Origin of the sequence: Streptomyces sp. AgN23, assembly GCF_001598115.1 — a bacterium.
GTDB lineage: Bacteria > Actinomycetota > Actinomycetes > Streptomycetales > Streptomycetaceae > Streptomyces > Streptomyces antimycoticus.
Genome location: NZ_CP007153.1, coordinates 1,493,219 through 1,607,526 on the forward strand (window position 1 = coordinate 1,493,219; position 114,308 = coordinate 1,607,526).

General features: G+C 71.8%; 99 protein-coding genes, 5 pseudogenes and 1 riboswitch (2 of these 105 running past the window's edge). Of the genes and pseudogenes, 46 read left to right on the forward strand and 58 right to left on the reverse strand.

Annotated elements, in window-relative coordinates; all coding sequences use genetic code 11:
* The 4 genes from AS97_RS06495 to AS97_RS06510 all read left to right on the forward strand — a co-directional run.
* Window positions 1-450 carry the 3' portion of a M56 family metallopeptidase gene (locus AS97_RS06495; protein ID WP_210564491.1) on the forward strand. Its footprint begins 486 nt before the window's first position, so only the last 450 of its 936 coding nucleotides appear in the window; the start codon falls outside the window, past its left edge; the stop codon is at window positions 448-450.
* A gap of 106 nt (window positions 451-556) precedes the next feature.
* Window positions 557-1,246 (forward strand): phosphatase PAP2 family protein, encoded by a 690-nt coding sequence (locus AS97_RS06500; RefSeq protein WP_086709491.1) that lies wholly within the window; start codon window positions 557-559, stop codon window positions 1,244-1,246.
* Window positions 1,243-2,211 carry a pirin family protein gene (locus AS97_RS06505; protein WP_210564492.1) on the forward strand — a complete coding sequence of 323 codons (969 nt, stop codon included), beginning with the start codon at window positions 1,243-1,245 and terminating at the stop codon, window positions 2,209-2,211. Before AS97_RS06500 ends, AS97_RS06505 begins: the two co-directional genes overlap by 4 nt.
* A 25-nt stretch (window positions 2,212-2,236) precedes the next feature.
* Window positions 2,237-2,950 carry a GNAT family N-acetyltransferase gene (locus AS97_RS06510; protein ID WP_125762233.1) on the forward strand — a complete coding sequence of 238 codons (714 nt, stop codon included), beginning with the start codon at window positions 2,237-2,239 and terminating at the stop codon, window positions 2,948-2,950.
* Here AS97_RS06510 and AS97_RS06515 read toward each other — a convergent pair.
* Window positions 2,940-3,515 (reverse strand): FAD-dependent oxidoreductase, encoded by a 576-nt coding sequence (locus AS97_RS06515; protein ID WP_349017635.1) that lies wholly within the window; start codon window positions 3,513-3,515, stop codon window positions 2,940-2,942. The genes AS97_RS06510 and AS97_RS06515 overlap by 11 nt on opposite strands.
* A gap of 38 nt (window positions 3,516-3,553) precedes the next feature.
* On the opposite strand from AS97_RS06515, the gene AS97_RS06520 reads away from it, so the two are divergent.
* A complete protein-coding gene (locus tag AS97_RS06520; RefSeq protein ID WP_156107857.1) occupies window positions 3,554-3,724 on the forward strand; it encodes a hypothetical protein in 171 nt (56 codons plus the stop codon).
* Here AS97_RS06520 and AS97_RS06525 read toward each other — a convergent pair whose 3' ends face one another.
* The 10 genes from AS97_RS06525 to AS97_RS06570 form a co-directional block, all read right to left on the reverse strand.
* The gene (locus AS97_RS06525) at window positions 3,725-4,237 is read right to left on the reverse strand and encodes a copper chaperone PCu(A)C (protein WP_210564494.1); all 513 of its coding nucleotides are present in this window, start codon (window positions 4,235-4,237) and stop codon (window positions 3,725-3,727) included.
* Window positions 4,238-4,307: 70 nt separating this feature from the next.
* Window positions 4,308-6,596, reverse strand: a complete 2,289-nt coding sequence (locus AS97_RS06530; RefSeq protein ID WP_210564495.1) for a heavy metal translocating P-type ATPase — start codon at window positions 6,594-6,596, stop codon at window positions 4,308-4,310.
* A complete protein-coding gene (locus AS97_RS06535; protein ID WP_059149389.1) occupies window positions 6,596-6,847 on the reverse strand; it encodes a hypothetical protein in 252 nt (83 codons plus the stop codon). The genes AS97_RS06530 and AS97_RS06535 overlap by 1 nt, the downstream gene beginning before the upstream one ends.
* A gap of 145 nt (window positions 6,848-6,992) precedes the next feature.
* Window positions 6,993-7,928 (reverse strand): isocyanide synthase family protein, encoded by a 936-nt coding sequence (locus AS97_RS06540; RefSeq protein ID WP_210564496.1) that lies wholly within the window; start codon window positions 7,926-7,928, stop codon window positions 6,993-6,995.
* Window positions 7,929-8,114: 186 nt separating this feature from the next.
* On the reverse strand, window positions 8,115-9,371 hold the full coding sequence (locus AS97_RS06545) for a cytochrome P450 (protein ID WP_059149387.1): 1,257 nt from the start codon (window positions 9,369-9,371) through the stop codon (window positions 8,115-8,117).
* A 12-nt stretch (window positions 9,372-9,383) separates the two neighbouring features.
* Window positions 9,384-11,210 carry an asparagine synthase (glutamine-hydrolyzing) gene (gene asnB / locus AS97_RS06550; RefSeq protein WP_059149386.1) on the reverse strand — a complete coding sequence of 609 codons (1,827 nt, stop codon included), beginning with the start codon at window positions 11,208-11,210 and terminating at the stop codon, window positions 9,384-9,386.
* Window positions 11,211-11,244: 34 nt separating this feature from the next.
* Entirely contained in the window at window positions 11,245-12,675 is a 1,431-nt protein-coding gene (locus AS97_RS06555) for an MFS transporter (RefSeq protein ID WP_210564497.1), read from the reverse strand.
* A 114-nt stretch (window positions 12,676-12,789) separates the two neighbouring features.
* Window positions 12,790-13,632 (reverse strand): ABC transporter ATP-binding protein, encoded by an 843-nt coding sequence (locus AS97_RS06560; protein WP_210564498.1) that lies wholly within the window; start codon window positions 13,630-13,632, stop codon window positions 12,790-12,792.
* Window positions 13,629-14,714, reverse strand: a complete 1,086-nt coding sequence (locus AS97_RS06565) for an iron ABC transporter permease (protein WP_210564499.1) — start codon at window positions 14,712-14,714, stop codon at window positions 13,629-13,631. Before AS97_RS06565 ends, AS97_RS06560 begins: the two co-directional genes overlap by 4 nt.
* On the reverse strand, window positions 14,714-15,787 hold the full coding sequence (locus tag AS97_RS06570; protein WP_210564500.1) for an ABC transporter substrate-binding protein: 1,074 nt from the start codon (window positions 15,785-15,787) through the stop codon (window positions 14,714-14,716). Before AS97_RS06570 ends, AS97_RS06565 begins: the two co-directional genes overlap by 1 nt.
* A 434-nt stretch (window positions 15,788-16,221) precedes the next feature.
* Between AS97_RS06570 and AS97_RS06575 the strand changes: the two genes are divergently transcribed.
* Entirely contained in the window at window positions 16,222-16,584 is a 363-nt protein-coding gene (locus AS97_RS06575; RefSeq protein WP_086706166.1) for a DUF952 domain-containing protein, read from the forward strand.
* A gap of 12 nt (window positions 16,585-16,596) precedes the next feature.
* Here the strand turns inward: AS97_RS06575 and AS97_RS06580 are convergent, their stop codons facing one another.
* The 3 genes from AS97_RS06580 to AS97_RS06590 all read right to left on the reverse strand — a co-directional run bounded on the left by AS97_RS06580 (window position 16,597) and on the right by AS97_RS06590 (window position 19,176).
* Window positions 16,597-16,977 carry a VOC family protein gene (locus AS97_RS06580; protein ID WP_210564501.1) on the reverse strand — a complete coding sequence of 127 codons (381 nt, stop codon included), beginning with the start codon at window positions 16,975-16,977 and terminating at the stop codon, window positions 16,597-16,599.
* A gap of 120 nt (window positions 16,978-17,097) precedes the next feature.
* Window positions 17,098-17,928: a CPBP family intramembrane glutamic endopeptidase gene (locus tag AS97_RS06585; RefSeq protein WP_210564502.1), complete on the reverse strand. Its 831-nt coding sequence runs from the start codon at window positions 17,926-17,928 to the stop codon at window positions 17,098-17,100.
* Between the two features lie 555 nt (window positions 17,929-18,483).
* Window positions 18,484-19,176, reverse strand: coding sequence for a M24 family metallopeptidase (locus tag AS97_RS06590; protein WP_059149382.1), 693 nt, complete (start codon window positions 19,174-19,176; stop codon window positions 18,484-18,486).
* A 69-nt stretch (window positions 19,177-19,245) separates the two neighbouring features.
* Between AS97_RS06590 and AS97_RS06595 the strand changes: the two genes are divergently transcribed.
* Window positions 19,246-19,503 carry a hypothetical protein gene (locus AS97_RS06595; RefSeq protein ID WP_059149381.1) on the forward strand — a complete coding sequence of 86 codons (258 nt, stop codon included), beginning with the start codon at window positions 19,246-19,248 and terminating at the stop codon, window positions 19,501-19,503.
* Between the two features lie 43 nt (window positions 19,504-19,546).
* Here AS97_RS06595 and AS97_RS06600 read toward each other — a convergent pair whose 3' ends face one another.
* The 3 genes from AS97_RS06600 to AS97_RS06610 form a co-directional block, all read right to left on the reverse strand.
* Window positions 19,547-20,191 (reverse strand): LysE family translocator, encoded by a 645-nt coding sequence (locus tag AS97_RS06600; RefSeq protein WP_059149380.1) that lies wholly within the window; start codon window positions 20,189-20,191, stop codon window positions 19,547-19,549.
* 125 nt (window positions 20,192-20,316) lie between these two features.
* The gene (locus AS97_RS06605) at window positions 20,317-21,204 is read right to left on the reverse strand and encodes a serine hydrolase (protein WP_059149419.1); all 888 of its coding nucleotides are present in this window, start codon (window positions 21,202-21,204) and stop codon (window positions 20,317-20,319) included.
* Between the two features lie 256 nt (window positions 21,205-21,460).
* Window positions 21,461-22,261, reverse strand: a complete 801-nt coding sequence (locus AS97_RS06610) for an alpha/beta hydrolase (RefSeq protein WP_210564503.1) — start codon at window positions 22,259-22,261, stop codon at window positions 21,461-21,463.
* A 144-nt stretch (window positions 22,262-22,405) separates the two neighbouring features.
* Here AS97_RS06610 and AS97_RS06615 point away from each other — a divergent pair.
* A pseudogene (locus AS97_RS06615) lies at window positions 22,406-23,282 on the forward strand (helix-turn-helix transcriptional regulator).
* Between the two features lie 30 nt (window positions 23,283-23,312).
* On the opposite strand, the gene AS97_RS06620 reads toward AS97_RS06615, so the two are convergent.
* Window positions 23,313-23,954: a TetR/AcrR family transcriptional regulator gene (locus tag AS97_RS06620; RefSeq protein ID WP_197049313.1), complete on the reverse strand. Its 642-nt coding sequence runs from the start codon at window positions 23,952-23,954 to the stop codon at window positions 23,313-23,315.
* 103 nt (window positions 23,955-24,057) lie between these two features.
* On the opposite strand from AS97_RS06620, the gene AS97_RS06625 reads away from it, so the two are divergent.
* The 3 genes from AS97_RS06625 (at window position 24,058) to AS97_RS06635 (ending at window position 27,369) form a co-directional block, all read left to right on the forward strand.
* A complete protein-coding gene (locus AS97_RS06625; RefSeq protein WP_086706158.1) occupies window positions 24,058-25,554 on the forward strand; it encodes an FAD-dependent monooxygenase in 1,497 nt (498 codons plus the stop codon).
* Between the two features lie 291 nt (window positions 25,555-25,845).
* Window positions 25,846-26,559, forward strand: a complete 714-nt coding sequence (locus tag AS97_RS06630) for an HAD family hydrolase (protein WP_210564504.1) — start codon at window positions 25,846-25,848, stop codon at window positions 26,557-26,559.
* A 171-nt stretch (window positions 26,560-26,730) separates the two neighbouring features.
* Entirely contained in the window at window positions 26,731-27,369 is a 639-nt protein-coding gene (locus AS97_RS06635) for a TetR/AcrR family transcriptional regulator (RefSeq protein ID WP_210564505.1), read from the forward strand.
* 7 nt (window positions 27,370-27,376) lie between these two features.
* Here the strand turns inward: AS97_RS06635 and AS97_RS06640 are convergent, their stop codons facing one another.
* A complete protein-coding gene (locus tag AS97_RS06640) occupies window positions 27,377-28,858 on the reverse strand; it encodes a hypothetical protein (RefSeq protein ID WP_086706155.1) in 1,482 nt (493 codons plus the stop codon).
* 192 nt (window positions 28,859-29,050) lie between these two features.
* Here AS97_RS06640 and AS97_RS06645 point away from each other — a divergent pair, with 192 nt between their 5' ends.
* The 3 genes from AS97_RS06645 (at window position 29,051) to AS97_RS06655 (ending at window position 32,900) form a co-directional block, all read left to right on the forward strand.
* The gene (locus AS97_RS06645) at window positions 29,051-29,728 is read left to right on the forward strand and encodes a DUF305 domain-containing protein (protein ID WP_125757825.1); all 678 of its coding nucleotides are present in this window, start codon (window positions 29,051-29,053) and stop codon (window positions 29,726-29,728) included.
* A 232-nt stretch (window positions 29,729-29,960) separates the two neighbouring features.
* Window positions 29,961-31,304: an FAD-dependent oxidoreductase gene (locus AS97_RS06650; protein WP_059149418.1), complete on the forward strand. Its 1,344-nt coding sequence runs from the start codon at window positions 29,961-29,963 to the stop codon at window positions 31,302-31,304.
* Window positions 31,305-31,493: 189 nt separating this feature from the next.
* Complete coding sequence (locus AS97_RS06655) at window positions 31,494-32,900, forward strand: nucleobase:cation symporter-2 family protein (protein ID WP_210564506.1); 1,407 nt, start codon at window positions 31,494-31,496, stop codon at window positions 32,898-32,900.
* Here the strand turns inward: AS97_RS06655 and AS97_RS06660 are convergent.
* Complete coding sequence (locus AS97_RS06660) at window positions 32,814-33,143, reverse strand: helix-turn-helix domain-containing protein (RefSeq protein ID WP_185929830.1); 330 nt, start codon at window positions 33,141-33,143, stop codon at window positions 32,814-32,816. The genes AS97_RS06655 and AS97_RS06660 overlap by 87 nt on opposite strands.
* A 147-nt stretch (window positions 33,144-33,290) precedes the next feature.
* The gene (locus tag AS97_RS06665) at window positions 33,291-34,370 is read right to left on the reverse strand and encodes an NADH:flavin oxidoreductase/NADH oxidase (protein WP_059149369.1); all 1,080 of its coding nucleotides are present in this window, start codon (window positions 34,368-34,370) and stop codon (window positions 33,291-33,293) included.
* 278 nt (window positions 34,371-34,648) lie between these two features.
* Here AS97_RS06665 and AS97_RS06670 point away from each other — a divergent pair, with 278 nt between their 5' ends.
* The 5 genes from AS97_RS06670 to AS97_RS06690 all read left to right on the forward strand — a co-directional run bounded on the left by AS97_RS06670 (window position 34,649) and on the right by AS97_RS06690 (window position 39,833).
* Window positions 34,649-35,737 (forward strand): exo-alpha-sialidase, encoded by a 1,089-nt coding sequence (locus AS97_RS06670; protein ID WP_125757821.1) that lies wholly within the window; start codon window positions 34,649-34,651, stop codon window positions 35,735-35,737.
* 93 nt (window positions 35,738-35,830) lie between these two features.
* Complete coding sequence (locus tag AS97_RS06675; RefSeq protein ID WP_059149368.1) at window positions 35,831-36,508, forward strand: uracil-DNA glycosylase; 678 nt, start codon at window positions 35,831-35,833, stop codon at window positions 36,506-36,508.
* Window positions 36,509-36,547: 39 nt separating this feature from the next.
* Window positions 36,548-37,369 carry a phospholipid scramblase-related protein gene (locus AS97_RS06680; RefSeq protein ID WP_086711207.1) on the forward strand — a complete coding sequence of 274 codons (822 nt, stop codon included), beginning with the start codon at window positions 36,548-36,550 and terminating at the stop codon, window positions 37,367-37,369.
* 4 nt (window positions 37,370-37,373) lie between these two features.
* Window positions 37,374-38,528, forward strand: coding sequence for a BadF/BadG/BcrA/BcrD ATPase family protein (locus AS97_RS06685; RefSeq protein ID WP_247204252.1), 1,155 nt, complete (start codon window positions 37,374-37,376; stop codon window positions 38,526-38,528).
* Window positions 38,529-38,834: 306 nt separating this feature from the next.
* Window positions 38,835-39,833, forward strand: a complete 999-nt coding sequence (locus tag AS97_RS06690) for a hypothetical protein (RefSeq protein ID WP_079059947.1) — start codon at window positions 38,835-38,837, stop codon at window positions 39,831-39,833.
* A 116-nt stretch (window positions 39,834-39,949) separates the two neighbouring features.
* Here the strand turns inward: AS97_RS06690 and AS97_RS06695 are convergent, their stop codons facing one another.
* Window positions 39,950-40,984: a lactonase family protein gene (locus AS97_RS06695; protein ID WP_059149365.1), complete on the reverse strand. Its 1,035-nt coding sequence runs from the start codon at window positions 40,982-40,984 to the stop codon at window positions 39,950-39,952.
* Window positions 40,985-41,135: 151 nt separating this feature from the next.
* Here AS97_RS06695 and AS97_RS06700 point away from each other — a divergent pair, with 151 nt between their 5' ends.
* Window positions 41,136-41,816 (forward strand): HAD family phosphatase, encoded by a 681-nt coding sequence (locus AS97_RS06700; RefSeq protein ID WP_210564507.1) that lies wholly within the window; start codon window positions 41,136-41,138, stop codon window positions 41,814-41,816.
* A gap of 66 nt (window positions 41,817-41,882) precedes the next feature.
* Window positions 41,883-42,824, forward strand: coding sequence for a serine hydrolase (locus tag AS97_RS06705; RefSeq protein ID WP_059149363.1), 942 nt, complete (start codon window positions 41,883-41,885; stop codon window positions 42,822-42,824).
* An 87-nt stretch (window positions 42,825-42,911) separates the two neighbouring features.
* On the opposite strand, the gene AS97_RS06710 is transcribed toward AS97_RS06705, so the two are convergent.
* A complete protein-coding gene (locus AS97_RS06710) occupies window positions 42,912-44,372 on the reverse strand; it encodes a DUF1996 domain-containing protein (RefSeq protein ID WP_210564508.1) in 1,461 nt (486 codons plus the stop codon).
* A 307-nt stretch (window positions 44,373-44,679) separates the two neighbouring features.
* On the opposite strand from AS97_RS06710, the gene dacB reads away from it, so the two are divergent.
* Window positions 44,680-46,023 (forward strand): D-alanyl-D-alanine carboxypeptidase/D-alanyl-D-alanine-endopeptidase, encoded by a 1,344-nt coding sequence (gene dacB / locus AS97_RS06715; protein ID WP_086706600.1) that lies wholly within the window; start codon window positions 44,680-44,682, stop codon window positions 46,021-46,023.
* An 86-nt stretch (window positions 46,024-46,109) separates the two neighbouring features.
* Here the strand turns inward: dacB and AS97_RS06720 are convergent, their stop codons facing one another.
* On the reverse strand, window positions 46,110-46,328 hold the full coding sequence (locus tag AS97_RS06720; protein WP_059149360.1) for an EF-hand domain-containing protein: 219 nt from the start codon (window positions 46,326-46,328) through the stop codon (window positions 46,110-46,112).
* Window positions 46,329-46,426: 98 nt separating this feature from the next.
* Window positions 46,427-46,846: a YjbQ family protein gene (locus AS97_RS06725; RefSeq protein WP_059149359.1), complete on the reverse strand. Its 420-nt coding sequence runs from the start codon at window positions 46,844-46,846 to the stop codon at window positions 46,427-46,429.
* A gap of 295 nt (window positions 46,847-47,141) precedes the next feature.
* Between AS97_RS06725 and AS97_RS06730 the strand changes: the two genes are divergently transcribed.
* From AS97_RS06730 to AS97_RS06745, 4 genes are all read left to right on the forward strand, one after another.
* Entirely contained in the window at window positions 47,142-47,951 is an 810-nt protein-coding gene (locus tag AS97_RS06730; RefSeq protein WP_059149358.1) for an ABC transporter permease, read from the forward strand.
* Complete coding sequence (locus AS97_RS06735) at window positions 47,924-48,721, forward strand: ABC transporter ATP-binding protein (protein WP_059149357.1); 798 nt, start codon at window positions 47,924-47,926, stop codon at window positions 48,719-48,721. The genes AS97_RS06730 and AS97_RS06735 overlap by 28 nt, the downstream gene beginning before the upstream one ends.
* Before the next feature lie 127 nt (window positions 48,722-48,848).
* A complete protein-coding gene (locus tag AS97_RS06740; RefSeq protein ID WP_059149356.1) occupies window positions 48,849-49,883 on the forward strand; it encodes an ABC transporter substrate-binding protein in 1,035 nt (344 codons plus the stop codon).
* Window positions 49,884-49,971: 88 nt separating this feature from the next.
* The gene (locus tag AS97_RS06745; protein ID WP_059149355.1) at window positions 49,972-50,433 is read left to right on the forward strand and encodes an ATP-binding protein; all 462 of its coding nucleotides are present in this window, start codon (window positions 49,972-49,974) and stop codon (window positions 50,431-50,433) included.
* A 76-nt stretch (window positions 50,434-50,509) separates the two neighbouring features.
* Here the strand turns inward: AS97_RS06745 and AS97_RS06750 are convergent, their stop codons facing one another.
* On the reverse strand, window positions 50,510-51,322 hold the full coding sequence (locus AS97_RS06750; protein WP_059149354.1) for a TetR/AcrR family transcriptional regulator: 813 nt from the start codon (window positions 51,320-51,322) through the stop codon (window positions 50,510-50,512).
* Between the two features lie 162 nt (window positions 51,323-51,484).
* On the opposite strand from AS97_RS06750, the gene AS97_RS06755 reads away from it, so the two are divergent.
* Window positions 51,485-52,711, forward strand: a complete 1,227-nt coding sequence (locus tag AS97_RS06755; protein ID WP_079059946.1) for a DUF418 domain-containing protein — start codon at window positions 51,485-51,487, stop codon at window positions 52,709-52,711.
* A 33-nt stretch (window positions 52,712-52,744) separates the two neighbouring features.
* On the opposite strand, the gene AS97_RS06760 is transcribed toward AS97_RS06755, so the two are convergent.
* Complete coding sequence (locus AS97_RS06760) at window positions 52,745-53,101, reverse strand: hypothetical protein (protein WP_247204253.1); 357 nt, start codon at window positions 53,099-53,101, stop codon at window positions 52,745-52,747.
* 14 nt (window positions 53,102-53,115) lie between these two features.
* On the opposite strand from AS97_RS06760, the gene AS97_RS06765 reads away from it, so the two are divergent.
* Complete coding sequence (locus AS97_RS06765; protein WP_247204254.1) at window positions 53,116-53,643, forward strand: alpha/beta fold hydrolase; 528 nt, start codon at window positions 53,116-53,118, stop codon at window positions 53,641-53,643.
* A 119-nt stretch (window positions 53,644-53,762) separates the two neighbouring features.
* On the opposite strand, the gene AS97_RS06770 is transcribed toward AS97_RS06765, so the two are convergent.
* Both AS97_RS06770 and AS97_RS06775 read right to left on the reverse strand, forming a co-directional pair.
* Window positions 53,763-54,281, reverse strand: a complete 519-nt coding sequence (locus AS97_RS06770; RefSeq protein ID WP_059149349.1) for a lytic polysaccharide monooxygenase auxiliary activity family 9 protein — start codon at window positions 54,279-54,281, stop codon at window positions 53,763-53,765.
* Window positions 54,282-54,606: 325 nt separating this feature from the next.
* Complete coding sequence (locus AS97_RS06775; RefSeq protein WP_210564509.1) at window positions 54,607-57,366, reverse strand: FAD/NAD(P)-binding protein; 2,760 nt, start codon at window positions 57,364-57,366, stop codon at window positions 54,607-54,609.
* A 210-nt stretch (window positions 57,367-57,576) separates the two neighbouring features.
* Here AS97_RS06775 and AS97_RS06780 point away from each other — a divergent pair, with 210 nt between their 5' ends.
* A complete protein-coding gene (locus tag AS97_RS06780; protein ID WP_059149347.1) occupies window positions 57,577-58,041 on the forward strand; it encodes an Rrf2 family transcriptional regulator in 465 nt (154 codons plus the stop codon).
* A gap of 100 nt (window positions 58,042-58,141) precedes the next feature.
* On the opposite strand, the gene AS97_RS06785 is transcribed toward AS97_RS06780, so the two are convergent.
* Window positions 58,142-59,389: an MFS transporter gene (locus tag AS97_RS06785; RefSeq protein ID WP_210567153.1), complete on the reverse strand. Its 1,248-nt coding sequence runs from the start codon at window positions 59,387-59,389 to the stop codon at window positions 58,142-58,144.
* Window positions 59,390-59,412: 23 nt separating this feature from the next.
* The gene (locus AS97_RS48470; protein WP_210564510.1) at window positions 59,413-60,168 is read right to left on the reverse strand and encodes a TIM barrel protein; all 756 of its coding nucleotides are present in this window, start codon (window positions 60,166-60,168) and stop codon (window positions 59,413-59,415) included.
* Between AS97_RS48470 and AS97_RS06795 the strand changes: the two genes are divergently transcribed.
* Window positions 60,153-60,809 carry a maleylpyruvate isomerase N-terminal domain-containing protein gene (locus AS97_RS06795; protein ID WP_059149346.1) on the forward strand — a complete coding sequence of 219 codons (657 nt, stop codon included), beginning with the start codon at window positions 60,153-60,155 and terminating at the stop codon, window positions 60,807-60,809. The genes AS97_RS48470 and AS97_RS06795 overlap by 16 nt on opposite strands.
* A gap of 79 nt (window positions 60,810-60,888) precedes the next feature.
* Window positions 60,889-61,108: pseudogene (locus AS97_RS46940) on the forward strand (LuxR C-terminal-related transcriptional regulator); the annotation flags it as partial.
* 26 nt (window positions 61,109-61,134) lie between these two features.
* Here AS97_RS46940 and AS97_RS06800 read toward each other — a convergent pair.
* Window positions 61,135-64,965: a CHAT domain-containing protein gene (locus AS97_RS06800; RefSeq protein ID WP_247204255.1), complete on the reverse strand. Its 3,831-nt coding sequence runs from the start codon at window positions 64,963-64,965 to the stop codon at window positions 61,135-61,137.
* Window positions 64,966-65,066: 101 nt separating this feature from the next.
* Complete coding sequence (locus tag AS97_RS06805) at window positions 65,067-65,507, reverse strand: PPOX class F420-dependent oxidoreductase (RefSeq protein ID WP_059149344.1); 441 nt, start codon at window positions 65,505-65,507, stop codon at window positions 65,067-65,069.
* 291 nt (window positions 65,508-65,798) lie between these two features.
* Here AS97_RS06805 and AS97_RS06810 point away from each other — a divergent pair, with 291 nt between their 5' ends.
* The gene (locus AS97_RS06810) at window positions 65,799-66,797 is read left to right on the forward strand and encodes an MsnO8 family LLM class oxidoreductase (protein ID WP_059149343.1); all 999 of its coding nucleotides are present in this window, start codon (window positions 65,799-65,801) and stop codon (window positions 66,795-66,797) included.
* Between the two features lie 123 nt (window positions 66,798-66,920).
* Entirely contained in the window at window positions 66,921-68,441 is a 1,521-nt protein-coding gene (locus AS97_RS06815) for a sulfatase (protein WP_086709893.1), read from the forward strand.
* Between the two features lie 27 nt (window positions 68,442-68,468).
* Here the strand turns inward: AS97_RS06815 and AS97_RS06820 are convergent, their stop codons facing one another.
* Complete coding sequence (locus AS97_RS06820) at window positions 68,469-69,041, reverse strand: YceI family protein (protein ID WP_210564512.1); 573 nt, start codon at window positions 69,039-69,041, stop codon at window positions 68,469-68,471.
* A 398-nt stretch (window positions 69,042-69,439) separates the two neighbouring features.
* The gene (locus tag AS97_RS06825; protein WP_210564513.1) at window positions 69,440-71,458 is read right to left on the reverse strand and encodes an aconitate hydratase; all 2,019 of its coding nucleotides are present in this window, start codon (window positions 71,456-71,458) and stop codon (window positions 69,440-69,442) included.
* A gap of 216 nt (window positions 71,459-71,674) precedes the next feature.
* On the opposite strand from AS97_RS06825, the gene AS97_RS06830 reads away from it, so the two are divergent.
* Both AS97_RS06830 and AS97_RS06835 read left to right on the forward strand, forming a co-directional pair.
* Window positions 71,675-73,021, forward strand: a complete 1,347-nt coding sequence (locus AS97_RS06830) for a family 43 glycosylhydrolase (RefSeq protein WP_247204256.1) — start codon at window positions 71,675-71,677, stop codon at window positions 73,019-73,021.
* A gap of 267 nt (window positions 73,022-73,288) precedes the next feature.
* Window positions 73,289-74,299, forward strand: a complete 1,011-nt coding sequence (locus tag AS97_RS06835; RefSeq protein WP_210564515.1) for an alpha/beta hydrolase — start codon at window positions 73,289-73,291, stop codon at window positions 74,297-74,299.
* Between the two features lie 5 nt (window positions 74,300-74,304).
* Here the strand turns inward: AS97_RS06835 and AS97_RS06840 are convergent, their stop codons facing one another.
* The 5 genes from AS97_RS06840 to AS97_RS06860 all read right to left on the reverse strand — a co-directional run bounded on the left by AS97_RS06840 (window position 74,305) and on the right by AS97_RS06860 (window position 79,420).
* Entirely contained in the window at window positions 74,305-74,910 is a 606-nt protein-coding gene (locus tag AS97_RS06840; RefSeq protein ID WP_210564516.1) for a response regulator transcription factor, read from the reverse strand.
* A complete protein-coding gene (locus AS97_RS06845) occupies window positions 74,907-76,244 on the reverse strand; it encodes a sensor histidine kinase (RefSeq protein WP_247204257.1) in 1,338 nt (445 codons plus the stop codon). The genes AS97_RS06840 and AS97_RS06845 overlap by 4 nt, the downstream gene beginning before the upstream one ends.
* A gap of 18 nt (window positions 76,245-76,262) precedes the next feature.
* Complete coding sequence (locus AS97_RS06850) at window positions 76,263-77,078, reverse strand: ABC transporter permease (RefSeq protein WP_059149337.1); 816 nt, start codon at window positions 77,076-77,078, stop codon at window positions 76,263-76,265.
* Window positions 77,075-78,001 carry an ABC transporter ATP-binding protein gene (locus tag AS97_RS06855; protein ID WP_059149336.1) on the reverse strand — a complete coding sequence of 309 codons (927 nt, stop codon included), beginning with the start codon at window positions 77,999-78,001 and terminating at the stop codon, window positions 77,075-77,077. The genes AS97_RS06850 and AS97_RS06855 overlap by 4 nt, the downstream gene beginning before the upstream one ends.
* 105 nt (window positions 78,002-78,106) lie before the next feature.
* Complete coding sequence (locus AS97_RS06860; protein ID WP_086709890.1) at window positions 78,107-79,420, reverse strand: aspartate aminotransferase family protein; 1,314 nt, start codon at window positions 79,418-79,420, stop codon at window positions 78,107-78,109.
* 110 nt (window positions 79,421-79,530) lie between these two features.
* On the opposite strand from AS97_RS06860, the gene AS97_RS06865 reads away from it, so the two are divergent.
* Window positions 79,531-80,478: a LysR substrate-binding domain-containing protein gene (locus tag AS97_RS06865; protein ID WP_125758424.1), complete on the forward strand. Its 948-nt coding sequence runs from the start codon at window positions 79,531-79,533 to the stop codon at window positions 80,476-80,478.
* A gap of 133 nt (window positions 80,479-80,611) precedes the next feature.
* The gene (locus AS97_RS06870; RefSeq protein WP_210564517.1) at window positions 80,612-81,343 is read left to right on the forward strand and encodes an alpha/beta hydrolase; all 732 of its coding nucleotides are present in this window, start codon (window positions 80,612-80,614) and stop codon (window positions 81,341-81,343) included.
* A 172-nt stretch (window positions 81,344-81,515) separates the two neighbouring features.
* Here the strand turns inward: AS97_RS06870 and AS97_RS06875 are convergent, their stop codons facing one another.
* The 9 genes and pseudogenes from AS97_RS06875 to AS97_RS06910 form a co-directional block, all read right to left on the reverse strand.
* Entirely contained in the window at window positions 81,516-83,933 is a 2,418-nt protein-coding gene (locus tag AS97_RS06875; protein ID WP_210564518.1) for a glycoside hydrolase family 95 protein, read from the reverse strand.
* Between the two features lie 68 nt (window positions 83,934-84,001).
* Window positions 84,002-84,769: pseudogene (locus AS97_RS06880) on the reverse strand (ThuA domain-containing protein); the annotation flags it as partial.
* 209 nt (window positions 84,770-84,978) lie between these two features.
* A complete protein-coding gene (locus AS97_RS06885) occupies window positions 84,979-87,222 on the reverse strand; it encodes an ROK family protein (RefSeq protein WP_210564519.1) in 2,244 nt (747 codons plus the stop codon).
* Entirely contained in the window at window positions 87,219-90,329 is a 3,111-nt protein-coding gene (locus AS97_RS06890; RefSeq protein ID WP_210564520.1) for a glycoside hydrolase family 38 C-terminal domain-containing protein, read from the reverse strand. Before AS97_RS06890 ends, AS97_RS06885 begins: the two co-directional genes overlap by 4 nt.
* A 325-nt stretch (window positions 90,330-90,654) precedes the next feature.
* Window positions 90,655-93,114, reverse strand: a complete 2,460-nt coding sequence (locus AS97_RS06895) for a PQQ-dependent sugar dehydrogenase (RefSeq protein ID WP_210564521.1) — start codon at window positions 93,112-93,114, stop codon at window positions 90,655-90,657.
* Window positions 93,115-93,236: 122 nt separating this feature from the next.
* Entirely contained in the window at window positions 93,237-94,409 is a 1,173-nt protein-coding gene (locus AS97_RS06900) for a Gfo/Idh/MocA family oxidoreductase (protein WP_210564522.1), read from the reverse strand.
* A gap of 110 nt (window positions 94,410-94,519) precedes the next feature.
* Entirely contained in the window at window positions 94,520-94,780 is a 261-nt protein-coding gene (locus AS97_RS46945) for an enolase C-terminal domain-like protein (RefSeq protein ID WP_247204777.1), read from the reverse strand.
* Window positions 94,781-94,812: 32 nt separating this feature from the next.
* Window positions 94,813-95,577, reverse strand: a pseudogene (locus tag AS97_RS06905) (enolase C-terminal domain-like protein); the annotation flags it as partial.
* Window positions 95,578-95,698: 121 nt separating this feature from the next.
* Window positions 95,699-96,493 carry an IclR family transcriptional regulator gene (locus tag AS97_RS06910; protein WP_086705938.1) on the reverse strand — a complete coding sequence of 265 codons (795 nt, stop codon included), beginning with the start codon at window positions 96,491-96,493 and terminating at the stop codon, window positions 95,699-95,701.
* 152 nt (window positions 96,494-96,645) lie between these two features.
* Between AS97_RS06910 and AS97_RS06915 the strand changes: the two genes are divergently transcribed.
* The 4 genes and pseudogenes from AS97_RS06915 (at window position 96,646) to AS97_RS06930 (ending at window position 99,269) form a co-directional block, all read left to right on the forward strand.
* Entirely contained in the window at window positions 96,646-96,942 is a 297-nt protein-coding gene (locus AS97_RS06915) for a hypothetical protein (protein WP_210564523.1), read from the forward strand.
* A 1-nt stretch (window position 96,943) separates the two neighbouring features.
* On the forward strand, window positions 96,944-98,065 hold the full coding sequence (locus tag AS97_RS06920; protein ID WP_210564524.1) for a glycoside hydrolase family 99 protein: 1,122 nt from the start codon (window positions 96,944-96,946) through the stop codon (window positions 98,063-98,065).
* 50 nt (window positions 98,066-98,115) lie between these two features.
* A pseudogene (locus AS97_RS06925) lies at window positions 98,116-98,344 on the forward strand (transcriptional regulator); the annotation flags it as partial.
* Between the two features lie 73 nt (window positions 98,345-98,417).
* Window positions 98,418-99,269: a putative RNA methyltransferase gene (locus tag AS97_RS06930; protein ID WP_210564525.1), complete on the forward strand. Its 852-nt coding sequence runs from the start codon at window positions 98,418-98,420 to the stop codon at window positions 99,267-99,269.
* Between the two features lie 46 nt (window positions 99,270-99,315).
* On the opposite strand, the gene AS97_RS46950 is transcribed toward AS97_RS06930, so the two are convergent.
* A complete protein-coding gene (locus AS97_RS46950; RefSeq protein WP_125758188.1) occupies window positions 99,316-99,678 on the reverse strand; it encodes a hypothetical protein in 363 nt (120 codons plus the stop codon).
* Between the two features lie 263 nt (window positions 99,679-99,941).
* On the opposite strand from AS97_RS46950, the gene AS97_RS06935 reads away from it, so the two are divergent.
* On the forward strand, window positions 99,942-100,151 hold the full coding sequence (locus tag AS97_RS06935) for a hypothetical protein (RefSeq protein ID WP_059149324.1): 210 nt from the start codon (window positions 99,942-99,944) through the stop codon (window positions 100,149-100,151).
* A 137-nt stretch (window positions 100,152-100,288) separates the two neighbouring features.
* A riboswitch (cobalamin riboswitch) is annotated at window positions 100,289-100,510 on the forward strand.
* A gap of 163 nt (window positions 100,511-100,673) precedes the next feature.
* A complete protein-coding gene (metE, locus tag AS97_RS06940) occupies window positions 100,674-102,992 on the forward strand; it encodes a 5-methyltetrahydropteroyltriglutamate--homocysteine S-methyltransferase (protein WP_086705941.1) in 2,319 nt (772 codons plus the stop codon).
* 57 nt (window positions 102,993-103,049) lie between these two features.
* On the opposite strand, the gene AS97_RS06945 is transcribed toward metE, so the two are convergent.
* Both AS97_RS06945 and AS97_RS06950 read right to left on the reverse strand, forming a co-directional pair.
* Window positions 103,050-104,540, reverse strand: a complete 1,491-nt coding sequence (locus tag AS97_RS06945; RefSeq protein WP_086705985.1) for a SulP family inorganic anion transporter — start codon at window positions 104,538-104,540, stop codon at window positions 103,050-103,052.
* A 212-nt stretch (window positions 104,541-104,752) separates the two neighbouring features.
* On the reverse strand, window positions 104,753-105,706 hold the full coding sequence (locus AS97_RS06950) for an AraC family transcriptional regulator (RefSeq protein WP_161500324.1): 954 nt from the start codon (window positions 105,704-105,706) through the stop codon (window positions 104,753-104,755).
* Window positions 105,707-105,810: 104 nt separating this feature from the next.
* Between AS97_RS06950 and AS97_RS06955 the strand changes: the two genes are divergently transcribed.
* The gene (locus AS97_RS06955) at window positions 105,811-106,794 is read left to right on the forward strand and encodes an NAD(P)-dependent alcohol dehydrogenase (RefSeq protein WP_059149321.1); all 984 of its coding nucleotides are present in this window, start codon (window positions 105,811-105,813) and stop codon (window positions 106,792-106,794) included.
* 330 nt (window positions 106,795-107,124) lie between these two features.
* On the opposite strand, the gene AS97_RS06960 is transcribed toward AS97_RS06955, so the two are convergent.
* The 3 genes from AS97_RS06960 to AS97_RS06970 form a co-directional block, all read right to left on the reverse strand.
* Window positions 107,125-108,369, reverse strand: coding sequence for an epoxide hydrolase (locus tag AS97_RS06960; protein ID WP_086705943.1), 1,245 nt, complete (start codon window positions 108,367-108,369; stop codon window positions 107,125-107,127).
* Window positions 108,366-109,253 carry an AraC family transcriptional regulator gene (locus AS97_RS06965; protein ID WP_247204258.1) on the reverse strand — a complete coding sequence of 296 codons (888 nt, stop codon included), beginning with the start codon at window positions 109,251-109,253 and terminating at the stop codon, window positions 108,366-108,368. The genes AS97_RS06960 and AS97_RS06965 overlap by 4 nt, the downstream gene beginning before the upstream one ends.
* Window positions 109,254-109,330: 77 nt before the next feature.
* Complete coding sequence (locus tag AS97_RS06970) at window positions 109,331-110,395, reverse strand: alkene reductase (protein ID WP_125758180.1); 1,065 nt, start codon at window positions 110,393-110,395, stop codon at window positions 109,331-109,333.
* Window positions 110,396-110,528: 133 nt separating this feature from the next.
* Between AS97_RS06970 and AS97_RS06975 the strand changes: the two genes are divergently transcribed.
* Entirely contained in the window at window positions 110,529-111,020 is a 492-nt protein-coding gene (locus AS97_RS06975; protein ID WP_059149318.1) for a MarR family transcriptional regulator, read from the forward strand.
* 7 nt (window positions 111,021-111,027) lie between these two features.
* On the opposite strand, the gene AS97_RS06980 is transcribed toward AS97_RS06975, so the two are convergent.
* Window positions 111,028-111,468, reverse strand: coding sequence for an Lrp/AsnC family transcriptional regulator (locus AS97_RS06980; RefSeq protein WP_210564527.1), 441 nt, complete (start codon window positions 111,466-111,468; stop codon window positions 111,028-111,030).
* A 200-nt stretch (window positions 111,469-111,668) separates the two neighbouring features.
* Between AS97_RS06980 and AS97_RS06985 the strand changes: the two genes are divergently transcribed.
* Window positions 111,669-112,808, forward strand: coding sequence for an acyl-CoA dehydrogenase family protein (locus AS97_RS06985; protein WP_086705946.1), 1,140 nt, complete (start codon window positions 111,669-111,671; stop codon window positions 112,806-112,808).
* A 16-nt stretch (window positions 112,809-112,824) separates the two neighbouring features.
* On the opposite strand, the gene AS97_RS06990 is transcribed toward AS97_RS06985, so the two are convergent.
* Together AS97_RS06990 and AS97_RS06995 are read right to left on the reverse strand one after the other, a co-directional pair.
* Window positions 112,825-113,514, reverse strand: a complete 690-nt coding sequence (locus tag AS97_RS06990) for an SDR family NAD(P)-dependent oxidoreductase (protein ID WP_210564528.1) — start codon at window positions 113,512-113,514, stop codon at window positions 112,825-112,827.
* On the reverse strand, window positions 113,511-114,308 hold the 3' portion of the coding sequence (locus AS97_RS06995) for an NAD(P)H-binding protein (RefSeq protein ID WP_210564529.1). Its footprint extends 99 nt past the window's final position; 798 of the gene's 897 nt are visible here — the last part of the coding sequence; its start codon lies beyond the right edge, outside the window; it ends in the stop codon at window positions 113,511-113,513. The genes AS97_RS06990 and AS97_RS06995 overlap by 4 nt, the downstream gene beginning before the upstream one ends.

The window sequence follows — 114,308 nt, forward strand, 5'->3', positions numbered from 1 at the left end:
CTCGTCATCACCACGGCGGCGCTGCGCCGCCTCAAGGGCCGTCGGCTGGACGCCGTCATCGCCCATGAGCAGGGCCACGCCCGCGCCCGCCATCACTGGCTGCTGCACTGCTCGGGCGCGCTGGCCACCGGCTTTCCGCAGGTGACCATGTTCGCGGCGTTCCGCGACGAGGTGCACCGGCTGGTCGAGCTGGCCGCCGACGACTCCGCGTCCCGGCGCTTCGGGCGGACGACCACCGCCCTCGCGCTGGTCGAACTCAACGAGGAGCGCGGGGTGTTCGGTTCCAGCCCCAGCGCGCTCGCCCAGGTCCCGAAGCGGGTGGACCGGCTGCTGGCCCCGGCCTCCCGCCTCTCGGTGGGCCGCCGTTGGCGCCTTACGGCCACCGCGGCGCTCGTCCCGGCCGTCCCGCTCATGGTGACCCTCGTCCCGGCGCTGCGAGTGCTGGGGTAGCCGTTCGCGGCACGAGGCTCCTGGCCCCCGGCCGTCAGAAGAGCCCCCGGCTCCCGGCCGAGGGGCCTCCTGGCTCCGAGACCCGTCCGTCGGCGATCATCGACCCATGCAGCCGGCAACCCATCACCGTCGAGCCGCCCGCACCGCGGCCGTGTTCACCGCGCTCTTCCTGGTGCTGCTCGCCCTGGTGGCCGCCCATTGGGGGCCCCTGGGGAACGTCGACCGGGAGATCGTCGTCGCCCTGCACCGCTCCGCCGTGGAGCACCACGGCTGGACCCGGACCAACAGAGTGCTCTCGGACTGGATCTGGGATCCCTGGGCGATGCGTGCGCTGCTGGCCGTGGCCGTGGGGTGGCTGCTGTGGCGCCGGGAGCGGCGGCTCGCCCTCTGGGTCGCCGTCACGGCGGCGGTGGGCACGGCGCTGCAACAGGCGGTGAAGGCCGCCGTGGACCGGGGGCGCCCCCGGTGGCCGGATCCCGTGGACTCGGCGCACTACGCGGCCTTCCCCTCCGGCCACGCCCTGACCGCGACCGTCGCCTTCGGGCTGCTGCTGTGGCTGATGACACTGCACGGTGCGCCGGCGAGGTGGCTGCGGCTCATGATCGCCGTGGCCGCGGTGTCCGTGCTGGGCGTCGGCTTCACCCGCCTGTATCTGGGCGTGCACTGGCCCAGCGATGTGCTGGGCGGCTGGCTGCTGGGCGCGGCGCTGGTGTACGGGGCGATCGCCTCGTACGGCCGCGCCCAGAGCCATACGGGTGAGCGCGAGTCGTCGCCCGATGGGAGAGTGCGGTCATGAGCAATCTCGATATGAGGCCCGCGGCGACCGTATGCGGCGGCCGCGATGACGTCACCGCCCAGCCGGTTCGCGAACTGCTGGCCGCCAAACAGGTCCCGCTGGGCGAATCCACGATGGTGCGCCGGCTGCTGCCCAACCTGGGTCGGCGCATGGTCGGCGCCTGGTGCTTCATCGATCACTACGGCCCGGACGACATCGCCCAGGAGCCGGGCATGCAGGTCCCTCCGCATCCGCACATGGGGCTGCAGACGGTCAGCTGGCTGCACGACGGCGAGGTGCTGCACCGTGACAGCGTCGGCAGTCTGCAGACGGTGCGCCCCGGCGAGCTGGGGCTGATGACCTCGGGGCGGGCCATCGCGCACTCCGAGGAGTCCCCGCGCGAGCACGCCCGCCTGCTGCACGGGGCCCAGCTGTGGGTCGCACTGCCCGACGGCGACCGCCATATCGCCCCCGGGTGGGAGCACCACGCCGAGCTGCCCCGGGTGACCGGCGGCGGAGGGCTGCGGGCGACGGTCATCCTCGGCGAACTGGACGGCGCGGCCTCGCCCGGCACCACGTTCACCCCGCTGATGGGCGCGGACATCGCCCTCGCGGCCGGCACCGACGCCCGGCTGCCGGTGCGTCCCGACTTCGAGTACGCGGCGCTCACCATGTCCGGCGAGGCCGAGGTCGACGGGGTCCGCCTGGCCCCCGGCTCCCTCCTCTACCTCGGCTGCGGGCGCACCGAACTGCCGCTGCGCGCGGATGTGGACAGCGCGTTCATGCTGCTGGGCGGGGAGCCCTTCGAGGAGAAGATCGTGATGTGGTGGAACTTCATCGGCCGCTCCCACGATGAGATCGCCCAGGCGCGGGAGGACTGGGCGGCAGGCACCCGCTTCGGCACGGTGCACGGCTACGACGGCAACCCACTCCCCGCCCCGGAGCTCCCCCCGGTGCCCCTCAAGGCCCGCGGTCGCACCCGCTGACCCTCAACACGAAAGGCACTGCACCATGGCGGGCGGCAACACTGTCGTACTCGACGATCCGGTGGGCGCGTCGCTCCGGGGGCACCACGCGCATCTCGCCCGCGGACGCGGCGGGGCCGTCAGCTACCTGCCGGGAGTCGCGACGTTCTCCGCGGTGCCCGTCGAGGCGGGAGCGGCGGAGTGGGCCGACCTCGCCCGGCTGCTGGGGCCAGGCGGGTTCGCGGACATGTTCGACTGCCCGTCGATCCCGCCGTCGCACTGGGAACCCGTCTTCGTCCTCGGAGGGCGTCAGATGGTCTGGGCGGGCGCCGGCTCGCGTGTCCCTTCCCAGGCCGAGGCCCGTACTGGCGTGGTCGAACTGGGCCCGGGCGATGTGCCCGAGATGCTCGGCCTGGCCGGGCGGACGGAGCCAGGACCGTTCTGGGCGCGCACCCTCGAACTCGGCACCTACCTCGGCATCCGTGACAACGGCACGCTGGTGGCGATGGCGGGGGAACGGCTACGGCCTCCGGGATGGACCGAGATCAGCGCGGTCTGCACCGCCCCCGAGGCTCGTGGGCGAGGCCACGCCGCCCGCCTGGTCAGCGCGCTCGCCGCGCGCATCGTGTCCCGGGACGAGCGTCCCTTCCTGCATGTGGCCGACACCAACACGGCCGCCATCGCGCTGTACGAACGGCTGGGCTTCGAGACCCGCAAGCCGGTGACCTTCCGCGGGTTCCGCACCCCGGTCAGCTCGTAGCGCTCACGCCGCGGCGGCCGGTGGTACCCGGCATCGTGGCCAGGACGTCGTGGGCCGCGCGTTCCGCGGAGGCGGGGGCGCCTTCGATGTGTCCGGCGTGCGCGGTCGCCGTCCCGGTCGACGCCCAGTGCAGTCGGCCGTCGAGGGCGGGCTGCTGGTAGCGGGGGTGGCCGAAGGGCGAGTAGTCGGCAAGGCGTCGCACCGTGGACGGGACGGTCCACCGCTCGGTGCTCCGGTTCCGCGCACGCAGGATGTCGGGAGTGGCCGCGGCCAGGCCGAAGCACTGGGCGAGCTGGGCGGTGACGGCCTCTTCGAAGTCGGGGCCGACGGCGCCGGCGTGGGCGAATCCGAAGGGCGCGGCGGGCCGGCCGCCGGGCCCCGACATGCCGTGGGGCCCCGACATGCCGTGGATCTCCTGGAGCGGGCCCAGCCTGCTGACCGCGGCACCGGCCAGTCCCGCGTCCCGCCAGGACGCGGAAGGGTACTGGGCGACGACCTCGGCGACCGCGCCCATCCAGACCGGGGTGGCCCGGACCAGACGGACCAGCTCGCGCCACGCCGGCAGCCCTTCGGCCCGGTGTGCAGGGCACCGCGGACACCGCCATGAACGTCGTCGCGGCCCTGGGCGCCGGACTGGCCGGGCCCCTGATGAACGCGATCGGCTTCGGCGGACCCAATGCCTTCCCCGCGACGCCCGTGCTCCCGGTCGTCATCTTCAGCGGCGTCCTGGCCAGGGCTCACAGGCGTGCCGGACCGGGTGCCGCCCGGGCGTGATCACCTGTCGCCGGGGCGCACGACGACGGCGTTGGTCTCGACACGTCCGCTGTGTTCGAAGCGGAGGGTGAAGGGCACCAGGTCTCCGGCCCGCCAGCGGGCCGTGGCCGGGACGGTCACATCGCTGGTGAACGGTGACATGTCGAGCGTGCCGCCCGCCGGAACGGGCAGGGAGTCCGCGAGTTGCCGGGAGGCGGCACCCCTCCCGGTCATCCGGTGACGGCTGAGCGAGATCCCCTCGGCGACCGCGGAGGAGGTCACCTCGACCAACCGGTTCTGCGCCCCGCCCGTGTTGGTGACGCGGAAGAACGCGGCGGTCCGGGGCACTCCCGGGGCGGGGAGGAAGAGCTGTGCGTCGGTGACGCCGATACGCGGGGGCCTGCCCGCGTTGCCCGAGGCGGTCCAGGTGGCGAGGCCGCCCAGTGCGAGGACACAGGCGCAGAACGGAGCGGCCGCGGCCCGCAGGGAGTCCGTGAGGCGACGGCGGGTGGGCGTCCAGGAGGGGGTCGTCATCGGGCGGGCCTCCACCTCGGTGTCGGGTCGCAGCTGCGGGCGGGCAGTCCACCGGCGGCGTACATGGGCGTCACAGTGGCCTCCGGACGGCAGGCGCGGCGGGCCGGGAGGGGCGTGGGCCGGTCGGCGACGGCTGCCAGGCACGCAGGCGCAGGCTGTTGCCGACCACGAGCAGCGAACTGACCGACATCGCGGCCGCCGCGAGCATGGGGTTGAGCAGACCGACCATGGCCAGCGGTACGGTCACAACGTTGTAGCCGAACGCCCAGAGCAGATTGGCGCGGATCGTGCCCAGCGCGCTGCGGGCGAGACGGACCGCGTCCGCCAGGGTCTCGATGTCACCGCGTACCAGCGTCACGTCGGCCGCCCCGATCGCCACATCCGTGCCCGTGCCCATGGCGATGCCGAGGTCGGCCCCGGCCAGGGCGGCCGCGTCGTTGACCCCGTCACCGACCACGGCGACCCGGTAGCCCTGCTCCCGCAGCTCGTGGACGAGGGCGGCCTTGTCCTCCGGGGTGCGACGGGCGTGCACCTCCTCGATGCGGAGGTCGGCGGCGACGGCGCGGGCGGGCGCCTCGCGATCGCCGGTGGCGAGCACCGGTCGCACGCCCAGGCGGCGGAGCCGCTCCACGGCCCGGTAGCTTCCCGGACGCAGCACGTCTCCGACCTCGATCAGTGCCTCGGGCTCGCCGTCCACGCGGACCACGACCGGTGTACGGGCGGCGGTCTCGGAGGCCGACAGTGCTTGAGCCAGTGTCGGGGGCAACGCGTCGTCCGGGGCCAGGACCTCGATCAGCCGTCCTTCCACCCGCCCGCGCACGCCCTTCCCCGGCAGCGCGACGAAGTCGGTCAGGGCCGGGAGCGGCTCTCCGGAGACAGTGCGCCGGGCATGGGCGGTGATGGCACGCCCCAGCGGGTGTTCCGATCCCTGTTCCACGGCGCCCGCCAGCCGGACCGGTTCCTCCTCGCCGAGCCCGCCCGGCACGGCGGTGACCCGGGCGACGCTCATGTGCCCGGAGGTGAGGGTGCCGGTCTTGTCCAGGACGACGGCGTCGAGGTGCTGTAGGCCCTCCAGCGCCTGCGGTCCGCTGACCAGGACGCCCAGTTGGGCGCCCCGGCCCGTCGCCGCCATCAGCGCGGTGGGGGTCGCCAGGCCCAGCGCGCAGGGGCACGCCACGACCAGGACGGCCACGCTCGCGGTGATCGCGGCCTGCGGCTCGGCGCCGGCCCCGAGCCAGAATCCGAGGACCGTGACGGCCAGGGTCAGCACGACCGGGACGAAGACGCCAGCGGCCTTGTCGGCGAGCCGCTGCGCCCGCGCCTTGCCCGCCTGGGCCTCGGTCACCAGCCGGGTGATCCGGGACAGTTGGGTATCGGCGCCCACCGCGGTGGCCCGTACCAGGAGCAGACCCCCCGCGTTGACGGCACCGCCGATCACGGACGCGCCGGGGCCGGCTTCCACCGGCTCGCTCTCCCCGGTGACCAGCGAGAGATCGACGGCCGAGCTGCCCTCCACCACCGTGCCGTCGGTGGCCAGGCGCTCCCCCGGCCGGGCGACGAAGACCTGACCGACCCGCAGTTCCTCGATCGGGACCAGGCGCTCGCCGTCGCCATCGCGTACCGACACCTCCTTGGCGGCCAGCCGGGCCAGGGCGCGCAGTGCCGCGCCGGTCCCCCGCCGGGCCCGTGTCTCCAGGAAGCGGCCGGCGAGGACGAACAGCGGTACGCCGACGGCGGCTTCCAGATAGATCTGGGCGACGCCGTCCGAGGCGGTGGGCACCAGGCTGAAGGGCATCCGCATCCCGGTACCGCCGGCCCCGCCGAAGAACAGCGCGTAGGAGGACCAGGCGAAGGACGCCGCGACACCCAGCGAGACCAGGGTGTCCATGGTGGCCGCCGAGTGTCGCAGTCCGCGCGCCGCTCGCAGGTGGAAGGGCCAGGCTCCCCAGACGGCGACGGGGGCGGCGAGCACGAAGCACAGCCACTGCCAGTTGCGGAACTGCAGACCGGGAACCATCGACAGGACCAGCACCGGGACCGCGAGCAACGCCGTGGTCACCAGCCGGTGGCGCTCCTGCCGGGCGTCCTCCGCTTCATCCCCGTCCTCGCGCCGTTCCTTCCTGGGCGGTTCGGGCAGCGCGGCGGTGTAGCCGGCCTGCTCGACGGTGGCGATCAGCTGGTCCGAGCCGATCTCGGGCGGGTGGTTCACCCGTGCCCGGCCGGTGGCGAGGTTCACGCCGGCCGTGACCCCGTCCAGCCCGGCCAGTTTCTTCTCGACACGCCGCACACAGGCGGCGCAGGTCATGCCGCCGATGGCGAGGTCGGTCACGACGGCGACCGCTGCCGGTTCGCCGGCCATCAGCGTCCACTCCCCTGGTCCATGTCACCCATGTCCATGCCGCCACCGCCCTGCCCGTCTCCTGAGCCGCCGTCTGTCGTACTGGTGCCGTGCATGCCGGGGGCGACGGGCCCGGCGCCCGCACCGACGGCGTAGGAAACGGCGAACACCAGCACCAGCAGCAGAAGGAATCCACACAGCGCAGGCGGGGGCGGTGACGTGGGCAGGAACGCACCTGGCGTCCGGCGGGCAGGTGGGCGGGGCTGCGTCATATGAGGAAACTCCCGATCGCTCCGTACGGCTTCAGCGGATCCGGCCGTACCGGTAGAGGAGTCGGGACGCCCGGCAACCGAGTTCCGGCGCCTTGCCGTGACGCGCGTCACGGCACCAGGCTCGCCTGGCGAGCGGGTGACCTGCTCAGTCCTGTTCATAGTGGCTCGGTCTGCCGTCACGGTGGACCAGACGGCCGAGCTGTTCCGCGCGGGTGCGGGGCATGAGCGTCCAGGTGCCGTCGGTGCGGTGCAGGGCGGCCGAGTGCCAAGGGGTGGTCCAGACGTCGGCGGCGTCGAGGAGGCGGATGCCGAATTTGAGGGCGCCGATGGGCTGGGGGTGGATGGACAGCCGTACGGAGCCCGGGTGGTGCTCGGCGATCAGGTCGCCCCAGGCTCTGCTGCGCTGGATGACGCCGTAGGCACGTGTGCGGCATGCGCGTTGGAGGGCGGAGCGGGTGCCGGTGAAGTCGGCGGTGTCGTCGACGAGGAACCGGGTGATGCCCCGGTACAGGGCGAGGGTGTGGTCCTCGGAGCGGACCTCGGCTCGCAGCGCCTCCAGGGTGGGGGCGTACCGCTGGTACACCTGGGCGCGCTTGGCGTCGTGGGGCAGGTCGCCCAGGACGTCGCGCAGGTCGAAGACGGAGAGGCGGTGCAGGTCCGACTCCAGGATGAGGCGTCTGAGTCCGTCCGCATAGGCGTCTATGTGGTCGTCCGGGACGCGGATCAGGTCGCCGAAGACATGGCCGTCGGAGCAGATGATCACGCGGGCGCCCGGTGGGTGGACCCGCTCGATCTCCTCGCACAGGGTGTTCAGAAAGCCGAGGGAGAGGCGTTCACCCTGGTCGGGGAGGTGGCCGAGGACCTTTGCGGGGTTCGGGGACTTGCAGGGGAAGCCGGGCAGGGTGAAGACCACGGGTTCCCCGGCGCGTACGAACCCGGCGATCTGGCGCAGCTGGCGCGTGAACGCCCCCGCCGCCGTGGGCAAGGGGTGGGTCGTGCGGTGGTACGGCAGCAGCAGGTCCAGGATGGCGGCGCTCACGCTGCTCGTGGGGCGGGTGTCCGGTGCGGTCGTCAGCGGCATGGGGGGGTCCTCCGTGAAGGGATGCGCAACGCGGGGCATGCGGGCAGGGCCGTAGGGCGCCTCGGCGTGGCACGCCGGGCGCCGGCGGATGGGGTGCGGGTGGCCGGCCGGGGGCGGTCCGCACACGGTGGCGTGCGGAACCCGCCCCGTGCGCCAGGTGGGGGCCTGCGATCGAAAGGCGCCGGGTCAGACGCGTCGGTCGTAGCCGACGGGCAGGTGGTTGGTCCCCCGGCCGAGGACGGCCGGGATCCACTCGATGTCCCCGTCTTCGATGGCCAGGTGCACCCCGGGGAGGCGGGCCAAGAGGGTGCCCAGCGCGATCTGGAGTTCGGCGCGGGCCAGGGACGCGCCGGGGCAGAAGTGGACGCCGTGGCCGAAGGCCAGGTGGGGATTGGGCGAGCGGTCCAGGTCGAGGGTGTCGGGGTCGGGGAAGCGGCGCGGGTCGCGGTTGGCCGCGCACAGGGAGACGATCACCGAGTCCCCGGCCGGGACCTTGGTGCCGTGCAGGTCGCTGTACCGGTCGAAGAAGCGCCAGGTGGTCAGCTCGAAGGCGCTGTCGTAGCGCAGGAGTTCGTCGACGGCGCGGGGCATCAGCTCCGGGTTGTCGCGCAGCCGGGCGAGTTCGGCGGGGTGGCGGAAGAGGGCGATCAGGGCGGTGGTGATCTGGTTGGTGACCGGTTCCTGGCCCGCCACGAGGAGCTGGAAGATCATCGAGTCCAGCTCCTCCTGGGAGAGCTCGCGGCGGTCACGGGCCGCGACCAGGCGGCTGAGCAGGTCGTCTTCCCCCTGTTCGCGCTTGTGGGCGACGACCTCGGCTATGTAGCTCTGCAGCCCGTGCAGGCGGGCCTCGTACAGCGGGCGCCCGGGGTCGGTCGGTCCGACCGGCTGGACGACCTTGCCCCAGTCGCGGTCGAAGCGGGCCGCCAACTCGGGTGGCAGGCCGATGACTTCGGCGAGGATCAGGAAGGGGAAGCGGGCGGCGAAGCCGGTGACAAGGTCCGCGGGGCCGGTTTCCGGGAGGGCGTCGACGAGGGCGTCGGCCAGCTCCTGGAAACGGGGCCTCAGGTGCTCGGTACGGCGCGGAGTGAAGGCGTCGGTGACAAAGCGCCGCATGCGGGTGTGGGTCGGCGGGTCCTGGTGGAGGAGGTGGACCTGGAGCTGGGAGTGCTGGGGCTCGGGCATGATCGAGGCGCGGGCTCGCCAGCGGTCGTTGCCCCGGTCGTGGTTCTTGCCGAGGCGGTCGTCGCCCAGCGCGGAGTGCGCGGCGTCATAGCCGGTGACGAGCCAGGCGTGTACGCCGCTGGGAAAAAGGACGCGGTGCACCGGTCCGGTCTCGCGCATCCGCTCGTAGAGGGGGTACGGGTTGCTCTTGTAGGGGCAGCCCATCAGCGGCACGGGCTCGGGCAGGGCATCGGGGGCCGTCCCGGATTCCTGGGAGGTCATGGGAGGTGCTCCTCAAAGGGCGAGTTCGGGCTGGTAGTGGTCCAGCCACAGGGCGAGGTCGACGACGCGTTCGAGGCGGAGGCGGTGGCTCCACTTCAGTTGGCCGGGCGGGGTGTCGAGGCAGGGTTTGAGGCGGGTCTCGTCGGCGAGTGAGCGGACGGTGTCGTCGGCGAGGGCGTCGCGGGCCAGGTTCTGCAGGCCACGGTTGTAGTCGGGGTGATGGGTGGCCGGGTAGTGGTTCTTGGGTCGGTGCAGCACCGAGTCGGGGGCCAGTCCGGTGGCCGCCGCGCGCAGCAGGCTCTTCTCCCGGCCGTCGAAGTTCTTCAGGGTCCAGGGGGTGGTGAAGGCGTACTCGACGAGCCGGTGATCGCAGTAGGGGACGCGGACCTCCAGGCCCTGCGCCATGCTCAACCGGTCCTTGCGGTGCAGCAGTTGACGCAGCCAGCGGGTGAGCGAGAGGTGCTGCATCTCGCGCTGCCGGTGTTCGGTGGGCGTCTCGCCGTCGAGGTGCGGTACGGCGGCCAGGGCAGTGCGATAGGTGTCGTCGCGGAACTCGCCGATACGCAGGTCCAGTTCGGGGTTGAGTGGCATCGCGGCCTCGTCGCCGGTCACCAACAGCCAGGGGAATGTGGGCGCGGCGAGCGCCTTGGGGTTGTGAAACCAGGGGTAGCCGCCGAAGACCTCGTCGGCCGCCTCGCCGGACAGGGCGACGGTGGAGTGCTTCCGGATCTCCCCGAAGAGGAGGTAGAGCGAGGTGTCCATGTCGCCGACGCCGATCGGCGAGTCGCGGGCCACGACCACGGCCCTGCGGTGTTCGGGGTCGAGCAGGGCACGCGGGTCCAGCACCACCGTGCTGTGGTCGGTGCCGAGGAACGCGCCCGCTTCCGTGGCGTACGGGGTGTCGTGGCCGGTGCGCAGAACATCACCGGTGAAGCTCTCGGCCTGGTCGCTGTAGTCGACGGCGTAGGAGCGGATCCGGGCGCCCGGGCCCTCGCGCAGGCGCAGTTCGTCGGCGAGCAGGGCGGTCAGGACGGTGGAGTCGATGCCGCCCGACAGCAGGGAGCACAGGGGGACGTCGGCCTCCAGCTGAGCGCGGGCGGCAGTGCTCACCAGGTCGTGCACGCGGGCCACGGTCGCGTCCCGGTCGTCCGGGTGGGCGTCGGCCTCCAACTGCCAGTAGCGGCGCTCGCGGATGCCGTCCCGGTCCAGAAGGAACACACCGCCGGGCTCGACCTCCCGCACGCCGGACCACACCGTCGGCCCGGTGGTGAAGAGCAGGCTGTACGCCGCACGCAGCCCGTCCGCGTCCACCCGGGGCCGTAGCTCCGGATGGGCGAAGAGCGCCTTGGGTTCGGAGGCGAAGGCCAGACCGCCGTCCACCTCCGCCCAGAAGAGGGGCTTGACGCCGAGCCGGTCGCGGACCAGGAGCAGCCGGTGTGCCCGCTCGTCCCAGACGGCGAACGCGAACATGCCGTCCAGGTGGCCGGCCACCTCCTCGCCCCACTCGGCGTAGGCGCGCAGCACCACCTCGGTGTCGCTGCGGGTGCGGAACTCGTGCCCCAGGCCCCTGAGTTGTGCGCGCAGTTCGTGGTGGTTGTAGATCTCGCCGCTGTAGGTGAGCACGGTGGTCGGGGCGTCGGGCCGGTCGGTCATCGGCTGGACGCCGCCGGCGATGTCGAGGACGGCCAGGCGACGGTGGCCGATCGCGGCGCGCCGGCCGAGCCAGACTCCGCCCGCGTCGGGGCCACGCGGGGTCAGGGTGGCGGTCATGGCCTCGATGACCGAAGCCTGGGTGCGGGGGTCCTGGTGGAAGGAGACCCAGCCGGTGATTCCGCACATGGGTGCGACTCCTCGGTGACGGTGAGGTGGGGGTTCAGCGGGGTGCGGCGGGCGCCGCGTCGGCGGTTTTCTCGGTGGGGTTCGCGGGACCGCGGGCGGGCCGGGCGAGCAGCGGTACGGCGGAGCAGGCGGCGAGGGTGGCGAGGGCCAGACCCGCCCGTACGCCGTCGTCCGGACCGGCCGGCCCCCAGGCCGCGGTGGCCAGGGCCGGACCGAGCGTGAAACCGAGGCTGCGGGCGAGCTGGACGGTCGAGCCGACCGTGGCGGCGCGGCCCGGTGGGGCGGCGCCCATGACCAGGGCCTGGGCCGGGCCGCCGTTCAGGCCCATGCCGAGTCCGGCCAGAGCGAGCCGCCAGGCCACGTCAGGAGGGGACCAGCCGTCGCCCAGCGGGACGAGCAGCAACAGGCCGACGGCGGTGAGCGCGGCGCCGGTGACCGCGACGGGCCGGGCCCCGTACCGGTCGGCGAGCCGTCCGCCGAGCGGGCCCGCCAGCCCCATGCCGAGGGGGAAGACGAGCACCGTCAGGCCGGTGGTGGTCGCGCTGACGTCCTCGTCGCGCTGGAGGTGCAGGGCGACCACGTAGTGCATGGCGGCGAAACCCACCGCCAGCGCCAGCACCGCGCCATGCGCCCGCAGCAGCCCCGCCGCCCGCAGCACACCGGCCACCGGCCGCCCGCCCGGCCCCCGCAGCCACCACCACAGCGGCGGTGCGGCGACGAGGGCGAGCGGCAGCCAGGCGGGGGTATCGGAGGCCAGGGTCAGAGACAGCAGCAGAATCGTCACTCCCATGGCTATCAGGGCGGTGTCGGCGAGGAAGCGCCGGTCCGCGCCGCGCAGACGGCCGTCCCCGGCCATCGCCCGCCACACCACGGCCAGCGCCAGCAGACAGAACGGGATCTTGACCAGGAAGATCCAGCGCCAGCCCAGATGGTCCAGGAGCAGACCGCCGACCGCCGGTCCGGTGACGGCGCCCAGGGGGCCGAGGGTCGCGGGCACGCTCATCGCCCGCCCGCGCAGCTCGGGCCGCACGGAGCGGATCGCCAGCACCGGCATCAACACGAACAGCACCGCGCCGCACATGCCCTGTCCGATCCGGGCGGCGATCAGCCAGGCGGCCCACGGCGATGCGGCGGCAAGCGCGCTGCACAGTGCGAAGCCGCCGGTCGCGACCAGCAGCGCGGGGCGAGTGCCCACAGCGTCGAGCCAGCGGCCGACCGGCAACAGGAGGGCGACGACGGGAAGTTGGTAGCCCAGGACCGCCCACTGGGCTGTCGCCGCCGACACCCGCAGGCCCTGGGAGATGTCCGCGAGCGCCACGTTGACGATGTTCATGTCGAGCATCGCCACAAACGCCAGCGCGCCCGCCACGGCCACCAGGAGCCAGCGGTCGCGGACTTCGGGTGGATCCGCCGGCCGCTCGGGTACGTCCCCGGGCTGATCCGCACCGGACGCGTCGTCGATCATACACCCCTCCCTCTGGTCCTTCTGGCAGACCGGCCGCCGAGCGGCGGCCTCGCTCTAGAAGTCGGGCGGACCGCGAGGTGAGTTCCCGGATGTATCAGAAAAAACCGCTGCAATTCATGATGAGCTGACAGGCTGCCCTTGGTGCTCGTCCGCCGGGTCGGCCGCTTCCGGTTCCGCCCGCCCGTCCGCCGGTTCCCGGTGGTCGAAGGCGATCAGCGGGTCCCCGGTCAGCGGGTGTTCGACCACGGCCGCGCGCACGCCGAACACCTCGGCCAGCAGGGCCGGTCGCAGCACCTCGCGGGGCGTTCCGGAGGCGACCACGCGGCCTTCGTGCAGGACGTGCAGCCGGTCGCACACGGAGGCGGCGGCGTTGAGGTCATGCAGCGACACCAGGGTCGTACGGTGTCGGCCGCGCAGCAGCGCGAGGAGTTCGACCTGGTGGCGGACGTCGAGGTGGTTCGTCGGCTCGTCCAGGACCAGGACGTCCGGCTGCTGGGCGAACGCGCGGGCCAGCAACACGCGTTGGCGCTCGCCGCCGGACAGCTCGGTGAAGCCGCGGTCGGCGTGGTCCCCCATGCCGACGTCCGCGAGAGCGCGCGCGACGATGTCCCGGTCGGCGGCGTCCTCCCCGGCGAACGCCCGCTTGTAGGGGGTGCGGCCCATGGCGACGACCTCGCGTACGGTCAGCTCGAAATCCCCGCCCCGCTCCTGCGGGAGCGCGGCGATGTGCCGGGCCGACCGCGCGGGGCTCAGCTCACGGAGGTCGGCGCCGTCGAGCAGGACACGTCCGGCGGCGGGCCTCAGATGCCGGTACACGGTCCGCAGAAGAGTGGACTTGCCACTGCCGTTGGGCCCCACCAGTCCGGTGATCTCGCCTTCGGCCGCGATGAGGTGGGCATCGGCCACGACCGTACGTCCGGCATACGCGACCCGCAGGTTCTCGATGTCGATCCTCAACTCCCGCTCCCCAAGCGCCGGTCCAGCAGATACAGCAGCGCCGGGGCGCCGATCAGCGAGGTGACGACCCCGACCGGCAACTCCTGCGTGTCCATGGCCGTGCGGCACACGAGGTCGACCACCACCAGCAGCAGCGCGCCGAAGAGCGCCGACACGGGCAGCAGACGACGGTGGTCGCCGCCGACGACCAGGCGGCAGACGTGGGGGACCATGAGGGCGACGAAGGCGATGGCCCCGGAGACCGCGACGAGGACTCCGGTGAGCAGGCTGGTGACCGCGAACAGCTCACGACGCAGCCGTACGACGTCGATGCCGAGCCCGGCCGCCGTCTCATCGCCCATCAGCAGCGCGTTCAGGCCCCGGGCCCGGGCCTGCAACAGCAGCAGGACCGCCGGAACCGCCGCCGCCGGGGCGGCCAGCAGCGGCCAGCTCGCGCCGCTCAGGCTGCCCATGAGCCAGAACAGCACACTGTGGGTCTGCTGCTCGTCCCCGGCCTGCAACACCAGATAGCTGGTGAAGCCGGACAGGAACTGCCCGATGGCCACCCCGGCGAGCACCAGCCTGAGCGGCGCGAACCCCCCGCCGCGCCGGGCCACCGCCCAGACGAGCGCGAAGGTGGCCAGGGCTCCCGCGAAAGCGGCACCGGACAGCCCGAGGCCCAGCACTCCCCCGGTGCCGAGGCCGAGCACGATGGCGGCGACGGCGCCGAGGGAGGCGCCGTTGGAGACACCGAGGAAGTACGGATCGGCCAGCGGATTCCGGACGAGGGCCTGCATGGCCGTACCGACCAGGCCGAGCCCGGCACCCACGAGGGCGGCCAACAGTGCGCGGGGCAGGCGCAGTTGCCACACGATCAGGTCGTTGGTGCCGGGCCGGGGGGCCTCGCCGGTCAGTCTGCGCCAGACCACGCTCCACACCTCGCCCGGCGGGATCGACGTGGCACCCCAGGCGACCGCCGCCGTGAGGGCCGCGAGCAACGCGACCGCCAGGAGCAGCGCCAACGGCACGGCGGGCACCGAACGCCGCGTGCGCACACGGGCATCGGTGCTGCCCTCCCCGCTCACCGTGGCGTCGAGCGCCATCAGCCGACCTTGCCCGGGTAGAGGGCCTTGGCGATTGCCCGGACGGTGTCGGCGTTCCCGACTCCGGCGATGGTGGTCCGCTCGGAGCCGATGCGCAGGAAATGGCCCTCCTTGACGGCCTTCAGGCCCTTGGTGGCGGGGTTCGATTTCAGCCACTTCCGTGCCTCGTCGAACGCCCTCTCGTTCGCCGCCTCGCTGCCCCGGTCGCGGACGCCCAGCTGGATCCAGTCCGGGTTCCTGGAAATGACGTCCTCCCAGCCGACCTGCTGGTAGTCGCCGTCGCAGTCGGCGAAGACATTGCGGGCACCGGCCAGAGTGATCACCGCGTTGGCGATCTGGCGGTTGCAGACGACGGTGGGCTGCTTGGTGCCGGCGTCGTAGTCGAAGAAGAAGTACGTCGGCCGCTCCCCCTCCGCCGTCCTGCCGACCGCTTTCCGGACGGTGTCCACCTTCTTCTTCATACCGTCGACGAGTTCCTTGGCCTTCGCGCCGGTGCCGGTGACCGCGCCGAGGGAGGTGATGTCGGCCTCCACCGCGGACAGGTCGGTCACCGGGCGTTTGTTCTGCGCCGCACAGGCGGTGGACTTGAGGTAGATGTGCTTGATCCCGGCCGCCTTGAACTCCTCCTCGGTCGGCGCGTCGCCCATGCCACCGCCCATGTTCATCGAGGCGAAGGTGTCGATGTACAGATCCGCGCCGGAGCCGAGGAGCTTCTCCTTCGGGATCACCGACTGGCCGAGCACCTTCACCTTCCGCGCCTGCGCGTCGAGTTCACCGGGCAGGGTGCCCTTGCCGGGCGGGAAGCCGGTGCCGATGATGTTGTCACCGGCCCCGAGGCGGAGCAGCAGCTCCAGGCTGGAGGCGTTACTGGTGACGATCCTCTCGGGGGCCTTGGAGAACGTGGCCTTGGCGCCCAGGCAATCGGTGACGGTGACCGGGTAGTCGCCGGTGGCGGACTTCTCGTCGGCGGGGCCCGCCTGATCACCGTCGCCGCTGCCGCCGCCGTCGCCGCAGCCCGCCACGAGGAGGCCGCACAGCACCGCCGCCGTACCCCACCACACACGAGAACGCATCGAAACTCTCCTGGATCCACTGGACACACGGGTTGCCCCGGATCAGTAGTCGTGGCGGATGCGGCATGGGTTCCCGCTCGTTGAGGGGCCGGGGAGTGCCGCCTGTGGTTCTCCGTACGCGGCAGGGTCGGGAACGACGGCATGCGATCGCATCTCACCGATCGTTGAGAGCGGATCCGCGGGCGGGTGAAGGCGGACTGCGTACGTGGCGTCGGTGACGCCCGGCTGTCCGGGAGCGGCGGTTGATGGAGTCGACGGGAGAGATCGTGCACCGCGAATCTCGCCCGGCTCCGGGGCGACTGGCAGCCCTGGCCTGTACGTCTGTCATCGCCGTGCCGGGCCGTGGCGGCGACGGCGACGAATCCGGGGCCGCGCTGACGAGCGAGCCGATCGTTCTCTCACTCTGCGGCAGATGATGGCGGTTTAATCGAGTCATGATCTACCACGTCGTACCGCTTGCCGAGTGGAACGCTGCTCCCGACCGCCCCTATGGCCCCGCCTCCCTCACGGAGGACGGTTTCATCCACTGCTCTCCCGACGAGGAGACCACGCTGGCCGTCGTCAACGCCTTCTACCGCACTGCGCCGAGGCCACTGCTGGCGCTGCTCCTCGACGAGGACCGGCTCACCGCGAAATGTGAATGGGAAGCCGCGAACCCCGCCCCGCCGCCCGGCGTTGCCGAGAACAGCCTGTTTCCCCATGTCTTCGGGCCGCTGAACCGCGACGCCGTGGCGCGGATCCAGGAGATCGCGTGGGACTCGGAAGGCCGGGCGGTGGGGCTGACGGATGTCAGCTGACGACGAGGACCGTCATAGCGCCGCGAGGCGGGCCTTGAGCAGGCAGAACTCATTGCCTTCGGGATCGGCGAGGACGTGCCACTGCTCGTCCCCGGTCTGGCCGATGTCGGCCCGGCGCGCACCGAGCTTCAGGAGGCGTTCGAGCTCGGCGTCCTGATCGCGGTCGGTGGCGTTGACGTCGATGTGCAGCCGGGACTTCCCGGGCTCCGGCTCGTCCCTGCGGCTGAGGATGATCGTCGGCTGCGGGCCGCCGAACCCTTCGCGCGGCCCGATTTCGAGGGTTCCGTCGTCCTCGCGATCGAGCACCACGAAGTCCAGGACCTCGCACCAGAACCGCGCCAGCACCTCGGGGTCGCGGCAACCGAGCACGAGTTCACTGATACGACACGCCATTGACGAAAACCTACTCTCAGCGTGGGAACTGCCGGGGTGGCCACGCGCAGATCTCAGAGGCTCCCCGCGGTGAGGACTCTCGGGAACTTACCGGGCCGGGCGAGCAGGGGCGAATGGATTTCAGGCTCTCGCCCGGCTGTCTCCCCCGGGACGCTCGTCGGGGCTGGGACTGGGGCTGTGACCGGAGCTGGGGCTGGGGCTGGAGCAAATGGCCTCGGCTGACGACTGGGCGCCTTCGGCGCCGTAGCGGCGCAGCAGCCACACGCCGTACGCGGCCTGGAAGACGAGCACACTCGCCTGCCACCAGTCCGGGGCCGAGCCCGGGGAGCGAATCTGGAAGAAGTCGTCGAGTCCATGGACGAGGACCATCGGCCAGACCGAGCCGATCGCGTAGCGCAGACCGGCACAGGTGAAGCCGAAGAGACCGGCGGACAGCATCTGCCACAGCGTGTCGTCGAGCGGGTCACCGAAGAACAGGAAGTTCTGGATATGCCCTGTTCCGAATAAGACGGCGACGCCGAGGGCCGCGCGGATCGGGCCGAGCGGGTTGAGGGCCTGCTGGACGAGGCCCCGGCTGTAGATCTCCTCATTGATGCCGACCCACAGCAGCGACACCAGGCCGCTGACGACGACCGTCGCACTGCCGTCGAGGCCGGCCACGGCGTACGAACAGGCGATGAGCAGCATCGGTGCGGCCAGCCACCAGCGGTGTGGACGGCCGAGTACGGCCACCGCGGAGACGCGCAGCCAGCCCCACCGCCACAGGACGAGCCACACTCCCGCGGCACAGACGGCGTTGACCAGGGTGGCGCCGAGATCCGGATACCACGAGGGCGCCAGCGGGGGCAGGATCACCTCGGCGAACAGCAGCAGCAACGCATGCCATGCGAAGGTCAACTCCACCGCGCCCCAGAGCGGATGACGGATGACGTGGCCTTTCCACCGATTCATCACGACAACGAGCGTAGCCGCAGACACGCAAGGGGGCAGGAGCCTTACACCGGCTTCCCCGCGCCGCTCGGCTCGTTCCCGATGTGACTGAGCCTGCCCACCGCCCGGCCGCCGGACCACCGCTCCGGGGCGACTCGCCACCCAGCCGGCCCTGCTGGAACACGGTCCGCTCCTCGATCAGCTCGTGGCCGGCGCCACCGGGCACCACAGGCGTGGCCCGATGACAGCCGCCCGGGGCAGGAGCCCCGCGCTTGTTGCCTACGCTGTGCTGATGCAAGCGATGCGCATCAGCCTCGGCTCCCTCCCGGACGACACCCCATGACGGACCTGATCCGCCGCGCACTGACCGGCCGGGCCGCCCGGACCACGCCGACCCCGAAGTCGCCGCGCGAGCGCACCTGGAAGCGCCTGTCCCCGCTCCGGCTCCCTGCTCGACCTGGGCCTGCCGCCCGCCGCGCCCTGGCTCGTCCTCGCCGCCGTCCCGGCCCTCGCGGTGACACTGCTGCCCCGCCGCCCGCATCGGGCCGACCGGCCACCGGCACCGGGACAGGCGGATCAGCCCAGGGTGAGCAGTTCCTCGTAGAAGCCGCCGAACTCCCGTTCCCGGTCGACGAGGTGGATCTCCAGGATCCAGTGGCAGCGGCGTCCGGCCTTGTCGGTGCGCCGCAGCGGGGTGTCGTTGTCGGGCGTGATGTACGACTCCACGTGCGCGCCGTCGATCGTCTCGTGCGGGAACTCCCCGACCAGATGGCCGGCGTGCCAGCCGCCCAGCTCCCATCCGGCCTCGGCGGCCAGCCGCTCCACCTCGGCGTGCAACCGCTTCCCGGTGATCTCCGGGTCGCTCTCGAAGAACCGCTTGCCCGCGTCGAAGACCGTGGGCAGATCGTCCCGCAGCCGCCGCTTGACCGGGTCCTCGCCGAGGACGAAGGTCCGGCCGAAGTCGGCCTCGTACTCTTCGAAGATCGGCCCCAGGTCGGCGAACACGATGTCGTCCGTGCCGATCACACGGTCCGGCGGGTTCTCCCGGTACGGCAGGAGCGTGTTCGGTCCCGAGCGCACGATCCGCTTGTGCCAGTGCCGGGTCGTACCGAACATCTCGTTCGCCAGATCCCGGATCCGGTCGCTGACCGCCCGCTCCCCCTCGCCCGGCGCCACCAGCCCGCGCTGCTCGATCTCCGCGAAGAGCCGCACGGCCTTCGCCTGGGCGTCCATCAACCGTGCCGCGCGCGTGGGTTCGTCGTCCGCCATGGACCCGACGGTAGGCTGCTGGATCGTTTCTCGACAACCGGATTGGCCACTGGGAGAGGTACCCCGCACATGCGCGAGACGATGCGCGACAGACTCAGGTCGATTCCGGTCTTCGCCGACGTGGGCACCGCCCACGTCCAGGACCACGACGTGCCGGACAACCCCCTGCCCCTGGTCGGTGACTGGATTCTCGCGGCGGGCGCGACGGGCCAGCAGGAGCCGCACGCGATGAGCCTCTGCACGGTCGACGCGGCGGGGATGCCGTCCAGCCGGGTCCTGATCGTCAAGGACATCGACGACGGGCGGCACGAGTTGCTGTGGCCCTGACGCGGCCGGTCGGCCTCGCCCCCGAGGTTCCCCCGGGCGGTCCTCAGTCGGCGCGGCCGGTCGCCGCCACCGTCACGCCCAGGCCGATCATCGCGAGGCCGCCCGCCCCGCCGACCATCGACAGGCGGCGGTCCGAGCGGGCGAACCAGGAGCGGGCCGCCGAGGCGCCCAGTCCCCACAGGGTGTCCGTCACCAGGCCGATGGTGACCGGGACCAGGCCCAACACCATCATCTGGACGGGAAGACGCCCCGCCGAGTGGTCGACGAACTGCGGTAGCACCGCCGCGAAGAAGACGATGCCCTTCGGGTTGGTGACACCCACCACCATGCCGTCCAGAATCGAACGCAGATCACCGCGCCGCTCTTCGGCCGGAGCGTCCATGTTCGCCACACGCATCTCCCCGCGGTGCCGGAACGCCTGCACCCCCAGGTGGACGAGATACGCCGCTCCTGCCAGCTTCACGCCGACGAACAGCGCCACCGAACTCTGCACCAGCGCGCCGAGTCCCCACGCCACGGCGACCACCACGGCATAGCAGCCGATCACATTGCCGAGGACCGTCGCGAGGGCCGTGCGGCGGCCGTGCGCCAGGGCCCTGCCGACCACGAACAGCACACTCGGCCCCGGAATCACGATCACCAAGAGCGACATCGCCGCGAACGTGAGAACACTCTCCGTGGACACCACGTGTCCGCCACCTCCTGAATCGCGCCATCCAGGGGACATACAAACAGATGGCGGGACGTTCGCTCCAGACTCGGGCCCCCAGCCGGGGCTCGCGAGAAGGAGACCCCGGCCGGCGAGCGAGCTGCTTACGGCTGAGCGCCGGACACCGGCGCGTTGAGGTCCTCGTGGACCGCGCGGGCGATGCCCTCGATGTTGGCGATGCCGTCGTCCATCGTGGCGTTGTCCTGCGAGAGCACCGTGATCGTGTAGTCGTGGTCGCCGCCGGTGAACGCGCCGAGACTGTGCACACGCCAGCCGTTCGTGGCCCGCTCCAGCCAGCCGTTCTTCACATGCACCTGGGCGTCGCCCGGCGCACCGGCCGGGGTGCCCCAGCGCTGTGAGGGGATGACCTCGGAGGTCAGCTTCAGGATGTAGGCGCGGGAGTCATCGCTGAGCACCGGGTTGGTGTGGGTCACCAGTTGGAGGAGCTTTTCCTCGTCGTTCGCGGTGATCTGGGTGAGCCCCCAGTGGCCCTCGCTGTCGAGGACGGTGTTGGTCATCCCCGCGGCCTGCAGAAATCCGTTGATCTTGTCCGCCCCGAGCTGCCTCCACAGCGCGGTGGTGGCGTCGTTGTCGGACTCGGTGATCATGGCGGTGGCACGGTCCTTCTCCTCCTGCGTCAGCGCGCGATCGTCCTGCTGCGCGTCCCACAGCAGGGTGCTGAGCACGGTCACCTTGACCGTGCTCGCGGAGTCGAAGTGCCGGTCGGCATCCACCGTGCAGGTGGTGTTCGTGGTGCGGTCGTGGAGGCTGATCGCCGTGGTGGCGGCGGAGCCGTCCAGTGCCGAGTTGATGTCCTCGGAGAGCTTGTCGGCGAGTTCCGGCCGGTCCGAGGTGCAGATCGCCGCCTGCGGGGTGGCGGCGTGGGCCGACCCCACCGAGGCGATCGTCGGCACGAGCACCCCTGCGGCCAGCGCCGCTCTTGTCGCCAGGGTGCTCCGGGGAGGCTGGGTTATTCGTCGGTGTCGACCCATGGTGCGCTTGTCCATTCTTCGTGGGGCGGTTGGACACGCGGTGCCTTCGCTCCGTTGCGAAGACATCCGGGTGCTCCGACCCTGGATGACGAGTCGGCGGCAGGTGAGGTTCACGAACGCGTCCGAGTCTCACAAGATCGCTCCACAATGGGCACAGCGCCCGGGCGGGCCGGACGCGGTGCGGCGGACGAGGTGGGCGGCGACGGCCAGGACGGCGCAGTACACCGAGCGGCCCGGCTTCCCCCGAGCGACCCGGTCAGCGCTGAATGGCCGTGAGGAAGTCTCCGAGTGCTTTCGCGACGGCGCCGGGGGCTTCCGCGGGGAGCAGGTGGCCGGCGTCAGGGACAGTCTTCAGGGTCGCGTGCGGGATGTGGGGCAGGAGGTGTTCGCGCACCACGTGCGGCGGCTCCACCACGTCGTTCTCCGCGGTCAGCACCGTCACCGGGACCTCGATACGCCGTGCGGCATCGGTGACATCCCGCGCGATTCCGCGCAGGGGCCACTCCTGCCGGGCCTCGGCACCGGCGGCGAGGCTGTCGCGCTCCGCGGTGGCCCGCACCGTCTCGGGCAGCGGCGTGGCGGTCAGAACATGGTCGAGGGCGTACGCCACCGTCTCGGCCGAGTCGTAGGCGTGTGACAGGCCCTGCCGGTACTCCTCGGTCACCATGGCGGGCGGCTGGGGCGGCGCGGGCGCGACGAGCACCAGGCCGGCCAGGCCGACCGGTCGGCGGGCCGCGACGAGCTGGCTCGCCTTGCCGCCCATCGAGTGACCGACGAGGACGAACGGCCCCGACACACGCGCCTCGATCACCCGGACGAGATCGTCGGCGAGCTGGTCGAGGTGATAGGGCCCGGGCAACGCCCGCGAGGTGCCCCAGCCGCGCTGGTCGAAGCGGACCGTCGCCTGCCCGGGCGGCAGGTGGCCGATCACACCGTTCCAGGTGTCGGCGGAGCCGCCCCAGTAGTGGGCGAACACCAGCGTCGGGCCGGTGTCGCCGCCGACTCGCACGTCGAGCGACCCGCCCGCCACCGGAACTGTCATTGTCGTTTCGGTCATCTTCGCGCCTTCCCTGTCGGCCGCGGAAAGCGACTCCGTCGTTCTGCCGCGGCTCTGAACCAGTAACCTGACCTGTCGGTCAGGCTCGGAATCGACCGTAGGCGAGAGGGTGTCCACTGCCTGGCGGAAAGGAACACGTTCATTGTGGAAAACGGACACAGTGCGGTGCGGCAACTGCGCTACCTGCCTGCCGTGGGATCGGCGTACGGGGTGGAGGTCCTAGATTTCGCCGCGCTGCGTTCGATGGACACCCAGCGCCGTCGCACCCAGCCGCAACGCCCCGACTTCCATGTGTTCGCTCTGGTCGGCTCCGGAACCGGCAGCCACGAAGCGGACTTCCACGACTACCGGCTGGGGGAAGGCAGCGCCGTGTGGATCCGGCCGGGCATGGTGCACCGCTGGAGCGACATCGACGCCTGCGACGGCCCGCTGGTCCTCTTCCGGCCCGGCTTCCTTTCCGGCTTCACCGCGTCGGAGGCCAGCACCCCTGCGTGCTGGCATCTGGATCAGCAGCGCCTGTCCCTCGCCCTGTTCGCGGCCGAGCATCTCGGCCGCGAACACAGCACAGCGGTACACACACCACGCCTGGCATCTGCTCTCCCACCTGCTGGCGGCACTGATCCTGCGCGCACTCCCCGACACACCGCCCCCGACCGGCGCGGCAAGCCCCGGCAGCCGACCTACCGAAGTGTTCCGCGCCTATCGGACCACCGTCGAAGAGCGCTTCACCGAGTGGCACCATGTGGCTGACTACGCGCGGGCATTGGGCTACGACGTACGCACCCTCACCCGGGCCACGCGTGCCGCCACCGGCACGGGCGCCAAGACCTTCCTCGACCAGCGCATCCTGCTGGAGGCGAAACGGCTGCTCGCCCACACCGATCTGCCGGTCAGCGGCTGCGCCCGACGCCTCGGCTTCCGGGACGTCGGCAACTTCACCACGTTCTTCCGGCGCCAGGCCGGTCTGCCGCCCGCCGGGTGGCGCGCCGCGTACAGCACCCCCGACACACGCGGCGTCTGACCTGCCCTCGGCGACCGGGGACCTGGAGAGTCACGGCTGCGGGGGCAGCTGCCGCAATCCGTTCTCCAGCAGGGCGAAGGCGTGTTCCGTGTCGGCCACCGCACCCGCATAGCGCTCGTCGGCCGGCTCCCCGAACGCCAGGCGTTCGGCGTTGTCCTGCGCCAGCGCCCAGTGGACCGCGACGATTTGGACGGCGGCCAGCCGCGCGGTGAGTTCCGGAGTGTCCGCCGTTTCCCGCAGTGCCTCAGTCAGTGCGTGCTCGGCGCCGGTCTTGAACCGTGCCATCCGGGCCACCAGCGAAGGGGCGTCGAGGATCATGCGGTGGAGCCTGCGCACCGCGGGATGGTCGTTGAGCCCGGTGATCGGATCCCGCTCGCGCAGCCCCTTGAGGAAGTGCTCACGCAGTGCGGTCAGCGGGGCGGTGCCGGGCGGGCGGGCCCGTACGACGCGTGCGGATTCGGTCTCATGGTCGGCCAGGCGGTGCACCACGAGGTCTTCCTTCGTCGGGAAGTAGGCGAAGAGGGTGCGCTTGGACACCTCGGCCGCCTCGGCCACCTGGGCCACCGAGACCTGGTTGAAGCCGTGTTCGAGAAACAGCGTGATCGCCGCGTCGGAGATCGCCGCGTGGGTCCGCTGCTTCTTTCGTTCCCGTAGCCCTGGCTTGCCGTCCACGGCGTCCACCGTAGCAGAAAACTGCCCCTGGTGAATTTCTGCACCCGGTGTACATTTACCCCGAGTGAGCCGAGTCGGAGCGTTGAGCTGAGATGGAGTAACGGTGTTGACGGAGAGCACGACCGAGGTCGTTGTGGCGGGCGCGGGCCCGACCGGACTGATGCTGGCGTACGAACTGGCGCTGGCCGGGGTCGAGACCCTGGTGCTGGAGAAGCTGCCCCAGCGGATCCAGCAGGTGAAAGGCGGCACGATTCAGCCCCGCACCGCCGAGCTGCTGGACTCCCGCGGCCTGCTGGAGCCGCTGCTGCGGCGGGCCATCGCGCGTGATCCGGTGGGCGGCCATTTCGGGGCCCTGCCCGTGCCCTTGGACTGCGCCCCGTGGCGGACCGAGCACCCCTTCCCGATCGGGATCCCTCAGTGGGAGATCGAGGAGGTGCTCGAAGAGCGGGCGACCGCCGTCGGCGCGCGGGTCCTGCGCGGCGCCGCCGTCTCAAAGGTCGCGCAGGACGACGACGGTGTGGTCGTCACGGCGGACGGCCTGCGGGCGCGGGCTCACTATCTGGTGGCGTGCGACGGCGGCCACAGCACGGTGCGAAAACTGCTCGGGCTGCCGTTCCCCGGCCGGGCCGGAACGCATCAGGCGGTGCTGGCCGATATCCGGCTGTCCGCCGTTTCCTCGCTGGTGCCGCGGCAGATGGGGCATATGAGCACCCTGACCCGCCATGCGGGCGGCTACTGGTCCATGCTGGTCCCTCTCGGCGGCGACCGGTACCGGTTCACCTTCGGGCACGCGGACCAGGCGGACACCGCCCGCGACACCTCCGTCACCCACGAGGAGATCGCGGCCGCGCTGGAGGCCGTGTACGGCCCCGAGACCACCCTCGGCGCCGTGGACAACTCCTCGCGGTTCTCCGACGCCACGCGACAACTGGAGCACTACCGTACGGGCCGTGTCCTGTTCGCCGGGGACGCCGCGCACATCCACCCGCCGCTGGGCGGCCAGGGCCTCAACCTCGGCGTACAGGACGCGCTCAACCTCGGGTGGAAACTGGCCGCGGTCCTCCAGGACCGGGCGCCGAGCGGGTTGCTGGACAGCTACCACACCGAGCGGCATCCGGTCGCGGCCCAGGTCCTGCACCACACCTCGGCGCAGCGCGTCCTGGCGAGTCCGAACCCGAGTGAGGACGTGGCCGCCTTGCGCGACATCGTCACCGACCTGCTGCGCCTGCCCGACACCAACCGCCATCTCGCGGGGCTGATGTCGGGTCTCTCACTGCGCTACGACCTGCCCGGGGATCACCCGCTCACCGGACAGCGCATGCCGAACGCCGACCTGGTCACCGCAACCGGCCCCACCCGGCTGTCGACGCTGTTCGGCTCCGGGCACGCCGTCCTGCTCGACCTGGCCGGGGCCGTCCCGGCCGACCTCCCGCTCCCGCCACGCGTCGACCTCGTCCGCGCCACCTGCGCCGACGATATGGGCGCCGCCGCCCTGCTCATCCGTCCCGACGGCTATGTCCGCTGGGCTACGGACGCGGCCATCGCCTTCAACAGCAGCCCCGAGGACGGCGCCGACGCGGCTCCGCGCTGGCTGTCCTAGCCGTTCTGCCGACGCCTGTGCGAAGGCCCTCAGGGTGTCCTCGCCGTCGGTCCACCAGACGCCGAGCCGTTGGCGGACCAGCAGCAAGTCCGGATCCGGCATGCGCGCCTCCCTCGGTCGCGGCCGGCCTCGCCGCACCGGCCATGTACCGCGCCGGTCCCCGTGCCGGTGCGAACGGGTCGCCCCACGCCGAAACGGGTGCGCCGTGGACCGACCCCGGGGCCGGACCCGCGGCATACGATGCCGGAAGTCCTGGCTCCTGGCCGCATCAGAGACGAGGGAGCGTGAACTGTGACCGTCAAGGGCGCGTTGTTCGACTTCTCCGGGACGCTGTTCCGGATCGAGTCCACCGAGTCCTGGCTCCGTACCGTGCTGGAGCGGAGCGGGACCCCGGTCCCGGACGAGGAGGTCGTACGGTACGCGCGGGGCCTGGAGGAGGCAGGTGCGCTGCCCGGCGGCGCCCCGCCGCTCACGGTGCCGCCGCACCTGGAGGAGGTGTGGGCCGTCCGGGACCGCAGCGCCGAGCTGCACCGGGCCGCCTTCACCGGTATGGCCCGCGAGGTGCCGCTGCCCCGTCCCGAGTTGTACGACGCCCTCTATGACCGCCATATGGAGCCCGCGGCCTGGCGGCCCTACCCGGACGCCCCCGAGGTGCTGGGCGAGTTGCGCCGGCGCGGGGTGCGGATGGCGGTGGTCAGCAACATCGGCTGGGATCTGCGGCCGGTCTTCCGCGCACACGGTCTGGACCCGCTGGTGGACGCCTATGTGCTGTCGTACGAGCACGGGGTCCAGAAGCCGGACCCGCGGCTGTTCCGGGCCGCGTGCGACGCGCTGGGAGTGGACCCGCGCGACGCGGTGATGGTGGGCGACGACCGCCGGGCGGACGCGGGAGCGGCGGCCCTGGGCTGCCGGGTCCAGCTGGTGGACCATCTCCCGGTGGACCAGCGTCCGGACGACCTGCGCGCGGTTCTCGGCCTGCTGCCGGACGCCACCACGACCCTCTAGGCCCCTCAGGACGAAGCCCGAAAGGGATCCCGCGGGGCGAACCGACCGGTTCGGGCGATCCCCCGTGTCGCCCGAACCGGCGGAGACATGCGGCCGCCCTCAAGGATCGGCGGACAACCAAACGTCGCCTGAGTATATTGGCTGACAGCCAGCCAACGCAGGAGTTACAGCATGGTCCCCCGAAGCCCGTCGGTCAATGAGGAGTTGCGCCGCCGATCCCAGACCCGTCTGCTGGAGGCGACGGTCGAGCTGGTCGACGAGCACGGCTACGAGGCGACCACCCTCGCCGATATCGCCGACCGGGCCGGGGCGGCCCGCGGCCTGGTCTCGTACTACTTCCCGGGCAAGCGGCAGCTGCTGCAGACGGCCGTCCACCGGCTGATGCACATGGAGCTGGCCCGGGGGCTCGAGCGGGAGCCGCGTCCGGAGGGCGAGGAGACCGGGCGGGAGCTGATGGCGCGGGCGATCGACGCGATCCTGGGGCTGGCCCGGGACCGGCCGCGGCTGATGCGGACGCATATGGCGGGGATCCTCACGGCCGAGGGCTTCATCCAGTGCCCCGAGCAGCAGCGGCTGGCCGGTCTGCTGCGGGACACCGTCACCCGGTACGGCTCCGAGGACCCCGAGACCGACTACCGGCTGCTGCGCGCCCTGCTGATGGGCGCGGTGGTCGCGGTGCTGCTGCCGGGGGCGCCGATGCCGCCCGAGCGGCTGCGGGCGGAGCTGTTCCACCGCTACGGACTCGACTGGCAGCTCGGCCTCCCGCCGGGCGATGAGCCGCCCGACGGGAGCCACGCTGGGGTGAACTGACGAGCGCTCAGCGGTAGTCGGGCTGCGTCTGCGCGTTGAGCTCACGCAGCCGGACCGACGCGGCGCTGTCGGTGCGCCGGTCGTGGATCTTCAGGACGTCGAAGCCCTTGTCGATGTCGTTGGAGTAGATGTAGCCGTTGTAGTAGTACGCGGACCAGGAGCCGCCGGTGATGAGCGTGTCGCTGGAGAGCGGCCCGCGCTCGAAGTAGCCGATCTCCCTGGGCTTGTCGGAGTTGGTGAAGTCCCAGACGGAGACGCCGCCCTGGTACCACGCCTGGACCATGATGTCGCGGCCCTTGGCCGGGATCAGCGAGCCGTTGTGGGCGACGCAGTTCTCGGTGTCCGCCTGGTGGCGCGGGATCTTGTAGTAGCTCCGGAAGACCAGCTTGCGCTTGTCGCCCTTGCCGACGATGTCGTAGATGCCGTCGGCGCCGCGGTTCTGACCCACCTCGGTGTTGCAGGTCGCGGCCACGCCGCCGCCCAGCTCATCGGTGAACACGACCTTGGTGCCGCGCTCGTTGAAGGTCGCCGAGTGCCAGAAGGCGAAGTTGACGTTGTCCTCGACCCGGTCGATGACCCTCGGCTTCGCGGGGTCGGCGATGTTGAGCAGGACGCCGTCGCCCATGCACGCGCCCGCCGCCAGCTTCAGCTTGGGGAACGTGGTGAGGTCATGGCAGCCGGTGGTCTGCGAGACGCCGGGGTTGGTGGGCCCGCCGGGGTTGCCGCCGTCCGGGAAGAGCACGGGGAAGTCGATGACCGCGGCCTTCTCGGGCGCCTTACGGGGCACCTTGATGACGGAGATGCCGTCATGCGGGGGCTGGCAGTCCGGGAAGGTGGCGCTGGGCGCGTACGAGGAGACGTAGATGTACACGTCGTTGCGCTCGGGCACCAGGGTGTGGGTGTGCGAACCGCAGGAGGTCTCGACGGCGGCGACGTACTGGGGGTTCCGCTTGTCGCTGATGTCGAAGACCTTCATCCCCTCCCAGGAGGACTTCTCGGTCGCGGGCTGGGTGGTGCTGGTGCAGGAGTTGTCGCTGCGCGAGGAGTCGGTGGAGAGGAAGAGCAGGTCTCCTGAGACCGACACATCGTTCTGCGAGCCCGGGCAGAGCACCTGGCTCACGATCTTCGGGCTCTTCGGCCTGCTGATGTCATAGATGACAAAGCCGTCGTAGTTGCCCGCGAAGGCGTACTTGCCCTGGAAGGCCAGGTCGGTGTCGATGCCCTTGAGGTCCTGCTTGGGGATGTTGGTGAGGTGGCTGACATTGTCGCTGTGGACCACCTGGTCCACCCCGGGGATGTCGCCGTTCTCGATGGCGGCCCTGGCTTCGGACTGCTGCCCCTTCGTCACCCGCTCCTTGTGCGGGGCGTCACCGGGGTCGGGCGTCGCGGCCGCCGGGCCCGCGGCCAGCAAGGTGGCCACCAGACCGAAGGCGGCCGCGGCCGCGCCGAGATATCTGCGCCGCTGCGGAGGTCTTTCCCACGGCTTCACTGCGTCCTCCCTTTGTCGCCGTCCCCGTTCGGAGTTGAACAGTTGACGGACCGGGGGAAGTATCGCTCTATCCATGTACACCACAACAGGTAGCAACATGTTCGTAAAGAGAATTTCCCAACACGCCCGCCACAGTCGCACCGCTGACGTGCTAAGACGGTCTGCGGATCCCAAGCGCCCCAGGAGGCCACGGTGTTGAACCGCCGTACGACGCTCCACACCGCATCCCTCGCGGCCGCCGTGGCGGCTGCCCTGGCACTCGTCCTGACCGGCTGTGACGCGGAGAGCGACGGCGGGGCCGACGCCGGAAAGGGCGAGGACGGGAAGCCCGCGGTGATCGCGCCGGGCAAGCCCGGCGAGGCGGCGAAGAAGCTGTCGGCCGAGGAGGCGGCGAAGGCGGGGGACGACGACTCCCCCAACACGGCCGACCGCTCCTACGTCCGCATGATGATCGAGCACCACGCACAGGCCCTGGTGATGACCGATCTCGCGAGTGACCGGGCCGAGTCGGCGAAGGTCGAGCGGCTCGCGGAGCGCATCGCGGCCGGGCAGAAGCCGGAGATCGAGGCGATGCGCGCCTGGCAGAAGACCAACGGCGGCGCGCCGAAGGGCGACGCCAGCGCCCATGAGGGCCATGACGCGAGGATGCCGGGGATGGCCACCGCGGCCGAGCTCAAGCGGCTGCGCGACGCCGAGGGCGCCGACTTCGACGCGCTCTTCCTCAAGCTGATGATCGCCCATCACCGGGGCGCGGTCTCCATGGCCACCGATGTGCTGGCCCAGGGGAACAACATCCGGGTGGAGGAGATGGCGGGCGATGTCATCGCGCAGCAGAGCAGCGAGATCCGGCGGATGCTGCAGATGTCGTAGGCAGAGAGCCGTAGGTGGATCTCACACTCGTCGGCGGCTCTCGTAGAAGGACGTACGCGGCCGTGCGGGGCCGTTGGGTCCGGGTCTCGCCGAGCCGGGCTCGCGGCGCGGTCGCGGGCCCGTGGACCGGTGGCCGGGAGGCGTCATCGGGGCCGGTCCCCCGGCGCGTAGTGCCGGACACGGCGCCCCGCCGGGTGGGATGCTGGAGGCATCCTGCGAAAGGGGCTCCTTCGTGCTTCGTGTCGCGGTCGTCGGATCCGGGCCGAGCGGGGTGTACGCCGCCCAAGCGCTCGTCCAGCAGCAGGCTGTCCCCGAGGTGTCGGTGCATGTGCTGGACCGGCTGCCCTGTCCGTATGGGCTGGTGCGCTACGGTGTCGCGCCCGACCACGAGAAGATCAAGTCGCTGCAGCACACGCTGCGCGCGGTCCTGGAGCATCCCCGGGTCAGCTTTCTCGGCCATGTGCGTGTGGGCCCGCCCCCGCTGGTGCCCGAGCGGCTGCTGGAGCTCTACCACGCGGTGGTCTACTGCGTGGGGGCGGCGACCGACCGGCGGCTCGGCGTTCCCGGCGAGGATCTGCCGGGCAGCTTCTCGGCGACCGACTTCGTCTCCTGGTACAGCGCCCATCCCGACGCGACCGGCGACGCCTTCGCGCTCGGGGCGGACTCCGCCGTGGTCGTCGGGGTGGGCAATGTCGCGGTGGACGTGGCGCGCATCCTGGCCCGCGGGGCGGAGGAGCTGCGGCCCACCGACGTGCCGCACGCCGCCCTCGGGGCACTGTCGCAGAGCCGGGTCTCGGACATCCATATGGTCGGCAGGCGCGGGCCGTCGCAGGCGAAGTTCACCACCAAGGAGCTGCGTGAGCTGGGCTCGCTGACCGGCGCCGAGGTGCTGGTGCGCCCCGAGGAGCTGGCGCTGGACCCGGGGTACGAGGATCCCTCGGGGCTGCCGGGGGTCAACCGGCGCAATGTCGAGGTGCTGCGCGACTGGGCGCGGCGCGCGCCCGTGGGCCGGCCGCGCCGGATCCATCTGCGGTTCTTCCTGCGGCCGGTGGCGCTGCTGGGCGAGGGCGCGGTGCGCGCGGTGCGCTTCGAGCGGACCGCGCCGGACGGGCGCGGCGGGGTCGCGGGCACCGGGGTCTTCGAGGACATCGAGGCGCCGCTGGTGCTGCGGTCGGTGGGTTACCGGGGTGTGCCGCTGCCGGGGCTGCCGTTCGACGAGGAGCGCGGCACGGTTCCCAACGCGGCGGGGCGGGTGCTGCGCGGCGGCGAGCCCTCGCCCGGGGAGTACGTGGCGGGGTGGATCAAGCGCGGGCCGACCGGGGTGATCGGCACCAACCGGCCGTGCGCGAAGGAGACCGTGGCCTCGCTGCTGACCGACGCGGAGGCGCTCGCCGCCCGGCCTGTGGTGGCGGATCCGCTGCGGGCGCTGCGCGAGGCGGGGGTGGAGCCGGTGGAGTGGACCGGCTGGCTGCGGATCGAGGCGGCCGAGGAGGCGCTCGGGGAGGCGCTGGGGCGTACGAAGGTGAAGATTCCGGACTGGACGGGGCTGCTGGGCGCGGCGCGCGAGCAGGAATGAACCGGGCGGGGCGCCGGTCGGGCTTCGTCGGCGGTCCCCGGGTCCGCGCTGTCAGAGGGGTTGACACAGGACGGCAACACCCCTGAAATCAACAGATTGTTTAAGCCTTCTACGGTCGCGTCACCTTGATCCGTCGCTCATTCCGTCGCTGATTCCGTCGCCCATCCCGTCGCCGCGCGAGGAGCCGCCATGACGTCCGTACGCCATCCCGTGCCCCTACGTCACCCCGTGGACGAGGTGCCACCGCCCGGCCGGCTCGCCGCCTTCGGACTGCAGCATGTGCTGGCCATGTACGCGGGCGCGGTGGCCGTGCCGCTGATCGTCGGTGGCGCGATGAAGCTGTCGCCCGCCGATCTGGCGTATCTCATCAACGCTGATCTGCTGCTGTGCGGTATCGCCACGGTCCTGCAGTGCGTGGGGCTGTGGCGATTCGGCGTCCGGCTGCCGATCATGCAGGGCTGCACCTTCGCGGCGGTCACCCCGATGGTGCTGATCGGCACGGAGGGCGGCGGGCTGCGCGCGATCTACGGTTCGGTGATCGTGGCCGGGGTGGCGATGATCCTGCTGGCGCCGGTCTTCGGGCGGCTGCTGCGGTTCTTCCCGCCGCTGGTGACCGGCACGGTGATACTGATCATCGGCCTTTCGCTGCTGCCGGTCGCGGGCAACTGGGCCGCGGGCGGCCAGGGCGCGGCGGACTTCGGTGCGCCGAAGAACCTGGGCCTGGCCGGCGGAGTACTGGTCGTGGTCCTGGCCGTGCAGCGCTTCGCGCCCGGCTTCCTGAGCCGGGTCGCGGTGCTGGTGGGGATCGTGGCCGGAACGGCGGCCGCGATACCGCTGGGCTTCACCGACTTCTCCGGGGTGGGCGATTCCGACTGGGTCGGTGTCTCCACCCCGTTCCATTTCGGCTCCCCCACGTTCGAGACGCCCGCCGTGGTGTCCATGCTGGTCGTCGCGCTGGTGACGATGACCGAGACCACGGGCGACTTCATCGCGGTGGGCGAGATGACCGGGCGCCCGGTCGACAGGCGGCGGCTGGCGGACGGACTGCGCGCGGACGGCGCCGCGACCGTGCTCGGCGGGGTCTTCAACACCTTCCCGTACACCGCCTTCGCGCAGAACGTCGGCCTGGTGGGGATGACCCGGGTACGCAGCCGCTGGGTGGTGGCGGCCGCGGGCGGCATGCTGGTGCTGCTCGGGCTGGCCCCGAAGCTGGGCGCGGTGGTGGCGGCGATCCCGGCCCCGGTGCTGGGCGGGGCGGGTCTGGTGATGTTCGGTACGGTCGCGGCGAGCGGGCTGCGCACGCTGGCCGCGGTGGACTTCCGGGACAACCACAACCTCACCGTGGTCGCGGTGTCGGTCGCCGTGGGGTTGCTGCCGGTCGGCGTGCCGGGGATCTACAAGGAGTTCCCGAACTGGTTCCAGACGGTGATGGACAGCGGGATCAGCGCCGGGTGCGTCACCGCGATCGCGCTCAATCTGCTCTTCAACCACCTGCCGGGCGGGCGGGCTTCAGCCCCGGTCGCCGCCGAGGCGCCCCTCCTGGAGAGCCGCGGCGGCGAGGACGCTGTCGAGCAGACCGGGGAACAGCGCGTCTAGGTCCTCCCGGCGCAGCGCGTTCATCTTGGCGGTGCCCCGGTAGATCTGATGGATCACTCCGGATTCGCGCAGCACCCGGAAGTGGTGGGTGGTGGTGGACTTGCTGACCGGCAGGTCGATGACCGAGCAGGTCAGCTCGGCGGACTCCTCGGCGAGCGTCCGCACCACCCGCATCCGCATGGGGTCGGAGAGCGCGTGCAGCACATCCTCGAGGCGGATCGCCTCGCGCCGTGGATGCTCCATCGAGCGCCCCGTCGCCTGTGGCTGGGGCCCGGTCGACGTCGTCTGCGTCTGCACGGCCGCTCCTCATCGCCTCGTTCCGTGACCTCCCAGTGTAGTTTGACGATCGCCGTACTACTTCGGGCCAGGAGGGAACACTGGCGATCCGTTCTACCGGACCGCGCGGTGGTACTGGTCCGGATTGCGTACCTGGCCGCCCAGTTCGCCCGCCGCGCGGCGGGCGAAGTAGGGGTCCCGGAGCAGTTCGCGGCCCAGCAGGACGGCGTCCGCCTCACCGTTGGTGACGATCTTCTCGGCCTGCTCCGCCTCGGTGATCAGCCCGACCGCGGCGACCGGCAGCCCGGTCTCCCGGCGCACCCGCTCGGCGAACCGCACCTGGTAGCCCGGCCCCGTCGGAATGCGCACACCGGCCGCGTTGCCACCGCTGGAGACGTCGAGAAGGTCCACGCCATGATCCTTCAGCAGAGCGGCGAGCCGGACGGTGTCCTCCGGGGTCCAGCCGTTCTCCTCCAGCCAGTCGGTGGCCGAGATGCGGAAGAACAGCGGCAGGTCCTCCGGCCAGACCTCGCGGACCGCGTCGACGACCTCCAGGGCGAAGCGGACACGGTTCTCGAAGGAGCCGCCGTAGCCGTCGGTGCGGTGGTTGCTGTGCGGGGAGAGGAACTCGGCGATGAGGTAGCCATGGGCGCCATGGATCTCGGCCACCTCGAAGCCGGCCGCGAGCGCGCGCCGTGCGGCGTCCGCGAACTGGCGGGTGATCTCGCCGATCCGCTCCACGGACAGCTCCTCCGGCACCGGATGGCCCTCGTCGAACGGAATCGGGCTCGGCGCCAGAGTCCGCCAGCTCCCCTGGTCGGCGGTGAGCGGCGCACCGCCCCTCCAGGGGGCGTCGGTGGACGCCTTACGGCCGGCATGGGCGAGCTGGATGCCCGGGACGGCGCCCTGCCCCTTGAGGAAGCCGACGATCTTACGGAACGCCTCGACCTGCGTGTCGTTCCAGATGCCGAGGTCTCCGGGGGTGATGCGGCCCTCGGCGGAGACGGCCGTCGCCTCGACCAGGATCAGTCCGGTGCCACCGGTGGCGCGGGCGCCGTAGTGGACGAAGTGCCAGTCGTGCGGGACCCCGGCGCCCTCGGGCCCATCCGCGCTGTACTGGCACATGGGTGACATCCAGAGGCGGTTGGGGATGGTCAGCGACCGCAGGGTGAAGGGCTCGAAGAGGGCACTCATGAACGTCTCCGTTTCTCCTCGCGGGGCCCGGCCGGACCGCGCGGTAGTACGGTAACCATCGTAGTACGACGATCGTCAAATTACGAAGCCTCTCGTACGAGCGCTCCTGATCCCTGCCCGCATGCGCACCCATGACCTGCGGCGACGCAGAACCCTCAGATATATGCGGACGCGCTCCCTCCGGTTGTCAGTGGTCGGGTGCAGACTCTGTGATGCCGGACAGATCGCTGCTTGTTCCGCCGTCCTTCCCGCATCCGCACTCCAAGGAATGAGCCGCCATGAACGATGTCCTGCTCGCCGTCGGCACCCGCAAGGGTCTCTTCCTCGGCCGCCGCGGCGGCCGAGGGGGCTGGGACTTCACCGGCCCCCACTTCCCCATGCAGGCGGTCTACTCCGTCGGCATCGACACCCGGGGCGACCGCCCCCGGCTGCTGGCCGGTGCCGACAGTTCGCACTGGGGCCCCTCGGTCTTCCGCTCCGACGACCTCGGGGGCAGCTGGCACGAGCCCGCCAAGCCCGCGGTGAAGTTCCCCGAGGGCACCGGCACCTCGCTGGAGCGGGTGTGGCAGCTTCAGCCCGCCGGGCCCGACGAACCGGAGGTGGTCTACGCGGGCACCCAGCCGGGCGCGCTGTTCCGCTCCGAGGACGGCGGGGAGACCTTCGCGTTCGTCCGCGGCCTGTGGGACCACCCGCAGCGGCCGGAGTGGGGCGAGGGGTTCGGCGGGCAGGCCGTGCACACGGTCGTCCCCGATCCGAGGGACCCGCGGGCGCTCATGGTCGCCGTGTCCTCCGGTGGGGTGTACCGCTCCGCGGACGGCGGGGAGAGCTGGGCGCCGTCCAACAGCGGGCTCAAGGCGGATTTCCTGCCGGATCAGTACCCGGAGTTCGGGCAGTGCGTCCACAAGGTCGCCCGGGACCCGGTCGACCTCGACCGGCTCTATCTGCAGAACCACGGCGGGGTGTACCGCAGCGACGACGGCGGGGCGCACTGGGCCGAGATCGGCAAGGACCTCCCGGCGGACTTCGGCTTCGCGGTCGCCGTCCATCCGCGCCGCAGCGGCGTCGCGTACGTCTTCCCGGTCAACGACGGCTCGGACCGCTACCCCCCGGGCTTCCGCTGCCGGGTGTTCCGCACCGAGGACGCGGGCGCCACCTGGGAGGAGCGCTCCGCCGGGATGCCGGACGAGCTCCACTACGGCGTGGTGCTGCGGGACGCGCTGCGCACCGATGACGCCGACCCGGTCGGGGTCTACCTCGGCAATCGCAACGGCGAGGTGTACGCGAGCGCCGACGAGGGCGAGAGCTGGCGGCAGATCGCCCGCCATCTTCCCGATGTGCTGTGTGTCCGGGCCGCCGTGATCGGCTGAAGTGTTCGCGAGCGTGATCGGCCGGGAAGGGTCGGCCGAGAGTGATCGCGAGGCGGCACGCGGCCACTCGCTGAGCCACTAGAGTGACGCGGTGTGGCATCACGACCCTTGAATGAAATTGTGGAAGCGGGCTGGGCCAAGGCACTTGAGCCCGTCGAGGAACGCATCGCGGCGATGGGCGACTTCCTGCGGGCCGAGATCGCGGCAGGCCGTACCTATCTGCCCGCCGGGCCGAATGTGCTGCGCGCCTTCCAGCAGCCCTTCGACGAGGTGAAGGTGCTGATCGTGGGTCAGGATCCGTATCCGACGCCGGGACACGCGGTGGGGCTCAGCTTCTCGGTGGCACCCGAGGTCCGGCCGCTTCCCGGCAGCCTGGAGAACATCTACCGCGAGCTGCACACCGACCTCGGTCTGCCGCGCCCGTCCAACGGCGATCTGACGCCCTGGACCCAGCAGGGCGTCCTGCTGCTCAACAAGGCGCTCACCACGGCCCCGCGCCGGCCCGCCGCGCACCGCGGCAAGGGCTGGGAGGACGTCACCGAGCAGGCCATCCGGGCGCTGGCCGGGCGCGGCCGCCCCCTGGTGTCCATCCTGTGGGGCCGCGACGCCCGCAACGTCCGGCCGCTGCTCGGCAGCCTTCCGGCGGTCGAGTCCGCGCACCCCTCCCCCATGTCCGCCGATCGGGGGTTCTTCGGCTCACGTCCGTTCAGCCGCGCCAACGACCTGCTCGTACAGCAGGGGGCCCAACCCGTGGACTGGCGCCTTCCCTGACCCCATCGTTCCAGGTGGGCGACGGGTAGTCTGCCCGCCATGACATCACATCCGAACACCCCTGCGGGCTGGTACGCGGACCCCCAGGGCACGCCGAACCAGCTGCGCTGGTGGGACGGTGCCCAGTGGACCGCGCATACGCACCAGGGCCAGCCCGGTCAGGCACCTCCGACGCAGGCAGCCCCGCCCAACCCCAACCCCGCCAAGGTCCAGCACCAGGTGCAGCAGCAGGCGCATGTGGGGCCGGCGATGGGCGGCGGCGGCACGCTGTTCACCGAACCGGTGCTGGTGGTGAACCAGAAGGCCAAGCTGATCGAGCTCACCAATGAGTACGGCGTCTTCGACCAGCAGGGGCGCACTCTCGGTTCGGTGGTCCAGGTCGGCCAGAGCACGCTGAAGAAGGTCGCACGGTTCGTCTCGAGTCTCGACCAGTTCATGACGCACAAGCTGGAGATCCGCGACGCCAACGGGCAGCCGCATCTGGTGCTCACCCGGCCCGCGAAGTTCATCAAGTCCAAGGTGGTGGTGACCCGCCCGGACGGACAGCCGGTCGGCGAGATCGTCCAGCAGAACGTCATCGGCAAGATCAACTTCGGCATACTCGTCAACGGCCAGCAGGTCGGCGCCATCAAGGCGGAGAACTGGCGGGCCTGGAACTTCGCCATCGTCGACCACACGGACAGCGAGGTCGCCCGGATCACCAAGACCTGGGAGGGCCTGGCGAAGACGATGTTCACGACGGCGGACAACTATGTGCTGCAGATCCACCGCCAGTTGGCCGATCCGCTGCTGAGCCTGGTGATCGCCACGGCCCTCACCGTGGACACCGCGCTCAAGCAGGACTCGCGCGGATTCGGCTGAGCCGGTGGGCGACACGGTGCCCGGCGATGCGGTGACGCATGTGCTCGGGATCGATTCGGGCGGTTCCGGCGTACGGGTGGCGGTGGCACGCGCAGTCGCTCCCGGCGGCTCCGCGGGGCAGCCACCGACCTGGTCCTCGGCGCCGACTTGGTCCTCGCCACTGACCTGGTCCTCGTCCACGCCCGCCGCCGTCGGCGACCGGGGCATCGACGCGGAGAGCCTGCTGGCGCGGGTCCTGCCCGCCGCCCAGGAGCTGCTGAGCGAGGCCGGGGCCCGGCGTCTCGGCGCGGTCTGTGTCGGCGCGGCGGGCATGGCCACACTCGGCGACGATCTGCGCGCCAGGCTTCCGGACGCGCTGGCGGACGCCTTCGGCGTACGGCGTCTCGCCCTGGCGGCCGACGCGGTGACCGCCTACGCAGGGGCGTTGGGACAGCGTCCCGGCGCGGTGGTCGCGGCGGGGACGGGCCTGATCGCGCTGGGCGCGGTGCCCGAGGGCTTCGTCGGTGGGCTGGGCGGTACGGGCGGCGATTCCGGCGTGCCCGGCGCGCACGGCGCATCCGGTACGGACGCCTCGGCCACGGGCGCCTCGGGCGGCGACACCCGCTGGGCCGCCGGCGGCTGGCGGCGCGCCGACGGCTGGGGCCATCTGCTGGGCGACTGCGGCGGCGGTGCGTGGATCGGCCGGGCGGGCCTGGAGGCGGCCATGCGCGCGTACGACGGGCGCGAGGGCGGCTCGAAGCCGCTGCTGGCCCGCCTGGAGGCCATGTTCGGCCCCGCCACAGGGCTCCCGGGGCAGCTGTACCCGCGCCCCGACCGCCCCGCCGTCCTGGCCTCGTTCGCTCCCGAGGTAGGCCGGTGCGCCGACGAGGATCCGGTCGCGGAGGCGATTCTGCGGGCAGCCGCCCGCCATATCGCCGAGGCCGCGGAGGCGGTCTGCCCTCGGCTGGAGTCGAGCGAAGTGGCGCTCACCGGCGGGCTGTTCCGTATGGGCGCGCCGCTGCTGACGCCCGTGCGCGAGGAACTGTCGGCGCGGCTGCCCGGGGCAGGGATCACGGAGGCGGCCGGGGATCCGCTGGACGGGGCGCTGTGCGTCGCGGCGGCGCTGGCGTCGGACGGACTGCGGCTGCCCCGGGACCCGGCGCTGCTCAGCATCGTCTGAGCGACTCCCCGTACGGGCACGCCGCAGGGCCTCCGACGCGGACCTCAACCCATGGCTCCGTCGCGAAGCCCCAACCCGTAGCCCCGCCCCCTGGCCCCCGACCCGGGCGTCCCCTATGGGCGCTCAGCATGGGCGCCCAGTATGGGATTCCATGACCGGCAATTCCGGACACATGGTCGATTCTTCGATCAAGTATGGCCGCTGAGCGCACATCACCGCACAACACCAGTCGACAAAGCAGGACAGATACCCCCAGTCACACCCTCCCGAACAGCCGAGCCCATGGAGCGACTAACATGCGGCGCCATGAGCTCCCCCACAGGGCCCGCGTCCGGCCTGCCTGTACGAATGCCGCGTCCCCGCCAGTCCGGACGGCACCGCCGACCGGAGGCCGCCGCCGCGCCTCTCGGCGCACCTCCGCTGGTGCTGGCCGTCCCGGGTGCCCCGAGTGACGGGGCCCGGCGCCTTGCCGAGGACCTGGTGAGCATCGCCCGCTCCGAGATGCCCGGGCTCGACGCTCAGATCGGTTTCCTGGACGGGGACGGCCAGGAGTACCCGCAGCTCGAGGCCGTGCTCACCCGTGCTGCCCAGGAGAACCCCGAGCGTCTGCGACAGGCGGCCGAGGCCGCCAAGGCCCTCGCCGACGAGGCGGCGGAGGCGATCGCCGCGGCCGAGGCCGCGGGCGAGGTCGTCGACGAGGTCCCGTCCATCCCCACGGTCCCCACGGACGGTCCGGCGGCCGTCGTGGTCCCGCTGCTCGCGGGCCCGGACAGCGCACAGTTGCGCCGGATACGCCAGGCCGTGATGAGCAGCGGCTCGGCGGCCGAACTCACCGACGTCCTCGGCCCCCATCCGCTGCTCGCCGAGGCCCTGCACGTACGTCTGTCGGAGGCGGGCCTGGCCCGCGCCGACCGCGCCCGTCTCTTCACGGTCGCGACCGCCGCGGACGGCATCATCCTCGCCACGGTCGGCGGCGAGGAGGCGGCTCAGGCCGGTGGCATCACCGGCATGCTGCTCTCCGCGCGCCTCGCGGTGCCGGTGATGGCCGCCGCGCTGGACGAGGACGGGGCGGTCTTCCGCGTCTCCGAGCAGCTGCGCTCGGCCGGCTCCGCTCGACTCGCCCTCGCGCCGTACCTCATCGGTCCGGAGGTCTCGGCCGAGCTGATCTCGGCGGCCGCCGAGGAGGCGGGCTGCGCGGCGGCCGAGGCGCTGGGCGACTACCCGGCCGTGGGCAAGCTGGTGCTGGCGAAGTACGCGGCGGCGCTGGGCATCACGCTGCAGCAGGCATCGCCGGCGATGCGCTGACACCACGCACGGCGAAGCACGGCACGAGAAAGCGGGGGCGGCGACCGTCAAGGTCACCGCCCCGCTCGTATCCGAGAGGCCCCGTAGCCACCGGGCCCGCATCCGCCCGGCGAACGTCAGCCGAAGACCACGCAGGACGCCGCCGGTGCCGGGACCGAACCACCACGACGCGGCACCCCCGTCGAGGGGTCGATGTCGAACCAGGTGACATCGCCAGAGCGCTCATTGGACACATAGAGCCGGCGGCCCGACGGGTCGAGCGTCAGATCGCGGGGCCAGTGGCCGCCACAGGGCGTGGTGGTGACCAGCTCCATGCGGTCGCCGGGCGCGTCCAGGGCGAGCGTCGCGATGCTGTCGTGACCGCGGTTGGCGGCCCACAGGAAGCGGCCGTCCCCGGAGGCCACGACCTCGGCGGGGTAGGTCTCGACGTCCGTACCGTCGGGGACCAGACGGGTCTCGCCCAGCGGTTCGAGAACGCCGGACGACGCGTCCCAGCGGCAGGCCGTGATCGTCGGATCGAGCTCGTTGATGACATACCCGCGGTCGCCACGCGGATGGAACACCAGATGGCGCGGGCCGCTCCCGGGGCGCAGCCGGACCTCGTGGTGCGGACGCGGCCCGGGCAGTGCGTACACCTGGACCGCGTCGATCCCCAGGTCGACGGCGAGCAGCCAGCCACCCGACGGATCGGGCGCCACCGCATGGGCATGCGGCCCCTCCTGCCGCTCCGGATGCGGTCCGCTGCCCTCATGCCGCAGCACGCCCGCCGCCTCCCCGAGCCGGCCGTCCGCCAGCACCGGCAGCGCGGTGACGCTGCCGGAACCGTAGTTGGCCGTCAGCAGCTGCCCGCCGGCGAGCGCGAGATGGGTGGGCGCCGCGCCCCGCACCGGCACGGGCTCACCGAGCAGCGCGGGTGGATCCTGCGTGACATCCAGCGCGGCGGCCGCCCCCTCCTCGGTCTCGCTCACCGCGTACAGCACGCGCCCGCCGGGGGCGAGCACCAGACAGGACGGGTTGACGACCACGTCCGTGGAGTTCCGGATCCGCAGCGCGCCCGTCTCGTCGTCGACATCCGCGACGGTGATCCCTGCACCACCCGCCCCGGTGAAGGACCCGATATACGCCCGCAACCCACTCCCACTCGCGCCCACCGCACTCCCCTTCCGCCGACTCCGGTTCCGGTACCGCTCGGGGCCGACGGTAACAGAGCGGTCTAGACCAACACGCCGTCATCTTCCGTCCCACCGGGGCCGGAGGCTCCCTCGTGAGCACTACGGGGCGGACTCTTGGCATGCTGTCCCCATGAGCACCATGCCCGCCGTGATCTTCGACCTGGACGGCACTCTCGTGGACACCGAGCCCCTCTACTACGAGGCGGGGCGGCGGACTCTCGAGCGGTACGGGGTCACCGGCTTCACCTGGGAGGAGCACTCCCGGTTCATCGGGATCGGCACCCGGGAGACCCTGGAGACGCTGCGCGACCGGTATCGCATCGAGGCGCCGGTGGAGGAGCTGCTCGCCGTCAAGAACCGGCACTATCTGGAGCTGGCCGCGGCGACCGAGATCTTTCCCGTGATGCGCACCTTCGTGGAGCGGCTGACGGCCGCCGGGCATCCGCTGGCCGTCGCCTCCGGTTCGTCCCGCTCAGCGATCGAGACCGCGCTGAAGGCCACAGGGCTGGACGCGCTGCTGCCGGTGTATGTGTCCGCGGAGGATGTCGGCCGGGGCAAGCCGGAGCCGGATGTGTTCCTGGCCGCCGCGCGGCTGCTGTCCGTCGATCCGGGGCAGTGTGTGGTGGTCGAGGACGCCGGTCCGGGGGTGGAGGCGGCGCGGCGGGCGGGGATGCGCTGTATCGCCGTTCCGTATGTGGCCGGGCCGTCGCCGGATGGTGGGCCGTTCGCCTCCGCCGGGCTGCTCTTCCGGGGCGGGCAGCCGGAGTTCGACGCCCAGCGGGCCTACGAGTGGGTCGCGGCCGGCAGTTGAGGCCGTGAGACCATGCGTCGCGTGCCCGGACATTCACGGGCATGTCGCAGGAGAGACGGAGGGCGTATGGAAAGACGTGGGGGTAAGGCGATCCGCCGTTGGGGGACGGCGGTCATCGCCTCGGCGGCGGCCTTGACGGTCGCCGTGCCGGCGAACGCGGCCCAGGCCACCGAGGCCAGGAGCGGTCCGTCGGGGGTCAGCGCCAAGGGCGCGTATCTGCTGGACAACAACACCGACAAGCAGCTGTGGGCCAAGGCGGCCGACACCAAGCGGCCGATGGCGAGCACCACCAAGCTCATGACGGCGGTCGTGGTGCTCGACACCCGGGGGCTCAATCTCGGCAAGAAGGTCACCGTCAAGCAGTCGTACATCGACTACACCGCCCGCGTCGGCGGCAGCAAGGCGGACCTGCAGAAGGGGGACAAGCTCACCGTCAAGCAGCTGCTCTACGGGCTGCTGCTGCCGTCCGGCTGTGACGCGGCCATGGCGCTCGCGGACACGTTCGGCACCGGTGACACCACCGCCAAGCGCACCAAGTCGTTCATCGCGCAGATGAACAAGAAGGCGTCCGCGCTGGGGATGACCAAGTCCCACTACGACACCTTCGACGGCATCTCGCAGGGGGGCCAGAACTACACCACGCCCCGCGACATGGCCAAGCTGGCCAGGCACGCGCTGAAGAACTCCACCCTCGGCACGGTCGTCAAATCGGTCGACACCATCCAGAAGGCCCCGGCCGCCAATGGCAGGACCAGGACGTACTTCTGGAACAACACCAATCGGCTGCTGGGCTCGTACAGCGGCGCGATCGGCATCAAGACGGGCACCGGCACCGCGCCCGGCAGGTGTCTCGTCTTCGCCGCGAAGCGTGACGGACGCACCGTCGTGGGCGTGATCCTCAACGCTCCCAAGCGCTACCCGGACGCGAAGAAGATGCTGGACTGGGCCTTCCGGGCCCACACCAAGGTCACCTGGCGCCAGCTTCCCAAGGGCACACCGCGGGACTGATGGCAGGATCCATGGCCCGCCTTTCACGCGGGTGGTGCCCCGGCCGGATGGCCGTCCGGCCGGGGCACCGGGCCGTAGTGGCGGTGGTCAGCCGCACTTACGCCCGGTGTTGATGCACTTCACGGCCTTCTTCATCAGTGAGTTGGACATCACGTTGATGAAGTCGCCGTGGTCGGTGACCGGCTTGTGCAGCTGCTCGGGGAAGCTGTCGACCGCGAAGAGCGAGCCGGGCGCGACCTTGTAGGTGATCCGCTGGACCAGCTGCGGGATGGCCTTGAACCCCTTGGCGCACGCGCCCTTGGCGTCCGCGAAGGCCACATGGGTGCGGTGGTTCGCGCTGTCGGCGTTCTTACCGTCCCAGCAGCTCTGGAACTTGAACGTACGGACCACCTTGCTGCCCTTGGGGCACAGCGGGTACTTGTCCTTCAGCTGCCGGTTCTCGAATCCGGTGCAGCTCCAGGAGGCGTTGGCGTTGGCCGTGCCGTTGGTGAACGCCTTGGCGTCGCCGGTGATGATGCGCAGGAACTTGGGCATCTCGACGACCTTGGAGACCGCGCTGCCACGGAAGCTGATGGACGCGGTCTCCGGGCGCAGGATCCGCCCCACATTGCCCTCGGTGCCACCGCCGGGCTGGTCGGCGTCGGCCTCCTTCGTTCCGTCCTGCTGCCGCAGGACCGGCCAGTAGTGGGTGGAGCGGTCACCGTTGGTGCAGGTGGTCCCGGCGGCGGCGAGGCTGTCGTTGGTGGAGAACGCGTCGGTGCCGCGGTTGCCGACATAGTCGTGCATATGGTGGGCGCCGTTGCTCACACCGGGAGCGACGATCACGTTGTCCGAGTTGAAGTGCTTGTTCTCATTGCGGCCGCAGCGCGATGAGAAGGTACCGCGGGAGGCGTTGGCCCGCGTACGGGGGTTCTTGACGTTCGGCCGCACCCTGCGGATGTCCACGAAGTCCGCCTTCACCGGGCCGGACTGCGCCTGGCCACCCGCGGCCGGAGCGGCGGGGGCGGCGGTTCCCGCGGCGGGGGCGGCCGTTCCCGCGGCGGGGGTGGCGCCCGCCGGTGCGGAGGTGGCGCCGCCCGCCGGTGCGGAGGCCGGGGCCGCCTGCTGCACGGTGCAGGACGCCAGCGTGGCCAGGCCGGACGGGCGGCTCGCCACCCGGCCGATCTCGTTCCCGATGCGGTTGAGCGCGCCACGCCGCTGGGCGCCCAGCGGCTCCAGCACCCGGGTGCGCACCCAGTCCTGGTCGGCGCCGGCGCCGCGCGCGGCCAGCCGCTGATAGGCGTCGGCGACCTGGCTGTCCATGGTCGCCAGTTCCCTGTCCACGGCGGGCCGCGCCTGCTGCGGCACATTCGACAGCCGGGTCGCGGCATCGGGACACTTGACGGTCATCGCCGCCCAGGCCGGTGCCTGCCGCCCGGCCGGTCGGCGGGCGGCGGAAGCATCGTTGTCGGTCATCAGGAGCGCCCCGCCGCCCACGGCCAGTGCGGTCACCCCGACCACGGTCAGCCCGATGACCCTGGATCGCTTGTGTCTCCTCTTGTTCCTCATCCTTCGCCCCTCATCGGCAGTCTTCATACGCCGGGGACGTCTTGCCCTCGGCCACGTCGGGCCGCGCCCGCTCACCCCCGTCCCGGGGCGGAGGGCACAGCGCGACGCCGATGGATACGGACAGCGAGGCGATCGTTCTCAACGGTGGTCGCAACATCTCGTAAATAGCCGGAGGAGTCGGCGCATCGGTACATCTTCCTAGTGGCTTCACCACATGCACACCGGCCGGCGATATGGAACTGATCGGTTCCGGTTAAAGTATTCACTTCGCTGTATCCCCGTTACCCTTTCGCCCGCGGAGCCCCCCATGTCCAGCGCGAACTCGTCCAGTGGGCGTCATCGCAAAGCCAAGCCCATGAGCGTCGCGGTCCGCCGCGCGTTCATCATCGCCGCCGTTCCGGTCACCGGTGCGTTGCTGTCCGCTCCCTCGGCGCTCGCCGCCGACAAGAGCACCAAGACCACCACGACGACCCAGGCCGTGGCCGGCGACGGGCTCGACTCCGCCGAGCAGAAGATCGCGGACAACCTCAACACCCGCGCCCAGAACCCGAACCTGGGCGACACCTTCAGCGGCATCGTGCTGGACTCCAAGTCCGACAAGGTGATCTGGGGGCACGACGCCGACACCGCGCTGATGCCCGCGTCCAACGCCAAGCTGGCCACCGCCACGGCGGCGCTGACCGTACTCGGCCCCGAGCACCGGTTCACCACCAAGGTGGTCTACGGCGATGGCACGCTCACCCTCATAGGCGGCGGCGACCGCCTGCTGAGCACCGCCGACGTCACCGAGCTCGCGAAGTCCGCCGCCGCCGGGGTCAAGAGCGCGGGCCTGGGCTCGGTCAAGGTCCGTATCGACGACAGCCTCTTCGCCGAGCCGTCCATGGCCAACGGCTGGAACGACTCGTACTACGACGACCAGGTCTCGCCGGTGCGCTCCCTGGTGGTCGACGGATTGCTGTCCGCGGACACCTCCATCGACGCGGGGAAGATCTTCGCCAAGCAACTCGCCGACCAGGGTGTCACCGTCGACGGTGAGGTCACCCGTGGCACGGCGTCGGCCACGGATGTGCCGGTGGGACAGCATCTGTCCCCGACGCTGGCCGAGGCGGTCAAGAAGATGCTCAAGACGAGCAACAACGACATCGCCGAAACGATGCTGCGCATGACGGCGATCGCCGCCGGTAAGCCCGCCACCTTCGAGGACGGCACGGCCGTGGTACGGGACGTCCTCAGCCGACGCTACGGCGTCTCGATGGAGAACTTCGAGATCTACGACGGCAGCGGGCTCTCCCGCGCAAACCGCATCCCGGCCCGGACCGTCGCGGACATCCTCGATCTGCTCACCGATCCGCGCTACAGCTATCGGCTGCGCTCCATCGACGAGGGCCTGCCGGTGGCGGGCGAGGCGGGCAGCACCCTGGGGCCCGAGTGGGGCCGCTTCGACACCCCGGACTCCCAGTGCGCCGTCGGCCAGGTCAAGGCCAAGACGGGCACCCTGACCGGCGCCATCGCCCTGAGCGGACTGACGAAGGCGGCGGACGGCCGGTGGAAGGTCTTCTCCTTCATCGAGAACCAGTCCTCCGCCGACCCGGCCGCCACCAAGGACACCCTCGACGGCCTCGCCGCCACGGTCAACGGCTGCTGGGCGTAGCCCGCTTGCCTACGGGGCGTACCGCTCGGGTCACTGCGCGGCCCCCGTTGCCTCCGGCACGCTCACACGTGCCGGAGGCAGCAGTGTCAGCGGTTCATGGCCGCCCAGAACTCCTCGAAGGACATCTGGCGATCGCCGTTGGTGTCAAGCGAGTCGATCAGCGCCTGGGCCTCCGCGGCGGTGATCTCCGAGCCCTCCAGCTCCGCCACGACCTGCCGGTATTCATCCGCGGTGACCAGACCGTCCCCGTCGAGGTCGTAGCGCTCGAACACCTTGCGCGCCGCCGTCTCCATGATGTCTGTCATGTGCTCCGCCTATGTACGATCTTCGCTGACGGGCCCAGAGTATCCCGGTCATCTCCGGGCCCCGTCATCACGCCGAGGCGGCATCCGGAGGGGGCTCCCTAGCCCAGGAAACTCAGCCGGACCTGGCGGTCGGGGTTGTCGACGTTCGTGTCGACCAGGCACACCGACTGCCAGGTGCCCAGCGCCAGCCTGCCACCGATGACCGGGAGGGTGGCGTCTGGGGGTACGAGGGCGGGGAGGACGTGGTCGCGGCCATGGCCGGGGCTGCCGTGGCGGTGGCGCCAGCGGTCGTCGGCGGGGAGCAGCTCGCGCAGCGCCAGGAGCAGATCGGTGTCGCTGCCGGCGCCCGTCTCCAGGATCGCGATCCCGGCCGTGGCATGCGGGACGAAGATGTTGAGCAGGCCGTCGCCGCCGCCCGCCACCTCCCGTAGATACGCCTCGCAGTCGGCGGTGAGGTCGGCGACGGTCTCGGTGGAGCCGGTGGTGACGTGGAGGGTGCGGGTACGGAATGTGCTCATGGAACCATCCTGGTACGCCACCGCGTAAAACTCCCGCAACAAAGGTCCGAGGGGCAAGACACCGTTGACCGGTTCCGGACACCGTCGCTAACTTCAAGGGCATGTCTACGTCAGCCCTGCTCACCACGCGCGGTCATATCGACCTGCTGCGGGTGGCGTCCGCCGCGTGTCCCGGCCTCCGCTGACCTTTCTTCTCCCTCCCCACTCCTCCCGCTCGCCTCTGTCCCGTTCCGCCGTACCGCGCTGACCGTCGTGGCGTTCGGGCATCGAGGCGTACCCCCTTTGTGGAGCCCCCATGCCCCCGGTTCTCGAACCGGTCGTGCCGCTTTCCGCGCGCCGCCGCCCCGTGCCGCGCTGGCTGCGCCGCACGACCGGACCCCTTCTGCTGCTGGTGCTCTGGCAAGTGTCCAGCGCCACCGGTGTGTTGCCCTCCGACATCCTGGCCTCGCCCGGCACCATCGCCGGCACCGCCTCCGACCTCCTCCAGGACGGCACCCTCCCGCACGCCATGCTGGTGTCGGTGCAGCGGGTGCTGATCGGGCTGCTGATCGGCGGGGTGGTCGGTGTCGCGCTCGCGCTGATCTCCGGGCTCTCCCGGCTCGGCGAGGACCTCGTCGACGCGAGTGTGCAGATGCTGCGCAGCATCCCCTGGGTCGGCATGATCCCGCTGTTCATCATCTGGATGGGCATCGGCGAAGCCCCGAAGATCGCGCTCATCGCACTGGGCGTCACCTTCCATCTCTATCTGAACGTCTACGCGGGAATCCGCGGCGTGGACGCCCAGCTCATCGAGGCCGGGACCGCCCTGGGGCTCGGCCGCTGGGGGCTGATCCGCCATGTGGTGCTGCCCGGGGCGCTCCCCGGCGCGATGACCGGGCTGCGCTACTCGCTCGCCACCGCCTGGCTGGCGCTGGTCTTCGGCGAGACCATCAACGCCGATGACGGGATCGGCTTTCTGCTCAACCGCGCGCGGGAGTTCTTCCAGACCGATGTGATCGTGGTCTGCCTGATCGTCTACGCCGCCCTCGGCCTGCTCGCCGATTTCATCGTCCGCACTCTGGAGAGGCTGCTGCTGCAATGGCGACCGAACTTCACCGGCAAGTGAACTCCCTGGAGCAGGGGTCGGAGAGGGAGAAGGTGGCGGGCGAGGCCGGCGAGGCGGCGGTGCGCGTTCGCTCGCTGACCCGCTCGTTCGACGGCCGCGTGGTCATCGACAATCTCCAACTCGACGTTGAAGCGGGCGAGTTCGTGGCACTGCTCGGTCGCAGCGGCTGCGGCAAGTCCACCCTGCTGCGGGTGCTCGCCGGGCTCGACCGGGAGATCGAGGGCGAGGTGCTGGTGCCGCGCCGCAAGGCCGTCGCCTTCCAGGCGCCGCGGCTGATGCCCTGGAAGCGGGTCTGGCGCAATGTGCTGCTCGGGCTGCCCGGCCGCCCGGGGCGGGCCGTGGCCGAGCGGGCGCTGACGGAGGTCGGCCTCGGCCACCGCGTCGACGCCTGGCCCAAGACCCTCTCCGGCGGTGAGGCCCAGCGCGCCTCGCTCGCCCGTGCGCTGGTGCGCGAGCCCGATCTGCTGCTGCTGGACGAGCCGTTCGGCGCGCTGGACGCACTCACCCGGATCACGGCCCAGCAGCTGGTCGCCGAGTTGTGGCAGCGGCGCGGCTGCGCGGTGCTGCTGGTCACGCATGACGTGGAGGAGGCGCTGCTGCTCGCCGATCGCGTCCTGGTGATGGACGGGGGCGTCATCGCGCATCAGCTCCGGGTGGACCGGGACCGGCCGCGCGACATCGCCGATCCGCTCCTCGCCGAGCTGCGCACCGAGCTTCTGGACCGGCTGGGCGTGAAGGCGCCCGAGCCTGCCGTCCACAAGGTCGCCTGACGGCGCCTGGTTCCCCCGTACCACCCGCACCACTTCACCCGGTCGCGCCCTCTCGCGATCCCACTGGACCTCTCGTACTACCCGCACTTCCCGACCTTCCCGACCTTCCCGAACGGACCCCGCTGACATGAGACGGCGCATCCTCCCCGCCCTGTCCCTCCCCCTCGCCCTGCTGCTGTCCGCATGCGTCAGCTCGTCGCCCCACAACGGCTCCGGCTCCTCCGGCAACACCGACGGCAAGGGCGATGTGACCCTCAACGTCGGTGACCAGAAGGGCAATGACGAGGCGGTGCTGCGCGCCGCCGGGCAGCTCGACAACCTTCCCTACAAGATCAAGTGGTCGACGTTCACCTCCGGCCCGCCGATCCTGGAGGCCGTGAGCGCCAAGGCCGTGGACATCGGCGGGGTGGGCAACACCCCGCCCGTCTTCGCCGCGGCCGCCAAGTCGGACATCAAGGTCGTGGCGGCCAAGCACGGCACGGCCGACGGCGAGGCCATCCTGGTCAAGAAGGGGTCGCCGCTGAAGAAGGCCACCGACCTCAAGGGCAGGTCGGTGGCGGTCGCTCAGGGCAGCTCGGCCCACTACCAGCTGGTCGCCTCGCTCGCCAAGGCCGGGCTCTCCATCAAGGACGTACAGGTCAAGTTCCTGCAGCCCGCCGACGCCCTGGCCGCCTTCAGCCGCGGCAAGGTGGACGCCTGGGCCGTCTGGGACCCGTACACCTCCCAGGCGCTGCACCAGTCGGACGGGCGGGTGCTCACCACGGGCAAGGGCGTGGTCAACGGCCTCAACTTCCAGGTCGCCAACCCCTCCTCCCTCGAGGACGCGAAGAAGGCGAAGGCCATCAAGGACTATCTCGGGCGGCTGCGCCGGGCCCAGGACTGGGTCTACCAGCACCCCGAGGAGTGGGCCAAGGTGTGGGGCAAGGAGACCGGGCTGCCGTACCAGGTGGCGCTGGACTCCGTGAAGCGGACCAACGGCACTCGGGTGTATGTCGCGGTCGACAAGCCCGCCGTCGCCTCCGAGCAGCAGATCGCGGACACCTTCGCGAAGCTGAAGCTCACCCCGCGCCGCTTCCAGTTCGCCGATTACGTGGACACCCGTTTCAACGGCGATCTGCCGCCGTCCACCTCCGCACCGCGCACCTATGGAAAGGGATCCTGAGACGCCGCTTTTCGGAAGCGTCGCATCGGGTAAGCGCGTCTGCATCGTCAACCGCGCGAAACACACCCGATGAAACGAGGTGAGCGTCATGCACACCGCCACGGCCCAGCGGACGGCTACCCCGCCGCCCGCACTCCGGGCGACCCTGGAGTGCCGCCCCGAAGCGGCCTCGCACGCACGGCATCTCACCGGCACCTTCCTGGAAAGCCTGCATCCGGCGCCCGGTCAGCGTGCCGCCGAGGCGGTGGTGCTGGTCGTCTCGGAGCTTGTCACCAATGCCGTACGGCACTCGGGCGGCCGGTTCTGTTCGCTGCGCCTTTCGGCCCAGCCTGACGCCATCGCCATCGCCGTGGGTGATGCCAGCCGCGTACCACCCCACCGGCGCACGCCGGATGTCCGCGGAGAGGGCGGCGGATTCGGCTGGGCGATGATCTGCGACATGGCCACGGCCACGACCGTGAACGAGGAGCCGGGCGGCAAGACCGTGAACGCGATCGTCGCCCGGCACGGGCGGACAAGGGGGCATGCCACTGCCCCGACACCGAGTTGACCCGCTCCGCCACCCACCTGACGACGCCCCGCCCGGACCACCGGGCCCGAGCCGCGGAGCTGCGCGAGCCCCCGCGTTACGGCGTCGCCCCCTCCCCCGTCGCCCCCGTCTCCGCCGCCGTCCGCGCACGGTCGACGGCCACGGCGATCCCGTCGAGGACGCGTTCGAGGCCGAAGACGAAGTCATGGTCGGTCGCCGGATCGTCATACGCGCCCTCGGGCGCCGCCTCGAACAGGCCCGAGGAGAAAAGCAGCGCCACCTGCGGAAAGCGATCCGGTGTGATGAGCCGCGCGAGGGTCCTGCCATAGGCCCGCTCGGCCTCCTCCTGGCTCAGGCCCGTCTCGCTCCTGCCCTGCGCGTGTTCCTGGGCGAGCAGGGAGGCGTGGCGCACATAGCCGCTGAGCAGGGTCAGACTGCCGACCTTCGCGGCCCAGTCGAGTCCCGTGCCGCTCAGCGCGCTCAGGCCCGCTTCCATCCACGCGATCTCATGAGGTCCCATCGGCGGCCCCGCGATGGGGAGCCGGGGAAGCCAGGGGCGGTCGTGGTTGACCAGGCGCTGGGCGACGGTCCACTGCCGTAGCCCCGCACGCCAGCGGTCGGGAGCGGTCTCGACCTCGGGCGGCGCACCGAGCGCCAGGTCCCGCATGAGGACGAGGAGCTCGTCCTTGGATCCGACATGGCGGTAGAGGGACATCGGGGAGACGCCCAGCTCCTTCGCGATTTTCGGCAGCGTCGCGCCCGGCAGCCCGTCGCGGTCCGCCAGTTCCACCCCCGTACGCACCACGCGCTCGGTGTCGAGCGCGGCGGGCCGGCCGAGGCCCGAGGCCGATACCGGGAGCCTCCACAGGCGGGCCAGCTCGGCGGGCGCCTCCTCCTGGTCGGCCGACATGGCGCTTCTCCTTCTCGTACCTCGGTTGCTCACCAGGTACATCATGGCGCACGGCTACTTAGTTTTCCCCATATAGATTATCCCTTATACTAAGCAGCGCCGAGGGCTCGCTCATGTCCCGTAGCCCCATGGGCCCTCATGTCAGGACGGAGAGAGTTCCAGGTGACAGCCATAACGCAGTCCCATGTCACGGGCCCCGCACGGGGCCCTGTGCGCCGGACCGAACGGGCCCTGGCGCCCGACCTGGCCCGGGGCACCATGCTGTTGTTCATCGCGCTCGCGAACGCCGCGGTGTTCACCTTCGGCAACCAGCCGGGCGCCGAGGCGTCCCCCCACGGCTGGGAGCGCGGGTTCAACCTCGCCATGTTCGTCTTCGTGCACGCTCGCGCCTATCCGATGTTCGCCGTGATGTTCGGCTACGGGCTGGTGCAGCTCACCCGCAGACAGGACGCGCAGGGCGCCGGGCCCGGCGCGGCGCGCTCGGTGCTGCTGAAGCGCAACGCCTGGCTCATCGCCTTCGGCCTCGTCCACGCCGCGCTGCTCAACTTCGGCGACTTCCTCGGGGCCTACGGCATCGTCGGCATCCTCTTCACCCTGGTGCTCCTGCGCCGCGGCGAGCGGGTGCAGCGCGTCGTGCTGTGGCTGTGGGGCTGGATGGTGGTCTACGTCGCCGTCGTGGCGGGCATGGCCGTGTACCACGCCGCGAAGAGCACATCAGGCTCCGCCGCCGTGCCGACGGACGGCGGTGTCGATTCGCTGTCGGCACCCGACTACGCCACGTCCGTGGCCGACCGGCTCGGCGAGTGGCCGATCCACACGCTGACCGTCGTGCCGTTCATCGTGATCGTCTGGCTGGGCGCGTGGGCCGCGCGCCGGGGCGTACTGGAGGACCCCGCCCGGCACCGGCGCCTGCTGATCCGCACCGCCGTGATCGCCCTCGGCATCGCCTTCGCGGGCGGGGTGCCGATCGGCCTCGTCAGCGCGGGATTCGCGCATGTCGACGGCTCCACCGCGGACGCGTTCCTGATGCTGTACGAAGTGAGCGGCCAGTTCGGCGGCCCCGGATACGTGGCGCTCTTCGGGCTCCTCGCCCTGCGGCTGTCGAAGGCCCGCTCCGACGCGCGACCGAAGCTCCCGGTGGCGGCACTCGCGGCCCTGGGACAGCGGTCGCTGAGCGGCTATCTGTTCCAGTCGCTCGCATGGGTGCTGCTGCTCTCCCCCTTCGCCCTCGCGCTCGGAGAGCGCACCGGCAGCCCGACGCTCACCGCCTGCCTGAGCGCCGTCCTGGTCTGGCTCACCACGGTGGCCGGGGCCTATCTCCTGCAGCGCCGATCGCTTCCGGGGCCCGCCGAGAAGGTGCTGCGGAGGCTTACGTACGGACCCCGGTAGCCGCTGTGCGGCGCTTGGTGGCGCCCCGAACCGCTACTCGATCGTGCGCACCGCGGCCTGCGTCAAGGTGGTCGCGGTGCGCACGGCGCTGGCCACCGCGGTCTGCGGATCGAGCCCGCACAGATCCATGAGGGTGAAGAGCGCCTCGGCGCTCACCACCACCGCGAGATCCCGTTTGAGCTGGGCGAACGCTTCCGGGTCCGTCACCCCGAGGGTGCCGTCGAGCGGCCGGAGCGCCTGGTCGATCAGCCCGAAGCGGATTCCGGGCCGCGCGGTCGCGGCGGCGGGCTTGGTGATGGTGGCCGCGATCATCGCCCGTACCGCCCCCTCGCGGGCGAGCACACCGCGGAGCAGGAACTCGCAGGCGAAGGCGGTGCGCTCGACGCGCACTCGATCTGCGGGACGTGGCCGTCGTCGGCAACTCCATCGGCGGCTGGATCGCCGCCGAACTGGGGACCCTGAACAGCGACCGGATCAGCAGCGTCACCCTCGTCAACGCGGTCGGGATCCACGTCCCCGGCCACCCGATCGCCGACACCTTCGGCCTGACGCCGGTCGAGCTGTCCCGCCTCTCCTTCCACGACCCCTCGAAGTTCCGCTTCGACCCCAGCGCGCTCTCCGAGGCGCGGCGCGCGGCCATGGCCGCCAACAGCGCGACCCTTCAGGTGTATTCGGGCCCACACACCATGGCCGATCCCACTCTGGCCGAGCGCCTGGCCAAGGTCGCCCACCCGACCCTGGTGGCATGGGGCGCGAGCGACCAGATCGTGGACGCCGACTACGGACGCGCGTACGCACAGGCGGTCCCGGACGCCGAGTTCCGTCTGCTGCCCGGCACCGGCCATATGCCCCAGTCCGAGACGCCCGGGCAACTGCTCCCGGTGGTCTGGGACTTCGCCGATGCCCACGCCGCCGGCCGGCCGCGCCCCTGAGCCGCCCGCTCCCGCCCCCGCGCATACGCCGTGCGCACGGCGAAGGCCGGCCGCCTCGGCGACGACCGGCCCGACGTTCGACCTCCCGCGTTCAATTCCCTGCGGTCAGCTGTCCGCGTTCAGCCGCCGACGTTCACATCGATGCAGGCGTAGAAGGCGTTGGAGGTGTCCGCGATGTTCCAGACCGCGAGAACCTTCTGCTTGCCCTTCAGACCGCCGAAGTCGACCTGGTGGGTGACGGTCTCGCCCGGCTGCGCCCCGCCGTCGTCGATCTCCGCGATCTTCTGACCGCCGACGAAGTACTGCCAGGTGTTGGTGGCGTGACGTGCGGTCAGTTTCCAGCTGAAGCTCGCCTTGGACGGAACCGGCGTGACTGCCCAGCCCTTGCTGTCGTCGTCGAGTTCGGCGTACCGCGAATTGCCACCGCTGCAGCTCGTCAGGCCCTTGGGACCTTCGACGCTCTGCGGCTCGTACTTGATGTCACCACAGGCCACCGTTCCGGCGGCACACTGTGCCTGACGGCTCGGCGGGTCCGAGATGTAGCCGTGCGCGCTCGCCTCGCCCGCCGGGAGGCTCAGCGCGATCAGGGGCGCTATACCCGCGCCGACGAAGACGGACGCCCTGCGTTTCATGTTCATGCCAACTCCTTAGCGGCGAGGGCGCCACGCCGGACGGGAAGCCCTTACCGAAGTCAGGATGTGGGGGGATGTGGGGGGTGGCTGTGGCGGAACGCCTCATGGACCGCAAAGGCGGTCACGAGACCGCTCCGCACTAGGTCTAGACCATACCCTCTGTCCGTTCACGGTCAAGACATCGAGCGGATGTGGTCTGGTCCACTGTCATCCCCGCCGACGTCACCCGCCCTCGCCAGCCGGGTCCGCGCCGCGGCGCCCGGCGACAGGACCCGGCGACAGCCGGACGCGAGGACGGTCAGAACATGAAGAGGCCCAGGACGAGAGGAGTTCAGGACGAGAGGGCGGTCAGCCGTCGCCGGTCGTGGGGGGACGAACGGCGGTCCAGCCGCTCTTCCAGACGGCCCCGGGCCGCGTCGCAGCGCCCTGCGGACACCAGCGCGAACAGCAGTGTCTCCTCGACGATCTCGCGCTGGGCCGCGCTGCCACCGACACCGGGGAGCCGTGGCAGCAGCCGCTCCAAACCGCGTGCCGCCTCGGTCCAGCGCTCTTCGAGGATGTCCTCGAACGCCGTGCACAGCGGGGCGATGACACTCCGCTGCACCTCATCGGCGCGCAGGGCGTGGACCCGCAGCCGCCGCAGCCCCGGCAGGTCGCCCGCGGCGGTGAGGGCGATGGCGGCGTGCAGGGCGACGAACGCGGTGGCCGGACGCTCCAGGACATCTACGGGAGCCGTCTCCAGGACGTCGCCGATCGGGAACGGCCCCTGCCATGCGCCCGCCAGCCGGGCTCGCCACAGCAGCGAACCGGAGTCGACCAGGGCGCGGACCCCGTCCACCTTCCCGGGGGACAGTTGCTCCGCCCACCGGCGGCGGACCGCCACCGTGTCCTCGAGGGCGAGTTCGTGCAAGGCGGCGTGCCAGGAGAAGTGGGCGCGGTGGGTACCGCCCCGGCCCTGGTGGGCCAGCCATCGCTGGAGTCGCTCACGGCCCGCCTCGTGGTCGCCGCGCTCATAGTGCACATGGGCCAGGGCGTGCATCGCGTGCCCGGAGGCGGGTTCGGCGGCCAGGGCCTGCTCGGCCAGGGCTCCGGCCTCGTCGTAACGCCCCTCCTCCTGGCGCATGAAGGCGAGCAGGGACGTGTGGAACCAGCTCTCCCCGTGCGCCGGGGCGGTCCGCTCGACCACGCGCAGCGCGGTGGTGCCGTCGAGGTCGCGCAGACCGGAGAAGGCGATGGTGGGCACCGCGACGGCGAGCGCCAGCGCATCGCCCGGGTGCTCCTCCAGGTGGCGCAGGAGTGCGGTGTCACCGTCCGCGGGCGTATGCAGGACACGGCGGGAGACGACGTCCACGAAGGAGCGCTCGTGGTCGTCGGCCCGCTCGCGCACCGCGCGCCGGGCATCGGCCAGGGCCCGGGAGACGTCCACGTCGGCCCCGCACTCATGGCCGATGAGCGCGAGCGCGGCATGGCCGAGGGCGAACCCGGGGTCGAGCGCCACGGAGCGGCGGAGCGCCTGCGGGGCCCCGGCCCGGACCTTGAGCAGCCGGTCCACCCCGAGTCGGTAGGCGGTGGCGGCGGCCGCGTGCGTACTGAGGGGGAAACCGGAGGCGTCCGTGGGCCGACGTGTCCGGCGCCGGGCGGGGCCGCCACCGGCGGGGAGGGCGGGGGCCGTCCCCGGGTCGAGCACGGCCTCGGCGATGGTGGCGGCCTGTGCGCGGATCTCCGGGATGGCGGTCGTCTCCCACAACTCGCCGCGGCGGGGGGCGCCCAGGGTCCACAGCGGGCGGGTCGTGCTGCCGTCGGCGCCGTGCAACCGTCCGTCGTCGGTGGCGACGCCCATGCCCAGCGGGCCGGGCATCGCGGCGCCCTGGTCGAGCAGGCTCCGCCACAGCGGGTCGGCCGTGTCCGACAGCCGCAGGCCCGGCCCCGTACAGTCCACCACCCAGCCCACGGGCAGTGTTCGCGGGCCGTCGCCGGTGGTGAGGGAGACCGTCAGGGAGCCGTCGGGCCGTGCCGAGGCGGCGGCGAGCCGCCCCTGGTAGGTCCGCATCCGCCGGGTGCGGCGCATACGCCCCACCGCCTCCGCGGTGGCCGGGGGCATACGGTGGCGGTGGGTGTTCCACAAGGAGCCGTACCGTGCCACGAACTCGGCCCGCTCCTCGGTGGACATCGACGCCCAGATCCCGGCCGTGACCGGGCGCAGCCCGTCCACCGCGGGCCGCCAGTCGCCGTGGGTTCGCATGACGCGGCCGATGTGCTGACGTACCGCGGCGCGCAGCGCGGACAGAGACAGGCCGTGCAGTGGTGTCGTACACGCGGCGGCGGGCAGCGGGTCCACCGCATGCGCCTGCGGCAGCCGTCCGCCACGGGAGACGGTGTGCACCGTGCGGCCGGGGCGGTCGAGCGTCATGGCGATGTCCACCGAGGTCAGCCCGGTGCCGACGAGGAGCACATCCTCCTTGTCGCCTTGGCCGAGTGCGGCGTCCAGGGCGCCCGGCGCCCAGGGGTCGGTGATGAAGCGGTCGTTGCCACGCAGGGCCTCCGGCGCCCATTCGGCGTTCGCGTGGGACGGCCCGGTGGCCAGCACCACGCGGTGCGCATCGACGGTCCGGCCGTCGGCGAGTTCCAGCCGGGCCGTCGGGTCCCCGCCGGGGAGGGTGGTCCAGCGGCAGCCGGTGGCGCGGGTGCGCAGCCGGCGGACGGTGACGACGCCCTGCGCCGCCATGATCGCTCGCCCGAGGGTGTCGGCGAGGTAGGCGCCGTAGCGGTAGCGCTCCGCGAAGTCGCCGCCGCGCACGCCCGGTTCGCCGTGGTGGCACAGCCACCGCACGAAGTGTCCCGGGTCGTCGGGGTAGCAGCTCATCTTGCCCGCGGGCACATTGAGGCGGTGGCGCGGGTCGAGGGTGGAATAGGCGATGCCGCGCCCCGCCTCCGGGGCAGGGTCGATCAGCAGGAGTTCGAACGGGGTACGGCGGCGGGCCGCGGTCTCGCAGAGCTGGATCGCCACCAGTGCACCGGCGGCGCCCGCGCCCACGATGGCGACGGTCCTCGTACACGGCCCTGACGTCGTACACGGCTCTGGCGATGCCATGTGATACCTCCTGCTTCCCGGGAACCGGCGGCCGAGCAGAACCGGTGCCCCGCTCACGCAACCGGTACCGTAGCCAGCTAAGTGCACCAATTCAATGAACTTGGTGAACTGATGGAAGAACGGCGGTGAGCCCTTGGCCGAAGGCCGGTGCTCAAGCCGGTGGTTTGGTGCCTCGGCCCAGGAAACGGACGTGCGTGATAACTTGCCCAGGTGCGGATCACAGCCAAGTCGGACTATGCCGTCCGGGCGATGGCCGAACTGGCGGCCGCGGAGGGCTCACCCCTGACCGCCGAGCAGGTGGCGACCCGGCAGGACATTCCACTGCGTTTCCTCTTCGGCATCCTGCGGGAGCTGCGCCTGGCCCATCTGGTGCGCAGTGTGCGGGGCCCTGAAGGGGGATATCTGCTGGCGCGCCCGGCGAAGGAGATCACCCTCGCCGACGCGATCCGCGCCATGGACGGCCCGCTGGCCAACGTACGGGATGTGGGCCTCAGCGGTCTGGAGTACCCGGGAGCGGCGGCGGTGCTCCCCGATGTGTGGCGCGCGGTGCGGGCGAGTCTGCGGCAGGTGCTGGAGAAGACCACCTTCGCGGATCTCGCCACCGGTGAACTGCCCCCGCTGGTCCAGGCGCGGGCCCGCGAATACCTCGACGACGTCCGCCACTACGACACGTGACCGCCCGGGGCCGACCGGCCTCGACGTCTCGCTGCTCCCCCTTCCGGCCACAGCAGTTCACCCACGGGTGCCCCGCCCGGAGCGGGCGGGGCGAGGCGGTTCAGCCCTGTGGGGATGCGCTCTCGTCGGCGGTGTCCTCCGGCCGCTCGGCGGCATGGCCACCGACCGCCGGAGCGACGAACACCGCCGTGGTGACACACGCGAGAACGGCGAGCATGGCGGTGCGCAGTCCGTAGTGGTCGCCGAGGAATCCCAGGCCCGGTGGCCCCACGAGGAAGGCCACGTACCCGATGGTCGCCACCAGGCCGACCCGCGCGGTCTGGTCGGGCCCGGAGCCGCCGGCCGCCGACAGGGCGACGGGAAAGCCCAGCGATGCGCCCAGCCCCCAGAAGAAGACCGCGGCGCCGGCGACCACGGCACTGTCGGAGAAGACCACCCAAGCGATGCCAAGGGCCGCCGAGATCGCACCCGCCCGCACGACCGCGGCCTTGCCGAACCGCTCCAGAAAGAAACCGCCCCCGAAGCGACCGACGGTCATGGCGGCGGCGAAGCCGGCGTAGACGAGGGATCCGAGGGCGTCGTCGAGTCCGTGGCCGTCCACCATGAGCAGCGGCAGCCAGTCGTTGGCGGCCCCTTCCGCGAGGGCCATGGCCAGGACGATCACACCGATCAGCAGGAGTTGCGGGTCCTTCCACGTCTTCCGGGCGGAGGTGCGGGGCCCGGCCTTCCCGGGGCCGGGGCTCTTGCGCCCGATACCCGCGGGAATGGCCCTCAGAGCCTGCAGAAGGACAAGGGCGGTGATCAAGGTGATCAGGCCGAGATGCCACGGAACGGGAAAGTTCCGGGCAGTGGCGGCGATGCCGAGCAGGGCGCCCACCACCGTGCCCAGGCTGAAGCAGCCGTGCAGCGTCGGCAGCACCACCGAGTTCGCTCGTCGCTCGACCTCGACCCCGTCGATATTGATGGCGACCTCGGCGGAGCCCATGCCCGCCCCGAAGGCGAAAAGCCCTGCCGTGACCAGCGGCGCCGAGGCCAGCAGCGCACCACCGCCGATGACGGCGGTGCTCGCCACGACGAGCAGGCTGCCCACGCCGATGACCGGCCGGGTGCCGAACCTGCCCACGAGGGTGCCCGAGCAGAGGATGCCCATCATGGAACCGGCCGACAGGCCGAAGAGCACCAGCCCCATCTGGGCGGTCGATGCCCCCAACCGGTCCCTGATGTCCGGTGTCCGCGTCACCCACGACGAGATCGAGAGCCCGGGGAGGAAGAAGAGCAGGAACAGCGACTGCCGCCATCGGCGGGTGGCGAGGCCGAGCTGAGTGGGCGCGGCTCCGGCCGCCCGCATGCGCTCGGTATCGGCCGCATCGGTCATGGCGCGTGTGCTCCGATCAGTTCGCTCAGGTACGCGTAGCTCTTGGTGGCCGCTTCCAGGGAGGCGCATTCCACGAAGTGCACCACATCGTGGTCGGCCGTGGCGAGTGTGGAGACGATGCGCTCCCAGGCGATGACGCCCTCACCACAGGCGCAGCCGAGCGTGCCGCGGAACTTGGCACGGTAGCGGGCGGCTTCCTCGTGCGAGATGTCCTTGGTGGGCGGGTGGGTGGCCCGGCCGACGATGGTCTCCAGCCACGCGTGCGGGTCGTTGCCGCTGAGGTAGCTGTTGCCGGTGTCGAGGTGGATGGTCAGCGCCGGGCCCTCGATGAGTCCCCAGTGCCGGTCGAGCCGCTCGGGCGTGGCGGTGTACTCGCCGTGGGTCTCGACGGCGATGCCGCGCGGTTCCGCGACCGGGGCGGCCTCCTGGAGCGTGTACCGCATGAGGGTGCGGTTCTCCTCCTCGGTGGTCCAGGACGGCGGTGGCCCACCGCATCGCCCGGCGCGGCGCCGCGGGGGTGCGGCAGCGGAGCCCGCGCCTGTGGCGACCCGGCCCGCGGACCATCGGGTGGCGGACCACCGGAGCCGGTGATACGGACGGGGCCGCCGCCGCCGAAGGCCGCCCGGCGGAACCCGCCGACGCCGTGCTGATCCCCCGTTCGCGGGCCCGGACTCGGCGTTCGTGGCCGGCGGAGAAATCGCTCGCCGGGCGGGCCGCGCACTGCTAGCTTGCGGCCGTGGACCTCTTCTCACGCGCGTGGACAGCGTTGCGCACGGCCGTCGCCGAGCTCCCGGACGAGGACTTCGCCCGGCCCTCCGGCTGTGCCGGCTGGCTCGTACGGGACCTGGTGTGCCACCTGATCATCGACGCCCAGGACGTCCTGATCACCCTCGTGACACCCGCCGAGACGGAACCGACGCGCAACGCGGTGACCTACTGGGAGGTCGCCGAAACGCCGCCGACCGGCGACGACCCGCTCGACGCGCTGACCGTCCGGATGGCCGCCGCGTACGAGGAGCCGTGGCTGCTGAAATTCCACCTCGACGACGTCGGCTCCGCCGCCGGGCGCGCGGCCGAACTCGCCGACCCGGGGCTGTGGGTCAGCACCCGCGACGAGGTGTTCACCGCGGGCGACTACCTCTCCGTGTACGTGCTGGAGTGGACCCTGCACCACCTCGACCTGATCGCACACCTCCCGGGCGCTGCGGGACCACCCGCCGAGAGCCTCGCCGGGGCACGCGAGATGCTGGAGCGGATCGCCGGGGCGGCGTTCCCCGCGTCGTGGTCCGACACGGACACACTTCTGGTCGGCACCGGCCGACGAGCCGCGACCGATGCGGAGCGGGCCGAATTGCGCGAACTGCCCGCGAACCTGCCCCTCTTCCTCGGATAGTCCGCCGGCCGAACGGGCAGGCCGTTCAGTGTGTGGTGACTGATCGAGCCGCACGCCGCTCTCCCAGGGGTCCGCGGTGTCCGCGTCGCGCGGCGAAGAGGCCCGGCGGCGTCTGGAGGCCCTGAGCGCACGGGAGTTGGAGGTGCTCGCGCGCTCGGCGAGGGGCTGTCGAACGCCGACGCCCGTGAGCGGATCCCCATCAGCGAGGCGACGGTGAAGACGTATGTCAGCCGGTTCCTGACGACGTTGCACCATGAGAACCGGGTGCGGCGGCGCCGGCGGCACGGGACGCGGGGCTGGGCACCACGCTTTGGCGCCGTGGGCGTCATCCCGCGCGCCGGGCCGCCGGGTTGCCCTGGTGGGTGAAGGCGGCCCAGAGGTGGATGCGGTCGAGGTCGGTGCGGACGGCTTCGTCGCAGAGTTCACCGTGGAGGGTGGGCGGTGGCTCGCGCCGCGGGTTGAGCATCCAGAGCTGGGCCGCGCGCAGGGCGTCCACCGGGGCGAGGCGCTGTCTGGTGACGAAGTCGTGGAAGACGGCCATCATCAGGGCCGTCGTGGCGTCGTGGACGGCCCAGCGCGAGCCGATGACATCGGCCGCACCGCGGGCGATCAGGGCGGTGGACAGGGTCAGGGCCTCGTCGTGGTCGCGGGTGCTCAGGTCCGTCTCGCAGGCGCTGAGCACCACCAACGGGCCCGCGGCGGCCGGCTGCCCGGTGGCCGCGCCGTCCAGGAGGCGGGCCACAGTCAGGCGTCCGGCGTCCTCGGGACCGGCCGGCGGGGCGGCGAGCCACAGTGCCGAACGCGTGGGATCCGGACCGGCCAGGGCGTGGCAGGTGATGTGCAGGACGGCGACCGGGGAGCCACCGCCGGGCAGAACGGCGAGAATGTCCTCGGGGGTGCCCGGCGCGTCGCCGGCACCGGCCGTGGGGAACTCGCCGTAACGGAGGCCGTCGGGGTAGCAGGCCGCGTGCAGCGCCTCCGCCTCGATCTCGGCCCATACGAGGCTGAGTTCGGGGTCGGCGACCAGCACCTGCCCGGCGGTGGTGGGCAGCCGGTCCCGGGTCGCGGCCCGCAGGAACTCGGCGCCGGAGGGCGCGTAGCTGAGCACCGCGTCCTCGCAGGCGTACCGGTGCTCGCGCCCGGCGGTACCGTACGGAGTGCGGGCCGCGTGCCAGGCGACCGCGCCGAGGGGCCCGCAGGGCACCAGCACGATCCGCGGCGGCCGGTGGAGCGGGCCCACGACTGCCAGGACGGGGCCCATCGCGGCGGGCCAGGCCCAGTCGCACAGGTCGCGCAACGCCGCTTCCCACCGCTCGTCCCGCTCCATCTGCGGGCCCGCGTCGGCCGGGGCGTCGGCGGCTGGTCGGGAGCGCCGGGCGGTGGCGTCGAGGTAGCGCTCCAGTGGCGGGCTGCCGGGGGTGAGCAGCGGCAGCTTCAGGACGGTGGGCTGCGCGTCGCCGGCGCCGGGGCGGAGGATCAGAGCGAGGCCGGGCATGCCGGGGCGCTGCCCGGGGACGAGGTAGACGAGCGCATCGGCCCCGGCGGCGGTCAGACCGGCCCTCAGTGACGGCAGGTCCGAGGGGCCGAGCAGTTTCCAGGCGTCCGCGCCGCTGCCCGCGCCCAGCGCTTCCAGTGCTCTGCGCCGCAGCGTGCCCGGGATCTGCGGGCCGGTGGACTGATCGCCCGGCGTGGCCGGGGTGCCGGGCTGCGGCGGGTCCGCGGCGACCTCGGCGCGCCACTGCCGGGCCAGATCCGGGTGTCCCCGGGCTTCGAGGAGTTCGGGAATGCCACGGGACGCGGCCGCGGCCCGCAACACCAGGGCCCGGCCCAGTTCCAGCGCGTCCACCGCATCGGCCGGGCGGTCACACACGGTGGTCCAGTAGGCCAGCCACAGCGCCTGTGCCGACCCGAAGCGGGCCACGGACAGGCCGTGCTCGGAACCGAGTTGGAGGAGAACGTCGGCGGACAGCCTGACCAGCGCCTCGCTTCTGGTGGCCAGGGCGGCCTCCCGGTCCTCTTCGGTCCTCGGACCGCCGCGCTCACGGCGCAGCCAATGGGCTTCGGAGAGCTGGGTCAGGGCGTCGGCGGAGTGCGGCAAGCCGTTTCCCCGGGCGAACATCCCGCGGACCTGGGACAGCTCGGCGATGCACACGTCGAGCAGGTCCGGGTCGTCGAGGTGGCGGGCCGCGTGCAGCAGGGCCCGGCCGAGCTGATACCGCAGCCGGAGTTCCTCGCGGGGGGTGGGCTGCGGTCCTTGGAGGATCCGGTGGACCTCCGCGATGGCCTCATCGGCGGCGTCCCGGCTGGGCTCGATCATGATCAGCCGGATGAGCGCGGAAGCGCGCAGAGCGGGGAAGTACGGTCTGAGCATGGGGGCGATCCGCCGGGAGTCGGTCCCCACGACCTCTCGCAGATACCAGGCCGCGGCGCGGAATTCCTCCGGATCGTGGCTGCGGGCGGCCTGTTCCTGATGCACCTCGGCCAGGGTGCCGGCGAGGGTGAAGCGGTTCTCCTGGTCGGGCGACAGGGTGGCATACAGGCCGGTCAGCTCCTCGACCAGGCGCGGCAGCACGGTGGGATCCCCGCTGCGGCGGGCCAGCGCCAGGTCGTTCTGGGCGGCGAACACCACCAAGGTGAGCTTGTTCGTCGGTGTCAGTGAGTCATCGCCCTCGCTGGCGGCGCGCAATTCCCTGCCCATCGTCCGGGCGGCGTCGGCGGTCCGGAGACTGCCCCCGAGTGTCGCCGCCTCGTGGACGAGCCCGGCCAGGCCGGTGGCCAGGGTACGACGGGCGGCCGTGGCCCTCTCACCGTCCCCCGGCGAGGTGGCCATCATCTCCCGAAGCCGGGCGGCGCTGGTCTCCAGGTGTGCCAGATCACCGGTCTGGGACACCCGTACGCCATCGACCAGAGCGGTCACCTGCTGCTCCAGGCCGAAGTACCCCGGGCCGCCGGGACGGTCGTCGGGGTCCGGCCCCGGCTCCGACATGGCCTCGTCCACCTCGTCGAAGTCCATCGTGCCGGGCACCAGGAGGTTGGCGTGCACCAACAGGACGGCGTGCAGCTTGGCGACGCGGGCCCGTTCGGGTGTGTGGTCCGGCAGCTCCCGCAGGGCCCGCCGGGCGACGTCCGCGCCGTGACGGACACGCGGGGCCAGCGCCCGGGGGTCGCCCTCGCCCGATCTGAGCCCGGTCAGCAGCTCGCGCAGCGGTGCGAAGGCCGGTCGGTCCAGGCCGAGGGCCGCCAGTTCCCCGTCGGCCTCCTCGGGGGAGACCGTGGCGCGGTCCGCGGTCCTGTACAGCCACACCAGGAGTTCCGTGAACCGCGCCAGGTCGTCGGAGGCCCAGCCCAGCACGGCTTGGACGGCGTCGGCCAGCGGGTCGTCGGGGCGTTCCCCGGCTGCCCCGCTCCCCTCGGCTTCCCCGATATCCGCGAGAGGGGCTGTGCCCGTCGGCTCCGGCGTGCCCTCCTCCCGCGGCGGCGCCACATCGGGCTCCTCCACGACGGCCGGGGAACTCTCCCCGGACAGGGCCGAGGAGCCGGAGGCGGACGACAGCGTCAGCTCGATCTCCGACCTGAGAAGCCCGAGGACCCGACGCAGTCTCGGATTGTCCGGGCCGCCGGCGAGGCGCTCGATGACCTCCCTGGCCTCCGCCAGGTCGTGCCTCAGGGACGCGGTCAGCGGCTGCGGGCCGGCGGCCCCGGGCGGCGGCTCGGGGCGGCGGCCTCGGCGTTCCGCGCGCACGGCCCGCGCGTAGTGCGCCGGGACGAGCAACTGGAGCAGCACTCTCCGGGCGTTCGCCGCGAGCGGATCGGCCAGCGGTCCGGTACGGTCGGCCCAGCGCAGATGGCGCAGCCCATATGCGCGTTCGCGACGGGCGGCGTCGGACTGGTCGCCCGCTTCACGGCTGAGGATCCGGACGCCCATCAGCACGCCCAGCAAGGGGACGAAACCGCTCCGGAGCGGATCGTCCGCGGGCAACAGCCGCTCGATGGCGGCAACATGCTCGATCGCATGGGCCAGTGCGACGGTCCGCCCCGGGTCGTCCCCCGCTCCGGTCACCACGTCGCGGGCCTGGCGGGCGGCGATGGCGGCCCACGCTCGCAGGGTCCGCGCACCCTTCTGGCCGCCGTCGTGGCGCCGTCGCTCGTCCTCCACGCCGCACTCCCCCCGGTGCCCGGACATGTACCCGCTGACGACCAGCGTCCCACACGGCGCAAAAGGGCTGTATCACCCGAGCGGCCGCGGGAGGTGTGTTCTCAGGCGTCCGGCAGCACTCCGGGCCGGAACTTCTCGACGCCGACGACGCGGTGGACGTGGTGCGGCTCGATGTACACCGCCACGCGCACCTCGCCGGGGGCCGGCCAGGGGAACGTCTCCGTGCCCAGGTACTTCCGCGCGAGACGGTCCATGACGTGTACGCCCGGCTCCCCCTCGACGAAGCGGACGGCACGGCCCCGGATCTCCACCCGGTGATACGGATCCTCGGTGTCCATGCAGCACAGAGACACCCGGGGATCGCGCCGAAGGTTCTCCTCCTTGACGCGGCCCGCCGAGGTGTTGATCACCACCAGGCCGTCCTCGAGGTCGGCCCACATCGGGGTCAACTGCGGTGACCCGTCCGGGTTCAGGGTGGCCACTTGCCAGAACCTGGGCTCCTGAAGCCAAGCACGTGTGATCTCGTCCAGGGTGGCAGCCATGCGGTTCCGCTCCTTACGCGTCGTTCAAGCGGTCCAACGCCCGCCCGGCCACCCGGGTTACGAACTGCCCGGCGCCCGCCGACCGCGAACCACCACACACCGGCCGACGCCGAGGCGACCTGCCTCGGCGTCGGCCGGTGAGGTTCAGCCGTGCCCGGGAGGGCTGATCGGGGACGCCCGGTGCTGGTGTGTCCGGACTCCGGGGCGGCGCGCCCCCGGCGTGGGCGACCCGGTCACCGGCGGTTGGGCGAACGGCTGCCTGAGGCCACCGGCACTCCGTATGCTCACTGCATGATCGATGTGCCGCTCTCCGCGCTGGAAGTCGCCATGGTCCAGACTGGTACGCGAGCCGTGGACACGCTCCGCGACACCACCGCCTTCGCCCAGCGTCTCGACGCCCTCGGCTACCACCGACTCTGGTATGCCGAGCACCACCACTCCCCCGCCATCGGCGCCTTCCCACCCGTGGTCCTGACCGCCCACGCGGCCGCGTCGACATCGGCCGTCCGCCTGGGCTCCGGAGGCGTACTCGCCCCCAACCACGCCCCCATCATGCTGGCGGAACAGTTCGGCACCCTGGCCGCGCTGCACCCCGACCGGATCGACCTGGGCATCGGCCGCGGCCCCGGCACCTTCGACGAGTCCACGGCCCGGGCGCTGCGGCGCGGCGCCGGACCGACGACGGACGACGCGTACCGGGACGACGTGGCGGCGACGCTGCGCTTCCTGGTCGAGGAGGTCGCGCTCGGCCCGTTGCCGGAGCCGTGGCTGCTGGCCTCCAGCACCGCCGGTGCCGCGCTCGCCGCGGAGCTCGGTCTGCCCCTCGCCTTCGCCCATCACATCCGCCCCGACAACACCTCCGCCGCGCTCGGCCACTACCGTGCGCACTTCGCACCGTCCCCGTGGTGTGCGAGCCCCCGGGTGCTGGTGTGCGTGGAAACGATCTGCGCCGAGACCGAGGAGGAGGCGGCGCGGCTGTCCGGCCCCATGGACGTCGTCAAGGCCGGGCTCCTCAAGGGGCAGAGCGAGGTTCCGTTCCCCTCGCCCGAAGAGGCGTCCGTACACCCGTTCACGGCGGAGGATCGGCAGGCGCTGGCGGCCTTCCGGGCCCACCAGGCCTACGGCACGCCCGTGACCGTGGTGCGGCGGCTGTCGGAAGTGGCGGACGCGACCGGGGCGGACGAGCTGATGCTGGCCACGCCGGTCTACGCGCTGGCGGCCCGCCTGCGCTCGTACGAACTCGTCAGGGAACACGCCGCCGCACCGTCGGCCACGACGCCGCAGCACTGACCGCACATCCATAGCAGGCACGCCGGGCCGGCCCCGGGCCCGGCGGATGCCTCACAAGAATCACACAAAGCCCTCTCCTACGGTCCGAGCGACGAAGACGCCCAACTCGTAGGAGGTTGCGTCATGTTCGGCAGTCGCCGTCCACGTGTCCTCGCCGCCTTGTGTGCGGCTCTGGCCATCGCCCTGCTGGCCTCGTGCGCGAGAGTGGTGAGCGCGGCCACCGAAGACGACTCGCCCGCGGCCGACACCTCGGGCTCGGGCAGGAAGCCCAACATCGTGTATGTCCTCACGGACGACCTGGCGTGGAATCTCGTGGAGTACCTGCCGCATGTGCGGCAGCTGCAGAAGAAGGGGACGACCTTCACCAACTTCTTCGCCACGGACTCGCTGTGCTGTCCGTCGCGTACGTCCCTCCTCACCGGTCAGTACCCGCACAACACCGGGGTCTTCACCAACACCGGTGACGACGGCGGCTACGGCGCGTTCATGAAGAACCGCAACGAGGAGAAGACCTTCGGGCCCGCGCTGCAGCGCGCCGGCTACCGCACCGGGTTCATGGGCAAGTACCTCAACGGGTACCAGCCGGCCGACAAGAACGGCACGTCCAAGCCCTATGTCCCCTCCGGCTGGGACGAGTGGGACGTGGCCGGGGACGGCTACAGGGAGTACAAGTACGACCTGAACGAGAACGGCGAGGTCGTGCCCTACGGGAAGGCCCCCCAGGACTATCTGACGGATGTGCTGGCGAAGAAGGCGACCTCCTTCATCGGCTCCTCGGCGGATGCGAGGAAGCCGTTCATGCTGGAGGTGGCCACGTTCGCGCCGCACGGCCCCTCCACACCCGCGCCGCGCGACAAGGACACCTTCCCCGGCCTCGAGGCGCCCCAGACCGATGCCTACGACAAGGCCACTCGCAACGCGCCGAAGTGGCAGCGCTCCTTGTCGCCACTGACGGCGGAGGAGAAGGAGGAGATCGACCAGAGGTTCGCCAAGCGAGTGCGCTCCGCCCAGGCGGTCGACGACATGATCGGCCAGTTGGAGAAGACACTCGAGGAGAAGGGCCTGGCGGACGACACCTACCTCGTGTTCGGCTCCGACAACGGCTTCCACATGGGCGAACACCGCCTCCGCCCGGGAAAGCAGACCGCCTACGACACCGACGTCAAGGTGCCGATGATGGTCACCGGACCCGGCGTTCCGGCCGGTGAGGAGGTGTCACGGCTCGCGGAGAACGTCGACATCAACCCGACCTTCCTGGACCTCGCGGGCGTGGAGCCGCCGTCGACCGTGGACGGGCGCAGCCTGAGCGATCTGATGCACGGCCGGACGGAGGAGGAGTGGCGCCAGGCCGTCCTGGTCGAGCACCATCACGCGAAGTCCAAGGAGGGTGACCCCGACGCGGCGCCCAAGGACAGCGGCGACCCGCCGACCTACGCGGCGATGAGGACCGACGACTCCCTCTATGTCGAATACGCCGACGGGGAGCGCGAGTTCTACGCGCTGGGCTCCGACCCCGATCAGCTGACCAACCGGGCGGCGTCGCTCTCCCCCGCGCAACGGGCCGCCCTGCACCACACCCTCACCGCGCTCCAGCGGTGCAAGGGCGCGGAAAGCTGCCAAGCCGCGTCCCGGACGCGGACGTAGCGGCGCCCCGCGGCCCGGCCCCGGCCACTAGCCGGGGCCGGGTGCCGCTTCCAGCCCGGTCGCCTCGAACTCGATGCGGACCTCGTCCGACAGCTTCAGCGCACCCAGGAACGCGCTGTACGGCTTGATGCCCCAGGTGGATTGGGTGACGGACGCCCAGCCGCGCAGCGTCCCCTGGGGGTCGCCGCTCCCGTGCACCGTGACCGGGTGGGTCCGGCCCTTGATGGTGAGGTCGCCCGTGATCTCGAAGGACTCGGGCGTTCCGGTGATCCGGGTGGAGCGGAAGGTGATCGTGGGGTGCTCCGCGGTGTGCAGCAGCCCCTTGCCCTCCAGCGTCCGCTCGATCTCGGCCCGGTCGCCCTCGGAGAGCGGCTTCAGCCCGCCGGTCGCCTCCCGGACGCTCAACGAGTCCGTCTGGACCGTCACGGTCACCGACGACTCCTCGGGGGCGCCGCCGACCACCGTCGCCTCCCCGGACCATCGGGTGGCCTCGATCGTCAGATCGTGCCCCGCCCTCCGGCCGAGCCCGGTACGGCTGGTCTTGATCAGCAGTCGTCCGCCCGGCGGCCCGAGGCGGTGGCTTCCCTCACTCAGTGTCACAGCACTCACCGTACGCGACGGCTGCGGGCTTTCGCGGTATACCTCACGTTACGTCCCGTGGCCACGTCGTGGCACTCAGCCGCCCAGGGCGTGGATCTGGTTGACGATGGCGCGCGCATCTGGGGCGCGGATCTCTGGGCGTAGTCACGGCCGGTGAAACCCACCACTGGTCAGAGCGGGCCGGCGTGCCCGGCTGCCCGGGCGCGGGCGCCGTGACCGCGGCGCCGCCGAACCAGTGGCGCGGCATCTCCCCCTGCGGGTCGGTTTCGCAGTTGATCAGGGGGCGCCGCTGGACGGGAGGGGCCACGACCCGGCGGTGGCTGACCGGCTGGTCGCCGGATTCGGGTGAGGCCCGGCCGCGTGCGCTGCCCGGCCCGGCCGTCGACACCGACGACCGCTCAGGCGCCGGGCCGGTGTGACGCCGACGGTCCCGCTCCAGGCGGCGGTGTCATGGCGGGTATGACGCCGCCGGCGAGAACCGCCTCCCGCTGCCGGGGGGAGAGACGGTGGCGGACGGCGTACTCCTCGTCCCGGGTCGCGTTGCGGACGCGGAGTGTCGGCGCACCGGCGGGGGAAAGGGCCTCGCGCAGCCCGGACAGGTGCAGCCGGTCCTCGGTCTCGATGCGCTCGTAGTCGGCGGGATCCTCGAATTCCAGGGGCAGAACACCGAAGTTGACGAGGTTCTGCCAGTGAATACGGGCGTAGGACTTGGCGATGACGGCTCGCAGTCCGAGGTAACGCGGTGTGATGGCGGCGTGTTCGCGGGAGGAGCCCTGGCCGTAGTTCGCACCGGCGACGATGAGATGCCCGGTCTCCTCCCGGACCGCCTCGGCGCGCCGCGGGTAGTCGGGGTCCAGCCGGGTGAGGGTGAATCCCGCGAGCTTCGGGATGTTGGAGCGGTAGGGCAGGGCGGCCGCTCCGGCCGGGGAGATCTCGTCGGTCGAGACATCGTCACCGGCCTTGAGGAGCACGGGGCCGCGCAGGCTGTCCGGCAGCGCGTCCAGCTCCGGCAGTGCGGAGATGTTGGGGCCACGTTCCAGCGCTACGCGCGCGGCCTCGTCCGGCGGCAACGGCGGCTCCAGCATGGCGTCGTTGTTCGAGGGCGGGTCGGGCAGGTCCGGCGCGGGAGGGGGCACCGAGAGGCGGTCGGCCCAGTCGCGCGGATCCGTGATGACGCCGGTCAGCGCGGAGGCCGTGGCGGTCTCCGGTGAGCACAGCCATACGGCATCGTCCTCGGTGCCGGAACGGCCGGGGAAGTTGCGCGGGAAGGTGCGCAGGGAATTGCGTCCCGAGGCCGGTGCCTGTCCCATGCCGATGCAGCCCAGACAGCCCGACTGGTGGATCCGGGCACCGGCGGCGATCAGGTCGAACGTCGCCCCGCGGCGGGTCAGGTCCTGGAGGATCTCGCGGGATGTCGGATTGATGTCGAAGCTCACCCCGGCCGGGACCTGCCGCCCGGCCACCATGGCGGCCGGAACGGCGAAGTCGCGGAATCCGGGGTTGGCGGAGGAGCCGACGACGACCTGGGCGACGGGCTCTCCGGCCACCTCCCTGACCGGCACGACGTTTCCCGGAGACGTGGGCCGTGCGATGAGCGGTTCCAAGGACGACAGGTCGATCTCCTCGTCGAAGTCATAGGACGCGTCCTGTTCCGCGGTGATCTCCACGAAGTCATCGCCACGCCCCACCCCGTCGAGGAAGTCGCGCACCGCCTCGTCCGAGGGGAAGACGGTGGTGGTGGCGCCGAGTTCCGCCCCCATGTTCGCGATGACGTGCCGGTCCATCGCGGTGAGGGAGGCCAGACCGGGTCCGTGGTACTCCAGGACACGTTGGACGCCTCCTTGCACCCCGTGACGGCGCAACAGCTCCAGGATCACGTCCTTGGCGCTCACCCAGGGAGGCAGTTGCCCGGTCAGCCGAATGCCCCAGACCTTGGGCGTGGTGAGGTGGAGGGGCCGTCCGGCCATGGCGAGCGCCACTTCCAGGCCGCCGGTGCCGATCGCCAGCATGCCCAGAGAGCCGCCGGCGCAGGTATGGGAGTCCGAACCGGCGAGGGTTTTCCCGGGAGCGCCGAAGTGGTGCATGTGTGTGGGGTGGGAGACGCCGTTGCCGGGCTTGGAGAACCACAGGCCGAAGCGGCGGGCGGCCGAGCGCAGGAAGAGATGGTCCTCGGCGTTGCGCTCATCCGCCTGCAGGATGTTGTGGTCCACGTATTGCACGCTGGCCTCGGTCCGGACCCGGTCCAGGTCCAGCGCCTCCAGCTCCTGCATCACCAGGGTGCCGGTGGCATCCTGCGTCAGCGTCTGGTCCACGCGCAGCGCGATCTCCTCCCCCGGCTCCATGCGGCCGGACAGCAGATGATCGCCGATCAGTCGCTGCGTCACGGTGCCGTGCGCGCGAGCACGGGGCAGATCCATAGCGCCACCGCCTTCCGGGCGCAGCGCCCGGCCCCTCCGGGCGCCCCACAGCGGGTTCTCGCCAGCTACCCCCATACTGCACCCGCCGGGGGCCGCGGTCATGGTCCGGCGGTGCGGATGCGCGGTCAGCAGCCGCCTCTTACAATCCGACCCCCTCCGGAGCATTTTTGTCCTGAGTCTTGACGTAAATCAGCGGACGTTCGCATGCTGTGCTCCATGCCGACCAACTCCGAGCACAGGTTGCACATCGACAGACGGACGTTGTTGACCGGAGTCGCCGGATCCCTGGGCGTTGCCGCGGGACTGCCCGCGACCGCGGCCCAGGCGTCCCCCACGGAGGGCGCGCCGATGCGGCGGTACCCGTCGAACTGGCCCCAACCCGAGCCCTACGGCCTCGCGGACACCCGCCTCGACCTGTGGCCGCGCCAGGACAACTCCTTCGTCCTCCCGCTCGAACGGCGGCCCCGCGACCGGGAGCGCGGCGTGGTCTGGATGCGGGACACCTACGTCAACTGCTTTGTCGTGGACGGCCGTCCGCTGTACGTAGCCACCGGCACCACCCGCGTGCCCGGGCTCAGCGCGGCCGGCCCCTGGAACGACGGCATCTTCGTGTGGGTGTCCCCATCGCTTCGGGGGCCATGGCGGCTGGTGGACACGACCGGCATCCGCCCCGGCGCCGAGCGGGGCAAGGTGTGGTCGCCCGAGTTCGTCGGCGAGAACCGGCCCGGGCGCACGGTCGTCGCTCCGTGGCAGGAATACTGGTACGACGACCAGTTCGGCAAGCGCGGCCAGGTCTGGGCCCCGGAGCTGCACTACTTCAACGGCACCTGGTACCTCGTCGCGTGCATGGGCGACCACTCCCGGAAGGTGGGCTCGTTCCTGCTGGTGAGCGAGGGCGGGGTCGAGGGCCCGTACCGGCTCATCGAGGGCAACCTCGACAAGCCCTTCGGCGAATCGTTCATCGGGGGCCCGGACTTCATCGAGCCCGGCGCCTACCACCACATCGACGGCAGCCTCTACACCGAGGGCGACAACGCGTGGCTGGTGCTCCACAACGACCTGTACGCGCCGTTCCGGAACGACATGGAGGACATCGACCCGACGACCGAGCTCCCCACGTTCCGGCAGACGCCGTACTCCCCCGAGCCGTATCTCGAGGGCGCGTACGTGTTCAAGTACCGGGGCAAGTACTACCTCGTCCAGGCCGCGTGGGACCGTACGTCGCTCCACCCCAGCGGCAGCACGCGCTACGCCTACGACCCACCGGGCCCCGGCCGTGCGCAGTACCAGTACGACGCCGTCGTGGCCGTCTCGGACACCTTCGAGGGGCCGTACTCCCAGCGGTGGACCGCGGGGGTCGGCGCCGGGCACAACAACTTCTTCGTGGATCACGGCGGACGTCTGTGGGCGACGTTCTTCCGCAATCCGAGCTTCGGCTACTGGTCGCACCCGTCGCGCATCGCCGACGCCGCCGTCCCCGGTGTCGTGCGGCTGGAATGGACCGGCCCGGAGGGCGACCGCCTCTATGTCCAGCGCCGGAAGCGGGACGGTGTCAGGGGCTGACCGGGCCGTCGAGCTCGACGATGATCCGGATGCCGTCCGGTCGGGACCAGGTGGAGCCGCACATCACCGCGCTTGCAGTACGAGGACGACGCGCGCAGGTCGTGGGCATCGTTGTCAGAGCGGTGTCACCCCGGTGGATGACCCGTCTCACCCGGTCGGACCCTGCCGCACGGCCCGGTGCCACGGTTCCCGCGAACGTTGAGGAGGCATGGCCCTGAAGGGGGACCCAAAAGCCTGAAGGAACACCCAAAGGGAAGCGAGAACACCATGGTGGCGTCTCCGGCTGTCGGCTCCGGACGCGGACGCACCCGCGCGCGCGTCGCGGCGGCCGGATGCGCCATGGCGGTCTGCGCGACCGTGGCGGCTCCGGCCGCCGCGCAGGACGACACGTCCCGCGGAAAGCCCACGGTGGTGCTGATCCATGGCGCGTTCGCGGACGGCTCCAGCTGGAACGGTGTCATCCAGCGCCTGGAGCGCCGCGGTTACCGCGTCATCGCCCCCGCCAACCCGCTGCGCGGTCTGTACACCGACTCCACCTACGTCGCCTCCGTCCTGGACAGCGTCAAGGGCCCGATCGTGCTGGTGGGCCACTCCTACGGCGGCGCGGTCATCAGCTCGGCCGCGGCGGGCCGCCCCCGGGTGAAGTCGCTGGTGTACGTGTCCTCCCTGATGCCCGACAAGGGCGAGAGCGGCCAGTCGCTGGCCGCCCGGTTCCCCAGCGAACTCGCCACCGCCACCAGGGCGGTCCCCTACCGGGCCGGTGACGGCATGCGGGGCAAGGACCTGTACCTCAAGCGGGACAAGCTCCACCGGGTCTTCGCCGCGGACCTCCCGGCCAGTACGGCGAAGCTGCTGGCGGCGACCCAACGGCCCGCCACCACGGCCACGTTCTCGGAGAAGGCCGAGGTGGCCGCGTGGCGGCAGATCCCGTCCTGGGTCCTCGTGGCCAAGCAGGACAAGACCATCAACCCCCGGCAGGAGCGGTTCCAGGCCAAGCGCGCCCACTCTCACACGGTGGAGATCAACTCCTCCCACGTGGCCATGATCGCGCACCCCCAGGAGGTCACCGACCTCATCGTCAAGGCCGCCACGGCCACCGGCAAGGCCCGGCCGACGCCCGCCGCCAAGCCTTCCGACTCCCGCGCCGGGGCAAAGTCCCGGCCCGCCGACACGGCCGCCGCGTGGGTGACCGGGGGCGCGGCGGCCCTTCTGCTGGGCGGTGGGGCCCTCGTCCTCGGCCACCGCCGACGCCGGCGGTCGCGTTCTTCGCTCAGGTAGGACGGCTACAGCCGGCCGCGCACGCGCGCGACGCGAGCCGCCACGTGGCGGTTTTCCGCGCCGAGTTCGGCGGCGGCCGCCGACAGGTGGTTGCGCACCGTCCCGGGCGACAGCGCGGCATGGGACGCGATCTCCGCCACCGGTGCCCCGTCCTCGGCCGGCGACGGCATTTCCGCCTCGCGGGGAGTGAGTGGCGACTCACCCGCGGCGATGGCGTCCGCCGCCAGCTCGTGGTCGACGTAGCGGCCGTCCGTGTGCACCGTACGGATGATCTCCGCCAGTCGCCGCCCGGACACCGTCTTCGGCACGAAGCCGCGCACGCCCGCGCCCAGCGCTTGTTTCAGCGCCCCGCCCCGGGCGTGGCTGGTGACGATCATCGATGTGCACTGCGGCACCGTGCCCCGCAACGTCGCCGCCACCGACACCCCGTCGCATCCGGGCATCCGCGGATCCAGGACGGCCACGTCGGGGCGGTGTGCCCGGGCCATGGCCAGCGCCTCGTCGCCGGTTCCGGCCTCCGCCACCACGGTGATGTCGTCCTCCAGCGCGAGGAGGGAAGCGAGGGCGCCGCGGATGAGGTGTTCGTCGTCCGCGAGCAGAACCCTGATCATTCGGCCGTCTCCCAGGGAATCCGCGCGGTCAGACGGAAGATCCCGCCCGGGCGCCGTTCGGTGGTCAGCGTGCCGTCCACCTCGGCCAGGCGCTCGCGCAGCCCCGGCAGGCCGCTGCCGGTGCCGTGCCGGGGGGCCGTACCTGCCCCGTCGTTCTCCATGACGAGGGCCACCCAGCCCGAGACCGTCGCGCGCACCGACACCTCGCAGCGCGAAGCGCCCTGCGCATGGCGGAGCATGTTCGTCGTGCCCTCGCGGACCACCCAGCCGAGCGCCGCCTGCGTGGGTACGGGCAGCCGTGCCGCCGGGCCGTTCTCGATCCGGCAGTCGATCCCGGCCGCCTCCAGTACGGACCGGGCCCCGGCCAGCTCGGCGAGCAGGTCGGCGGTGCGGTAGCCGCGGACCACCGCGCGGATCTCCCGCTGCGACTCCTGCGCGATGTGCTGCACCTCCTCCATCTGGGCCACCGCCTCTTCCCGGCCCCGCCGCGCCAGCTGCACCGCGAGCTCGCTCTTCAGCGCCACCACCGCGAGGTTGCGGCCGAGCACATCGTGCAGGTCGCGGCCGAAGCGCAGCCGCTCCTCCGCGACGGCCAGCCGCGCCTGTGTCGCCCGCGCCTTGGCGAGCTCCTCGATCAGCCGCACGCTCCAGCCGGTGACCCGCATCGCCGTGGCCATGAACGGCACCATCAACAGGAATCCGCCGACCGCGAGGCCCAGCAGTTCCCCCGACAGCCCGCTGGCCACCGCCGCGCCGAGCGCCGCCGTCGGCACGGCCCCGACCAGCGCCACCCCGGCGCGGCGCGGCAGCGCCAGCATCGGCGGGCCCGCGTAGAACATCATCAGCCAGATCAGGTAGGACGCCAGGTCCCGCTCCCCGATGCGGCCGGCGGCCAGCAGCGCGCAGCCCACCGCGGCCATGGCCACGGTGACGGCGACGTACAGCGCGACCAGCCCGACCGGGCGCGGTCCGGCGCCGAGGTAGCGGCGCAGGGCGGCGCGGGAGAGCAGCAGCTGGACGCCGACGTGTGTCGCGCCCACCGTCGCCACCAGGGCCGACGCGAGCGTGCCGGCGTCCGACGTCTTGATCCAGAACGCCCACAGCGCGGCCTCGGCGGCGGCGAAGAAGGCGAGAGTACCGAGGGTGTAGCGGCGGTAGCGCTCGGGGCCGTCCGGGCCCCCGAGCCGCTCCACCCAGGTCTCCACGCTCATGCTCCCCGGCCCCGTCACCGCGGGCCGCGACGCCTCCGGCTCCGGCACCTCGGCCCCCGCCGCCTCCGGCCCTGTCATCACGGGCTCCGCCACCACTGGCTCCATCACCTCGGGCTCCGCCACCACTGGCTCCCGCCGCTCTCAACTCCGCGGTCCCCAGCGGAACCGCCGACGCACAGCAAACACTGCCAGGCCCGTCCATGCCAGCGCGAGGATCACCGCCCGGAGCTGATCCATAGCGGCCAGGTCATCCGTCCAGCCGCCCCGCAGCAGATCCATCACCGGCGAGAACGGCAGCCAGGCGGCGATGTCGGCCATGGTGTCCGGCATCACCTCGCGCGGCGCGAAGACCCCGGAGCCGGCCATGGTCACCAGCAGGAACGGCAGAAACGTCATCTGGGCACTCTCCGATGTCCGGGTGAAGGCCGCCGTCAGCGCCGCCCCGGCGACCAGCATGGCCACACCACTGAGCAGACCGAGCACCGCCAGGTGCGGTGCGGCCGGTGCGTCCGCGTCGAGGAACGCGGTCATCCCGACCGCCAGCAGCAGGGACTGCACGACCGCCAGCAGGAACGCCGGGAGCGCGCTGCCGACGAGGATCTCCCAGTCGCGTACCTCGCCACTGCGCAGCCGCTTGAGCACCAGGCCCTCGCGGCGCACCACGTACACGCCGACCAGGTAGGTGTAGACGGAGAAGAGCAGCGCCGTGGCCAGCGCGGCGGGCAGCATGACGGTGGCCACCGACAGGCCGGTGCCACCCAGGTCCAGCTCCTCGACCGTGCCGCGCATCGCGAAGGCCATCACGCTGGGCAGGACCACCGCGGTGACCAGGGACGCCTTGCTGCGCAGCAGCAGCGTCAGCTCGGCGCGGCCGAGGGCGGCCATACGGTCGGCGGCGGTGCGCCGGGTGGCCGTGGCCACGGACGTTGGTGCCGTACGGGCTGCTGACGTCGTCATCGCGCCTCCTCGCTGTCCAGGCCCTTCGCGATCTCCATGAACGCCTCCTCCAAGGTGGCGGACCGGGCGTCGAGACCGCGCAACTCCACTCCCCTGTCCCGGGCCCACACCAGCAGCGCCGTGGCCGTGCGCTGCAGGTCGGCGGTCTCCAGCCGGACCGTCCCCCCGGTCTCCTCGTAGCTCGACACACCCAGCGGGGCGAGCGGCGGCACATCGCCCAGGAAGTGGTCCCTGGGCAGCTCGAAGCTCATCCGCGACGGCCGCTCGGCGACCACGTCGGCGACCCGCCCCGAGGTGGCTATCCGCCCCGCGTGCATGATGGCCAGCCGGTCGGCCAGCTGCTCGGCCTCTTCCAGATAGTGGGTGGTGAGCAGCACCGTCGTGCCCTGCTGCTTCAGCTCCCGGATCAGCTCCCAGGTCTCGCGGCGGGACTGCGCGTCCAGACCGGTCGTCGGCTCGTCCAGGAACAGCACCTCGGGCCGTCCCAGCAGGGCCAGCGCGAGATCGAGGCGCCGGCGCTCGCCACCGGAGAGCTGCTTGACCCGCACCGCCCCCCGCTTGGACAGCCGGGTCAGCTCCAGGGCCTCGGCCACGGGACGGGCGCCGCTGGTGCAGCCCGCCCACATGCGCGCGGTCTCGGTGACCGTCAGCTCCGTCGGGAAGCCGCCCTCCTGGAGCATCACCCCGATACGGGGGCGGACGGCGGCGCGTTCGCGGTACGGGTCGCGGCCGAGCACCCGGACGGTTCCGGCGGTGGGGGTGGCCTGCCCCTCCAAGACCTCGAGGGTGGAGGTCTTACCGGCCCCGTTGGTCCCCAGCAGCGCGAAGAGCTCACCGCGGGCGACCGTGAGGTCGATGCCGCGCACGGCCTCGAAGCCCCGATAGTGCCGCCGTAGGTCGGCGGTCTCGATCACAGTGTCCATGCATTCCAGACTCCCGGCGCGGCGGGCCCGGCGGCAGTGCGGTCTGTCATGCGTCCATCTGACATCTGTCACGCGAACCCTGGAGATACGTCACCGGAGATGCCGTCAGAGGTCTTTGACGGCGTCGGTGAGCGCCTGGTCGAGGATGGCGGCACCGTGGGCGATCTCGTTGTCGCTCGCGGTCAGCGGGGGCGCGATCCGGAAGGTGCCTCCCATGCCGGGCAACTGGACGATGTTCATGTGCAGCCCGAGTTCGAAGCAGCGCCGGGTGACGGCCGCGCCCAGCCGGTCGGCGCCACCGGCGCCCAGGAGCTGGTCGCCGGCCAGTTCCATACCCAGCAGCAGCCCACGGCCGCGGACATCGCCGACGGCGTCGTGGCGGGTGGCGAGTGCGTCGAGATGGCCGCGCAGTGCCGAGCCGAGCTCACGCGCACGCTCGTCGAGGCGGTCGCGGACCAGCACCTCGAGGACGGTGTTGCCGACGGCGGCCGGCAGCGGGTCGCTGACATGGGTGGTGAAGAACAAGAACCCGCGCTCATGCGCCCGCTGCTCGATCTCCGGGCTGGTCACCACGGCGGCCAGCGGCAGCCCCGCGCCGAGCGTCTTGGACAGCGTGAGGATGTCCGGGACGACCCCCTCGTGCTCGAAGGCGTACCAGTCGCCGGTGCGGCACAGCCCGGTCTGCGCCTCGTCGAGGATCAACAGCATGTCCCGCTCCCGGCACTTCTGTGCCAGGGCGGCGAGATAGCCCGGCGGGAGTTCGATGACGCCGCCGGAGCTGAGGATCGGTTCGACCAGGCAGGCGGCGAGGCTGCCGACCGACTGGGCGTCGATCAGGTCGAAGCCCAGGTCGAGCTGGCGGCGCCAGTCGAGCGCGCCTTCGGCGTCCACGAAGTCGGGGTGGAAGCGGTCCGGGACCGGCAGCGCGAAGTTGCCCGGCGCGGCGGGTCCGTAGCCCTTGCGTCCAGCGCTGTAGGTGGCGTTCGCGGCGGCCTGGGTCATCCCGTGCCAGGAGCGGGCGAACGAGACGATCTCATGGCGGCCGGTGACGAGTTTCGCCATCCGCACCGCGGCCTCGTTCGCCTCCGCACCCGTGGTCAGGAGCAAGACCTTCTCCAGCGGATCGGGCAGGGTCTCGGCGAGCCGGCGGGTGAGGTCGACGACCGGGCGGCTGAGCATGCCGCTGTGCAGATGATCGAGGAGGGCGACCTGCTCGCGAACCGTCGCGACGATCGCCGGGTGGGAGTGGCCGAGGATCGCGCTCATCTGGCCGGAGGTGAAGTCGAGCAGCTCGCGACCGCTCTCGGTGAACACCGATGTGCCCGCGGCGCGGGCGATGATCTCGGAGGTGAAGGGGGCGTGGCCGCTGTAGCGGATGAGGTGGCGCTCCGGGGCGGCACCGGCAGTCTCGGAAGGCATGGCAACGACGGTAGGGATGCGCCGCTGCGCGCGTCCATCGCACAGATCCGACCGTTCTGTCAGGCGGAACCGTACAGCGCGACCGTACGGCCGAACCTACAATCGGGCGCATGCTCAACTCGGGGCGGCTGCGGCTGCTCAGCCTGCTGGAAACCCTGGGTACCGTCCGCGCGGTCGCCGAGACGCTGCATCTGAGCGCCTCGACGGTGTCCCAGCAACTGGCGGTCCTGGAGACCGAGACCCGCTGCCGACTGCTGGAGCGGACCGGGCGGAAGGTGCGGCTGACCCCGGCGGGACTGCTGCTGGCCCGTCGGGGCCGGGAGATCCTGGACCAGATGGCCGAGGCCGAGGCCGAGTTGCACGCCCTGAACGACGAGCCCATCGGCACCGTACGGCTCGGGGCGTTCCAGAGCGCCATCTACCCCCTCGCGGTCCCGGCGGCGACCCGCCTGGCCGCCACCCACCCGCGGCTGCGCCTGGAACTGATCGAGCTGGAGCCGCATGAGAGCGGACCGGCCCTGCGCTCGGGGGAGGCGGACGTCATCGTCACCACCACCGACTACGCCGGCCTCTCCTGGGGCGCGGACCTCGAGATCATTCCCCTGGGAACCGACCCGATCGTGTTGGTGCTGCCACCCGACCACCCCCTCACCGGCCGCACGACGGTGAACCTCGCGGCCTGCGCGGAGGAGACGTGGGCGGGTGACCGGCCGCGGTCGTACATGGCGGAGCTGACCGTACGGCTGTGCCGCGAGTCGGGCTTCGAACCCCGGGTGGCCTGCCGGTTCAGCAACTACCTGATGCTGCTGCAACACGTCGAGTCGGGCCGGTCGATCACCCTGCTGCCCGCCCTCGCCATCACACCGGACCACGCCGTCGCCACCCGGGAGCTGAGCACACCGGTGCACCGCAACGTCGCCATCGCGGTGCGCCGCGGCACAACGCGGCGCGCGGCGGTGCACGCGGTCGTCGCGGCGCTGCGCGACCACCCCGAACTCCCGGCCCTGTCCGCACCGCGCCAGCGCCCCGGCCGGGAACAAGGCGGCTTCGGCGCGTGATATTTTCGGTGCCGCCGTGCGCTGCTGCGAACCGAGGAGGTGAGACCGATCAACGCTGTGACAGGTCGGGCCTCCTTCTCCCGCATGGTCCAGGGAGTGCCCGCGGAAGGCATCCCGAAAGGCTTGAAACGCCATGCGCTTCACCTCTGAGACATCGTCCGACGGTGTCCGCGAACAGCTCTTCGTCCTTGGTGAGATTCCCGGTGTGCTGTGGACACCGGAAGGTGCTGCCGGTACGCGTCCCCTGATCCTGATGGGGCACGGTGGCGGTCAGCACAAGAAGGCCCCCGACATCCTGACTCGCGCGCGCCGCTACGTGGCGGAGTGCGGTTTCGCGGTGGCGGCGGTCGACGTGCCCGGGCATGGCGACCGTCCGGTGGTCGAGGAGTACGACCGGATCGCGACCGAGAACCGGGCTCGGGTGGCGACCGGAGAAGAACTGGCCCCGCTCATCGCCGGCTTCCAGGCGCTGGTGGCCCGTCAGACCGTCCCCGAATGGCGGGCGGTCCTGGACGCGGTTCGGCTACTCGAACACGTCGGCCCCGGGCCGGTGGGCTACTGGGGAGTCTCGCTGGGGTGCGGACTCGGCGTTCCGTTCGTCGCCGCCGAACCCCGGGTCCGTGCGGCGGTGCTGGGCCTGGGTGGGGCTCTGTCCTCGGCCGGGGACGCCGCGCGGATCACCGTCCCGGTGGAGTTCCTGGTGCAGTGGGACGATGAACGAGTGCCGCGGGCCGAGGGCTTGGCCCTGTTCGACGCTCTGGCCTCGGCTGAGAAGACGCTGCACGCCAACCCGGGCGGGCACGGGGACGTCCCGGCCTTCGAGCTGGACAGCGCGCTGCGGTTCTTCGCCCGGCACCTCGGCTGAGAGCGCCCCCGGCCCAGCCGCGCCGATCGCGGCGCGGCTGGGCCGGGGGCTCAGATGATCCCGGCGTAATCGCGGAACTCCCCGTCGCGGCGGACCTGGCGGACGAGGGTGGAAGTCGGAGACGGACAGCCGAGTCCGTGGTCAGACGGGACGTACCAGATCCGGCCCGTGGTCAGACGGGGCGTACCAGATACGTGGCGCCCGCGTTCGCGGTGAAGGCCGTGACGCCCGGCTCCGGACGGGTCGTGGGGACGGGCGCGTCCCCGGAGGTCACCCGCACCTCCTTCGCCGTGCGCAGCCGCGCCGGCCCGCCCGCCCGGGCCGTCAGCCGCGCCTCGCCCAGCGTGCCGCCCCGCCAGCTGATGTCCACCTCGAAACCGCCCCGCGCCAGCAGGCCCCGCACACTTCCGTCCGGCAGCTGCGACGGGAGGGCGGGCAGCAGATGCAGCTCGTCGTGCTGGCTCTGCAGCAGCCATTCGGTCACTCCGGCGCAGGCGCCGAAGTTGCCGTCGATCTGGAACGGCGGGTGCAGGTCGAAGAGGTTGGGGGCGGTGCGCTCGGGAGTGAGCAGATCGGCGAGCAGCTTGTACGAACGGTCCCCCTCCTGGAGCCGCGCCCAGAAGTTGACCTTCCAGGCGAGTGACCATCCGGTGCCCGCGTCACCGCGTTGCACCAAGGTGGTGCGCGCCGCGGTGAAGAGCTCCGGGGTGCGGGTCCGGCTGATCTGGTTGCTCGGATGCAGCCCGTACAGATGGGAGACGTGGCGGTGCTGCTGCTCGGGGGCGCCCGCGTCCCAGTCCTGCTGCCACTCCTGGAGCTGGCCCCGCGCGCCGACCTTCATGGGGGCGAGCCGTCCGCGCGCGGCGAGCACCTGGTCCCGGAAGGCGGCGTCGGTGCCCAGGGCGTCGGCGGCCGAGGCCACGGCGCCGAACAGGTCGCGCAGCAGCTGCATGTCCATCGTCGGCCCGGCGCACAGCGAGCCGCCGCCTCCGCCGTGGTGGGCGTTCTCCGGGGAGACGGAGGGGCAGGTGACCAGCGCGCCCGTGGCCGGGTCGGTCACCAGCGCGTCGAGGAAGAACTGGGCCGCTCCCTTGAGGACGGGGTAGCGCGCCCGCAGTTTCCCCGTGTCGCGGGTGTACCGGTAGTGCTCCCAGATGGCCATGGACATCCAGGCGCCGCCCATGGGCCACATGCCCCAGAAGGCGCCGTCGACTGGGGCCGTGCCGCGCCAGGCGTCGGTGTTGTGGTGGGTGACCCAGCCGTCCGCGCCGTACTGGGTACGCGCCGTCGACCGCCCGGCCACGGCCAGCTCGTCGAGCAGGGCGAAGACCGGCTCCCAGCACTCCAGGAGGTTGGCGGGGGCGGCCGGCCAGTAGTTCATCTCCGTATTGATGTTGATGGTGTACTTCGAGCCCCAGGGCGGGCTCGTCAGGTCGTTCCAGATGCCCTGGAGGGTGGCCGGCTGAGTGCCGGGGCGGGATGCGGCGATGAGCAGATAGCGGCCGTACTGGAAGTGCAGCTCGACCAGTTGCGGATCACCGCCGGAGCCGAAGCGGGAGACGCGCTCGTCGGTGGGCAGGGCCGCCGCGTCGCTGCTGCCCACGTCCAGCGACGTACGGCGGAACAGCGCGCGGTGGTCCTCGACATGGCGGCTGCGCAGCCGGCCGTACGGGCGGCTCGCCGCCGGGTTGAGGTGCCCGGCCGCCTGGCCCGCCGCGTCACCGTTCGCGTTCTCCCAGTTCACATAGGTGGTGCCGATGGCGACCAGGACGGTCGCCGCGTCGGCTCCCCGGACGGTGACGGTCCCGCCCGCGCTGGTGGTGGTGCCGCCCTCGGCGAGCACCCGCACCAGCGCGCGGAACCTCACCGCACCGGTCACCCCGCCCGTGGCGTCCCCCGTTCCGTCGAGCGCGGCGGTGAGGGGATCGGGCGAGGACAGGGAGGTGTGCAACGGGCTCTCGAACGTGGCGCCGAAGGACAGGGCGCCCTTCTTGGACGCGGACAGCCGGACGACGACGAAGCGGTCGGGAGCGCTGGCGAACGCCTCGCGGGTGAACGTCACCCCGTCGCGGGTGTACGTGGTGGTGGCCACCGCCGAGTCCAGGTCCAGCTCCCGCCGGTAGCCGGTCACCGTGCCGGCCGTCGGCAGGCTCAGCAGGAGGCTGCCGACGGTCTGGTACTGCGCCTGGCCGCCGGGCACCCCGAGGAAGTCGGAGTTGATCAGCGTCTCGGCCTCGGGCCACTTGCCGTCGAAGACGAGCTGCCGGATGCGGGGCAGGGCGGCCAGGCCCTTGTGGTTGTCGTAGCTGTGCGGCCCGCCCGCCCAGAGGGTGTCCGCGTTGAGCTGCAGCCGCTCGGTCTCCGTGGCCCCGAACACCATCGCGCCGAGCCGCCCGTTGCCCAGTGGCAGGGCGCTCAGCCAGTCGGCGGCGGGCTCGCGGTACCACAGTGCCAGCGGCCGGTCCGCCTTCTCACGCCCGGCGGACTCCGCGGCGTGGGCCGTCCCGGCGGGCAGGCCGGCGGCCGCGAGGCCCGTGGTGGTCGTGGCGGCGAGCGCCATGAACTGTCGGCGCGGGACATCAGGGGTCACTGCGACTCCAGGCAAGGGTGAGTGGGGGCCCGGGTGCCGGGTCAGCGGCCGTGACCGGTCGTGGGCAGGCCCATGGTGTACGTGATGCCACCGAGGAGGTGCTGCCGGAAGGCGGGCTCGGCGTAGGACTCCTTGGTGTGTCCGAGACCGGTGTAGAAGGCCCGGCCGCCCTTGTACTTCTGGTACCAGCTGATGGGGTGGTCCCCGTTCATGGTGCCGCCGGCGTACGAGGACTCGTCCAGCGCGGCGAGCACGTGCACGGTGGCCGTATCGCGGGGATTGGTGCGGTAGTTGTACCACTCGTCGGTACGCACCCAGGTGTCCCCGAGGTGGCCCGTCGCCGGGTGGGCGTGGTCCTCGACCTTCATCGTGGCCTGCTGGATCGCCGGGTGGGACTGGAACCACGCACCGCACAGCCCGCCGTAGAACGGCCAGTCGTACTCGGTGTCGGCGGCGGCGTGCACCCCGGCGTAACCGCCGCCCGCCGCGATATAGCCCTCGAAGGCCGTCTGCCCGCCGGTGTCGAGGACGTCGCCGGTGGTGGACAGGAAGACCACCGCGGCGTAGCGGGCGAGGTTGCCGGGGGTGAAGGCGGCGGCGTCCTCGGTGGCGTCGACGGCGAAGCCGCTCTGCGCGCCGAGGTCCTTGATGGTGGCGATGCCGTCGGGGATGGAGTCGTGGCGGAAGCCCGCCGTCTTGGAGAACACCAGCACCCGGCCCGCCCTCGGCCGCCTGCGGGCGGACGTGGCCCGGGCGGGCGCGGACGCCGCGCCGGTGAGCAGCAGGGCACCGGCCGCGGCCTTGACCACGGCGCGGCGCTGGGTGGGGGCGGGCAGTTCGGGACGATTCCTGTGCACGGGGAACCTCCGGGGAGAAGTGTGATTCTCAAAGGGGGTTGGGCACAGGCGCGCGCCGTCGCGCCTAGGGCGCCGCACGGACACGAGCCTCGGTGAGGGGAGGGCTGCCTCCATGGGCGTAAGGGGACCGTACCGAGTCGGCCCCACTTTGCAAAGCCCGTTGACAAAAAGCTCTGGCCGCCATCCGGTCACCGCCTCGTGGGCGCGGGGCGGCCCGCCAGCCGGGGTGTGAACGTGGCGTGGAAGATGGTCGACGCGGCGCCGACGGCAGCGGCCTCTCGGCTGAGCACGGACCGTTCCACATCGACCCGGCGCAGTCGTCTGGCGGTCGGGAAGTCGTTGACAATACGGGAGATCTCGGCCGTGTAGAGGGCGGCGACCCCGTCGGTGAAGAACGGCCCGCCGAGCACGACCAGGTCGATGTCCAGCAGGTCCACCAGGGACAGGGCGCCCCTGCCGATCGCCGCGGCCACCTGGCGCACGGCCTTCTCGGCCACCGGATCGCCGGCCCCGGCCGCCGCGCTCACCACCCGGTGGGCCTCGCGCGGGTCGTGCGCGGCGCGCGGGCCGAGGAGCATGCCCAGCCGGGCGGCCGTCTCCGGGATGGACACCGGCGGATTGCATTCGGGCAGGATCTCCGGTCGGCCGTCCGCGTCGACCCGTTCCAGGGCCACGGCGCACAGCTGGCCGAACTCCCCCGCGTTGGCACTGACTCCGCGGTGGATGTCGCCGCCCAGGAACAGCCCGGCGCCGACGCCGGTGCCCAGGTACAGGTACACGAAGTCGCGGGCGCGCCGGTCCCGCCCGATCCACCGCTCCCCGATGGCCGCGGCCGAGGAGTCCTTCTCCATGACGATGGGGCAGCGGAAGCGGTCCTTGAGCATGTAGAGCAGTGGCACATCCTGCCACACCGACAGCAGCGGCGGGTCGAGGACGGTGCCGGAGGCCACGTCGACGGGTCCTGGGGTGGCCACGCCGATGCCGAGGAATCCCCCGGGCCGCACCGCGCCACCGGCGGCGGACAGGACCCCGCGGCCCAGCCGGGCGATGTGGTCGACGAGCTGGTCCGGGCTGGCGGTCTGCGCGACGGGTTCCGTACGGCTGCGCACGATGGCGCCGTCGAGGTCGACCACGACCGCCGTCAGCACCTCGGGGTCGACATGGATGCCCAGGGCGTGTCCGGCGTCACCGCGCAGCCGCACCGGGGTGCGCGGCTTGCCGGAGGTGGCCTGCCGCCGGTCGTCCTCGACCAGGATGCCGCGGTGCAGCAGCGAGCGGGAGATCCGGGAGACCGACTGCTGGGTGAGGCCGGTGCGGTGCGAGATCTCGCCGCGGGTGATGGTCCCGGCCAGCCGCACCGCCTCGATGACCACACACTCGTTGAACGAGCCGAGGTCGATCTGGTTCGCGCCGCCCCAGGACTCCCGGCGCTGCTCGCCACCGGCCCGGCAGGCGCCGGCGAAGTGGGTGGCGATGGGTTCCCGGAGCCAGCGCACGGGCTGCCGCTCGCGGGCGATGCCGGACCGGTCCGCGTAGTGCGTGAGGGCGGCGACCAGGTCGAGGTAGACGCGGTGCGAGGACTCCGGGTGCCGGGTGCAGTCCAGGCCGACCATGGCCCGCAGGAAGGTGCGCCAGGTGGTGCGCACCGGAAGGGCGTGGTGGACCACCCCGCCCCGAGCACACCGCTGGGACGACGGCCCGCCCTCCCCGGTGTCCCACAGGGTGATGGCGTGCGGCGACGCGCCCGGGTGGCGGCGCCGGGCCTCGGCCAGGTACCCGGCCAGCCGGTCCTGGCCACGCCGCTCCCCCGGCGCCGGGGACGGCGGGACGTTCAGCGCGGCCTCCACCGCCGCGTCGACGGCGGCGATGACATCGGCACCGGGAGAGGCGCCCGGCGAGGCGCCGTGGTGGCGCTCGGGGGCGGCCGGGCGGGTGCCGACGAGCAGCAGCGCCCGGTGGGTGTCCAGATACAGGCCGAGCACCCACACCTCGGCCTGCGGGAGCGGAGGACGGGTGGGCACGGCGGGGACGGTGGCGTTGCCGGGCGTGACCCGCCATCGCCGGCGGATCGCGGCGACGGCCGCGTGGCTGTAGCCGAGTTCGCGGGCGACCGCGCGGGAGGCGCCGCCGCCGTCGGGTGCCAGGACCGTACGGGTGATGACCTCGGCCTCGTCGATGATGCTGGGCCGCCCGGGCCGTGGGCGTTCCCGCAGGCCCGCCACGCCGGAGGCGTCGAAGCGCTGCCGCCAGTTGCCCACCGTCTGCCGGGAGACCTCGAGCCGCCGGGCGATCTCGGTGTTGCGCAGCCCCTGGGCGGCGAGCAGGACGACGGCGGCGCGGACGGCGCGCGAACCGCCCTCCGCCACCCAGTGCTGCAGCAGCCTGCGGTCCTCCTCGGGCAGTCCCGGGGCGTCCCGGTACGGCGGGTTCACGACGCCCCGCGCGCCAGCCGGAGGGTCAGGATCTGGAACGGGCGCAAGGTCAGGGCCAACACACCCTGTGCGCACGTCAGTTCGGCCGTGGGATTCTCCAACAGGTCGGTGACCTGGACGCGTCCGACGGCGAATCCGGCGGCCAGGGTGGTGCGCGCCCGGCCGCCTCGCGACTCGTAGAGCCGGACCACGACGTCGCCGGAGCGGTCGTCGGCCAGTTTGACCGCCTCCACCACGACGCCCGGATCGCCCACCGCGACCAGCGGAGGCCCGGCGAGCCGGGGGGCGGCGGGGCGCAGCGGGAGGCTGAACGCGTATCCCCCGGCCACGGCGTCGCCGATGTCGGCGCCGGGGTACAGCGCGTAGCGGAAGCGGTGCCGGCCCCGGTCGGCATGGGGGTCGGGGCTGTGGGAGCCGCGCAGCAGGGTGAGCCGGAGGGTCGTGGTCGTTCCGCCGTCCTCGCGGGTGAGGCGGCTGACGTCGTGCCCGTAGGTGGAGTCGGTGAGCAGGGCCGCGCCCCAGCCGTGTTCGCCGATGTGGATCCAGCGGTGTGCCCACGCCTCGAAGCGGGCGGCGTCCCAGCTGGTGTTCTCGTGGGTGGGCCGCTCGACATGGCCGAACTGGATCTCGGACGCGACGCGTTCGGCGTGCACGTCCAGGGGCCAGGCGGCCTTGAGGACGGTGTCCTCCTCCCGCCAGTCGATGTCCGTGTCGACCTCCAGGACCCGGCTGCCCGCGGCCAGGCTGAGGCGCTGTACGACGACGGACCGGCCGGTGGTGCGCTCCACCCGCACACAGGCCAGCAACGGGCCCTGGTCGTCGAGCCGGACGGCGGTCGCGGTGTCCAGGTCGCGGTGGACGTTGCGGTACTGGGCGTCCAGGTTCCAGGCGCTCCAGCGCACCGGATCGTCGGGGTGGAGCTGCAGCAGGTTTCCGGCGCCACCGGGCGCGATGGCCTCCCTGCCGCGGTCGTGGTCGTACGCGGAGCGGACCAGCCCGTCGCGGTCGATATGGACCGTCAGCGCGCCGTTGTGCAGGACGTATCCGCCCGTGTCGGCGGGACGGGCGGTGACCGGGGCCCGGTCGGCGATGCCGGTGCCGAGGACGGCGGCGCCGAGCGCGGGGGCCTGGGCGAGCACGGCATACCGGCCGTCGGACAGTCTCTGCACCGGGCCGCCGGCGGCGGGCGGCGTATCCAGACGGACCACCTCGCGCCGCGCGTGAGGGGCGGCGTTGAGGACGGCGAGTGGTTCCGTGGCGTCCGGGGTGCCCGCCGCGCGGGCCACGATCCGCTCCAGGCCGCGGTGGATGGCGCGGTACGTCTGCTCGGCCTGCTGGTGAACCCAGGAGATGGAGGTGCCGGGGAGGATGTCGTGGAACTGGTGGAGCAGCACCTGCTTCCACAGCGCGTCGAGCGTCTCGTACGGATAGGGCTCGCCGGTGCGGACGGCGGCGGTCGCCGCCCACAGCTCGGCCTCGCGCAGCAGCGCCTCGCTGCGCCGGTTGCCGCGCTTGGTGCGGGCCTGGCTGGTGTAGGTGCCGCGGTGGGTCTCCAGATACAGCTCGCCGCGCCACACGGGCGCGTCGGGGTACTCCTCGCGGGCCTCGCGGAAGAAGTCCGACGGCGACTGGACGCTGACCCGTGGCGAGCCTTCGAGGTCGGCCAGGCGGCGGGCCTTCTCCAGCATCTCGCGGGTGGGCCCGCCCCCGCCGTCGCCGAAGCCGAAGGGGGCCAGGGAACGGGTGCCCGCGCCCTTCTCGGCGTACGTGGCGGCGGCGTGAGCCAGCTCGGCGCCGGACAGCGTGGCGTTGCAGGTGTCCACGGGCGGGAAGTGGGTGAAGATCCGGGTGCCGTCGATCCCCTCCCACCAGAAGGTGTGGTGGGGCGGCTTGTTGGTCTCGTTCCAGGACAGCTTCTGGGTGAGGAACCAGCGGGCGCCCGCGAGGGCGGCCAGCTGCGGGTAGGCGGCGGTGCAGCCGAAGGAGTCGGGCAGCCAGACGCCGTCGGTCTCCACACCGAGCTCCTGGGAGAAGAAGCGGCGGCCGTGGACGAGCTGACGCGCCAGGGCCTCGCCGCCGGGCAGATTGCCGTCGGCCTCGACCCACATGCCGCCGACCGGCGCCCAGTTGCCGTCGGCCACCGCCTTCTTGATCCGCTCGAAGACATACGGCTGGTGGTCGCGCATCCAGGCGTAACTTAGGGCGGAGGAGCAGGCGAAGACCAGCTCCGGGTACTCCTCGGCCAGCGAGGCCATGGTGGAGAACGTCCGGGCGCATTTGCGCACGGTCTCCCGCAGCGGCCACAGCCAGGCGGAGTCGATATGGGCGTGTCCCACGGCGGCGATGGTGTGCGCGGAGTCGTGAGCGCGCCGCTCCAGGACCGGGCGCAGGATCGCACGGGCCGCCGCGGCGCCCGCGGCGACGCGGCGCGGGGGCACGCTGTCCACGGCCCGCTGGAGCGCCCGCAGGATCTCGTGGCGGCGCGGCAGTCCGAGGGGCAGCTCACGCATCAGCTCGTCCAGCACCTCCATGTCGTGGAGGAGCTGCCAGACGTCCTCCTCGCGGATCACGAGGTCGGCACGGCGCAGGCGGTACAGGTCCTCCTCGCCCGCGGTGAGCCGGTGGCCGTAGTGGGTGCCGATGCCCGCGCTGCCGACGATGGTCGGATTGGCGGCGGCCTCGACGAGCAGGCACACGCGCTCGCCGCCGACGGCGCGGAGGCTCAGCGGCACCGAGCGGTTGCGGGGGTGCAGGCCCTGCAGCGGGATGCCATCGGCGTCGTGGACCAGGCCCTCGGCCTGGCCTCCGGGGCCGCGGGAGAGATCGAAGCCGAGGTCGAAGAGGGCCTCCACCCGGCGGCCCGCCCAGCGTTCGGGGACCGTGGCGGTGGCGCGGAACCAGGTGGTCGACCACGGACCGCCCCAGCTGTCACCGGTGACGAACGGCCGGTACTCGGCGCGCAGCGCGTCGGCCACCGGCACCGGCTCCCCCGGGATGTGCCAGGCGGCGACCTCCAGCGGGACGCGGTCGCCGTACAGCGCCGGGCGCAGGCGCTCGGCGATGAACTTCGCGATGCGCTCTTCCACGGCGTGGCGGTCGTCGTGCATGGTCGGCCCTTCCTCCTGCCTGCCTCCGGGAAAGTGCGCGTGCCGTTTATGTAAAACCATGTGTGTTATCACGTCAACGCTTCGGCCCAATCACCGTCCAGTTGCCGTGGACAGCACCTGCGACCTGCGGATTTACTCAGTAAAAGAAGCGGTCCGATGCCCTGTCAGGAGGAAAATAAGCGGCCTTCCATCGACTGTGTCAGATAAGAGAATTGACACCGGGCACAGAAATGCGGCGGGGAGGAGTCGGCGTTCTCCTCCCCGCCGCGTGGGCCGTCCGGCGATTCCCCTCGGGTTGTCCGGCGTGGCCCGGCTCGGTTCCTGCTCAGCCGGTGGTGAAGGTGAAGTCGTCCAGATCGAAGAGATTGCCCTGGCCGGTGACGCCCTTGAAGACGAAGTAGAGCGTCGTCGTCCCCGAGGGGGCGCCGCCGAGCGTGGCGCTCACGTCCTGGAAGTTCTCCCAGCCGCCGGTGGCCGGCACGGCCGCGGTCCCCAGCAGCGTCCCGGTGGGGCTGCCCGCGCGGACCTCGATGGTGCCGCCGGGTCCGCCGGAGGAGATGCGGGCGGTCAGCTTGGTGGCGTTGTTCAGGAGGTACGGCTTGAAGGAGATCCAGTCCCCGTTGTCGGTGAAGCCGACCGTCTTGCCGCCGTGCGCCGTGGAGTGGCTCGCCTGCTCGATGCCCTGGAACGCGGTGTAGTGCTCGGCCTGGCGGTGCTTCGGCTGAGCGACGTGCTGGGTGTGGGTGGTCAGCGCGGGCTGGCCGCTCGCACCCTTGTCGGTGTATTCGGCGTCGAAGACCCCGAAGATATTGGCGTTCTCGTCGTGTTCTCCGTCCGCCAGCGTCTGCAGGGTGCCCTCACAGCCGGTGGCCGAGGTGATGGGGTGGGCGTGGCTGTCGTGCCCGAGCAGATGGGTGATCTTCACCTTGGCGCAGTCGATGGTGCCGTCCTCCGGGTCGCTGACCTTGATCCGGAAGGGCACCTTGTCACCGAAGGTGAACAACTGGCCGTCGCCGGGCAGTTCCAGGGTGACCGTCGGCGCGGTGTTGCCGACGGTGACGTGGACGCTCGCCGTGCCGGTCAGGCCGCCGGGGTCCCGGGCGGTCAGGGTGGCGGTGTAGGTGCCGTTGGCGGTGTAGGTGCGCGCCGGGTTGGCCTCGGTGGACTTCCCGCCGTCGCCGAAGTCCCAGCTGTAGCTGATGGCGTCGCCGTCGGGATCGCTGCTGCCGGACGAGGAGAACCTCACCTGGAGCGGGGCCTTGCCCGAGGTCTTGTCGGCCGCCGCCTGGGCGACCGGCGCACGGCCTCCGACGACGTTCTCGATGCGGTACAGCGCCGAGTTGGCGTCACCCGCGCCCCATCCGGTGCCGTAGTCCAGGACGTACAGCGCGCCGTCCGGGCCGAAGGCCATGTCCATCACCTGGGTGCCGGTCCAGGGGAAGGCGTTGATGGAGCTGACCGTGCCGTCCGTGCCCTGGTCGATCCGCTTGATCCACTTGCGGCCGAACTCCCCCGCGAAGAAGTCGCCGTCGTACTCCTGCGGGAACTTCACCGGCGAGTTGAGGTTGGGGTTGTAGCGGTAGACCGGTCCGGCCATCGGGGATTCCGAGCCGTTGCCGAACTCGGGCACCGACCCGCCGTCGTAGGGAATCCAGGCGGCCTGGGCCGGGGGCAGATCGGTGAGGCCGGTGTTGTTCGGCGAGGTGTTCTTCGGCGCGGCGCAGTTGAAGGCGGAGCCGGAGGTGCCGGTGGCGAAGTCGTAGTCGATGTACGGCTGGTTCTTGCCGACGCAGTAGGGCCAGCCGAAGTTGCCCGCCTTGGTGACCCGGGCGAACTCCACCATGCCCTGCGGACCGCGGGTGGAGCTGGCGTTGCCCGCGTCGGGGCCGTAGTCGCCCACGTAGACCACGCCGGTGGCCGCATCGACGCTCATCCGGAACGGGTTGCGGAATCCCATCGCGTAGATCTCGGGGCGGGTCTTGGCGGTGCCGGGGGCGAAGAGGTTGCCCGCCGGGATGTCGTACGAACCGTCGGCCTTGACCTTGATGCGCAGGATCTTGCCGCGCAGGTCGTTGGTGTTGCCCGCGCTGCGCTGGGCGTCGAAGGCCGGATTGCGGCTCGCCCGCTCGTCGATGGGGGTGTAGCCGTCTGAGGCGAAGGGGTTGGAGTCGTCGCCGGTCGACAGATAGAGATTGCCCTTTGCGTCGAAGTCGATGTCGCCGCCGACATGGCAGCACATGCCGCGGGAGGTCTTGACCTCCAGCACGGTCTTCTCACTGGCCCGGTCCAGGGTGCCGTCGGTCTTGAGCACGAACCGGGAGAGCCGGTTGACGCCGTCGAACTTGGTGAAGTCCGCGGCCGTGCCGTTCTCCGGGGCGTCACCGCCCGGGGTGTTCAGCGGCGGCGCGTAGTAGAGGTAGATGAAGCGGTTGGTACCGAAGCCCGGGTCGACCCCGACCCCTTGCAGCCCCTCCTCGTCGTGGCTGTACACCGGCAGGGTGCCGGCGACCTTGGTGCTGCCTGCCGCGTCGGTGAGCCGCAGGGTGCCGTCGCGCGAGGTGTGCAGCACCGAGCGGTCGGGCAACACGGCCAGCGACATCGGCTCACCCGTCTCGGCCACCCCCTTGGCGAGGGTGACCTGCTGGAACACGGGGGCGGCGGCCGTCCGGTCGGGGTCGGGCCTGGCGTCCGCCGCCGGGGCCGTGAGCGTCAGGGTGGCGCCGGTGAGCAGTGTTCCGGTGAGCAGCGCGAGGGATCTGCGCAGTCCGAGGCGTTTCCTGTGCACGAAGGTCCTCCGTATGCAGTGGGATACTCGCGGAAGTGCTGAGCACAGGCGCGCGCCGTCGCGCCGCGGTACGGGCCTTCGGCAGGGTGGAGGGGACCCTTGTGCCCGTACTCGACACCGCCCTAGCCGTGGCCCGCCGACGCGGCCAGCTCACCCACGAAGGGCACGGGCTCGGGACGGGAACACGTGGTGCCGACCGGGAGCGAGGTCCGCTCCCGGGCGGCGTCGAGCAGGGTGAGCATGACGTCCAGGACATGCCGGGCGAGCTCGGCGGAGGCCCGGTGCGGGCGGCCCGCCTCCAGCGCCAGCGCCAGATCGGCCAGGCCGTAGCCCCGGGCGGAGCCCACGTATCCGGCCGACGGCGCCAGCGGCTCCCAGGCGCCGCGGCGCCAGAGCTCCACCGGACCGTCGAAGGTGTTGGGATCCGGCACCGACAACGAACCCTCGCTGCCGTGCACTTCGATGCGCGGCAGCCGGGCCGCATGCACATCGAAGCTCATCAGCAGGGTGGTGAGCGCGCCGCCCCGGTGCTCCAGGACGCCGGTGACATGGGTGTCCACCTCGACGGCGAAGCGCTCGCCCGCGCGCGGCCCGCTGCCGATGCCGCGTTGGGCGCGCGGCCGGGACGCCGCTCCGGTGACCCGGACCACCGGGCCCAGCAGGTGCACCAGGGCGGACAGGTAGTACGGGCCCATGTCCAGCAGTGGCCCGCCGCCGGGCCGGTAGTAGAACTCCGGATCCGGATGCCACGCCTCGTGCCCGGCGGTGGTCATGAAGGCGGTGGCCGCGACCGGTGTGCCGATGAGCCCGTCGTCCACGGCCTTGCGCGCGGTCTGGGTGCCCGGGCCGAGCACCGTGTCCGGCGCGCAGCCGACCCGCAGCCCGGCCCGCTGTGCCGCGCCCATGATGGCGTCGGCTTCCTCGCGGGTGCCGGACAGCGGCTTCTCGCCGTACACATGCCTGCCCGCGGCGAGCGCGGCCAGCGCCACCTCGGCGTGCGCGGCCGGGATGGTCAGGTTGAGTACGGCATCGACGTCCTCCCGCGCCACCAGTTCCCCGGCCGACGCGGCGACGGCGACGCCCTGCGCGCCGCGGGCGGCGGACTCGGCGCTCTTCGCGGCGACCTCCGCGCTCTTCGCTACGGCCTCTGCGGTCCTGGCGGCGGCCTCGGCGCGGGCCCGGTTCAGGTCGGTCACGGCGGTCAGCCGCAGTCCCGGCAGACGCGGCAGCGTGTCCAGATAGGCCCGGCTGATCTTTCCCGCCCCGACCAGCCCTACTCTCAGCGGCTCACCCACAGCGGTCTCCTCCCGGTCAGCGCCCGCGCCTCGGGCGGGGTGGCGCTCGTCGCGTTCGGTCTCACGGCCTCGGCACGCTCCCGTCGGTGGTCCGCAGCAGGGCCCAGCGGTCATGGGCCAGGGGCTCTGGCGGGATACCCGCGCGCGGCGCTCTCGTCGAAGTCGACGCCCAGCCCCGGGGCCTCCCGGGGCTCCATCGCCCCCAGGCGCGGCACGATCGTCCCGGGGAAGACCTCCAGAACCGCCTCGCGGAAGGTCGCCGCCTCCTGGACGCCGAAGGCGGGGCTGGAGGTGTCGAGGGCGACGGTGGCCGCCTGCGCGAGTGGGCTGACGTCGCCCGGCCCGTGCGGGGCGAGCCGGACGCCGCGCAGTTCGCAGGCGGCGGCGAGTTCCGGGCCGGGGTCAGGCCGCCGAGCGTGGGGATCCGGGTCCGCGCGAAGTCGATCACCGGCCCGGCCGGCAACGGCGGGAACCGGGTGGGGTCGCTGAACCGCTCGCCCATCGCGAGGGGCACCGGGGACGCGGCGCGCAGCCGCGTGAAGTGGGCGGCGTCCTCCGGGGCGAGCACATCCTCCACGAAGTACAGCCCGGCGTCGGCCACCCGGCGCAGGAACTCCCCGGCCTGGCGCGGGTCGAGGCGCTCATGCGCGTCGTGCGGCAACTCGACTTCGTCGCCGACCAGTTCGCGGGTGCGGCGCAGCACCGGGGGCACCGCGCGCAGATAGGCGGCGCTGTCCCAGCGGCCGGAGCGGTCGTGGCGGGCCCGCGCCTCCGCGGCGCCGGCGGGCGCGGCGCCGTAGGTGTCGGAACCGGGGACGGCGGTCTGGATCCGGACGTGCCCGAAGCCCCGTTCGCGTGCGGCGGCGACCTTGCCGGCGAACTCTTCGGCGTCCCGGCCGTCGACGTGGGTGCAGGCGGCGGCGCGGTGCCGGAAGCGGCCGCCGAGGAGGGCGTACAGCGGGGCGCCGAACCGCTTGGCCTTCAGGTCCCACCGGGCGACGTCGATGCCGCCGAGGGCGTTGCCGGTGATCGAACCGCCGATGAGGTACGGGCAGCCCTGCGGGGCCGTCAGGAACGTGCGTACGGCCGTGATGCGGAGCTTGTCGCCGCGCCCCGCCACCCAGGGGGCCTGGGCCGGCGGGAGTTGCGGCTCATGGGGTGCGGACATGCGCTCCCATTCCGGTAGCCGAATGGCAATCGTCCATTCGAACGTAAAGAGGGTTCAGGAGCGCTGTCAATGACCGTACCGGGATACGGTCAGGACCGGGGTGCGCGGCGGTGTGCGGGGCTCAGTGCTCGCCGAGGCGCCTCAGCAGGGTCCGCAACGAGTGGGCCGCCTCGGTGACATGGGCGGCGATCTCGCTCAGCCGGGCGTCGTCCATCCGGCTGCGCGGCGCCGAGCAGCTGATCGCGTCACCGCCGCCATGGCCGGTACCGAGCGGGACCGCCACACAGCGGATGTCCACCGAACTCTCCCCCTCGTCCTCCGCCCAGCCGCGCTTGCGGGCGTCGGCGAGCTGGGCGAGCAGCTCGTCCGGGTCGGTGACGGTGCTCGGAGTCAGCGCCGTCAGCGGCCAGTTGAGCCGGCGCTGGATCTCGGCCGCGTCGTACTGGGACAGGATCGCCTTGCCGAGCGCGGTGGCATGCGCGGGCAGCCGGCGGCCGACCGCCGAGTACATCCGCAGGGCATGGCGGGATTCGCGTTTGGCCAGGTAGACGACGTCCGTATCGTCCAGCCTGCCGAGGTGGACGGCCTCGCCGGTCTCCTCGGCCAGCAGGTCCAGCACGGGCCCGGCGATCCCGGCGAGGTCGTCGCTCTCCAGATAGGCGGTGCCGGTCAGCAGCGCCTTGAGGCCGAGGCTGTACAGCGTTCCCGACGGGTCCGTCTCCACCCAGCGGCGGGACTCCATGGTGCGCAACACGGCGTGCAGGCTGCTCTTGGGCACGGCCAGGGTGTTCGCCATGTCGGCGAGTGAGAGCCGGGCACCCTCGGCACCCAGGAGTTCGAGCACTTCCAGGACGCGCGCCGCGGACTTGACGTCCTCGTGACGCCGGACCCGCGCTGCTCCCGACACCGATTCCACGCCAGCCTCCGCTCCCCGGCCCGGCGGCACGCTGGCCCCGGTCGCCGACACCTTACGCAGCTTGTCTTGACGCTATATCACGGCAAGCCTATGTTCCGTTACTCCAACGCTATTCGCTCTTCTGAACGCGTCGGCATGAGGCAGGGGCTCACATGCAGGTCAGATATCCGCTTTCTCCTCCCCCGGGGCGTTTCTCCCCGTCGCCACGACGCGTCCGCCGCGCGGCGCTGGGCCTCGCCGCCGCGCTGCCGGCCTCGGTCTTGAGCGGCTGCGGCGGGCGCTTCGGGGGCGGGCTCCGCGGACGTGGCGACGTGCTGTCCCGCTTCGCGGGGCTGTACGACACCTCGCGCTGCACCCGGCTGCTGGGCTTCGCCCCCGCCCACGGCCGGCGTCCCGCCGACGCCGTCGCCGAGGGCTCCCACCGCTCATCCCGCACGGAAGGAACATGAGATGGCACAGAGCCCCGGCACCAGTCGCCGGACCTTTCTGACGGCCGCGGCCGCCGGCGCCCTGGGCGCCGGCGCGCTCGCCGCGGCGGAAGGCCGGGCGGCCGCCGCCGCACCCACCGACGACCCCACAACACCCGCTGCCGCGACCCGTCTCGCCCCCTCTCGATACGTGCACATCTTCTACTACCCCTGGTACGGCAACCCGGTGGTCAACGGCTCCTGGCGCCACTGGCCGCAGGGCGGCCTCACCCCGCCCGACCGGATCGGCTCCGACTTCTACCCGGCGGCCGGCGCCTACGACTCCGGCGACCGCGCCGTGGTCGACCGCCATATGGGGTGGCTGGCCCAGGCCGGAACCGGTGTGCTCGTCACCAGCTGGTGGGGGCAGGGCGGTTACGAGGACCAGCGGGTGCCGCTGCTCCTGGACGCGGCGGCCGCGCGCGGGCTGAAGGTGGCCTGGCATATCGAGCCCTACGCCGGCCGCACCGCGCAGTCCGTGGTGGACGACATCGGCTATCTCATCCAGCGGTACGGCGGCCACCCGGCCTTCTACCGGGACGCGGCACACGGCGACCGCGGCGCGTACTACGTCTTCGAGTCCCTGCGGATCGTCGACTGGACCCCGCTGGACCGGGTGGCCGACCGCGCCATCGTGCTGGCCCAGACCACGGATGTGTCGAAGGTCGCGCACTTCGGCGGCATGTACACCTATGACGCCATCGCCGCCGGCAACAACCCGCAGTGGGCCGGTCCGGCCGCGTACTGCCGCGACCACGGCATGGTCTGGGCACCGTCCATCGGCCCCGGCTACATCGACGACCGCGCGGTGCCCGGGAACACCACGCCCACCCTGGAGCGCGAGGACGGCGCCACCTACGACCTGGAGTGGAACAACGCCCTCTCCCCCGCCAACGGGGGCCCGCCCGCCTGGGTCTCGATCACCTCGTTCAACGAGTGGCACGAGGGCAGCCAGATCGAGCCCGCGGCCTCCGCCCCGCCCACCGCGCAGAGCTACCGGACCTACAGCGGGGCCTACGGGAGGACGGGCGCCGCGGCCGAGACGGCGTATCTCGACCGCACCGCGTACTGGGTGGCCCGATTCGAGGCGGCTCGCCAACGCTGAGGCGTGGTGTGCCGGGGCCCCGGCCGGGGTCCCGGCGAACCGCGCTAGCCTGGTGGGCTTCCCATCAGGTCGCCACGCTGAGCGTGGACACCAAGGTCCCGCACCATCCGCTCGCCGGTGAGCTCTCCCTGGACCGGGACACGCTGACCGCCGGCACCGATCCCGACCAGCAGCTTGGTCATCTGGACCGCCGAAGTCGGTACATCCACACACGACGGACTGCGCGTCCTCGCCTCCTGGGCCGCCGACCGGCACCTGTCGGCGTCACCGGCCGACTGACCCGGCCGCACCGCCCCGCCGAGATGTGCATAGGCTGAGCTCCTGTCAGGACAACAGCGGCACGGGGGACACCATGCGGAAAGAGGCGGTTCGATACCTTCGCTGCCCCTACTGTTCCGGCGGTTTGACGATGGCCGAGGGCGCCCTGCGGTGTTCCCGGGGGCACAGCTTCGACGTGGCGAAGCAGGGATATGTGAATCTGCTGCGCGGGGCCGCCAAGTTCAGTGCGGACACCGCCGAGATGGTGGCGGCCCGAGCGGACTTCCTGGCCGCCGGTCACTTCGCGCCGATCGCCGGGGCACTGGCCGCGCTGGCGCGCGAGACGGCACCGGCGCCGGCGGGCGGGGACCCCGACTGCGTCGTGGACATCGGCGGTGGCACGGGCTACCACCTTGCCCGGGTGATGTCGGAGTTCCCGGACTCCGAGGGCGTCCTGCTCGACATCTCCAAGTTCGCCGCCCGCCGGGCCGCGCGGGCGCATCCCCGTATCAGCGCGGTGGTGGCCGACGCCTGGGCCGAGCTGCCGTTCGCCGACGGGGCCGCGTCGGTGGTCCTCAACGTCTTCGCACCGCGCAATCCGGCCGAGCTGCGACGGATGCTGCGCCCTGAGGGTGTGCTGCTGGTGGTGACGCCCCGGCCGGACCATCTGCGCGAGCTGGTGGAGGCCCTGGGGCTGCTGCGGGTGGACGAGCAGAAGGACGAGCGACTGGCGGACCGCTTCTCGGCGCATTTCACCGAGGTGGCCCGGGAGCGTTCGCGGAGCACCATGACGCTGGACCATCAGGCCGTGCCGCAGTTGGTGGGGATGGGGCCCAACGCCTGGCACCAGCAGGGCGAGCGGCTGAAGGAGCGCGTCGCGCTGCTGCCCGAGCCCTGTGACGTGACACTGTCCGTCGCCCTCACCGCATACCGTCCGCTGGTCTGACACCACCGCGAAGACGCCCCGGCCCGCCGGGCTCCGCACAGCGCCGTCAGGCCCAGACGGTGTATCCGCCGTCCACCCGGATCGCCTCGATGCCGCTGATGTACCGGGCGCCGCAGCGGTCCTGGGGCAGGACGAGCTGCGGGCCCGCCCGGTCGAGCGGGGTGCCGTCGATGGTGACCGCGAGCAGGACTTGGGCACGGCCGAAGTCCGGGTCGATCTCGGCCCAGGACAGCAGCGCCCGGTGGCCGTCCGCGCCGCGTACGGCGATCAGGAAGCGCAGGCGGTCCTTGCGCCGGGCGGGGTCGAAGGCGGGACCGGCGGAGACCAGGACGTCGTGCAGGAACGGTCCGGTGAAGCGGTGCTGCTGGATGCCGCTGGTGGCACAGTCGAAGCTGACCTGCGCCCGGATTTTCTATTGTCGATAGGCCATGTGCAGGCCCCGCCTCGACCCGGGCGAGGCCCTCGCCCGCCCTCCGCACCGGCGGACGACGGACGGCGCGGCGGCGGATGACCGGAGGCGGATGACCGGACGCGCGCCTTGGGCCGCCCGGACGGCGGCGGGGGTGGGCTTCCGCCATTGGGGGGACGGTGCGGCGCGAACGCCTCACCAAAGGGGCACCATGCATGCGAAGCCGGTCATATCCGGCGGCAGATCCCCAGCAAGGAGTTCCCATGCGTATCCGGACCGCCCTGTCCACGCTCGCCCTCACCGCCGCGTCCCTCGCCGTCGGCGCGGGCGGCGCCCTCGCGGACGACGCACCCGATCTGACCGTCAACAACTCCAGCAACACGACCTTCCCCGGCGTCTGCGCCAGCAACCAGTTCTCGTTCGTCACCGTGCCGGTCAATCTGGCGGGCGGGTCGGACTCCGGCGCGTGCTGACCCGCTGATCTCACTGATGGACGGGGTGCGGCCGGTGCACGGCCCGGGCGGCACCGGCCGTAGCCTCGGCCATCGCGTGTTCCACTTCACCCTCCCGAATACCGGACTGCCCCCTGCACACCGCCGGACGGCCCCGTAGGCTGGCTGGTGCAGCTGGTTCGCCCCGTCCGCCAGGCGGGACGCGTCGCAAGAGGGAACCCGGTGGGAATCCGGGACTGCCCCGCAGCGGTGAGCGGGAACGACCGCCGTCATACGCACTGGGTCCGGTAGAGGGACCTGGGAAGCGACGGCCACTAGGTGTCCTCCCCAAGAGGACGCGCCCGTGAGTCCGAAGACCTGCCATCTGCCCGCGTACGGACGACTCGTGCGCGGACACCCGGTGACCTCGAGGGCGGGTCGGCGTACATTCCGGTCGGACGACCGCGCGCGTGCCGCGCGAGGTCGTGGCGTCCGGTCTGTCACCCTTCGCGCTCTCCTCCCGTCGCCGGGATCTCAGGGATTCATCTCGCGAAGGAGATCTCCGTGACCACCAAGTCCGCAGCCGCGGCAGCACGGGCCACCGTGTACGGCTACCCCCGCCAGGGCCCGAACCGGGAACTGAAGAAGGCGATCGAGGGCTACTGGAAGGGCCGCGTCCCCGCCGACGCGCTCCGGGCCACCGCCGCCGAACTGCGCCGCACCACCTGGCGGCAGCTGGCCGGGGCGGGCATCGACGAAGTTCCCACGGGGGACTTCTCGTACTACGACCATGTGCTGGACACCACCGTCATGGTCGGCGCGATCCCCGACCGCCACCGGGACGCCGTCGCCACCGATCCGCTCGACGGCTACTTCGCGATGGCGCGGGGCACACAGGACGTGGCGCCGCTGGAGATGACCAAGTGGTTCGACACCAACTACCACTACCTGGTTCCGGAGCTGGGCCCGGACACGGTGTTCACGGCCGACTCCGCCAAGCAGGTCGCGGAGCTGACGGAAGCCCTCGGCCTCGGTCTGGCGGCGCGGCCGGTCCTGGTCGGTCCCGTCAGCTACCTCCTCCTCGCCAAGCCCGCCCCCGGCGCGCCCGCGGACTTCGAGCCGCTCACCCTCCTGGACCGCCTGCTTCCGGTGTACGCCGAGGTCCTGGCCGATCTGCGGGCGGCCGGTGCCGAGTGGGTGCAACTCGATGAACCCGCCCTGGTCCAGGACCGCACGCCGGCCGAGCTGAACGCCGCCGGACGCGCCTACCGCGATCTCGGAGCCCTCGCCGACCGTCCGAAGCTGCTGGTCGCCTCGTACTTCGACCGCCTCGGCGAGGCCCTGCCCGTACTGGCCAAGGCCCCGGTCGAGGGGCTGGCGCTGGACTTCACGGAGGCCGCCGCCGCGAATCTGGACGCGCTGGCCGCCGTCGGCGGGCTGCCCCGCAAGCGGCTGATCGCCGGTGTCGTCAACGGCCGCAACATCTGGGTCAACGACCTGGAGAAGTCCCTGGCCAGGCTCGGCACCCTGCTGGGGCTGGCCGACCGGGTCGATGTGGCCGCCTCCTGCTCGCTGCTGCACGTCCCCCTCGACGCGGCGGCCGAGCGGGACATCGCACCGCAGATCCTGCGCTGGCTGGCCTTCGCCCGGCAGAAGACCACGGAGATCGTCACCCTCGCCAAGGGCCTGACCCACGGCACCGACACCATCACCGCCGAACTGGCCGCGAACCGGGCCGCTCGCGCCTCCCGCGCCAACTCCCCCATCACCCGCGACCCGGCCGTCCGCGCCCGCACCGGCGCGGTCACCGAGGCCGACACCCGCCGCGCCCAGCCGTATGCCGAACGCGCCGCGGCCCAGCGCGCCCACCTCCGCCTGCCGCTGCTGCCGACCACCACCATCGGCTCCTTCCCGCAGACCGGCGAACTGCGCACCGCCCGCGCCGACCTGCGCGGCGGCCGGATCGACACGGCCGGGTACGAGGAGCGCATCAAGGCCGAGATCCAGGAGGTGATCTCCTTCCAGGAGCAGACCGGCCTGGATGTGCTGGTGCACGGCGAGGCCGAGCGCAACGACATGGTCCAGTACTTCGCCGAGCAGCTCACCGGCTATCTCGCCACCCGGCACGGCTGGGTGCAGTCCTACGGCACCCGCTACGTCCGCCCGCCGATCCTGGCCGGTGACATCTCCCGCCCCGAGCCGATGACGGTGCGCTGGACCGCCTATGCCCAGTCCCTCACCGACCGCCCGGTCAAGGGCATGCTCACCGGGCCGGTCACCATGCTCGCCTGGTCCTTCGTCCGCGACGACCAACCCCTCGGCGACACCGCCCGCCAGGTCGCCCTCGCCCTGCGCGACGAGGTGGGCGACCTGGAGGCGGCCGGGACCTCGGTCATCCAGGTGGACGAGCCCGCCCTGCGCGAGACCCTTCCGCTGCGCGCCGAGGACCGGCCCGCCTATCTGTCCTGGGCGACCGAGGCCTTCCGCCTCACCACCGGCGGCGTACGTCCCGGCACCCAGATCCACACCCATATGTGCTACGCCGAGTTCGGCGACATCGTCCAGGCGATCGACGACCTCGACGCCGATGTCATCAGCCTGGAAGCCGCCCGTTCCCATATGCAGGTGGCCCGCGAACTGGCCGCCCGTGGCTATCCGCGCGAGGCCGGGCCCGGGGTGTACGACATCCACTCCCCGCGCGTGCCCAGCGCGCCGGAGGCGGCCGAACTGCTCCGCACCGGCCTGAAAGCCATTCCCGCCGAGCGGCTGTGGGTCAACCCCGACTGCGGCCTGAAGACCCGCGGCTGGCCCGAGACCCGCTCCTCACTGCGGAACCTGGTCACCGCGGCCCGTACGGTCCGCGGTGAGCTGCCCGCGTCCTGACCCGGACGACCGGCCGGGGCCGGGGCGTCCACGAAGACGCCCCGGCCCCGGGTCGGGTCAGTGGCTGCCCGCGAGTTCACCGCTGAGCTTGCCGTGGAGATGGGCACTGGGGTCGTTCAGTCCGGTGATCTCGACGGTCTTGCCGCGCTGGGCGTACTTGGTCTCGATCGCATCGAGCGCGGCGACGGAGGAGGCGTCCCAGATGTGGGTGGCGGACAGGTCGATGACGACCCGGTCGGGATCGGTGGCGTAGTCGAACTGGGTGACCAGGTCGTTGGAGGAGGCGAAGAACAGCTCACCGGTGACCCGGTAGACGACCTCGCTGCCGTCCGGATCGACGACCGCGGTCACCTCGGCGAGGTGGGCGACACGCTTGGCGAAGACGACCATGGCGGTGAGGCTGCCCACGACCACGCCGATGGCCAGGTTGTGGGTGGCGACGACCACGGCGACGGTGAGCACCATGACGGTGATCTCGCCCGCGGGCATCCGCCGGAGGGTCCTGGGCGCGATGGAGTGCCAATCGAACGTCCCGAACGACACCATCACCATCACGGCGACCAGGGCGGCCATGGGAAGGTCCGAGACCACCGGCCCGAAGGCGATGCACAGCACCATCAGGAACGCGCCCGCGAGGAAGGTGGACAGGCGGGTGCGGGCGCCGGAGACCCGCACGTTGATCATGGTCTGACCGATCATGGCGCAGCCGCCCATACCGCCGAAGAAGCCGGTGACGATGTTGGCGATGCCCTGACCGATGGACTCGCGGGTCTTGTTGGAGCGGGTGTCGGTGATGTCGTCGACGAGCTTGGCCGTCATCAACGACTCCATCAGGCCGACCAGCGCCATGGCGAACGCGTACGGGGCGACGACGGTGAGGGTGTCGAGCGTGAACGGCACGTCCGGCAGGCCCGGGGTGGGCAGCGAGGACGGCAGGGCGCCCTTGTCGCCGACGGTCGGCACCGCGATCCCGGCGGCGACGGTGAGGACGGTGAGGACGACGATGGAGACCAGCGGCGCCGGGATCACCGTGGTGACCTTCGGGAAGAGCACCATCAACACCAGCCCGCCGACGATCAACGGGTAGACGGGCCACGGCACGTCGGTCATCTCCGGCACCTGCGCCATGAAGATCAGGATCGCGAGGGCGTTGACGAAGCCGACCATCACCGAGCGCGGCACGAAGCGCATCAGCTTCGCGACCCCGAGCATGCCGAGCACGATCTGGAAGGCACCGGCCAGGATGACCGCGGCGACCAGATAGCCGAAGCCGTGCTCCCGGTTGAGCGGAGCGATCACCAGGGCGACGGCACCCGTCGCGGCGGAGATCATCGCACGTCGTCCGCCGACGATCGCGATGGTGACGGCCATGGTGAAGGAGGCGAACAGGCCGATCGCCGGGTCGACTCCGGCGATGATCGAGAACGAGATCGCCTCGGGGATCAGGGCGAGTGCGACGACGAGTCCGGCGAGGACCTCGGTGCGCCAGACCTTGGGGTCCGACAGCCAGTCGGGCTTGAGCCCGCGCAGCCGCGCGGCCGGAGACAGTGCAGGAGCAGACAAGAGAGGCAGTACCTGTCGGGGTCGGGCACGCCCGGCGGAAAGGGGGCGTGCGGGAAGGTGCGAGAGGACCGGGCCGATGATCCGCGAAGCCCACACCTCGGCGAGCTTACGTCAGCGGGGTGGCAGCGCCGACGGAGGACCGCTGCCGCTCAGCGGCGGAGGGGTCACGGCGGACAGGAGGGCGCGGATTCTTGTGGTCATGGGGCTGTCGCGTCCGCCATGGCACCCTGACGTGACGCCGTGTCCATCCGCTTCCGCCAGCCCCCGGGCGTGACGCCCTCGCGGGCCGAAAAGGCACGACTCAGCGCGCTTCCGGTGTCGTAGCCGACTCTGACCGCGATCTCCTGGACACTCAGCGGCGTCTCCCGGAGCAGCACCTTCACCCGGTACATGCGCCATGAGGTGAGGTAGCCCAGCGGGGTGTCCCCCGTCTTCTCCTTGAACGAGGCGGCGAACGCCGAGCGTGACATCCCCGCCTTGCGGGCGAGTTCGTCGACCGTCCACGGATGGGCCAGGTCCGCGTGCAACTCCCGCATGGCGATGGCCAGCTGGGGGTCCCGCAGTGCGGCGATCCAGCCGACGGTGCCGCCTCCGACATCGGCGCAACAGCTCCGTAGCGCCTGGACGAAGAGCACATCGGACAGCCGGCTCATGATGAAGCCACCACCGAGCCCGCCTGCCGCGCTCTCCCTCGCGATGAGGTCGAACGTGGTGCGCAGAAGGTGGCTGGAGGTGTGGTCCAGGTTCAGCCGGAACAACGGCGGCAACAGCGCGAAGAGCGGTTCGGCCGCCACGGCGTCGAAGGCGAACCGGCTGGACACGATCCGGGTCAGCTCACCGTCGCCCCCGACCCGCGCCGAGTTGCCGGGAGCTTGGGAGACCAGTCCGTCGCAGTCGACGACCTCGCTGCCCGTGGTGTCCTGAAGGGTGAAGCTCACGCCCGCGCGGACCAGGAAGCAGTCATTCGCCTCCAGACGTTGCGGCCCGGCGAGCGTGTCCGCGACGAGCCGACACGAACCACTGGAGATCAGGACCAGCCGGGCGAGGTCCCGGGGAGGGAACGAGATGCCCCACGGCGCACGGGCGTCCACCCGCACATACCGCGCGTCCTCGATCTTCATGGTGGCGAGAAGGTCGTCGATGGGATCCATCTCCACCCTCCTGGACGATCTGCGCCAAACCATGGACGCCAGGATACATATCGTCCAGTCGAGCCGCCCTATCGTGGAGGTGATCCAAGAACAAAGGAGGGGAAGTGCGCACATTCCAGATCGATACGGGCGGCAGCCTGATCGCCCCGGCCACGCGTCCGGTGCCGACTCCATCGGCGGGCGAAGTGCTGGTCCGTGTGAAGGCCAGCTCCATCAACGCGCGTGACCTGCTCATCGTCTCCGGCAGGTATCCCATCGAGGTGCCACCGGGGCGCATCCCGCTCTCCGACGGCGCGGGCGTCGTGGAGGCGGTCGGGGACGGGGTTTCGCGGTTCCGGGTGGGGGATCGCGTCATGAGCACCTTCCATCCGACCTGGCTGTACGGTCCGTTCCCGCAGTGGGGGGAGTTCCACGGGACACAGCGCGATGGATGGCTCACCGAGTACATCGCCCTCGGTGAACAGAGCCTGGTCGCCATGCCGGACCATCTCTCGTTCGAGGAAGCGGCCACGCTTCCCTGTGCCGCGCTCACCGCATGGTCGGCGGTGAGCGGAGTCGGCCCGGGCGACGCACTCCTGGTCCAGGGCTCGGGCGGGGTGTCGGTCTTCGCGCTGCAGTTCGGCCGCCTGGCCGGCGCACGGGTGCTCGCCACGACGTCCAGCGAGGAGAAGGGCCGACGGCTCGGCAGGCTCGGCGCATCCGATGTCGTCAACTACGTCAGCACGCCGGAGTGGGGCGCCCAGGTGCGGGCGCTCACCGGCGGCGGTGCCGACCGTGTCGTCGAGATCGGCGGCGCCGGAACGCTCGCCCAGTCCATCGAGGCCGTCGCCTACGGCGGGCAGATCGCCCTCGTCGGCAATCTCGCGTCGGGCGGTGGGATGGATGTGACGCGATTCTTCCGCCGCGCCGCCACGCTCAGGTCGATCAGTGTCGGCAGCCGGAGCGACTTCGAGCGGATGAACAAGGTCATCGGCCGGCATCGGCTGCGGCCCGTCATCGACCGTGTCGTCCCCTTCGACCAGGCACCGGAGGCGTTCGCCCACTTCGAGAAGGGGCCACGCTTCGGCAAGGTCGTCATCGGTCACTGACGGCGTACGGCCACGGGCCACCTACGGCCACCAAGCCGCGGGTCACGGGCGCGGAGCGGCGGTGCGGGCGCCGGTGACGCGAAGGAGGTCGAGCTTGCCCGTGTCGTGCCTCGGCGTCGAAGGGGCGGCTGGTGAGGCAGGCGGGCCGGCGTGTGCGCAGCCCGTGCCCTGCCATGTCCACCGCGACAGCCGAGCGGCCGACCCGGCCGAAGCGGCGATCACCTCGGTCCAGCACCGAGCCCCATGCCAATTGCCGTGCGGGAACAGCGACGGGGCGGCTCGAACGGGCATCGTCGCTCCCTTGCGCCGGCGGCATCGGAGTACGGTCCGTCACCGTAGACCGCGAAAGGCGGCCCGCACCTCCTCCACCAGCACGTCGGGGTGCTCCAGCCCCGGAAAATGACCGCCTCGGTCCCATGCGTGCCAGAAGCGCAGATCCGTGTAGCGCCGCTCGGCCCAGCGCCTGGCCGTGGGCCATGGCTCGGCCGGGAAGAGCGAGCACGCGGTCGGCACGGTCACGGGCCGGGCGTTCTCCTCTTCGGCGCTGCGCGGCGTCCAGCGCAGCGCCTCCCAGTACCAGCGGGAGGTGGATGCTCCGGTGCCGGTGAGCCAGTACAACGCGATGCCTTCGGCCTGCCGGTCGAGGCTCACCCCTCCCCCGGCCTCGGCCCGGGTGTCGGCGTAGGCGGCGAACTTCTCGCCCAGCCAGGCGGCCAGCCCGGCGGGCGAGTCGACCAGGGCGTAGCCGAGGGTCTGGGGCCGGGTGCCCATCTGGATCCCGAAGCCATAGCCGTCGGCCAGGTGCAGATCACGCCGTTCGATCATCCGCGCCTCGGCCGGGGTGGCGGTGTCCCGGTCCTGCGGGAGCGGTGAGGCCACCGGCATCGTCAGGTGCAGGCCGATCACCCGCGAGGGAAACCGGCGGGCCAGCTCGGTGCTGATGAACGCGCCCCAGTCGCCGCCGTGCGCAGCGAAGCGGTCATACCCCAGCCGGCTCATCAGCGTGGCCCAGGCGTCGGCCGTCCGGGCGGGATTCCACCCCGTCTCCGCGGGGCGGCCGCTGAAGCCGAACCCGGGCAACGACGGAACGACGACGTCGAAGGCGTCGGCCCGGTCGCCGCCGTGGCCGGCCGGATCCGTGAGCGGGCCGATGACCTGCTCGAACTCCAGGATCGACCCGGGCCAGCCGTGCGTCAGCAGCAGCGGCATCGCGGCGGGCTCCGGCGACCGCACATGCCAGAAGGCCAGTTCCAGGCCGTCGATGACGGTGCGGAAGTGGCCGATCGCGTTCCAGGTCTTCTCGCGTGCCCGCCAGTCCACATCGCGCAACGCCGCGAGGAGCGCCCGCATCTGGTCCAGCGGCACGCCTTGGGACGCGTCGGCCACGGTCTCGGATTCGGGAAGGCGGACCCGGTCCAGCCGGGAGCGCAGATCGTCGAGATCGGCGTCGGGAACGGAGATGGTGAACGGTTCGATATCGGGCGTCACCGCGCCCGCGGGGTAAGTCGGCACGCCACGAACGCTAGAACCGGCCCAGGGCCACGGGAATGCGCGCGATTGCCGTACAGGGATCATCGATTGCGGTAGGCCGACGGCCGGACCCCCGTATGCCGCAGGAACGCGGTGGACAGTGAGCCGGGACTGCCGAATCCGCATCGCGTGGCGACCTGGGCGACGGACAGCCCCCCGGCTCCGAGCAGCCGCTGCGCCTCCTCGACCCGCAGCCGGGTGAGATAGCGGTGCGGCGTCTGGCCCGTGGCCTCCTTGAACACCCGAATGAAGTGGTAGACGCTGAAGCCGGCCTCGGAGGCCAAGTCCGCCACCGTCAACGGGCTGTGGAGCCGGTCCCGCATCATCGCCACGGCCTTGTGCACCCAGGGCGCGTCGACGCTCGCCCGGCTCACCTTCGGTGGCCGGACGCCGCCGCTGAGCAGATGCACGGCGAGAGAGGTCGCCGCGGACTCCGCGTACAGGTCCTCGGCCTCACCGGCCGCGCCCAGCGACCGCATGGTGTGTTCGACGAGCGGATCCCCCGAGGCCACCGCGGCGGCCATCCGCTCATAGTCGACGCCCGCCCCGCCCAGCTGCTCGACCGTACGGGCGACGGTGATGTGTGGAATGTGCACCTGAAGGGTCCGCAAGGGGACCACGGACCGGTAGCGGCGCACCGACGCCACGCCCGGAAGGGCCATGTCGACCTGCCCGGGCAGCCAATGCCGCCGCTGCCAGCGCCCACCGGTGCGGGTCTCCATCGATGCGTCGCCCGCGACCGTCAGCACCAGGTGCAGATCCTCGGTGGCGGGCAGTGCCATCCGCTCCACGCGCGCGGTGTGATGGAACCGCTGCAGCAGCAGCGACCGCCAGCCCAGGCTGTCCCAGCTGCTGAACGTCCGCTCGACATACGGGTTCGCGTCGAATCCGGTATACGGCTCAAGGTCGAAGTCGGGAGCGTCGCACACCACATCGAGCATACCGATGGCCGGTGCGGACCGGGCATTCCGGCGTTCGGTCCCTCAGACGTCCAGGGAGGGGTCCCTCAGGCGTCCAGGGAGGGGTAGTCGATGAATCCCTCGTCGGTGCCGCCGTAGTAGGTCGCCGTATCGGGCGTGTTGTACGGTCCGCCCGCTCGCAGCCGGGCCGGCAGGTCGGGGTTGGCGAGGAAGAGCGCGCCGAAGGACAGCATGTCGGCCGTGCCGTCCTCGATGAGCGTCAGGTCCGCCGCGCTGGTGAATCCGTCGGTCGCGGGGTTGAGGATGAAGGTCCCGGAGAACTCCTTGCGGAGGAGGGCGCTCAGATCGCGGGAGCTTTCGACGACGTGCAGATAGGCGGGGCCGGTCTCGTTCAGCCGGCGGACGAGGTGGGCGTACGTGGGCTCGAGCTCGGGCTCCTCGATTCCGTTGTAGCGAATGCCGGGCGAGATGCGTATCCCCGTGCGGTGTGCCCCGATGGCCGCCGACACGGCCGCGACCACCTCCGCCGCGAACCGGACCCGGCCTTCGACCGAGCCGCCCCACTCGTCGGTGCGCAGATTGGAGCTGGGCGCCAGGAACTGGTGGACCAAGTAGCCGTACGCGGCGTGCACTTCGACCCCGTCGAACCCCGCCTCCACGGCGTTGCGCGCGGCCCGGGCGAAATCCGCGATCGTCTCCCGCACCTCCTGGGAGGTCAGCGCGCGGGGGGTGGTGAAGTCCTTCATTCCGTGGACGGTGAACAACTGGCCGGGTGCGGCGACGGCCGACGGGGCGACGTGGACCATCCCCTCGGGCAGCAGCTCGGGGTCGCCGATCCTGCCGACGTGCGCGAGCTGGGCGAAGACCGTGCCGCCCTTGGCGTGCACCGCGTCGGTGACGCGGCGCCAGGCGGCGATCTGCTCGGCACTGTGCAGACCCGGGGTGTGGGGGAAGCCCTGGCCGACCGGTGACGGCCACGACCCCTCCGTGACGATCAGGCCGGCGGTGGCCCGCTGTGCGTAGTACGTCGCCATCGAGTCGGTGGCCGTACCGCCGGGCCCGAAGGCACGGGCACGTCCCATGGCGGGCATGACCAGGCGGTTGCGAAGGCGCAGCCCGGCAAGGTCGATCGGATCGAAGGGTGTGGTCACAACGGCTCCCGCGGGTTGATGGACATGACGGCCGACAACGAGGTCATTGGTCGACCAACGACCTCGCCGGAGAGCCACCATAACCCATTCGTTGGCTGACCAATGATTGGCTGGCCACGATAGTCTTGCCCCCATGACCACAGAGCTCCCGCACACCGACGCGACGCAGGGCTCGTACGGCGGCGCCGTCAGCCAGACCCTGGCGCGCGTTTCCCGCCTGCACCGCCTCGCCGGTGGCAGGCTGCTGCGCCCGACCGGCCTCTGTTCCGGTCAGGAATTCCTGATGATGGCCCTGTGGGATGCCGGACCGGTCCGCCAGTCGGAGCTGGCCAGGGCGCTCGACCTGGATCCGTCGACCGTGACCCTGACGCTGCGGCGGCTGGAGCAGGGCGGGTATGTCATCCGCGCACGCGATCCGCATGACCGGCGCGTCATGCTCGTCCGGGCCTCGGAGGAGAGCTACGCCCTGCGGCCCAAGGTCTCGGAGGTCTGGGGGCAGCTGGAGGAGCACATCCTGGACGGGCTGGATGACGCGGAGCGCGAAGCCTTCGCCAGGATCCTCGCCAAGGTCGAGAAGAACCTCGCTCCCGGCGGGGACAGCTCCCCCGACGCCCCTGGCGCGTGATCAGCGGTCAGTCATTGCGCGTCCACGAGCCCAGCACCATCAGCGTCTTGGTTCCGGTGACCTGCCCGACGCGGTGCAGGGCGTCGATGACCTGCTGCAGATGCTCGATATCCCGCACCCGGACGTTCACCAGGGCGTCGGGGTCGCCGGCGATGGTGAAGACGGCCTGCACCTCGGGGACCGCGTAGGCGGTACGGACGATCTCCCCGACCGGTGTCGTACCGGTGTAGGACAGCTCCACGAACGCCTCGATGCCCCAGCCGAGCTTGGTGTGGTCGATCTGCACGGTGAAGCCCTTGATCACCCCGCTGTCCTTGAGGCGGTCCACGCGGCGTTTGACCGCGGCCACCGACAGCCCGACCTCGGGTGCCATTTCCGAAAAGGTGCGCCGGCCGTCCTCGCGCAGCATCCGCAGCAACTGGCGGTCCACGTCGTCGAACTCGGGCATCGCCCCTCCGTTCCGCGACCCGCTCACACCGCACACCCGCGCAAGTTCTTTTAGCTCAGTCAGCTAATCGTCGCTTCATTTTGCGTCTTTTCCGCGATCAGCCGCAAGTTACTTGTGCTCGCCCGGAGGGTGTTGCTGTCCTGGGCCCGGACCCGAGAACGTCGAGGACCTCGCCCCGTTCGACCCCAGGAGCGCCCTTCATGCCTGTCGACCGTCTGCTTCCCACCCGTGAGGCGGAGGATCTGCTCGACCTCGTCCGCGAGATCGCCGACAAGGAGCTGGCCCCCCGCGTCGAGGAGCACGAGCGCACCGAGAGCTATCCCGAGGGGCTGTTCCACCTGCTGGGCGAGACCGGCCTGCTGGGTCTGCCCTACCCGGAGGAGTGCGGCGGAGGCGGCCAGCCCTACGAGGTCTACCTCCAGGTCCTCGAAGAACTGGCCGCCCGCTGGGCCGCCGTCGCCATCGCCACCAGCGTCCACACCCTCGCCGCCTTCCCCCTTCTGACGTACGGCACCTCCGACCAGCGCGGGCGCTGGGCGCAGGACATCCTCAGCGGCCGTCTCATCGGTGGCTACAGCCTGTCCGAGCCGCAGGCCGGGTCCGACGCGGCGGCCCTGACCTGCCGCGCCGACAAGGCCCCCGACGGCTATCGGATCACCGGCGCCAAGGCGTGGATCACCCATGGCGGCAAGGCGGACTTCTACGCCCTGTTCGCCCGCACCGGTCCGGGCAGTGACGGCATCTCCTGCTTCTTCGCGCCCGGACACACCGACGGTCTCACCTTCGGCCGACCCGAGGACAAGATGGGCCTGCATGCCATCCCCACCACCTCGGCCTTCTGGGACGGTGCGCCGCTGGCCACCGACCGGCTCATCGGCGCCGAGGGCCAGGGGCTCCAGATCGCCTTCAGCGCCCTGGACTCCGGCCGGCTGGGCGTCGCCGCCTGCGCCACCGGGCTGGCCCAGGCCGCCCTGGACGCCGCCACCGCCTACGCCCACGAACGCACCACCTTCGGCCGCCGAATCATCGACCACCAAGGGCTCGGCTTCCTGCTGGCCGACATGGCCGCCGCCGTCGACTCCGCGCGCGCCACCTACGTGGACGCCGCCCGCCGCCGTGACCACGGGCGCCCGTACACTCGCCAGGCGAGCGTCGCCAAGCTGACGGCGACCGACGCCGCCATGAAGGTCACCACGGACGCGGTCCAGGTCTTCGGCGGCTATGGATACACCCGCGACTTCCCCGTGGAGCGCTATATGCGCGAAGCGAAGATCATGCAGATCTTCGAGGGCACCAACCAGATCCAGCGGCTGATCATCAGCCGTCAGCTCGCCCACTGACCTGCCCCGGCGGCTGCTACCAGGGCACGGTCCGGCCCTGGTAGTTGAGGTACCGCAGGCCCGGTTCACCGCTGTGGCGGTCGATCGTGTCCACCACGCCGGGGATGGACTGGTCGATGGTCAGCGGCGCGTCCGGTCCGCCGAGTTCGGTGCGGACATGGCCGGGGCACATGAGCAGCAGCGTGTGCGCGGCGTCGGCGTAGCGGGCGGCGTAGCTGCGCATCAGCTGGTTCAGGGCGGACTTGCTGGCGCGGTAGACGTCCTGACCGCCTCTGGTGTTGAAGCCGACGCTGCCCTGGCGCGAGGACATCACGCCGATGGTGCCGGTCGGCGCGACCAGCGAGCGGAGGGACTCGACCACGCGCATCGGGCTGAGCGCGTTGGTGACCATGACCTCGACGAACATCTCGGTCGGGACGTCGCCGATCGGAATGTCGCCCCGGGTGATGCCGGCGTTGACGAACAGCGGGTCGAGCGTGCGCTCCGCCAGGCGCTCGCGCAACGCGGCGATCTGCTCGGGCGCCGTCATGTCCAGCGACTCGACGGTGACCCGGCCTCCGGACGCCTCGGCCAGGTCGTGGAGGCCGGTGCGCCGATCGCCCCGGACGGTCCCGATGACGTTCCAGCCGCGGTGCGCGTACTCGGTGGCGAGGGCGAGTCCGAGGGTGCGGGACGCCCCGACGATGAGAGCGGTCTTGGAGTTCATTCCTGCGTCTCCGGCTTGAGGACCTGCTCGCACCACTCGCGGAAGGTCGTGGGGCCGGTGATCCGGGGAGTGCGCGGCACGCCGTCGTCGAGACCGTTGTTCTTGGCGTACGCCATATTGACGTAGCCCTCCACGAGCGCGTCCCCGAGGCCGTGTCCGGCGAGTCCGGTACGGAAGTCCTCGAGCGACTGGCGCTCGTAGCGGACCGGGCGGCCGAGCACATCGGACATGATGCGCGCCATGTCGATCGCCGAAAGGTCCTCTGGGCCCAGCACCGGGACCTCGCCCGTACCCGTCCACGAGCGGTCGAGCAGCAGACCGGCGGCGGCCGCGGCGATGTCCCGGGTGGCGGCCGTCGGTGCGGTGCGGTCGGGGGCGGCGATGTCGGTGTACACGCCGTCGTCGCGGATCGAGGCCCGCTGCCGCATCAGGTTGTCCATGAAGGACGGGCAGGCGAGCGCCCGGTAGGCCACACCGGTGCTCGCGATGAGGTCGTCCATGGCCAGCGACGCCGTCACATGGCCGGCGCGGCCGGCGACGGGGGTGCCGCGGCCGAGCGCCGAGACGCCGACGACATGTCCGACTCCATGGGCCGTGAACGCCTTCGCGGCGGCATGGGTGAACCCGGAGTACGCGGCGTCCATGCTCGGCGCCCGCGGGTCCGGCGGGACCAGCCAGAAGACGGCGTCCGCGCCGGCGAAGGCCCGGTCGACGACCTCGGCGTCGCCGTGCGAGCCGGTGACGACGTCGACGCGGGCGCGGGCCTCGTCGGGGAGTCTCGCGGGGTCGCGCAC

Bases quoted from the DNA above. Each gene is read 5' to 3' on its own strand.
- AS97_RS06500 (WP_086709491.1), top strand. From the start codon at position 557: ATGCAGCCGGCAACCCATCACCGTCGAGCCGCCCGCACCGCGGCCGTG.
- AS97_RS06505 (WP_210564492.1), top strand. From the start codon at position 1,243: ATGAGCAATCTCGATATGAGGCCCGCGGCGACCGTATGCGGCGGCCGC.
- AS97_RS06510 (WP_125762233.1), top strand. From the start codon at position 2,237: ATGGCGGGCGGCAACACTGTCGTACTCGACGATCCGGTGGGCGCGTCG.
- AS97_RS06520 (WP_156107857.1), top strand. From the start codon at position 3,554: ATGAACGTCGTCGCGGCCCTGGGCGCCGGACTGGCCGGGCCCCTGATG.
- AS97_RS06525 (WP_210564494.1), bottom strand. From the start codon at position 4,237: ATGACGACCCCCTCCTGGACGCCCACCCGCCGTCGCCTCACGGACTCC.
- AS97_RS06530 (WP_210564495.1), bottom strand. From the start codon at position 6,596: ATGGCCGGCGAACCGGCAGCGGTCGCCGTCGTGACCGACCTCGCCATC.
- AS97_RS06535 (WP_059149389.1), bottom strand. From the start codon at position 6,847: ATGACGCAGCCCCGCCCACCTGCCCGCCGGACGCCAGGTGCGTTCCTG.
- AS97_RS06540 (WP_210564496.1), bottom strand. From the start codon at position 7,928: ATGCCGCTGACGACCGCACCGGACACCCGCCCCACGAGCAGCGTGAGC.
- AS97_RS06545 (WP_059149387.1), bottom strand. From the start codon at position 9,371: ATGACCTCCCAGGAATCCGGGACGGCCCCCGATGCCCTGCCCGAGCCC.
- asnB (WP_059149386.1), bottom strand. From the start codon at position 11,210: ATGTGCGGAATCACCGGCTGGGTCTCCTTCCACCAGGACCCCCGCACC.
- AS97_RS06555 (WP_210564497.1), bottom strand. From the start codon at position 12,675: ATGATCGACGACGCGTCCGGTGCGGATCAGCCCGGGGACGTACCCGAG.
- AS97_RS06565 (WP_210564499.1), bottom strand. From the start codon at position 14,714: ATGGCGCTCGACGCCACGGTGAGCGGGGAGGGCAGCACCGATGCCCGT.
- AS97_RS06570 (WP_210564500.1), bottom strand. From the start codon at position 15,787: ATGCGTTCTCGTGTGTGGTGGGGTACGGCGGCGGTGCTGTGCGGCCTC.
- AS97_RS06575 (WP_086706166.1), top strand. From the start codon at position 16,222: ATGATCTACCACGTCGTACCGCTTGCCGAGTGGAACGCTGCTCCCGAC.
- AS97_RS06580 (WP_210564501.1), bottom strand. From the start codon at position 16,977: ATGGCGTGTCGTATCAGTGAACTCGTGCTCGGTTGCCGCGACCCCGAG.
- AS97_RS06585 (WP_210564502.1), bottom strand. From the start codon at position 17,928: ATGAATCGGTGGAAAGGCCACGTCATCCGTCATCCGCTCTGGGGCGCG.
- AS97_RS06590 (WP_059149382.1), bottom strand. From the start codon at position 19,176: ATGGCGGACGACGAACCCACGCGCGCGGCACGGTTGATGGACGCCCAG.
- AS97_RS06595 (WP_059149381.1), top strand. From the start codon at position 19,246: ATGCGCGAGACGATGCGCGACAGACTCAGGTCGATTCCGGTCTTCGCC.
- AS97_RS06605 (WP_059149419.1), bottom strand. From the start codon at position 21,204: ATGGGTCGACACCGACGAATAACCCAGCCTCCCCGGAGCACCCTGGCG.
- AS97_RS06610 (WP_210564503.1), bottom strand. From the start codon at position 22,261: ATGACCGAAACGACAATGACAGTTCCGGTGGCGGGCGGGTCGCTCGAC.
- AS97_RS06635 (WP_210564505.1), top strand. From the start codon at position 26,731: ATGGTCCCCCGAAGCCCGTCGGTCAATGAGGAGTTGCGCCGCCGATCC.
- AS97_RS06655 (WP_210564506.1), top strand. From the start codon at position 31,494: ATGACGTCCGTACGCCATCCCGTGCCCCTACGTCACCCCGTGGACGAG.
- AS97_RS06660 (WP_185929830.1), bottom strand. From the start codon at position 33,143: ATGGAGCATCCACGGCGCGAGGCGATCCGCCTCGAGGATGTGCTGCAC.
- AS97_RS06665 (WP_059149369.1), bottom strand. From the start codon at position 34,370: ATGAGTGCCCTCTTCGAGCCCTTCACCCTGCGGTCGCTGACCATCCCC.
- AS97_RS06670 (WP_125757821.1), top strand. From the start codon at position 34,649: ATGAACGATGTCCTGCTCGCCGTCGGCACCCGCAAGGGTCTCTTCCTC.
- AS97_RS06680 (WP_086711207.1), top strand. From the start codon at position 36,548: ATGACATCACATCCGAACACCCCTGCGGGCTGGTACGCGGACCCCCAG.
- AS97_RS06690 (WP_079059947.1), top strand. From the start codon at position 38,835: ATGAGCTCCCCCACAGGGCCCGCGTCCGGCCTGCCTGTACGAATGCCG.
- AS97_RS06700 (WP_210564507.1), top strand. From the start codon at position 41,136: ATGAGCACCATGCCCGCCGTGATCTTCGACCTGGACGGCACTCTCGTG.
- AS97_RS06705 (WP_059149363.1), top strand. From the start codon at position 41,883: ATGGAAAGACGTGGGGGTAAGGCGATCCGCCGTTGGGGGACGGCGGTC.
- AS97_RS06710 (WP_210564508.1), bottom strand. From the start codon at position 44,372: ATGAGGAACAAGAGGAGACACAAGCGATCCAGGGTCATCGGGCTGACC.
- dacB (WP_086706600.1), top strand. From the start codon at position 44,680: ATGTCCAGCGCGAACTCGTCCAGTGGGCGTCATCGCAAAGCCAAGCCC.
- AS97_RS06720 (WP_059149360.1), bottom strand. From the start codon at position 46,328: ATGACAGACATCATGGAGACGGCGGCGCGCAAGGTGTTCGAGCGCTAC.
- AS97_RS06725 (WP_059149359.1), bottom strand. From the start codon at position 46,846: ATGAGCACATTCCGTACCCGCACCCTCCACGTCACCACCGGCTCCACC.
- AS97_RS06730 (WP_059149358.1), top strand. From the start codon at position 47,142: ATGCCCCCGGTTCTCGAACCGGTCGTGCCGCTTTCCGCGCGCCGCCGC.
- AS97_RS06735 (WP_059149357.1), top strand. From the start codon at position 47,924: ATGGCGACCGAACTTCACCGGCAAGTGAACTCCCTGGAGCAGGGGTCG.
- AS97_RS06740 (WP_059149356.1), top strand. From the start codon at position 48,849: ATGAGACGGCGCATCCTCCCCGCCCTGTCCCTCCCCCTCGCCCTGCTG.
- AS97_RS06745 (WP_059149355.1), top strand. From the start codon at position 49,972: ATGCACACCGCCACGGCCCAGCGGACGGCTACCCCGCCGCCCGCACTC.
- AS97_RS06750 (WP_059149354.1), bottom strand. From the start codon at position 51,322: ATGTCGGCCGACCAGGAGGAGGCGCCCGCCGAGCTGGCCCGCCTGTGG.
- AS97_RS06770 (WP_059149349.1), bottom strand. From the start codon at position 54,281: ATGAACATGAAACGCAGGGCGTCCGTCTTCGTCGGCGCGGGTATAGCG.
- AS97_RS06775 (WP_210564509.1), bottom strand. From the start codon at position 57,366: ATGGCATCGCCAGAGCCGTGTACGACGTCAGGGCCGTGTACGAGGACC.
- AS97_RS06785 (WP_210567153.1), bottom strand. From the start codon at position 59,389: ATGCGGGCGGCCGGAGCCGCGCCCACTCAGCTCGGCCTCGCCACCCGC.
- AS97_RS06805 (WP_059149344.1), bottom strand. From the start codon at position 65,507: ATGGCTGCCACCCTGGACGAGATCACACGTGCTTGGCTTCAGGAGCCC.
- AS97_RS06810 (WP_059149343.1), top strand. From the start codon at position 65,799: ATGATCGATGTGCCGCTCTCCGCGCTGGAAGTCGCCATGGTCCAGACT.
- AS97_RS06815 (WP_086709893.1), top strand. From the start codon at position 66,921: ATGTTCGGCAGTCGCCGTCCACGTGTCCTCGCCGCCTTGTGTGCGGCT.
- AS97_RS06825 (WP_210564513.1), bottom strand. From the start codon at position 71,458: ATGGATCTGCCCCGTGCTCGCGCGCACGGCACCGTGACGCAGCGACTG.
- AS97_RS06830 (WP_247204256.1), top strand. From the start codon at position 71,675: ATGCCGACCAACTCCGAGCACAGGTTGCACATCGACAGACGGACGTTG.
- AS97_RS06835 (WP_210564515.1), top strand. From the start codon at position 73,289: ATGGTGGCGTCTCCGGCTGTCGGCTCCGGACGCGGACGCACCCGCGCG.
- AS97_RS06840 (WP_210564516.1), bottom strand. From the start codon at position 74,910: ATGATCAGGGTTCTGCTCGCGGACGACGAACACCTCATCCGCGGCGCC.
- AS97_RS06850 (WP_059149337.1), bottom strand. From the start codon at position 77,078: ATGACGACGTCAGCAGCCCGTACGGCACCAACGTCCGTGGCCACGGCC.
- AS97_RS06855 (WP_059149336.1), bottom strand. From the start codon at position 78,001: ATGGACACTGTGATCGAGACCGCCGACCTACGGCGGCACTATCGGGGC.
- AS97_RS06860 (WP_086709890.1), bottom strand. From the start codon at position 79,420: ATGCCTTCCGAGACTGCCGGTGCCGCCCCGGAGCGCCACCTCATCCGC.
- AS97_RS06865 (WP_125758424.1), top strand. From the start codon at position 79,531: ATGCTCAACTCGGGGCGGCTGCGGCTGCTCAGCCTGCTGGAAACCCTG.
- AS97_RS06870 (WP_210564517.1), top strand. From the start codon at position 80,612: ATGCGCTTCACCTCTGAGACATCGTCCGACGGTGTCCGCGAACAGCTC.
- AS97_RS06890 (WP_210564520.1), bottom strand. From the start codon at position 90,329: ATGCACGACGACCGCCACGCCGTGGAAGAGCGCATCGCGAAGTTCATC.
- AS97_RS06915 (WP_210564523.1), top strand. From the start codon at position 96,646: ATGCAGGTCAGATATCCGCTTTCTCCTCCCCCGGGGCGTTTCTCCCCG.
- AS97_RS06920 (WP_210564524.1), top strand. From the start codon at position 96,944: ATGGCACAGAGCCCCGGCACCAGTCGCCGGACCTTTCTGACGGCCGCG.
- AS97_RS06930 (WP_210564525.1), top strand. From the start codon at position 98,418: ATGCGGAAAGAGGCGGTTCGATACCTTCGCTGCCCCTACTGTTCCGGC.
- AS97_RS06935 (WP_059149324.1), top strand. From the start codon at position 99,942: ATGCGTATCCGGACCGCCCTGTCCACGCTCGCCCTCACCGCCGCGTCC.
- AS97_RS06950 (WP_161500324.1), bottom strand. From the start codon at position 105,706: ATGGATCCCATCGACGACCTTCTCGCCACCATGAAGATCGAGGACGCG.
- AS97_RS06960 (WP_086705943.1), bottom strand. From the start codon at position 108,369: ATGATCCCTGTACGGCAATCGCGCGCATTCCCGTGGCCCTGGGCCGGT.
- AS97_RS06975 (WP_059149318.1), top strand. From the start codon at position 110,529: ATGACCACAGAGCTCCCGCACACCGACGCGACGCAGGGCTCGTACGGC.
- AS97_RS06980 (WP_210564527.1), bottom strand. From the start codon at position 111,468: ATGCCCGAGTTCGACGACGTGGACCGCCAGTTGCTGCGGATGCTGCGC.
- AS97_RS06985 (WP_086705946.1), top strand. From the start codon at position 111,669: ATGCCTGTCGACCGTCTGCTTCCCACCCGTGAGGCGGAGGATCTGCTC.
- AS97_RS06990 (WP_210564528.1), bottom strand. From the start codon at position 113,514: ATGAACTCCAAGACCGCTCTCATCGTCGGGGCGTCCCGCACCCTCGGA.